This window comes from Kribbella solani, assembly GCF_014205295.1.
GTDB lineage: Bacteria > Actinomycetota > Actinomycetes > Propionibacteriales > Kribbellaceae > Kribbella > Kribbella solani.
Map to the genome: position 1 here is coordinate 5,382,612 of NZ_JACHNF010000001.1, position 108,711 is coordinate 5,491,322.

At 67.7% G+C, this 108,711-nt stretch carries 125 protein-coding genes and 4 tRNA genes (2 of these 129 running past the window's edge); 54 read left to right on the forward strand and 75 right to left on the reverse strand.

All coding sequences use genetic code 11. The features are described 5' to 3' along the window. The 8 genes from HDA44_RS24600 to HDA44_RS24635 all read right to left on the reverse strand — a co-directional run. Positions 1–858, reverse strand: partial view of an MFS transporter gene (locus HDA44_RS24600; protein ID WP_202887538.1) — the 5' portion only. 549 nt of this gene lie to the left of the window's left edge; only the first 858 of its 1,407 coding nucleotides appear in the window; its start codon is at positions 856–858; its stop codon lies off the left edge, out of view. 157 nt (positions 859–1,015) lie between these two features. Continuing rightward, positions 1,016–2,359: an 8-oxoguanine deaminase gene (locus HDA44_RS24605; RefSeq protein WP_184838255.1), complete on the reverse strand. Its 1,344-nt coding sequence runs from the start codon at positions 2,357–2,359 to the stop codon at positions 1,016–1,018. 3 nt (positions 2,360–2,362) lie between these two features. Beyond that, the gene (gene pucL, locus HDA44_RS24610; RefSeq protein ID WP_184838257.1) at positions 2,363–3,256 is read right to left on the reverse strand and encodes a factor-independent urate hydroxylase; all 894 of its coding nucleotides are present in this window, start codon (positions 3,254–3,256) and stop codon (positions 2,363–2,365) included. A gap of 6 nt (positions 3,257–3,262) precedes the next feature. Continuing rightward, positions 3,263–3,580: a hydroxyisourate hydrolase gene (uraH, locus tag HDA44_RS24615; RefSeq protein WP_184838259.1), complete on the reverse strand. Its 318-nt coding sequence runs from the start codon at positions 3,578–3,580 to the stop codon at positions 3,263–3,265. Continuing rightward, entirely contained in the window at positions 3,577–4,071 is a 495-nt protein-coding gene (uraD, locus tag HDA44_RS24620; RefSeq protein ID WP_184838261.1) for a 2-oxo-4-hydroxy-4-carboxy-5-ureidoimidazoline decarboxylase, read from the reverse strand. The genes uraH and uraD overlap by 4 nt, the downstream gene beginning before the upstream one ends. 96 nt (positions 4,072–4,167) lie before the next feature. Continuing rightward, positions 4,168–4,554, reverse strand: a complete 387-nt coding sequence (locus HDA44_RS24625) for a helix-turn-helix domain-containing protein (protein ID WP_184838263.1) — start codon at positions 4,552–4,554, stop codon at positions 4,168–4,170. Further along, complete coding sequence (locus HDA44_RS24630) at positions 4,547–4,786, reverse strand: thiamine-binding protein (protein WP_184838265.1); 240 nt, start codon at positions 4,784–4,786, stop codon at positions 4,547–4,549. The genes HDA44_RS24625 and HDA44_RS24630 overlap by 8 nt, the downstream gene beginning before the upstream one ends. A gap of 89 nt (positions 4,787–4,875) precedes the next feature. After that, entirely contained in the window at positions 4,876–6,090 is a 1,215-nt protein-coding gene (locus HDA44_RS24635; RefSeq protein WP_184838267.1) for a DUF6986 family protein, read from the reverse strand. A 121-nt stretch (positions 6,091–6,211) separates the two neighbouring features. On the opposite strand from HDA44_RS24635, the gene HDA44_RS24640 reads away from it, so the two are divergent. Next, positions 6,212–6,988 (forward strand): IclR family transcriptional regulator, encoded by a 777-nt coding sequence (locus tag HDA44_RS24640; protein ID WP_184838269.1) that lies wholly within the window; start codon positions 6,212–6,214, stop codon positions 6,986–6,988. Between the two features lie 77 nt (positions 6,989–7,065). On the opposite strand, the gene HDA44_RS24645 is transcribed toward HDA44_RS24640, so the two are convergent. Further along, the gene (locus tag HDA44_RS24645; RefSeq protein ID WP_184838271.1) at positions 7,066–7,641 is read right to left on the reverse strand and encodes a GNAT family N-acetyltransferase; all 576 of its coding nucleotides are present in this window, start codon (positions 7,639–7,641) and stop codon (positions 7,066–7,068) included. Positions 7,642–7,700: 59 nt separating this feature from the next. Continuing rightward, positions 7,701–8,705, reverse strand: a complete 1,005-nt coding sequence (gene fgd, locus HDA44_RS24650; protein ID WP_184838273.1) for a glucose-6-phosphate dehydrogenase (coenzyme-F420) — start codon at positions 8,703–8,705, stop codon at positions 7,701–7,703. Between the two features lie 225 nt (positions 8,706–8,930). Between fgd and HDA44_RS24655 the strand changes: the two genes are divergently transcribed. Next, on the forward strand, positions 8,931–9,251 hold the full coding sequence (locus tag HDA44_RS24655; RefSeq protein ID WP_184838275.1) for a hypothetical protein: 321 nt from the start codon (positions 8,931–8,933) through the stop codon (positions 9,249–9,251). Positions 9,252–9,255: 4 nt separating this feature from the next. Here the strand turns inward: HDA44_RS24655 and HDA44_RS24660 are convergent, their stop codons facing one another. The 3 genes from HDA44_RS24660 to HDA44_RS24670 are packed head-to-tail and all read right to left on the reverse strand — an operon-like array spanning position 9,256 to position 11,380. After that, complete coding sequence (locus tag HDA44_RS24660; protein ID WP_184838277.1) at positions 9,256–10,200, reverse strand: ABC transporter permease subunit; 945 nt, start codon at positions 10,198–10,200, stop codon at positions 9,256–9,258. Next, entirely contained in the window at positions 10,197–11,030 is an 834-nt protein-coding gene (locus HDA44_RS24665; RefSeq protein ID WP_184838279.1) for an ABC transporter ATP-binding protein, read from the reverse strand. Before HDA44_RS24665 ends, HDA44_RS24660 begins: the two co-directional genes overlap by 4 nt. Then, positions 11,027–11,380, reverse strand: a complete 354-nt coding sequence (locus HDA44_RS24670) for a hypothetical protein (protein ID WP_184838281.1) — start codon at positions 11,378–11,380, stop codon at positions 11,027–11,029. The genes HDA44_RS24665 and HDA44_RS24670 overlap by 4 nt, the downstream gene beginning before the upstream one ends. A gap of 56 nt (positions 11,381–11,436) precedes the next feature. On the opposite strand from HDA44_RS24670, the gene HDA44_RS24675 reads away from it, so the two are divergent. Further along, positions 11,437–12,021 (forward strand): helix-turn-helix domain-containing protein, encoded by a 585-nt coding sequence (locus tag HDA44_RS24675; RefSeq protein ID WP_238352541.1) that lies wholly within the window; start codon positions 11,437–11,439, stop codon positions 12,019–12,021. A 21-nt stretch (positions 12,022–12,042) separates the two neighbouring features. Continuing rightward, complete coding sequence (locus tag HDA44_RS24680; RefSeq protein WP_184838283.1) at positions 12,043–12,531, forward strand: methylated-DNA--[protein]-cysteine S-methyltransferase; 489 nt, start codon at positions 12,043–12,045, stop codon at positions 12,529–12,531. A 21-nt stretch (positions 12,532–12,552) separates the two neighbouring features. Here HDA44_RS24680 and HDA44_RS24685 read toward each other — a convergent pair whose 3' ends face one another. The 7 genes from HDA44_RS24685 to HDA44_RS24715 all read right to left on the reverse strand — a co-directional run bounded on the left by HDA44_RS24685 (position 12,553) and on the right by HDA44_RS24715 (position 17,030). Beyond that, positions 12,553–13,011, reverse strand: coding sequence for a hypothetical protein (locus HDA44_RS24685; RefSeq protein WP_184838285.1), 459 nt, complete (start codon positions 13,009–13,011; stop codon positions 12,553–12,555). Positions 13,012–13,021: 10 nt separating this feature from the next. After that, positions 13,022–13,870 carry a DUF72 domain-containing protein gene (locus HDA44_RS24690; RefSeq protein WP_184838287.1) on the reverse strand — a complete coding sequence of 283 codons (849 nt, stop codon included), beginning with the start codon at positions 13,868–13,870 and terminating at the stop codon, positions 13,022–13,024. A 491-nt stretch (positions 13,871–14,361) separates the two neighbouring features. Beyond that, entirely contained in the window at positions 14,362–14,535 is a 174-nt protein-coding gene (locus HDA44_RS24695) for a hypothetical protein (RefSeq protein WP_184838289.1), read from the reverse strand. Between the two features lie 45 nt (positions 14,536–14,580). Continuing rightward, complete coding sequence (locus HDA44_RS24700; RefSeq protein WP_184838291.1) at positions 14,581–14,952, reverse strand: hypothetical protein; 372 nt, start codon at positions 14,950–14,952, stop codon at positions 14,581–14,583. Positions 14,953–15,123: 171 nt separating this feature from the next. Next, positions 15,124–15,435, reverse strand: a complete 312-nt coding sequence (locus HDA44_RS24705; RefSeq protein ID WP_184838293.1) for a hypothetical protein — start codon at positions 15,433–15,435, stop codon at positions 15,124–15,126. 253 nt (positions 15,436–15,688) lie between these two features. Beyond that, a complete protein-coding gene (locus HDA44_RS24710; RefSeq protein ID WP_184838295.1) occupies positions 15,689–16,168 on the reverse strand; it encodes a hypothetical protein in 480 nt (159 codons plus the stop codon). Between the two features lie 88 nt (positions 16,169–16,256). Next, on the reverse strand, positions 16,257–17,030 hold the full coding sequence (locus tag HDA44_RS24715; protein WP_202887539.1) for a class I SAM-dependent methyltransferase: 774 nt from the start codon (positions 17,028–17,030) through the stop codon (positions 16,257–16,259). Positions 17,031–17,150: 120 nt separating this feature from the next. Here HDA44_RS24715 and HDA44_RS24720 point away from each other — a divergent pair, with 120 nt between their 5' ends. The 6 genes from HDA44_RS24720 (at position 17,151) to smpB (ending at position 21,437) form a co-directional block, all read left to right on the forward strand. Continuing rightward, positions 17,151–17,585 (forward strand): VOC family protein, encoded by a 435-nt coding sequence (locus tag HDA44_RS24720; RefSeq protein WP_184838299.1) that lies wholly within the window; start codon positions 17,151–17,153, stop codon positions 17,583–17,585. A gap of 85 nt (positions 17,586–17,670) precedes the next feature. Next, positions 17,671–18,441 carry a hypothetical protein gene (locus tag HDA44_RS24725; protein ID WP_184838301.1) on the forward strand — a complete coding sequence of 257 codons (771 nt, stop codon included), beginning with the start codon at positions 17,671–17,673 and terminating at the stop codon, positions 18,439–18,441. Positions 18,442–18,463: 22 nt separating this feature from the next. Further along, a complete protein-coding gene (locus HDA44_RS24730) occupies positions 18,464–18,787 on the forward strand; it encodes a nucleoside triphosphate pyrophosphohydrolase family protein (protein WP_202888465.1) in 324 nt (107 codons plus the stop codon). A 49-nt stretch (positions 18,788–18,836) separates the two neighbouring features. Beyond that, the gene (locus HDA44_RS24735; protein WP_184838305.1) at positions 18,837–19,592 is read left to right on the forward strand and encodes an MBL fold metallo-hydrolase; all 756 of its coding nucleotides are present in this window, start codon (positions 18,837–18,839) and stop codon (positions 19,590–19,592) included. A gap of 284 nt (positions 19,593–19,876) precedes the next feature. Next, positions 19,877–20,914, forward strand: a complete 1,038-nt coding sequence (locus HDA44_RS24740) for a hypothetical protein (RefSeq protein WP_184838307.1) — start codon at positions 19,877–19,879, stop codon at positions 20,912–20,914. Between the two features lie 43 nt (positions 20,915–20,957). Further along, entirely contained in the window at positions 20,958–21,437 is a 480-nt protein-coding gene (gene smpB, locus HDA44_RS24745) for an SsrA-binding protein SmpB (protein WP_184838309.1), read from the forward strand. Between the two features lie 106 nt (positions 21,438–21,543). On the opposite strand, the gene HDA44_RS24750 is transcribed toward smpB, so the two are convergent. Together HDA44_RS24750 and HDA44_RS24755 are read right to left on the reverse strand one after the other, a co-directional pair. Continuing rightward, positions 21,544–22,323 (reverse strand): methyltransferase domain-containing protein, encoded by a 780-nt coding sequence (locus HDA44_RS24750; RefSeq protein ID WP_184838311.1) that lies wholly within the window; start codon positions 22,321–22,323, stop codon positions 21,544–21,546. A 99-nt stretch (positions 22,324–22,422) separates the two neighbouring features. After that, complete coding sequence (locus HDA44_RS24755; protein WP_184838314.1) at positions 22,423–23,541, reverse strand: phosphotransferase enzyme family protein; 1,119 nt, start codon at positions 23,539–23,541, stop codon at positions 22,423–22,425. Positions 23,542–23,889: 348 nt separating this feature from the next. Here HDA44_RS24755 and HDA44_RS24760 point away from each other — a divergent pair, with 348 nt between their 5' ends. The 3 genes from HDA44_RS24760 (at position 23,890) to HDA44_RS24770 (ending at position 26,335) form a co-directional block, all read left to right on the forward strand. Next, a complete protein-coding gene (locus tag HDA44_RS24760) occupies positions 23,890–24,468 on the forward strand; it encodes an HAD family hydrolase (RefSeq protein WP_202887544.1) in 579 nt (192 codons plus the stop codon). Positions 24,469–24,890: 422 nt separating this feature from the next. Next, entirely contained in the window at positions 24,891–25,820 is a 930-nt protein-coding gene (locus HDA44_RS24765) for a hypothetical protein (protein WP_184838316.1), read from the forward strand. Continuing rightward, positions 25,817–26,335 (forward strand): hypothetical protein, encoded by a 519-nt coding sequence (locus HDA44_RS24770; protein WP_184838318.1) that lies wholly within the window; start codon positions 25,817–25,819, stop codon positions 26,333–26,335. The genes HDA44_RS24765 and HDA44_RS24770 overlap by 4 nt, the downstream gene beginning before the upstream one ends. Before the next feature lie 367 nt (positions 26,336–26,702). On the opposite strand, the gene HDA44_RS24775 is transcribed toward HDA44_RS24770, so the two are convergent. The 7 genes from HDA44_RS24775 to HDA44_RS24805 form a co-directional block, all read right to left on the reverse strand. Next, positions 26,703–27,215, reverse strand: coding sequence for a hypothetical protein (locus HDA44_RS24775; RefSeq protein ID WP_184838320.1), 513 nt, complete (start codon positions 27,213–27,215; stop codon positions 26,703–26,705). A 370-nt stretch (positions 27,216–27,585) separates the two neighbouring features. Then, a complete protein-coding gene (locus HDA44_RS24780) occupies positions 27,586–27,894 on the reverse strand; it encodes a hypothetical protein (protein WP_184838322.1) in 309 nt (102 codons plus the stop codon). A 5-nt stretch (positions 27,895–27,899) separates the two neighbouring features. After that, positions 27,900–28,073: a hypothetical protein gene (locus HDA44_RS24785; RefSeq protein ID WP_184838324.1), complete on the reverse strand. Its 174-nt coding sequence runs from the start codon at positions 28,071–28,073 to the stop codon at positions 27,900–27,902. 212 nt (positions 28,074–28,285) lie between these two features. Next, on the reverse strand, positions 28,286–29,482 hold the full coding sequence (locus tag HDA44_RS24790; protein WP_184838326.1) for a helix-turn-helix domain-containing protein: 1,197 nt from the start codon (positions 29,480–29,482) through the stop codon (positions 28,286–28,288). A 29-nt stretch (positions 29,483–29,511) separates the two neighbouring features. Further along, complete coding sequence (locus HDA44_RS24795; protein ID WP_184838328.1) at positions 29,512–30,018, reverse strand: GNAT family N-acetyltransferase; 507 nt, start codon at positions 30,016–30,018, stop codon at positions 29,512–29,514. Further along, positions 30,015–30,503, reverse strand: a complete 489-nt coding sequence (locus HDA44_RS24800; protein WP_272956433.1) for a GntR family transcriptional regulator — start codon at positions 30,501–30,503, stop codon at positions 30,015–30,017. The genes HDA44_RS24795 and HDA44_RS24800 overlap by 4 nt, the downstream gene beginning before the upstream one ends. Positions 30,504–30,569: 66 nt before the next feature. Beyond that, entirely contained in the window at positions 30,570–30,803 is a 234-nt protein-coding gene (locus tag HDA44_RS24805) for a GntR family transcriptional regulator (protein WP_184838332.1), read from the reverse strand. A 69-nt stretch (positions 30,804–30,872) separates the two neighbouring features. Here HDA44_RS24805 and HDA44_RS24810 point away from each other — a divergent pair, with 69 nt between their 5' ends. The 3 genes from HDA44_RS24810 to HDA44_RS24820 are packed head-to-tail and all read left to right on the forward strand — an operon-like array spanning position 30,873 to position 33,577. Further along, positions 30,873–32,153, forward strand: coding sequence for a replication initiator (locus HDA44_RS24810; RefSeq protein ID WP_184838334.1), 1,281 nt, complete (start codon positions 30,873–30,875; stop codon positions 32,151–32,153). A gap of 15 nt (positions 32,154–32,168) precedes the next feature. Further along, positions 32,169–32,351: a helix-turn-helix domain-containing protein gene (locus HDA44_RS24815; protein WP_184838336.1), complete on the forward strand. Its 183-nt coding sequence runs from the start codon at positions 32,169–32,171 to the stop codon at positions 32,349–32,351. Then, the gene (locus HDA44_RS24820; protein WP_202887545.1) at positions 32,351–33,577 is read left to right on the forward strand and encodes a tyrosine-type recombinase/integrase; all 1,227 of its coding nucleotides are present in this window, start codon (positions 32,351–32,353) and stop codon (positions 33,575–33,577) included. The genes HDA44_RS24815 and HDA44_RS24820 overlap by 1 nt, the downstream gene beginning before the upstream one ends. A gap of 76 nt (positions 33,578–33,653) precedes the next feature. Here the strand turns inward: HDA44_RS24820 and HDA44_RS24825 are convergent. Beyond that, positions 33,654–33,726 (reverse strand) — tRNA-Arg (locus HDA44_RS24825). Positions 33,727–33,875: 149 nt separating this feature from the next. Between HDA44_RS24825 and HDA44_RS24830 the strand changes: the two genes are divergently transcribed. The 4 genes from HDA44_RS24830 (at position 33,876) to HDA44_RS24845 (ending at position 40,074) form a co-directional block, all read left to right on the forward strand. Then, positions 33,876–34,430, forward strand: coding sequence for a hypothetical protein (locus HDA44_RS24830; RefSeq protein ID WP_184838338.1), 555 nt, complete (start codon positions 33,876–33,878; stop codon positions 34,428–34,430). 1,354 nt (positions 34,431–35,784) lie between these two features. Then, a complete protein-coding gene (locus HDA44_RS24835; RefSeq protein WP_238352542.1) occupies positions 35,785–36,180 on the forward strand; it encodes a hypothetical protein in 396 nt (131 codons plus the stop codon). Then, on the forward strand, positions 36,177–37,820 hold the full coding sequence (locus HDA44_RS24840) for a hypothetical protein (RefSeq protein ID WP_184838343.1): 1,644 nt from the start codon (positions 36,177–36,179) through the stop codon (positions 37,818–37,820). The genes HDA44_RS24835 and HDA44_RS24840 overlap by 4 nt, the downstream gene beginning before the upstream one ends. 325 nt (positions 37,821–38,145) lie before the next feature. Beyond that, complete coding sequence (locus HDA44_RS24845; RefSeq protein WP_184838345.1) at positions 38,146–40,074, forward strand: phosphoenolpyruvate carboxykinase (GTP); 1,929 nt, start codon at positions 38,146–38,148, stop codon at positions 40,072–40,074. A gap of 116 nt (positions 40,075–40,190) precedes the next feature. Here the strand turns inward: HDA44_RS24845 and HDA44_RS24850 are convergent, their stop codons facing one another. Further along, complete coding sequence (locus tag HDA44_RS24850) at positions 40,191–40,823, reverse strand: phosphoribosyltransferase (RefSeq protein ID WP_184838347.1); 633 nt, start codon at positions 40,821–40,823, stop codon at positions 40,191–40,193. A gap of 78 nt (positions 40,824–40,901) precedes the next feature. Between HDA44_RS24850 and HDA44_RS24855 the strand changes: the two genes are divergently transcribed. Further along, positions 40,902–41,786, forward strand: coding sequence for an LLM class flavin-dependent oxidoreductase (locus HDA44_RS24855; protein WP_184838349.1), 885 nt, complete (start codon positions 40,902–40,904; stop codon positions 41,784–41,786). Positions 41,787–41,925: 139 nt separating this feature from the next. Here the strand turns inward: HDA44_RS24855 and HDA44_RS24860 are convergent. After that, positions 41,926–42,015 (reverse strand) — tRNA-Ser (locus tag HDA44_RS24860). A gap of 410 nt (positions 42,016–42,425) precedes the next feature. Here HDA44_RS24860 and HDA44_RS24865 point away from each other — a divergent pair. The 4 genes from HDA44_RS24865 (at position 42,426) to HDA44_RS24880 (ending at position 47,357) form a co-directional block, all read left to right on the forward strand. After that, positions 42,426–44,003: an LCP family protein gene (locus HDA44_RS24865; RefSeq protein WP_184838351.1), complete on the forward strand. Its 1,578-nt coding sequence runs from the start codon at positions 42,426–42,428 to the stop codon at positions 44,001–44,003. Positions 44,004–44,098: 95 nt separating this feature from the next. After that, positions 44,099–45,076 carry a hypothetical protein gene (locus HDA44_RS24870; RefSeq protein WP_184838353.1) on the forward strand — a complete coding sequence of 326 codons (978 nt, stop codon included), beginning with the start codon at positions 44,099–44,101 and terminating at the stop codon, positions 45,074–45,076. 134 nt (positions 45,077–45,210) lie between these two features. After that, complete coding sequence (locus HDA44_RS24875) at positions 45,211–45,660, forward strand: hypothetical protein (protein ID WP_184838355.1); 450 nt, start codon at positions 45,211–45,213, stop codon at positions 45,658–45,660. 944 nt (positions 45,661–46,604) lie between these two features. Beyond that, complete coding sequence (locus HDA44_RS24880; protein ID WP_238353311.1) at positions 46,605–47,357, forward strand: Rossmann-fold NAD(P)-binding domain-containing protein; 753 nt, start codon at positions 46,605–46,607, stop codon at positions 47,355–47,357. Positions 47,358–47,413: 56 nt separating this feature from the next. Here HDA44_RS24880 and HDA44_RS24885 read toward each other — a convergent pair whose 3' ends face one another. Next, complete coding sequence (locus HDA44_RS24885) at positions 47,414–48,280, reverse strand: HIRAN domain-containing protein (RefSeq protein ID WP_184838357.1); 867 nt, start codon at positions 48,278–48,280, stop codon at positions 47,414–47,416. A 229-nt stretch (positions 48,281–48,509) separates the two neighbouring features. Here HDA44_RS24885 and ilvA point away from each other — a divergent pair, with 229 nt between their 5' ends. Further along, entirely contained in the window at positions 48,510–49,802 is a 1,293-nt protein-coding gene (gene ilvA, locus HDA44_RS24890; protein WP_184838359.1) for a threonine ammonia-lyase IlvA, read from the forward strand. Positions 49,803–49,811: 9 nt separating this feature from the next. Here ilvA and HDA44_RS24895 read toward each other — a convergent pair whose 3' ends face one another. The 7 genes from HDA44_RS24895 to HDA44_RS24925 form a co-directional block, all read right to left on the reverse strand. After that, on the reverse strand, positions 49,812–50,258 hold the full coding sequence (locus tag HDA44_RS24895) for a hypothetical protein (protein ID WP_184838361.1): 447 nt from the start codon (positions 50,256–50,258) through the stop codon (positions 49,812–49,814). 208 nt (positions 50,259–50,466) lie between these two features. After that, on the reverse strand, positions 50,467–50,844 hold the full coding sequence (locus HDA44_RS24900) for a LuxR C-terminal-related transcriptional regulator (RefSeq protein WP_184838363.1): 378 nt from the start codon (positions 50,842–50,844) through the stop codon (positions 50,467–50,469). Between the two features lie 5 nt (positions 50,845–50,849). Then, on the reverse strand, positions 50,850–52,268 hold the full coding sequence (locus HDA44_RS24905; RefSeq protein WP_337906385.1) for a rhamnulokinase: 1,419 nt from the start codon (positions 52,266–52,268) through the stop codon (positions 50,850–50,852). Beyond that, positions 52,265–53,725, reverse strand: a complete 1,461-nt coding sequence (locus HDA44_RS24910) for an L-fucose/L-arabinose isomerase family protein (protein ID WP_184838365.1) — start codon at positions 53,723–53,725, stop codon at positions 52,265–52,267. The genes HDA44_RS24905 and HDA44_RS24910 overlap by 4 nt, the downstream gene beginning before the upstream one ends. Before the next feature lie 8 nt (positions 53,726–53,733). After that, positions 53,734–55,773, reverse strand: coding sequence for a bifunctional aldolase/short-chain dehydrogenase (locus tag HDA44_RS24915; RefSeq protein WP_184838367.1), 2,040 nt, complete (start codon positions 55,771–55,773; stop codon positions 53,734–53,736). Further along, complete coding sequence (rhaI, locus tag HDA44_RS24920; RefSeq protein ID WP_184838369.1) at positions 55,770–56,933, reverse strand: L-rhamnose isomerase; 1,164 nt, start codon at positions 56,931–56,933, stop codon at positions 55,770–55,772. The genes HDA44_RS24915 and rhaI overlap by 4 nt, the downstream gene beginning before the upstream one ends. A gap of 3 nt (positions 56,934–56,936) precedes the next feature. Further along, positions 56,937–57,308, reverse strand: coding sequence for an L-rhamnose mutarotase (locus HDA44_RS24925; RefSeq protein WP_184838371.1), 372 nt, complete (start codon positions 57,306–57,308; stop codon positions 56,937–56,939). Positions 57,309–57,517: 209 nt separating this feature from the next. On the opposite strand from HDA44_RS24925, the gene HDA44_RS24930 reads away from it, so the two are divergent. Next, on the forward strand, positions 57,518–58,585 hold the full coding sequence (locus HDA44_RS24930; RefSeq protein ID WP_184838373.1) for a LacI family DNA-binding transcriptional regulator: 1,068 nt from the start codon (positions 57,518–57,520) through the stop codon (positions 58,583–58,585). Here the strand turns inward: HDA44_RS24930 and HDA44_RS24935 are convergent. Continuing rightward, the gene (locus HDA44_RS24935) at positions 58,565–59,215 is read right to left on the reverse strand and encodes a TetR/AcrR family transcriptional regulator C-terminal domain-containing protein (RefSeq protein WP_202887547.1); all 651 of its coding nucleotides are present in this window, start codon (positions 59,213–59,215) and stop codon (positions 58,565–58,567) included. The genes HDA44_RS24930 and HDA44_RS24935 overlap by 21 nt on opposite strands. A gap of 101 nt (positions 59,216–59,316) precedes the next feature. On the opposite strand from HDA44_RS24935, the gene HDA44_RS24940 reads away from it, so the two are divergent. Genes HDA44_RS24940 through HDA44_RS24950 form a run of 3 tightly spaced genes read left to right on the forward strand, consistent with a single transcriptional unit; the run spans position 59,317 to position 61,676 of the window. Next, positions 59,317–60,123, forward strand: coding sequence for an alpha/beta fold hydrolase (locus HDA44_RS24940; RefSeq protein ID WP_184838375.1), 807 nt, complete (start codon positions 59,317–59,319; stop codon positions 60,121–60,123). A 29-nt stretch (positions 60,124–60,152) separates the two neighbouring features. Beyond that, a complete protein-coding gene (locus tag HDA44_RS24945; RefSeq protein WP_184838377.1) occupies positions 60,153–61,097 on the forward strand; it encodes an aldo/keto reductase in 945 nt (314 codons plus the stop codon). Between the two features lie 30 nt (positions 61,098–61,127). Further along, positions 61,128–61,676 carry a DUF4240 domain-containing protein gene (locus HDA44_RS24950; protein ID WP_184838379.1) on the forward strand — a complete coding sequence of 183 codons (549 nt, stop codon included), beginning with the start codon at positions 61,128–61,130 and terminating at the stop codon, positions 61,674–61,676. A 72-nt stretch (positions 61,677–61,748) separates the two neighbouring features. Here the strand turns inward: HDA44_RS24950 and HDA44_RS24955 are convergent, their stop codons facing one another. From HDA44_RS24955 to HDA44_RS24965, 3 genes are read right to left on the reverse strand one after another with little or no spacing between them, the layout of a single operon-like run. Further along, the gene (locus tag HDA44_RS24955) at positions 61,749–62,414 is read right to left on the reverse strand and encodes a hypothetical protein (protein ID WP_184838381.1); all 666 of its coding nucleotides are present in this window, start codon (positions 62,412–62,414) and stop codon (positions 61,749–61,751) included. Between the two features lie 37 nt (positions 62,415–62,451). Next, positions 62,452–63,684 carry a DUF6596 domain-containing protein gene (locus HDA44_RS24960; RefSeq protein WP_184838383.1) on the reverse strand — a complete coding sequence of 411 codons (1,233 nt, stop codon included), beginning with the start codon at positions 63,682–63,684 and terminating at the stop codon, positions 62,452–62,454. Then, positions 63,681–64,034, reverse strand: coding sequence for a YciI family protein (locus HDA44_RS24965; protein WP_238353315.1), 354 nt, complete (start codon positions 64,032–64,034; stop codon positions 63,681–63,683). The genes HDA44_RS24960 and HDA44_RS24965 overlap by 4 nt, the downstream gene beginning before the upstream one ends. A gap of 181 nt (positions 64,035–64,215) precedes the next feature. On the opposite strand from HDA44_RS24965, the gene HDA44_RS24970 reads away from it, so the two are divergent. The 4 genes from HDA44_RS24970 (at position 64,216) to HDA44_RS24985 (ending at position 67,412) form a co-directional block, all read left to right on the forward strand. Then, positions 64,216–65,646 (forward strand): MFS transporter, encoded by a 1,431-nt coding sequence (locus tag HDA44_RS24970; RefSeq protein WP_184838387.1) that lies wholly within the window; start codon positions 64,216–64,218, stop codon positions 65,644–65,646. Positions 65,647–65,656: 10 nt separating this feature from the next. Next, positions 65,657–65,812, forward strand: a complete 156-nt coding sequence (locus tag HDA44_RS24975) for a DUF6131 family protein (RefSeq protein WP_184838389.1) — start codon at positions 65,657–65,659, stop codon at positions 65,810–65,812. 91 nt (positions 65,813–65,903) lie between these two features. After that, positions 65,904–66,236, forward strand: a complete 333-nt coding sequence (locus HDA44_RS24980; protein WP_184838391.1) for a YciI family protein — start codon at positions 65,904–65,906, stop codon at positions 66,234–66,236. Positions 66,237–66,434: 198 nt separating this feature from the next. Further along, positions 66,435–67,412 (forward strand): SH3 domain-containing protein, encoded by a 978-nt coding sequence (locus tag HDA44_RS24985; RefSeq protein ID WP_337906392.1) that lies wholly within the window; start codon positions 66,435–66,437, stop codon positions 67,410–67,412. 89 nt (positions 67,413–67,501) lie between these two features. On the opposite strand, the gene HDA44_RS24990 is transcribed toward HDA44_RS24985, so the two are convergent. Then, entirely contained in the window at positions 67,502–68,770 is a 1,269-nt protein-coding gene (locus HDA44_RS24990) for an FAD-binding oxidoreductase (RefSeq protein WP_184838393.1), read from the reverse strand. An 85-nt stretch (positions 68,771–68,855) separates the two neighbouring features. Between HDA44_RS24990 and HDA44_RS24995 the strand changes: the two genes are divergently transcribed. Next, positions 68,856–69,599, forward strand: coding sequence for a phosphotransferase family protein (locus tag HDA44_RS24995; RefSeq protein ID WP_184838395.1), 744 nt, complete (start codon positions 68,856–68,858; stop codon positions 69,597–69,599). Here HDA44_RS24995 and sigJ read toward each other — a convergent pair. Further along, positions 69,580–70,470, reverse strand: a complete 891-nt coding sequence (gene sigJ, locus HDA44_RS25000; RefSeq protein WP_184838397.1) for an RNA polymerase sigma factor SigJ — start codon at positions 70,468–70,470, stop codon at positions 69,580–69,582. The two genes, HDA44_RS24995 and sigJ, sit on opposite strands and share 20 nt — an antisense overlap. A 249-nt stretch (positions 70,471–70,719) precedes the next feature. Between sigJ and trpD the strand changes: the two genes are divergently transcribed. From trpD to HDA44_RS25015, 3 genes are read left to right on the forward strand one after another with little or no spacing between them, the layout of a single operon-like run. Next, the gene (gene trpD, locus HDA44_RS25005; protein WP_184838399.1) at positions 70,720–71,760 is read left to right on the forward strand and encodes an anthranilate phosphoribosyltransferase; all 1,041 of its coding nucleotides are present in this window, start codon (positions 70,720–70,722) and stop codon (positions 71,758–71,760) included. Further along, a complete protein-coding gene (locus tag HDA44_RS25010) occupies positions 71,760–72,683 on the forward strand; it encodes a sigma-70 family RNA polymerase sigma factor (protein WP_184838401.1) in 924 nt (307 codons plus the stop codon). Before trpD ends, HDA44_RS25010 begins: the two co-directional genes overlap by 1 nt. A 55-nt stretch (positions 72,684–72,738) precedes the next feature. Beyond that, a complete protein-coding gene (locus HDA44_RS25015; protein WP_184838402.1) occupies positions 72,739–73,509 on the forward strand; it encodes a YybH family protein in 771 nt (256 codons plus the stop codon). Here HDA44_RS25015 and HDA44_RS25020 read toward each other — a convergent pair. After that, complete coding sequence (locus HDA44_RS25020; RefSeq protein WP_337906827.1) at positions 73,494–73,763, reverse strand: alpha/beta fold hydrolase; 270 nt, start codon at positions 73,761–73,763, stop codon at positions 73,494–73,496. The two genes, HDA44_RS25015 and HDA44_RS25020, sit on opposite strands and share 16 nt — an antisense overlap. Before the next feature lie 21 nt (positions 73,764–73,784). Further along, positions 73,785–74,792 (reverse strand): acyltransferase domain-containing protein, encoded by a 1,008-nt coding sequence (locus HDA44_RS25025; protein ID WP_184838406.1) that lies wholly within the window; start codon positions 74,790–74,792, stop codon positions 73,785–73,787. Positions 74,793–74,910: 118 nt separating this feature from the next. Here HDA44_RS25025 and HDA44_RS25030 point away from each other — a divergent pair, with 118 nt between their 5' ends. Then, on the forward strand, positions 74,911–75,648 hold the full coding sequence (locus tag HDA44_RS25030; protein WP_184838408.1) for a DinB family protein: 738 nt from the start codon (positions 74,911–74,913) through the stop codon (positions 75,646–75,648). 47 nt (positions 75,649–75,695) lie between these two features. On the opposite strand, the gene HDA44_RS25035 is transcribed toward HDA44_RS25030, so the two are convergent. Then, positions 75,696–76,049 (reverse strand): YciI family protein, encoded by a 354-nt coding sequence (locus tag HDA44_RS25035; RefSeq protein ID WP_184838410.1) that lies wholly within the window; start codon positions 76,047–76,049, stop codon positions 75,696–75,698. A gap of 79 nt (positions 76,050–76,128) precedes the next feature. Beyond that, a complete protein-coding gene (locus HDA44_RS25040) occupies positions 76,129–76,704 on the reverse strand; it encodes a dihydrofolate reductase family protein (protein ID WP_184838412.1) in 576 nt (191 codons plus the stop codon). Between the two features lie 123 nt (positions 76,705–76,827). Here HDA44_RS25040 and HDA44_RS25045 point away from each other — a divergent pair, with 123 nt between their 5' ends. Continuing rightward, positions 76,828–77,688, forward strand: a complete 861-nt coding sequence (locus HDA44_RS25045) for a LysR family transcriptional regulator (RefSeq protein WP_184838415.1) — start codon at positions 76,828–76,830, stop codon at positions 77,686–77,688. Between the two features lie 9 nt (positions 77,689–77,697). On the opposite strand, the gene HDA44_RS25050 is transcribed toward HDA44_RS25045, so the two are convergent. From HDA44_RS25050 to HDA44_RS25130, 17 genes are all read right to left on the reverse strand, one after another. Continuing rightward, positions 77,698–77,782: transfer RNA gene (locus HDA44_RS25050), tRNA-Ser, on the reverse strand. A 133-nt stretch (positions 77,783–77,915) separates the two neighbouring features. Then, positions 77,916–79,289, reverse strand: a complete 1,374-nt coding sequence (locus HDA44_RS25055; RefSeq protein WP_184838417.1) for a tyrosine-type recombinase/integrase — start codon at positions 79,287–79,289, stop codon at positions 77,916–77,918. Next, positions 79,289–79,495, reverse strand: a complete 207-nt coding sequence (locus HDA44_RS25060) for a helix-turn-helix transcriptional regulator (RefSeq protein ID WP_184838419.1) — start codon at positions 79,493–79,495, stop codon at positions 79,289–79,291. Before HDA44_RS25060 ends, HDA44_RS25055 begins: the two co-directional genes overlap by 1 nt. An 86-nt stretch (positions 79,496–79,581) precedes the next feature. Further along, positions 79,582–80,676 (reverse strand): AAA family ATPase, encoded by a 1,095-nt coding sequence (locus HDA44_RS25065; protein WP_202887551.1) that lies wholly within the window; start codon positions 80,674–80,676, stop codon positions 79,582–79,584. Further along, complete coding sequence (locus HDA44_RS25070; RefSeq protein WP_184838421.1) at positions 80,673–81,551, reverse strand: bifunctional DNA primase/polymerase; 879 nt, start codon at positions 81,549–81,551, stop codon at positions 80,673–80,675. The genes HDA44_RS25065 and HDA44_RS25070 overlap by 4 nt, the downstream gene beginning before the upstream one ends. A 38-nt stretch (positions 81,552–81,589) precedes the next feature. Further along, complete coding sequence (locus HDA44_RS25075; RefSeq protein WP_184838423.1) at positions 81,590–82,012, reverse strand: RRQRL motif-containing zinc-binding protein; 423 nt, start codon at positions 82,010–82,012, stop codon at positions 81,590–81,592. Continuing rightward, positions 82,012–82,302: a hypothetical protein gene (locus HDA44_RS25080; RefSeq protein ID WP_202887552.1), complete on the reverse strand. Its 291-nt coding sequence runs from the start codon at positions 82,300–82,302 to the stop codon at positions 82,012–82,014. The genes HDA44_RS25075 and HDA44_RS25080 overlap by 1 nt, the downstream gene beginning before the upstream one ends. Before the next feature lie 26 nt (positions 82,303–82,328). Further along, entirely contained in the window at positions 82,329–82,499 is a 171-nt protein-coding gene (locus HDA44_RS25085; protein ID WP_184838425.1) for a hypothetical protein, read from the reverse strand. Positions 82,500–82,764: 265 nt separating this feature from the next. Beyond that, positions 82,765–85,053 carry an ATP-binding protein gene (locus tag HDA44_RS25090; RefSeq protein ID WP_238352543.1) on the reverse strand — a complete coding sequence of 763 codons (2,289 nt, stop codon included), beginning with the start codon at positions 85,051–85,053 and terminating at the stop codon, positions 82,765–82,767. Between the two features lie 19 nt (positions 85,054–85,072). Further along, positions 85,073–86,116: a hypothetical protein gene (locus tag HDA44_RS25095; protein WP_184838427.1), complete on the reverse strand. Its 1,044-nt coding sequence runs from the start codon at positions 86,114–86,116 to the stop codon at positions 85,073–85,075. Continuing rightward, complete coding sequence (locus HDA44_RS25100) at positions 86,113–86,328, reverse strand: hypothetical protein (RefSeq protein WP_184838429.1); 216 nt, start codon at positions 86,326–86,328, stop codon at positions 86,113–86,115. The genes HDA44_RS25095 and HDA44_RS25100 overlap by 4 nt, the downstream gene beginning before the upstream one ends. Further along, on the reverse strand, positions 86,325–86,558 hold the full coding sequence (locus HDA44_RS25105) for a hypothetical protein (RefSeq protein ID WP_184838431.1): 234 nt from the start codon (positions 86,556–86,558) through the stop codon (positions 86,325–86,327). The genes HDA44_RS25100 and HDA44_RS25105 overlap by 4 nt, the downstream gene beginning before the upstream one ends. Then, a complete protein-coding gene (locus HDA44_RS25110; protein ID WP_184838434.1) occupies positions 86,555–86,833 on the reverse strand; it encodes a hypothetical protein in 279 nt (92 codons plus the stop codon). The genes HDA44_RS25105 and HDA44_RS25110 overlap by 4 nt, the downstream gene beginning before the upstream one ends. Continuing rightward, positions 86,833–87,312 (reverse strand): DUF3307 domain-containing protein, encoded by a 480-nt coding sequence (locus HDA44_RS25115; protein ID WP_184838436.1) that lies wholly within the window; start codon positions 87,310–87,312, stop codon positions 86,833–86,835. Before HDA44_RS25115 ends, HDA44_RS25110 begins: the two co-directional genes overlap by 1 nt. Next, positions 87,309–87,557: a DUF6284 family protein gene (locus tag HDA44_RS25120; RefSeq protein ID WP_184838439.1), complete on the reverse strand. Its 249-nt coding sequence runs from the start codon at positions 87,555–87,557 to the stop codon at positions 87,309–87,311. Before HDA44_RS25120 ends, HDA44_RS25115 begins: the two co-directional genes overlap by 4 nt. A 98-nt stretch (positions 87,558–87,655) precedes the next feature. Continuing rightward, positions 87,656–87,835 carry a hypothetical protein gene (locus HDA44_RS25125; protein ID WP_184838039.1) on the reverse strand — a complete coding sequence of 60 codons (180 nt, stop codon included), beginning with the start codon at positions 87,833–87,835 and terminating at the stop codon, positions 87,656–87,658. A 41-nt stretch (positions 87,836–87,876) separates the two neighbouring features. Further along, positions 87,877–88,077 (reverse strand): hypothetical protein, encoded by a 201-nt coding sequence (locus HDA44_RS25130; RefSeq protein WP_184838042.1) that lies wholly within the window; start codon positions 88,075–88,077, stop codon positions 87,877–87,879. Positions 88,078–88,252: 175 nt separating this feature from the next. On the opposite strand from HDA44_RS25130, the gene HDA44_RS25135 reads away from it, so the two are divergent. Next, a complete protein-coding gene (locus HDA44_RS25135) occupies positions 88,253–89,107 on the forward strand; it encodes a GntR family transcriptional regulator (protein WP_184838441.1) in 855 nt (284 codons plus the stop codon). Then, positions 89,104–89,781 (forward strand): HAD family hydrolase, encoded by a 678-nt coding sequence (locus tag HDA44_RS25140; RefSeq protein ID WP_184838443.1) that lies wholly within the window; start codon positions 89,104–89,106, stop codon positions 89,779–89,781. Before HDA44_RS25135 ends, HDA44_RS25140 begins: the two co-directional genes overlap by 4 nt. A gap of 355 nt (positions 89,782–90,136) precedes the next feature. Here HDA44_RS25140 and HDA44_RS25145 read toward each other — a convergent pair. Next, positions 90,137–90,225 (reverse strand) — tRNA-Ser (locus HDA44_RS25145). A 309-nt stretch (positions 90,226–90,534) separates the two neighbouring features. On the opposite strand from HDA44_RS25145, the gene HDA44_RS25150 reads away from it, so the two are divergent. The 3 genes from HDA44_RS25150 (at position 90,535) to HDA44_RS25160 (ending at position 93,940) form a co-directional block, all read left to right on the forward strand. Further along, the gene (locus HDA44_RS25150) at positions 90,535–91,773 is read left to right on the forward strand and encodes an MFS transporter (RefSeq protein WP_184838445.1); all 1,239 of its coding nucleotides are present in this window, start codon (positions 90,535–90,537) and stop codon (positions 91,771–91,773) included. 75 nt (positions 91,774–91,848) lie between these two features. Then, positions 91,849–93,066, forward strand: coding sequence for an MFS transporter (locus tag HDA44_RS25155; RefSeq protein WP_184838446.1), 1,218 nt, complete (start codon positions 91,849–91,851; stop codon positions 93,064–93,066). 271 nt (positions 93,067–93,337) lie between these two features. Beyond that, a complete protein-coding gene (locus HDA44_RS25160) occupies positions 93,338–93,940 on the forward strand; it encodes a gamma carbonic anhydrase family protein (protein ID WP_184838448.1) in 603 nt (200 codons plus the stop codon). Between the two features lie 60 nt (positions 93,941–94,000). Here the strand turns inward: HDA44_RS25160 and HDA44_RS25165 are convergent, their stop codons facing one another. The 5 genes from HDA44_RS25165 to HDA44_RS25185 form a co-directional block, all read right to left on the reverse strand. Then, entirely contained in the window at positions 94,001–94,582 is a 582-nt protein-coding gene (locus HDA44_RS25165) for a sucrase ferredoxin (RefSeq protein WP_184838450.1), read from the reverse strand. A gap of 480 nt (positions 94,583–95,062) precedes the next feature. After that, positions 95,063–96,232 (reverse strand): cupin domain-containing protein, encoded by a 1,170-nt coding sequence (locus HDA44_RS25170; RefSeq protein WP_337906393.1) that lies wholly within the window; start codon positions 96,230–96,232, stop codon positions 95,063–95,065. Positions 96,233–96,516: 284 nt separating this feature from the next. Beyond that, positions 96,517–97,257: a hypothetical protein gene (locus HDA44_RS25175; protein WP_184838454.1), complete on the reverse strand. Its 741-nt coding sequence runs from the start codon at positions 97,255–97,257 to the stop codon at positions 96,517–96,519. Positions 97,258–97,361: 104 nt separating this feature from the next. Further along, positions 97,362–98,390, reverse strand: a complete 1,029-nt coding sequence (cobC, locus tag HDA44_RS25180; protein WP_337906394.1) for an Rv2231c family histidinol phosphate aminotransferase CobC — start codon at positions 98,388–98,390, stop codon at positions 97,362–97,364. Positions 98,391–98,456: 66 nt separating this feature from the next. Then, entirely contained in the window at positions 98,457–99,248 is a 792-nt protein-coding gene (locus tag HDA44_RS25185) for a carbon-nitrogen hydrolase family protein (RefSeq protein WP_184838457.1), read from the reverse strand. Positions 99,249–99,404: 156 nt separating this feature from the next. Here HDA44_RS25185 and mobA point away from each other — a divergent pair, with 156 nt between their 5' ends. Genes mobA through HDA44_RS25200 form a run of 3 tightly spaced genes read left to right on the forward strand, consistent with a single transcriptional unit; the run spans position 99,405 to position 101,877 of the window. Then, positions 99,405–99,980: a molybdenum cofactor guanylyltransferase gene (gene mobA / locus HDA44_RS25190; RefSeq protein WP_337906395.1), complete on the forward strand. Its 576-nt coding sequence runs from the start codon at positions 99,405–99,407 to the stop codon at positions 99,978–99,980. Between the two features lie 41 nt (positions 99,981–100,021). Beyond that, positions 100,022–100,882, forward strand: coding sequence for a phosphotransferase family protein (locus tag HDA44_RS25195; RefSeq protein WP_184838461.1), 861 nt, complete (start codon positions 100,022–100,024; stop codon positions 100,880–100,882). A gap of 17 nt (positions 100,883–100,899) precedes the next feature. Then, the gene (locus tag HDA44_RS25200) at positions 100,900–101,877 is read left to right on the forward strand and encodes an NAD(P)H-quinone oxidoreductase (RefSeq protein WP_184838463.1); all 978 of its coding nucleotides are present in this window, start codon (positions 100,900–100,902) and stop codon (positions 101,875–101,877) included. Between the two features lie 62 nt (positions 101,878–101,939). Here HDA44_RS25200 and HDA44_RS25205 read toward each other — a convergent pair whose 3' ends face one another. Further along, a complete protein-coding gene (locus HDA44_RS25205; protein WP_184838464.1) occupies positions 101,940–102,353 on the reverse strand; it encodes a VOC family protein in 414 nt (137 codons plus the stop codon). Positions 102,354–102,426: 73 nt separating this feature from the next. On the opposite strand from HDA44_RS25205, the gene HDA44_RS25210 reads away from it, so the two are divergent. The 6 genes from HDA44_RS25210 (at position 102,427) to HDA44_RS25235 (ending at position 108,494) form a co-directional block, all read left to right on the forward strand. After that, positions 102,427–102,999 carry a TetR/AcrR family transcriptional regulator gene (locus tag HDA44_RS25210; protein ID WP_184838466.1) on the forward strand — a complete coding sequence of 191 codons (573 nt, stop codon included), beginning with the start codon at positions 102,427–102,429 and terminating at the stop codon, positions 102,997–102,999. Positions 103,000–103,043: 44 nt separating this feature from the next. Further along, the gene (locus HDA44_RS25215; RefSeq protein WP_184838468.1) at positions 103,044–103,649 is read left to right on the forward strand and encodes a helix-turn-helix transcriptional regulator; all 606 of its coding nucleotides are present in this window, start codon (positions 103,044–103,046) and stop codon (positions 103,647–103,649) included. Further along, positions 103,646–104,368, forward strand: coding sequence for an ABC transporter ATP-binding protein (locus HDA44_RS25220; protein WP_184838470.1), 723 nt, complete (start codon positions 103,646–103,648; stop codon positions 104,366–104,368). The genes HDA44_RS25215 and HDA44_RS25220 overlap by 4 nt, the downstream gene beginning before the upstream one ends. Next, a complete protein-coding gene (locus HDA44_RS25225) occupies positions 104,368–106,998 on the forward strand; it encodes an FtsX-like permease family protein (protein ID WP_184838472.1) in 2,631 nt (876 codons plus the stop codon). Before HDA44_RS25220 ends, HDA44_RS25225 begins: the two co-directional genes overlap by 1 nt. A 169-nt stretch (positions 106,999–107,167) precedes the next feature. Then, the gene (locus HDA44_RS25230; RefSeq protein ID WP_184838473.1) at positions 107,168–107,698 is read left to right on the forward strand and encodes a CGNR zinc finger domain-containing protein; all 531 of its coding nucleotides are present in this window, start codon (positions 107,168–107,170) and stop codon (positions 107,696–107,698) included. A gap of 187 nt (positions 107,699–107,885) precedes the next feature. Beyond that, on the forward strand, positions 107,886–108,494 hold the full coding sequence (locus HDA44_RS25235; RefSeq protein ID WP_184838475.1) for a bacterial proteasome activator family protein: 609 nt from the start codon (positions 107,886–107,888) through the stop codon (positions 108,492–108,494). On the opposite strand, the gene HDA44_RS25240 is transcribed toward HDA44_RS25235, so the two are convergent. Beyond that, positions 108,491–108,711, reverse strand: the end of a protein-coding gene (locus HDA44_RS25240) for an HAD hydrolase family protein (protein ID WP_184838477.1). 589 nt of this gene lie beyond the right edge of the window; only the last 221 of its 810 coding nucleotides appear in the window; the start codon falls outside the window, past its right edge; the stop codon is at positions 108,491–108,493. The two genes, HDA44_RS25235 and HDA44_RS25240, sit on opposite strands and share 4 nt — an antisense overlap.

A 108,711-nucleotide genomic window follows, 5' to 3' on the forward strand; every position in this document is an offset into this window, starting at 1 on the left:
CTCGACCGCGACACTCGAGGCCAGGACAGCGATCGTCAGGTAGATCCAGCGCATGGCCGAACCGCGCCGGTAGGTCGATGCCGGGAGCACGCGGGTCGAGCTCCGGCCTTCCACGACGACGAAGCCGACCGCCATGATCGCCGCGGTGATCACGAGCGCGACGATCAGCGGCGCGGAGTCGGTCAGGCTGGCCACGCTCAACGACGCGACGGCCGCCACGACCAGGACCAGTGCCCAGCGTGGGATCCGCGGTGCGGCACCGCCCGCCGGCAGTTGGATCGTACGGAGAACGCGCGCCGCGAGGGCTCCGAGCGCAATCGCCAGCACCGTGAGCGCTCCGAACGCCCAGCGCCAGGCGCCTGCCTGCGCCAACGTCCCGCCGAGGGCCGGACCGACGAAGTTGCCCAGCCCGAACATCGCCGAGATCACCGCGCTGCCACGCGACCAGAGCGCCGCCGGCAGCGTCGCCTGGATCAGCGCGAACCCCAGGCCGGTGAGCAGCCCGGCGCCCAGTCCTTGCAGCCCGCGGCCGATCAGCATGATCGGCATCGTCGGCGCGACCGTACAGATCACTGATCCCACTGCGAACAGGCCGAACCCGGTGACGTACGCGCCCTGGGCACCGGCCCGGCGCAGCACGTTCGCGGCGAGCATCGCCGCCACCACCTGCCCAACCAGATAGACGGTCATGTTCCAGGCGTAGAGCTGATCGCCACCGATGTCTCTCACTGCCGTCGGCAGCAGACTGGCCGCCAGGTAGATGCTCACCGCACCCACCAGCACGCCCCCGGCAAGCACGGTCATGACAGCCCAGTACTGCCGCAGCTGTCGCCAGGTTCCGGGTACTTCTTCTGACATCGCGAGGTCTCCTCTGTCCAGCATCGATGGATTCGTCATCCACCTTGCTGAATCCGGGACCCCCGGTAAGCCGCTCAACACGAGGTGATCTAGGACACATTTTCGGCGCGGCTTCAGCACGGAAGCGGCTGCGCGGCGCGTCCTCGCAGCTGGCGGGTCAGGCGAACAGGCCGGCCTGGATGCGCGCCACCTCCGCGCTCATCGCGGCAGTGTCCGCGGTCGTCAGTACGCCGTGTTCGACGACCGGACGGCCGTTGACGAGGAGAAGGGCCAGCGGCGGAGGCGTGGACAGGGCCAGCGCGGCGATCGGATCGGGGATACCGGCGTGCGGGAGGGTGGTGACCTCCCACACCGCCAGGTCGGCCAGCTTGCCGGGCTCCAGCGAGCCGAGGTCCGCGGAGCGGCCGAGGATCCGGGCGCCTTCGAGCGTCGCCATTTCCAGAGCGGCGCGAACGGTCATCGACTGCGGACCGCCACGGGCCCGGGCGAACAGTACGGCGTGGCGGAGCTCCTCGACCAAGCTGCCGGATTCGTTGCTGGCCGCACCGTCCACCCCCAGCCCGACCGGCGCTCCGGCCGCGCGAAGATCCGCGGTACGGGCGATCCCCGCACCGAGGCGTGCGTTCGAACTAGGGCAGTGCGCGACGCCCGTACGCGTGTTGCCGAGGTGTTTGATCTCCGCGTCGTCGAAATGGATGCCGTGCGCGAACCACACGTCCGGACCGGTCCACCCCAGCTGGTCGGCGTACTCGAGCGGGGTGCAGCCGAAGGTCTCGCGGCACCAGTCCGTCTCGTCGGTCGTCTCGGCGAGATGCGTGTGCATCCGGACGCCACGCCGCCGGGCCAGCGCGGCCGACTCGCGCATCAGCTCACCGCTCACGCTGAACGGCGAGCACGGCGCGACCACCACCTGCAGCATCGAGTCCGGTGCTGGGTCGTGCCAACGATCGATCGCGGCCTCGGTCGCGGCCAGGATCTCGTCCCGGTCCTCGACCACCGAATCCGGCGGCAGGCCACCGTCCTTCTGCCCGCGATCCATCGATCCACGCGCCGGGTGGAACCGCAGCCCGACCTCGGCCGCCGCGGTGATCTCCGCGGCGAGCAGATCGCCACCGCCACGCGGGAAGACGTAATGATGGTCGGCCGCGGTCGTGCATCCGGTCAGCGCGAGTTGAGCCAGCGCGGCGCGGGCAGCAACGTACACGGACTCTTCGGAGATGCGCGCCCACACCGGATACAGCGTGGTCAGCCACTCGAAGAGCGTCGCGTCGGCGGCCAGGCCGCGGGTCACCCACTGGTACAGGTGCTGATGGGTGTTGACGAAGCCCGGCGTGACCAGGCAGCCGCGCCCGTCCACCACGCGCGCACCCTCGTAGGCGGGCGCCGGCCCGGGGCCGACCTTGACGATTCGATTGCCCTCAGCAACTACGTGGCCGATGAACTCGTGCCGTTCCGGATCAAGCGTCGCCAGGTAGGCGCCCTCGATCACGATCGTCGCCACGGGTCAGCAGAATCCGGGCGTGGCGTGCCAGGCGCTGCCCGGATCGCTCGCGTCGTCACGCGTCACGGTCGCCTCGATCAGCCCGTACGGACGGTCCGCGGCGACGAAGACCTCACCCGGGTTTTCGACGCCGAAGGGCGACAGGTCGACCAGGAAGTGGTGCTTGTTCGGCGCCGAGAACCTGATCTCCGCCACCTCGGGATGTGCTTCCAGGACGGCGGATCCCATCCCGTACAGGGTTTGCTGCAGCGCCAGGCTGTGGATCTTCGCGAACTGTTCGAGCAGCAGCGCCTTGATCCGGTCGTACGCCTTGTCCCACTCGACGTCGGTGTGCTCGTACCGCCAGCGCGCCACCAGCGAGGTCGCCAGGATCCGGTCGTCGGTCTCCGGCAGCGTCGTGTACTCGTCCTTCAGGAAGCCGTGGAACTCCGAACCGGTCGACTTCAGTACGACCAGATCACTGATCCCGGACACCACGTACGCCTGGCCGCGCTCGACGTTCACGATCGTGTTCCGGACGCCGCCACCGGAGCGTACGAACGAGTGGTCGTGTCCTTGACCGTCGACCTCGATCCGCTCCCAGGCGTACTCCTCGACCTCGATCCGGGCGCCTTCCGCGGCCGGCGAGGCGACCAGAAAACGCTCACCGAGGGTCAGCGCGTACTCCTCGATCGCGCCGATGCCCTTCTCCTTGGCGAACGCGAAGGCGGTGTTCTTCTGCGTGTCGGTGGGCAGCACGTCACCCTGCTCGCCGGTGGTGTGCGCGGCGTCGAACCGGCCGCGGAGCGCGGTCGAGACGTTCAGGTCGCGGATCTCGTGGCGGGGCGTGTCGCGGTAGATGCGGACGACGCGGTTCTCGGCTTTGCCGTACTGGTTGGCGCCCAAGTGGATGGCCATCTCGGATCAGCTCCCTCGGTAGGTGGAAAACGCGAACGGGCTGAGCAGCAACGGGACGTGGTAGTGCCGCTCGTCGGCGACCGTGAAGGTCACGGAGACCTCCGGAAAGAAGAACGACTGACCGGTCGCGGCCGCGTACGCCGCGACGTCGAACCACAGCCGGTACGTGCCGGGTTCGAGCGCCGGCTCCAGCTCGGCGATCCGGCCGTCGGCATCCGTCGTACCCGACGCTTGGACGGTGTCATCGCGGTACAGCCGCACCGGGACCCGCGCGGCCGGCAGACCCGATCCCGTGTCAAGGACATGCGTACTGAGGGAGCTCATGCGTCAACCACCTTTGCCAACCGGAGCAGGGCGATCTTGCGCAGCTCCTCGTGTACGACCTTCGCCTCGGTCTCGTCGTCGTGGCCGAGCCGCTGCCGTAGCGACGTCAGCATCCGCGCCGCGGACAAACCCGTTGCACAGATCAAGAACACCCGGCCGAAACGCTCCTCGTACTGACGGTTGCCTTCGGCAAGTTCCTGCCGGACCCGCGGCTCGTCGCCGACGCCGGACTGTTCACCCCGCGACCAGGACGCCTCGGTGCTCGTACCCCGCGGCCGGTCGCCGATCCGCGGGTGCGCCCGCAGCGCCTGGTCGACCTCGTCGTCGTCGAGCTCGCGCAGCGACTTGTCGGCGACCGCGGCCAGCGCGGCCACGTCACCGTACGGCCGGTTGGCGAGGATTCCGTCGACCCAGCGCGGTACGTCACAACAGGCCGCCAGCACCGGCCGCAGCCGGGCGGCCGGAGCGGAGTTGAGCTCCTGCAGATCCACGGATCACACCTTCTCGAATCCCGAAATCAACTTTCCGTCTGACGAGAGCGTGACACCCAACCTCGGCGCCGTCAACAGTTTGTTGAAGTTTGCTGGTCAGCGCGCTCTGTTCAGGTAGTTGTAGACCGTGAACCGAGTGACCCCGAGCGCCTCCGCGACGATCTCGGCCGACTTCCGGTACTCGAACGCACCCCGCGCCTCCAGCAACAACACCGCCCGCTGCTTCTCCCCCCGAGACAACTCCCGCAACGGCCCCCCAAGCTCCTCAGCCACCTCCACCAACAAACTCCGCACACCCCCGTCAACCACCTTCTCCGCCTTGATTGGTTTGGTGGGTTTGATGGGTAGGCGGACGGCGACCACCGGTTTGCCGTTCCATTCCAGTGTGACGTCGTCGGCGCGAGCGTCCGCGGGATCTATCAGCTCCGCGTTCAGTCGTTCGACCAGCGGTGCGATCGACCGCGCCAGGGGATGCTCAGCCATCGCGCCGTACCTGCAACGTCACCTGGCTCGCCCCGCCCGCGAACGCCGCCTTCAGTACGCCCTGCAACGCCGGCAGCAGCAGATCCTGCTCGCCGCGTACCTGCGTGCCGAGCGGACCGAAGTCGCACTCGAGCCCCGCCTCTTCCGCCGCCCGCAACGCCTCGGTGGCGTGCGCGGGCGGCTGCCCCTCGACCTCAAAGGGTTCCGTAGTGAACTCCGCAACCAGTCGCATGCCGCGAGGCTAACCCCAGACGGCCCCTCAAGAGCCAACCCTCGGCAACCTTTCGCCGGGCACAACCTTCGGCGACCTCTTGTTGAGGGCTACCCCTCGGTGACCTTTCGACGGGCGAGTTTGGCGAGCTCGTGCGGATCGACGCCGATCAGCTTGTCGACCTCCGTCGCGTCGATCGCACCGCATTCCACCCCACGGAGCACAAAGGCCGCCAGCGCCGCCGCGGTCGCAGGCTCGTCCAGGTAACCGGACTCGCCCCGCCCCAGGTACGCACTCAACCGCCCGGCGGCCTGCTCGAACCCCTCGCGGTAGAACAAATACGTCGCCGCGAACCGAGTCGGGAGCTGCCCAGGATGCATGTCCCACCCTTGATAGATCCCCCGCGCAAGCGATCGGCGTACGAGCCGAAAATGCAACCGCCACGCGTCATGCACCGCGTCGCCGACCGGAAGAACATTCGTCGAACCGTCCGAAACGAACACGCCCGTACCGGCCGCGGCGAGCTGCATGACGTCCTTGGCGTGATCCGCGACCGGATGCTCCATGCTCTGGTACGCGGCAGCGACGCCGAGCGAGGCAGAGTAGTCGTATGTCCCGTAGTGCAGCCCGCTGACGCGATCGCCGCCGGCCTTGACCATCCGCGCGATCAGCGCGCTCCCGTCAGAACCGAGAATCGCCTGCGGCGTCTCAACCTGGATCTCGAACTTCAGCCGCGGCAACCCGTGCGCCCGTTCGAGTGTCTCCAGCACGAGCACCATCGCCTCGACCTGCTCAACCGACGTGACCTTCGGGAGCGTGGTCACGAAGCCGTCCGGGATCGCGCCCAGATGCTTGAGGAAGAGGTCGAGCGTACGGACGCCGCGGCGGCGGGTCGGCGCTTCGAGCGACTTGATCCGCAGACCGAAGTACGGCGATCCCGGGACGGATTCGGCCGCGGCGATCGCGGCGGCGTCCTCCTCGTCGTCCGGGCGGTTGCCGTAGCCGTCCTCGAAATCGATCCGGAGATCCTCGATCGGTTCGCGCTCGAGTTTCGCGCGCATCCGGTCGTACACCTCGCCCGCGAGCGCGGCCGGCAGCTCCAGCACCTGGGCGAACGCGGCGGCCGATCCGGCGTACTCGGCGACGGTCGCGCGGGCCCGCGTACCCCAGTCGTCCACGGTGCCGGCCGTGTACTGGTCGGCCGGGACATACACGGTGTGTACGGGCTGGCGGACCCCGCGATCGCCGGGGTAGTCGGCCGCCAGCGCGGCGTCCGCGGCCGCCAGCCTCTGGTCCAGGGCACCGATCAGGTCTTCCAGGCTCATCCGGTCGCCTCCTCAGCTTTCCGTATTGCGGAGACTAATATCTACTGTGCGGAAGAGACAAGAGTCCGGCAATTCCGGGATCTGGCGCTAGACTTCCGCCATCCGGAAGGGACGGGGTTTGATGACGGAAGCGAACGGCAGCAACGAGGGCGGCAAGGGCCGGACCGGCGGAGTGCAGTCGATCGAGCGGGCGTTCGGCCTGCTCGAGACGATGGCGGACGCGGGCGGGATGATGGGCTTGTCCCAGCTGGCCGCCGCCTCCGGGCTGCCGCTGCCGACCATCCATCGGCTGGTCCGCACGCTGGTCGACCTCGGCTACCTGCGGCAGGAGCCGTCCCGGCAGTACGTCCTGGGGCCGAAGCTGATCCGGCTCGGTGAGAGCTCGTCGCACATGTTGAGTGTGTTCGCCCGGCCGCACCTCGCGCGACTGGTGGACGAGCTCGGCGAGTCGGCGAACATGGCGATGCTCGACGGCGACCAGATCGTGTACCTGGCGCAGGTGCAGTCGCGGCACTCGATGCGGATGTTCACCGAGGTCGGCCGGCGCGTTCTCCCGCACTGCACGGCCGTCGGCAAGGCGATCCTGGCCCAGTACCCCGAGTCCGAGGTACGCGACCTGCTGCACCGCACTGGTATGCCGAAGCACACCGACAACACGATCACCACTCCCGACGCGTTCACCGCCCAACTCCGCCAGGCCGAAAAACACGGCTACGCGACCGACGAAGGCGAACAGGAACTGGGCGTTCGCTGCGTGGCGGTCGCGGTCCCGGACGCCCCGTCCCCGCTGGCGATCTCCATCTCCGGCCCGGCGCCCCGGATGACCGAGTCCCTGGTGGACCGAGCGATCCCGCTACTCACCCAAGCAGCCGAATCCCTCTCCACCGACCTGCACTAGCCACGAAACCCTCTCCACCCGCCTTGCATGTCACGGCGCGTACTGCGGCGGACCCCCTCTCCAGCCGCCTTTGCGTGTCACGGCGCGTACGTGCGCCAGTGTTCGGTGAGTTGGTAGCCGAGGGCCTGGTTTGCCTGAAGGCTGGCCTGGTTCGTCGCGGCGCCGCCGGTGCTGAACCGGTTGATGCCAACGTCCAGGAACGCGAGGATCGACGCCGCCTTGACCGCCTGCGCGACGCCACGACGGCGGTGTGTGGACAGCACCGAGGTGAACGCGGTGTCACCGAAACCGTCCTTCGACCGGATCACGGTCGCACCAACCAGCCGATGCCCGTCGAACGCGCCGAAGACCCGGTGGTCCGGCCAGAGCGCACGGATGCCGGCGGCGTCCCCGACCGCGCGGTGGGTCGCGGGCGTGTCGGGATAGTCCGGCTCGTTCGTCTTCTCCAGCTCATGCAGCGCCGGCGCCGCCTCGGGCCCGAGTTCACGGACGGTGATCCCGCCGGCGATGGCCCGGCGTACGGCGGACTCCAGCAACTCACGATCCGGGTCGACCAGCCGTACCGCCCACGACTCGGCGACCACGCGGTACCCGGCTGCTTCCAGCTCGGCGCACCGCGGGTCGTCGTCACGGACGATCTGATAGTCGGGCACCTGCCGATTGTCAGGCGCCCGACTGTCAGACTCAAGCCGGTCGACTCAAGCCAGTTGACTCAGGACAGTTTGCGCAGCAGCGGCAGGACGTCCTCGGTGAACTGGGTCAGGAACCGCTCCTGGTCGTGACCCGGACCGTGGACGACGAAGTGGTTGAACCCGGCGTCCAGGTACGGCTGGAACTGCTTCACGACCTCCTCCGGGTCGGACGCGACGATCCACCGCTTCGCGACCTGCTCGATCGGCAGCTCGTCGGCCAGCCGCTCCATCTCGGTCGCGCTGGTCACGCTGTGCTTCTGCTCCGGCGTGAGCGACAGCGGCGCCCAGAACCGGGTGTTCTCCAGGGCAGCGGCCGGATCCCGGTCGTACGACACCTTGACCTCGAGCATCCGGTCCAGGTCATCGAACTTCTTCCCGGCCTTCTCCGCGCCCTCCTTCACGGCGGGGATCAGCTTGTCCGTGTACAGCTCCATGCCCTTGCCGGACGTCGCGATGAACCCGTCGCCGGCGCGACCCGCGTACTTCGCGACCAGCGGCCCGCCCGCCGCCACGTACACCTTCAGCGGCGTCTCCGGGCGGTCGTAGATGAAGGCGTCGACGGTCTTGTAGTACGGCCCCTCGGCGCTGACGCCGTCCTTCGTCCACAGGTCGCGGATCAGCTGCACCGCCTCCCGCAGCCGCGCGAACCGCTCCTTGAACTCGGGCCACTCCATCCCGGACACGGCGATCTCGTTCAGCGCCTCGCCGGTGCCGACGCCGAGCATCACCCGGCCCGGGTACAGCTCGCCGAGGGTGGCGAAGGCCTGCGCGATCACGGCCGGGTTGTACCGGAACGTCGGCGTCAGCACCGACGTACCCAGCAGCACCCGGTTGGTACGCTCACCGACCGCCGCCATCCAGGCCAGCGCGAACGGCGCGTGACCACCCTCGTGCCGCCAGGGCAGGAAATGGTCCGACACGGTCACACTGTCCAGCCCGAGCTCCTCCGCCCGGACCGAGTACTCCACCAGGTCCCGCGGCCCGAACTGCTCGGCCGACGCCTTGTAACCGACTCGAATGCTCACCGTCTGCTCCCAACTCACGCGTCCTGTCTGCTGGGGTCAACTTCACCACATCGGTGGTTACGCCACGACGATCGGACCAGGTCCTGGGTGGTAGTCCAGCGCCGCCCCGCAGTAGGCGCTGGACTACTACCCAGGACCTAGGGGATGGATTACGGGGAGCGCCTGATGCGTTCGTGGGTGGGCGGCGGGCATTCTCGATCGGACCGCGACGATGGAGGAAAGAACATGAGTGAGTACGCCGACGAGGCCCGCGTCCTGGGTGAGATCGGTACGGCGTTCCGCGCCGCCGAACTGCCCCCGCTCCGGGTCACCGTCCCGGCCGCCCTGGCCGCGCGCGCCGTCGCCGCCTGGGAACGGGACGACGAAGGCGCGGTGCCACCGGTCGAGGATGCCGCCGAGCGAGTCCGCAGGCACCGGGCCGGCACGCTTGCCTTGATCGGGCTCACGATCAAGGAGCGCGGCCAACTGGACGCAGCCGGGAACACGGTCGTCGACCTCAGCCCGGAGCTGATCGGCGTGGCGATGGACGCGGCCGACAAGATCTGACGGCTCAGTTGATGTCGCGGCGGAGGGGGAGGAGGGCTGCCGTGGTGGCAGCTGCTGCCGCGTACGCCAGGAGGACCGCCGCGCCGGCTGCTGCCGGGAGTAGGCCTGGGCCGGGTGCGGCGGTTTGTTCGGCGATTGTGCTGGTGATGAACGAGAAGTCGGTCAATGCCGCGGTGGCGCCGCCGGGGAGGTACGGGTAGATGGTGTTGATGCCGGGGACCACCAGCAGGATGTACTCCAGGAAGTAGAAGTACCCGACAATGATGCCGACAGCAACTAATTGATGCCCGGCCAGCGCGCCGATCGCCACGCCCAGAATGGTGTAAGCGGCTGCTGCCACGGCCAGGCGGATCAGCAGAGTGATGAGATCCCCGGCTGGGATGGTCAGGTCGACGCCGCGTACGGCAGCCGCCGCGAGGAGTGCGATCGCGGAGGTGAGCGAGGCGATCACTCCGTACGCGAGGCCCAGGGCCGCGTACACGACCAGCTTGGCGGTGAGGACGCGGCCGCGGCGTGGTTCGGCGAGGAACGTGGTGGCGATCGTGCGATGCCGGTACTCGCCGGCGATGCCGATCGCGCCGATCAGGGCCGGTACGAAGAGCAGGACTCCGGTGATGCCGACGACGAGCGCGGCGCCTTCCGGGGTGTCGATGCCGGGCATCGGTGGGGTCGCGTTTTCGGGGCCGATCACGCTGAGCAGACCGGTCAGACCGCCGCCACAGACGACCGCGGCGAGGGCAGCCCAGCGGTGCAGCCGCACGGCCGCGATCCGGGTCAGCTCACCCCGGATCAGCCGAAATCGCACCCGATGATCCGCGCCGGCCCGAGCCGCGCTGGTCGAGCCGGCGCCGCTCGGCTTGGTGCCGATCGTCTCGGCGCCGCTCGTGGTGGTGCCGGTAGGCGCGGCGCCGCTCGGGGTGGTGGGGTTGGTGGCGGGTGGGGTGGTCATGTGGTTGGCTCCGCGGTGGTCAGGGTGAGGAATGCCTGCTCGAGCGTCGATCCGTGGGCGGTGAAGTCGGCCAGCGTGCCGGTCCAGGTGGTGCGGCCGTGGTTGATCAGCACGATGTCGTCGACCGAGTGTTCGAGGTCGGTCAGTACGTGACTGGAGACGAGGACCGTACGGCCGGATGCGGCGAAGTCGCGCATGAACGTCCGCAACCAGACGATGCCCGCCGGGTCGAGCCCGTTCGACGGTTCATCCAGGACAAGTACTTCCGGGTCCCCCAGCAGCGCGGTCGCCAGCGCCAGCCGCTGCCGCATGCCGGTCGAGTAGCCCTTGACCCGCCGATCCGCGTACGCCCCGAGCCCAACCGCCGCGATCACCTCGTCCACGCGCGCCCCCGGATGCCCGGCCAGCGCGGCGATGGTCCGTAAATGCCCGCGCCCCGACATCCCCGGATGCGCCAACGCAACATCCAGCACCGCCCCAACCACCGAACCAGGCGACGGCAGCTCCCGATACCGAACCCCCAGAACCGACCCAGCCGCCGACCCGGCCGCCAACCCAGCGGCCGACTCCCCCGCCGATTCCCCCGCCGACTTCCCCGCGGGCGCTCCCTGCAGCTCCGCGCCGCCGGACAACTGCTGCTGGCCTGGGGTGAAGGTTGCTGTTCCTGCGTCGGGTTTGATCAGGTCGACGAGCATGCGGAGAGTGGTTGACTTGCCGGCGCCGTTCGGACCCACCAGGCCGGTGACCCGCCCCGGCCGGGCGGTGAAGGTGACGTCGGTGACCGCCTCGACCTGACCGAAGCGCTTCGCGAGAGCGGTTGCCTGGATCATCGGGTGGCTCGCGTCCGCAGTGCATCGGCCAGCTCGCCGGCGGCCGGCGTACTGATCAGCAGCTCGTCGAACTCACCTCCGCGCAACACCACCCGCAGCACGGGAAGACCGCGCCGCATGCTGACCAGCCGCCGGACACCGGACGGATGCCGGAAGGTGGCGATCTTCAAGTACCCGGAGATGACCAGCCCGGAACGGAACCCGAGCACCTCCGACGTCCACCCGGGCAGCACCTCCAGCCGCTCGATCTCCGCCGCCGGGACCGCGAGGTGGGACCGGCGCAGCAGCAGCGCCTCCCAGCGCCCGAAGTCGAGTCGCAGGGTCCGGCCGTCGTACCGCGGTTCCGTCATCATCCACCTCCGGCTAGGATCGATCTAACAATGCGAACATTATCAGATTGATAATAATGATGCCAAAGAACCCCAAGGAACCAGCAGAGACGGCGGAGCGGGGTGGTCAGCCATCGGTCGCGGACGTCGTCATGCACCCGGTCCGGCTGCGGATCATCCAGCAGCTCGGCGGCCGCGAGCTGACCACGGCCGCCCTCCGCGAGCTGCTGCCCGACATCACCCCGGCCACGCTGTACCGGCACGTCGCCGCCCTGGTCGAGGCGGGCATCCTGTCCGTCGTCGCAGAACGGCGCGTCCGCGGCGCCGTCGAGCGCACCCTCGCGCTCGGCGAACGCGTCGCACAGGTCGACCAGCAGGAGCTGCAGGCGATGAGCACCGCCCAGCTCCGCGACTCGGTGCTGACCTTCCTCGGGCACTTCGCCGAGGACTTCGACCGGTTCCTGGCCGCCGACCCCGAGCTGCGGAACCTGTTCGGGATCGGGCAGACGATGCTGTACGTGAACACCGACGACCTTGCCCAGCTCCAGGCCGACCTGACCGAACTGCTCGCCCCGTACCGCGCCGAGAAACCCGGACGTCAACGCGTCACCCTGACGACCGCGCTGATCCCCTCGCAGGAGCCGCTCCCCTCACAGGATTAGGCGCCGGCGCGTTCCATCAGCATGAACAGGCATGCGGTAGTCAGCACCCGGATCGGGGAACTCACGGTGGTGGTGTCGGAGCAGACGCTGGTCGGCGTCTACTTCCCGCATCACTGGGTCAAGCCGACGGCGGAAACCCTCGGCGAACGGGTCGAGGCCGACGCGTTCGTCACGACGGTCGTCGAGCAACTGGAGGCGTACTTCACGGGTCAGCGGCGGACGTTCGACCTCCCGACCCGGCTGGAAGGTACCGACTTCCAGCGACGGGTCTGGTCGGTGCTGGCGGAGATCCCGTACGGGGAGACGACCACGTACGGCGCGATCGCCACGCGGCTGGGTGAACCCGCCCAGGCGGTCGGCAAGGCAGTCGGCCAGAACCCACTGTCGATCGTCATCCCCTGCCACCGGGTCATCGGCAAAAACGGCTCGCTCACCGGTTACGCCGGCGGCCTCACCAACAAACAGTTCCTCCTGGACCTGGAACAGCCAGTCGGCGCACGGTTGTTCTGAGTTGGTGTTGCAGGCGGGTGATCAAGAGAAGTCGCCTACCTGTTCGGCGTACCAGTCGAGTTCGATGAGGTGTTCGGCGATGACCCGGAGCGTCCAGTTCGGGGTGCGGTCCTTGTCCCATTCGGCCGGGTCGAGGGCCGCGTACCGGAGCTCGAACGTCCGCGCGAGCCGGCGCAACCGCTGCTCGGCCTCGCGGACGTCCGCTTCGGTGAACGGCGCGAGGTCCGCGGTGGACGTCACTGAACTCGCGTGCCACTCGTCGGGTTGCGTCGGCACACCCGCCAGCAGCGCCTCCACCTCCGCGAGATGATCGATCATGTGGTCGGCGATCCGCCGCACCGCCTTGTGCGGCGTGAAGATGCGGTCGTCGTCCGAGACCCGCGGCTCACCGTCCCAGGCCGGCCAGGTGACGACAAACTTCAACGCCCGCTCAACCGCCTGCACAACGAGCTCACCAGGGTTTTCCGCGTTCTGTGTCATGCCGCCGACGCTAAGCCCGGCACGCTTCGGCCTCCACCGAACTGATCCCGAGCCGCCCCGCCAGCCCCTCGGCGTCGTACGGCGCCCGCACCTTCGCGTCATTGTCGAAATAGACGAACGCGGCGCACTTCCACGACCGGATCTTCCGCGCCCACCGATCGAGCGACTTCCCGTCGTACCCACTGACATACAATTCGTCCGCACCGTGCAGCCGGACGTACGCGAAATCCGCCGTCACCGCATCGAACATCGGCCATTTACCCGCCGAGTCCGCACAAACCACCGCCACGTCATGCGCACGCGCCAACTCAAGGAAACCGGTGGTTTTGAAGCTGTCATGGCGTACTTCGATCGCGTACCGCAGTGGAATGTCGACGGCGCATTCGAGCAGTGCCCGGCCCTCCATCCGTTCGTCATGCCCTTTCGCGACCTCGGCCGCGGCAGTCGTGGTACGCGGCAACTGCTCGAAAAAGGCGGCGCAGCGATCGGCGTCGTACTGGAAATTCGGCGGCAACTGCCACAGCACCGGACCGAGTTTGTTGCCTAACGCAAAGACCCCGGACGCGAAGAAGTTGGCCAGCGGCGCGTCCACGTCGGCGAGCCGTTTCACATGCGTGACGAACCGCGGCCCCTTGACCGAAAAGACGAACCCGTCAGGCGTTTCATCATGCCAGCGCTGGTACGAGGCGGGCCGTTGCAGTGCGTAGAACGACCCGTTGAGCTCGATCGAGTTCAGCCGACCGGCCGCGTACTCGAGCTCGGCACGCTGCGGCAGCCCCTCGGGGTAGTACGTCTTCCGCCACGGCGGGTAACGCCACCCCGAAATACCCACCCGGTACGGTCCATCCGGCCAGCTCATGCTCCGATTATGATCACCCATGCAGTCCCCGCCGCGTACGCCTCCGACCCTGGTCAGTAATCATCCGCCTCCAAACGCAAACCGCCGGCACGCAGAACGTCAGATATAGCGTGACGAGGACACCGCGCGCAGCGTGAGGCCGCGATCAGCCGCTGTGGCTCAAGGCGGCGCGTGCTCAGCGTCGGTCGGTCGCCGGGCTTCGCGCGGGTCGCCGGGCTTCGCTGACGAGGTTGCCTGCTCAGGTGGAGGGTTGCCCCCTCAAATTCTGAGGGGGCAACCCGGCACTTCGAGGGAGAACCCCCAGCGGGCGAGTGGTCGGTGGAGCGGTGCGATGAGCTGGACCCGATCGGCGTGCCGGATTCCACCACCCTCGCCCGCGCCGCGCCCAGTGGTACCGCGCTGGACCGTGCCGCGCTTCGGCGGGGTGTGGTGCTTGCGCGGCGCCTCAGTCAGCTCACCCGGGCCGGCTCGTGGTCCCGCCTGTCCCCTGCTCAGCACACCTCGGTGACCCAGAACGCGCCACCGCCCTCCTCCACCTCCTGGACTGACACCGTCCCCACGCCGACGTCATCCTCACGGCGACGCCAGCCGACGGGCGTCGGCTGCCGGGCGAGCTCGGCTCCCCAGCGCCACCCCCGCCGCGGTACGCCCAACCATGCCCGCACCGAGCGATTCGGCTCCCCGCCGGACTCAGCCGCGCGGGATCCGGATCAGGTCGGGATCCACTTCGGCCACCACGGGGGTACGTTCCCCGGACAGGTGCCGTGTGCGCCGGCCGGTGTCCCCTGCCACGAGAACAGCGCCAGGTCCGCTATCGCGATCGCGATCGCCGCGGCGACCAGCGAGAACAGGAACGCCTTGCCCGCATACCGGAACACGATCGTGAACAGCACCAGGTTGACGATCAGCGCGAGCGGCAACCCGAGGAACAGCAGCGTCAGCCCGTTCGGCACGCTGCCGATGTCGACATGGCAGGTCTTCCACGCCCGCGACGTGATCACCACCAGCCCGAACGCCGCCCCACCACCGAGCACCACCGCAAGGAACGACTCCCCCTTGCTCCCCTTCGCCGCAAACGCCATGAGGATCACGGTAAGTGATCCACCACCCCACTTTCAGCCCGAGCCGCGCGTACACCCCCTGACACACTGCCCAGCACGGCCGCCAAGCACCGAACGACCGCAAATTCCACCTCGACTTACACCGTGAGAGCACCCAGCCCACACGCGCCGCCGAGCGCTCCCTGTCAGCCGTCAGCAGGTCTCCTCGACGACCAGCAACTTCTGTCCCGCCGCGTTCCTGAACTCGGCGACCCGGAACTCCACAAAGTCCTCCGTCTTCCCCCGCTCGAACACCCCCACCCGCTCAAGCAACCCGCCCCGCTCAGCCGACGGCACCTCGCGTACATCGTCCAGGTAAACGTGCAACACCCGCACCCCCGAATCACGCCCCAACCGCGCAACCCGCTTCCCCTGCACTTCCCCGCCCCGCATCCACCAGCGCACCCCGTCGCCGTCCACCCACTCCCGATCCCTGACCACCGACGGATACTGCCGCTCATCCATACCCACACCCCCTCCGGACTACCTGAAGTACAGGAATTGTCTCCTCAACGTCGTACGTCGGCCTCTGCGAGCGCTTGCTGACCGGTAACCCGACGACGAGTCGCGCGCGGGCCTCGCCCGTGTCAACGCGACCCGAGGACCAATCGACGCGGCAGTACAGGACCGCGTACGCCGGGTGCTGATCGTCTCCTTGACCTGGCCCGGCACGAGAACTCCGCGCGCCTGACCGTCGTTCCGTGGCGAGGGAGCCGGGTCAGTTTGTCCAGCGTTGGATTCGGCCGGGTACGCCGCGGGCGGTCTGGTGGTACTCGGCCAGCAGCACCTCGAGCGCCGGCTGCACGTGCTCGGCGCCGGGCGTCAGCAGGAACGGGAGCACGAGCGGCGGCGCCGGCTGTCCGTCCGGGGCGACCAGTTCGAGCTGCACCCGGGTGTACGTGACGCCGCGGCTGATCGAGTAGTCCATCCGGATCTCGGAGATCTCCGCCCAACTCACTCGCCGCCTGCGCCGCGCGATTCCATCGCGGTCGACAACAACCCGCACCCGCGGTACCAGCAGCCAGATCGCCCACCCCAGCAACCCCAGCGCCGGACCGACAAACACCGCACCGATCACAACCGGCATCTCCGGGTTAGGGCTGGTGAACGAGAACCCGAACACCCCCACCAGCACCAGGACCGCGCCCAGCACCCCGGCAACCGCCCGCCCCGACGATCGCAACCGAAACGCACCCACCCGCTGAAACTCCCCAATCAACCGTTCAGTCTCCACCGAAAGCCCTCGACTGACGGGAGGTTGAGATGGCGATTCCACCCCTCGGACCCTACGCCAGCGGGTTGCCCGGGGAGGTGATCAGGATCAGGGAACCGTTGAAGTGCGGTTGGTTGCGCAGGGCGCCGTACTTGGCGTCCCACCGGCCGTTGAACAGGTCGTTGCCGAGGGTGGTTTCGAAGCGTTCGTGGACCTCCGGCGCGACAAAGCTCCAGGCGGAGTTGGCCAGGCGGGCGCCGGGGTCGAGGAGGCGTTCGGGTCTGCCGTAGTACGCCTCGCCGAAGCCGTCGACGCACTGCAGCGGGATCGGCAGTGGCGTCGCGGTACCGCCACCGAGGCCGGTCAGGATCGCGTCGATCGTCGGGTACCGGCGGGCTTCGGTGTCGATCGCCTCGGGCGCGTAGTCGTACAGCCAGAACTTGCGCAGCGCGGTCGGATCGCAGGTCAGGACCACGACCGGGCCGCGGGTGACCCGGCGTACTTCACCGAGTCCGCGGCCCAGATCCGACCACTGATGCACCGTGAACGTCGCCATCGCGGCGTCGAACGTGTCGTCGTCGAACGGGAGCTCCTCGGCCGTACCGTCGATCGCGGCAACCCGATCGGCCGGGCGCTGGGCGCGCATCTTCGCGGACGGTTCGATCGCGGTCACGTCAAGATCGCGCGGCTCGTACGAGCCGGCACCCGCACCGACGTTGAGAACCGTCCGCGCGGCGCCGAACGCACCCCGAATCGCAGCCTCGAACGCTGGCTCCGGCTGCCGGTACGAGGTGTACCCAACCCCGATCCGCCCGTAGTCCGCGTCACCGGCACTACCATCCGCCAATCTTCTCCCCTTGGGTCCCTGGCCGCCCATCAAACTCCTCCACAAGTAAGTTCCCAACAGGAACTATATCCCGGCGCAAACCCCATGCGGTGGGGTTGGGTTGGGCTTTATGGTTGGGCAATGGCGTCGGTCAGGCAGGTTCAGGTCACGTTCGATTGTGCGGAGCCGGAGCGGGTGGCTCGGTTCTGGTGTGAGGTGCTTGGGTACGTCGTGCCGCCGGCGCCGAAGGGGTTCGACAGCTGGGAAGCGTGGGACCGGGCGCAGCCGGCTGAGCGACAGGGCCGGGCGTTCGCGTGTATGGATCCGAACGGGGTGGGTCCGCGGCTGTTCTTCCAGCGCGTACCCGAGGGCAAGGTCGTGAAGAACCGGGTGCATCTCGACGTACGCGTCGCGACCGGGCTTGTCGGAGCGGAACGCATCGCGGCGCTCGAGGCCGAATGCGCCCGACTGATCCCGCTGGGCGCGACCCGGCTGGAGCTCCTGGTCGCCGACGAAGAAAACGAATCCTGCCTGGTAATGCAGGACGTCGAAGGCAACGAATTCTGCCTCGACTGAACGTCTTGGCCGGCATAGATTCTCCGTGACCGGTTGCCGGCCCGGTCCCAATGATGGTTCGCGGTGTACCGAAAACATCGCTCGTATGGATGAATTTTCTGTTCTGACCCTGGGATTCGATGTCCCGGGCAACAATCCGGACTGGCCGCTCGTCACCATCCTGGTCGACGGGAAGAACCCGTTCGCCAAGGTCGCCCCGGACTGGCAAGGGTTCGATCCGGCCGACCTGTTCGGCCCACCCAGGCCAGCGGGTCCGGCTTCGCGTAGTACGTCAGCGCCATCGCGTACGCCGGTCCGCCGCCCGCTCGTACCCGTGCTTCCGGGCGGTCATCGGGCGGCCGTGTACCGGTGTTCTTGTGGTGAGCCTGGTTGTGGCGTCATCGCGCCGCTCATCGTCGCCTCGCCCGACCACGCACGCATCTCTTGGGTCGACTTTCGCGACTACACCGGCGTCTTCGACGCTCCGCTCGCGCCGGCCGCCGCCGATTACGGCGGTACGCCTTGGCCGCTCCCGGACCTGCACTTCGCGCGCGACCAGTACCTGCGCGAGGTACGCCGCGCCACCGACGACCGCTCCTGGGAAACCCCACGCCGCCGGACCGCGCGCTTCCTCGAGGCGCACCTCCGGCCGCGCGGGCCCGTACTGCCGCCGGGGCTGACCCTCAACTGGATCGTCCCGGCGTGGGAGCGACCGGGCATGCTGCTCTCGTTCGAACAACCGCCGGCGAATGTGCCGGTTCAGCAACTGCTCCTGCTCAACAGCTCCGAACCAGACCCCGCCGAAGCCGCCGCGGATATGGCCGCGCGGTTCTTCTCCGTGTCCCCCGAAGACTGGGTAAGAGAGTTCGGGTACTGAGTTCTATAGTTGCGCGGTGGAGATGAACTCGTACCAGCAGGCCGCGCTCCGTACCGCCGCGCCGAAGGAAAAGCACAACGAACTGTTCCACCTTCTGCTCGGCCTGGTAGGCGAAACGGGTGAAATCGCGGAAAAGGCGAAGAAGGTCGTCCGCGACAAAGACAGCGATTTCTCCCAATGGGACCGGGAAGATCTGACGAAAGAACTCGGCGACGTGCTGTGGTACACCGCCGTGATCGCCGACTATTTCGACATCCCCCTCGCGGAAGTCGCCGAACTCAACATCGCAAAACTCGCCGACCGCCAGAAACGAGCAGTCCTCGGCGGCAGCGGCGACAACCGCTGACCAGAGCGCGGGGTCGCGTTGAGTGGGGGTGGGTTGGGAAGGTGGGAGCATGTTGACACAGGCGGCCGACGGGGTTTGGGTGCGGCAGAGCGGGTGGGTGTGGAGCAATGCCACCGTCGTGCGTGGGGACGATGGGTTGATCCTCGTCGATCCCGGTATCGACGGGGCCGAGCTGGACGAGCTCGCCGATGACGTGGAGCGGCTCGGCGTACCGGTGGTGGCCGGGTTTTCCACTCATCCGCATTGGGACCATCTGCTCTGGCATTCCCGGTTCGGCGACGTACCGCGGTACGCGACGGCTGCCTGCGCGCAGACCGCCGGCGACGCCCGGGAGCGGGCGCAGGCGATGGCGGCGGAGAGCGCGTCCGGCATCCCGCTCGAGCTGATCGGCTTGATCACCCCGCTGCCCGCGGACGGCGGTCCCGTACCGGGCGAGCTCGTCGAACACGAAGGGCATGCCGTTGGCCACGCCGCAGTGCTCCTCGCGGACCGCGGCGTACTGATCGCGGGCGACATGCTCTCCGACATCTTGATCCCGCTGCTCGACCCGCGAAGGCCGGGTCAGCTGGACGCGTACATGTCGGCGCTGGATCTGCTTGAGGCGGCCGCCCAGCACGCCACTGTTCTCATCCCCGGTCACGGAACTGTTGCCCAGGGCCCCGAAGTGGCGGCGCGGTTCGCTGCCGACCGGGCGTACCTCGACGCGCTCGTGCAAGGAGACGGCACTGATCCGCGCCTGTCGCAGGAGTGGCTGGCCGGCCCCCACCAATCCAACCTGAACCAGGCCCGTCCCATTTCCGACTGATCAACGCCCTGCCACTACCTACCGGCGATCCCGCTGCGGACCGGTACCGAAGGACGGGTGGGGGTCGCCCGAGCGGGGAAACTCGGCGCGAGGCCCCGCGTGAAGGCGGCTCGATCACCCGGTCGGACGGCACCAAGGAGCGGAGCCCGGCCGACGACTACCCGTTCGTCGGTACGTCGACACAGGCCGGACTTCCTGGTCGGCGAGGAGATCACGTTGGTTGTCGGGGCACCCCTGCTTCGGGATGGGCACCTTCAGTGATCTGCTCGGGTTAGCCTCGGCGGATGATTCGGCATGCGCCAACAGCCAGGCCGCTCGGGCCGGACGCGCGGGGGCAGTGGGTCCAGCGCTGGACGTCGCCCGAGTGGACGCGGGCGGTGGATGCCTGGGTGGGCGAGCGGGTGGCCGAGTGCGGCGGTCAGGTATGCGGGGCGCCGGTGACTTATCGGGCGCGGTTCTGGTCTGTGGTGCGGTGCTATCCCACCAGCGAGGGCCTGACGTGGTTCAAGGAAAACAACCCCGGTCACCGATTCGAGGCCGATCTGGTGGCCGCGTTGGCACAGCTCGTACCGGATGACGTGATCGTCCCGCACGCGGTTGACCGCGTACGCGGCTGGCTGCTCGCGCCTGATCATGGGGCGACGCTGACTCATCACGACGTCGAGGATCAACCGACGCTGCACATTGTCGTCCGCGCCCTGGCACACCTGCAATGCTCCCTACTCGGCCGAGTCGACCTGCCCGGCATCACCACCATCGAACCAACAACAGCCGGCAACCACGTACGCGCCATCACCAACGAGTGGGCGGCGCTACGACCGACCCACCCGTTGCATCTCGACGCTGGGCTGGTGAGGCGCGCCGAGCGTGCGGCCGACGTACTGGATCGTCGAACCGCCTACATCAGCGAGGCCGTTCCGCTCGATCTCGAGATCAACGATGTGTACCCGGCGAACATCTTCGCCGACCGCACCACCGGTACGTTACGACCGCGCTTCTTCGACTTCGGAAACGCGATCTGGGGGCATCCGTTCGCGTCGCTGCACGGTTTCCTCGACGCGGTGGAGGAGTGGAACGGGGCGCCACTGTCTCGCGTACGCAAGGACGCGCTCTTCGATGCCTATCTGACTGTTTGGCGCGATCACATCGGCGCGGACCCTCGGGTGCTACGCCGCGATCTCACCGCGACGGAGGCATTGGTGGGGGTGCACCGGCTTGTGTCGTGGGTGCGGTTGGTCCCGTACGCCGACTCGGTGGAGTTGCGTACGCGGGCGGGGATCCCCAGGCAGTACCTGGGACAGGTTGTCGGGCTGGCTGGGTGAGGGTGGGTTTCGGTTGGGGTGTGGGCGCGGGCAGAATTGGGATGTGAAGAAGGCCGAGACCGACCCCGTGATCGCGCGTAACCGTAAGGCCGCGCACGATTATCAGTTGGGTGAGTCCTGGGAGGCCGGGATCGTTCTGCAGGGTCCGGAGGTGAAGGCGCTGCGGGCCGGGCGGGCGTCGCTGATCGGTGGGTTCGCGATCGTCGAGGACCGGGAGATCTGGCTGCACGGCGTACACATCCCGCAGTACTCGCAGGCCAGCTGGTCCAACGCCGGCTCCCGCCGCAAACGCAAACTCCTCCTGCACCGTGCTCAAATCGACAAAATCGACCGCAAGGTCAATGAGAGCGGCCTGACCGTGGTGCCGACGGTTCTGTACTTCAAGGACGGCCGAGCCAAAGTAGAAATAGCCCTGGCTCGCGGCAAGAAAACCTGGGACAAACGCCAAACCCTGGCCGAACGCGAAGCCACCCGAGAAACCGAACGAGCCCTGAACCGCCACCTGAAAGGCCACCGAACCTAAGCCCGGCCGACCGCATTCAGAGCGTCTTCAGAACGAGAACCAGCGCCAAGCCCCAGTCCTCGGGTTGGTTCGGCTGTCACAGGCTCATGTTGACATGCGGTGGGGGTTACGGCTTGGTGGCTCGGGTGGCGAAATAGCTTGGCATGTACTGGGCGGTGGCGTCCGCGTGATGTGGGGCTTCGGCGAAATGGGTCAAGGTGAAACCGGCCGCGAGTTGGCCGCCGAGCTGACTGGTGAGGGAGTGGCTGTATTCGATCGGCCCGGTTCCGTACGTGCTCTGGCGTTCGGCATCCGGGAGATCGAGCGAGCTGAATGGGAGCCGATGGCGCACTATCAGTTCTTCGCGCTCCTCCAGCGCGGGGATATCGAAAAGGAAAACATCGGGGTTCATGAATCCGACCATCAAGATTCCGCCCGGGCGCAGTACGCGAAATGACTCCCGCCATACCGGTGCGAGATCGGGGCTGAACACATTGGATACCGGATTGAAGACGACATCGAAGCCGGCATCGGGGAATGCGCTCAGGTCACGCATGTCGCCAAGCACCGTATGGATTGACAGCCCTTCGCGAGCGGCAACTTCCCGATCGCGATCCAGTTGCCGCGGCGAGTTGTCCAGTACGGTCACGGCCGCGCCCGCAGCCGAGAGCACCGGCCCCTGCTGCCCGCCGCCGGACGCCAGACACAGCACGTCGGCGCCGGCCAGCTCAGCCGGAAACCAGTCGCGCGGTACTGGCTCGTAGCCGATCAGTACGACGGACCAATCGCCGGCCCGGGCCCGGGCGATGACCTCGGGCCCGACCGGCTTGGTCCATTCGTTGCTGTTCTCCACCTCACGGTCCCAGGCGTCACGGTTGTACGCCACGGGATCAAAGCTGTGCGTCACAACGGCAAGCTTAGGCAGTCGGCCGACCGACCCACGATCCCGGACCGATCGGCGACACGACGCGGCCCGATCGGCCCACGACCGCAGCCCGGCGAGGGCTCAGCCTCGCAGCGACGGGATCGCTTGGGCGGCGATTCGCTCGGCGTTTTCGGGGTTCGCCACCCACCCGATCCAGCCCGCGTCCGTCGCCGGGGTTGACCCGCCGCGCGTCGACTCCCGGAAGTCGAGGCACGCCAGCCAGAGCGGTCGCATTGCCAGTACGCCCGGCAGCCGTTCGACCTCCTCGCCGGTGAGCTGGATGTGCTCGCGGTACCCGCGCGCGACCGCATCGATGCCCTCCCGATCGCCCTCCCCCGCGGTCGTCAGCAGCCAAGCGAGGGCCGGCAGGCGAGGCCCGCGACCGGAACCCGCCCAACCGACAATGGAGAGGTCGCCCGGCCTGCCGACGGCCGCCCACGCGTGGTAATTCCCGTGGGTGAACGCCTCAGGCAGACCCTCCGCATCGTCGGCGTGCTCGACCTGGTCACGCAGCCGCTCGAACAGCTCGCGCCCGTCTGGAGCGACGGCGTCCTCGACGCTCACCAGGAAACTCATCGCCGCCACGAGATCCTGCTTCGGCCGGCCCGCGAAGAACGCGCCGTCGTGCTCCTCCGCCCCTCCGTCGCGGGCGAGCGCCCCACCGCCCGCGGGCAGTTTGTGCAGGCGGCCGAGCAGATCGGCCAACTCATGTTGTACTGCCGGCGTCGCGGCCGGACGTCCGCCCTCGACGTACTCGGTGACGATCACGCCGCTTCCATCGAGTACCGACACGGGATCGTCGTGCGCGGGGCGTTCGGCCGGAAAGTCGTTCTTGGCCAGGTACCGCAGGATCTCCGCATCGCCTTCGACCCGGCCGACCGTGTCCGCTGCCGACGAGAAAACGCGGGCGATCCACGGCGTACCGTCCAGCCGCTTGACGACCAGCGTCCAGGGATAGTGGCCGACCCAGGATCCGAGTGGCCGCGTCGCGGGATCGTCGTCGATCGGCGCGATCGAGGCGATCCGGATGCCGTACCGCGCCTCGAGATGCGCCCTCAGCTCCGCGAACTCGACCGGCCGCGTACGCGCGAACGGCGACGTACCGCCCTTCTCCAACGCGGCGCGAGCCTCCGTGTACCGCAACCCGGTCGCCTTTGCCCGCTGACGCACCGCACGCTTGAAACTGCCCTCTTTGGTCATGACAAGCCTCCTCGACGTGCCCATTCCCCCAGCGAAAACGGCACTCGAACCAGGCCTGGACAACAACCGCCTTGAGGGCAGATTCCCCTTCACCTTCTTGAGAACCCGGCTGGGGCAGGTCCTCACAAGGCTGGGCGCCGGCAACGCCGTCCACCGATCGTGCCGGGACCACGCCACCGTGTCAACCACACACCAGACCACCAACCACACCCCGCGGTACGACCTCTCGCATCGGTCAACGGCCGGGTCGGACTGGTCCTGGCACCCGGTCGGCGGCGGCTCTTGGCCTGCTCACCCACGACCTTCCTGACTGAATTTCTTGCCCGGCTGCACGCACAATGGGTTGCCATGGAGACCTACGACGCTGTGCTCTGCGATCTCGACGGCGTGCTCCGCCACTTCGACCACACCGTTCAACGCGAGATCGAGGCCCGGTACGGCCTACCCCTGATGCGTACGGCGTTCGATCCCGCACTTATCGGACCAGCCACACTCGGCCTGGCCACCGAGCAGGACTGGATCGAGTCGGTAATCGACGCTCTGGGCGGAGACGAGCAGGCCCGCCGCGCGATGGCCGAGTTCGTCGCCGTGCCGTTCACAGTCGACGAGCAGGTCAAAACGCTGCTGTCGAAGGCAAAGGAGCGCGTACCGGTGGTCCTGGTGACCAACGCCACAGACACCCTGGACGAACACCTCGAACGCGCCGGCCTCACGGGCTTCGCCGACGCCGTGGTCAGCAGCGCGCAGGTAGGCGTAGCCAAACCAGACCGCCGCATCTACGAAATCGCCGCCGAACGCGCCGGCGCCAAGCCGACCCGCTGCCTATTCATCGACGACCGCCCAGAAAACGTCACCGCCGCCCAATCCCTCGGCATGACAGCCATCCACTACCGCACCCCCGCCGACCTAACCACAGCCCTCACCTAGCCCCGCCCCCAACACACAAAAGCCCAGGTCAGCAAACTGATCCTGGGCTTCTACGTGGCGCGCTCGGAGGGATTCGAACCCCCAACCTTCTGATCCGTAGTCGAGTTCAGACTGTCCACTCCCAACGATTGCGTAGCTGACGTCCGCCGCCGACTTCGCAGATTGTCCAGCGTCGTCCACGCCGGTCCACGGTCGCTGTTAGCAGGACCGTTAGCAAGTTCTTGCTCCCGAAGTGTGGAAGTCGGCGCGGCTTAGGTAGCTTCAGTAACGGACTGTGAACAATTCCCGTGGCCCCGGTCGCTACGCCCTGTATTGCTGGGAGCTCCTGTCGTACGATCCCGGCCACGCGGCGTGACTAGCTTGGGAGGGGAATCATGCCGAAGCACTCAATTCTGGTTACGAAAGTTTCAGTTCACCCCCGTATGAAGCCGGACGATCTACTGGATGTGTCCGCGTTCGACAAGCCGGACGGCGATCTGCTGTTCGCCTTCTATGGGTTCCTTAACGCTCTGGATCGCGACCGGCTCGTTGATCGTCAGAGAGAGATGTACACGGCTCTCGGCGACATCAGCCCGCGCGGCCGTACCATCGTCGCCGAAGTCGAGGGCGGGAACTTCGGCACTGCTGGCGTAACTCGTGATGTCGACAACCACGAGATCGTGCACCAGCGTGACCCAAACATGGCTGCGACGTACCACGCTCGCCTGGTGGTTTTCGTTCCGCGGGCCGCGAAGCACGCACTGATCTTGATCGAGCGAGTGGGGAGAGAAGTCCCGGGGCGCCGGCTTCTGGACCTGTTCATGACCGCCTTTAAAGCGAACTACGGCTCCCACATGCTCAAGTACGAGTCGATCGTTGAGAGCGATGCATGGATGCAGGCCGCTGAGCTGGATCGTGTCACCGGCTCAGTGAACCAGTACAACTGGAGTGCGGACATCGCGGACGCCAGCACGCCTCGCGGAGTCGGCAGACTAGAGCGGACGCTCCGTCCCGACGGTCCAGGAAAACATCTGCCGAAGTCTCTGCTGGACTTGCTGAGGGCCAAGCGAATCGATGCGGGCCACCTGCTGGGTTTCCCGGACAATGCTGAGCCGGACGAGTTGGAAGTCCAGGTGTCGGCGTTCGGACGTTCTAAGACGTTCGTTATCGACAAGGAGAAATCGCCGCGCTTTGCCCAGGTCATCGCGGAGACCGGTGATCCCACGCCGACGGCCGAGACCGTCCGGAAGGCCTGCGTCGAGATCGCCCCGGATCTCTTCAGAAATGTCGGTGTCGCCTGGGAGACTCGATGGGAGCAGGGGGTGTGGACTCCCGAGCAGCTGAAGACCCGGCTGGAGGTGCCCGACGAGTGAGCAAGGCTTCCCTGTTCCCGGTCATCGGAGACCACTATCGAACGATGACCGATGTTCGGTCGGGTGACTATCGCCGCCGTGACCTAGTCATGTTCCTTGGTGTTCCGTTGGCACTGGCGAGCGCGTCGGCGATCTATGGTGCGGAACTGCCCACGGCCGGAGACCTCATCCAAGGCGTCTCGATCCTGACCGGTCTGTTGTTTGCGCTCGTCATCTTCGTGTTCCAGCTGCGGCTACAGGTGAGCTTGGATGACCGGATCGGGCCAGTGAGTCGCATTGCGATTCTCATTGACGAACTGTTCGCAAACGTCCTCTACGCAGTCGTTGTGGGTCTCGTTACAACGGCCGTCGTCGTAGTGGCTGGGGCTTCGGTCGGCCCGGACTCTGGCGAGGGAGCCGCCCCGGTGAATCGATGGTGGACCGCTGGGGTCGTCCTGGTATGTGCGCACTTGCTCCTGACGATCGCTATGTGTCTCAAGCGCACACGAGCTGCCTACTCGGACCTCAAGGCTTGAGCTTGCACGCTCGCCCATACCTATCTCGTCCCCCTGATAGCTGCCAACCCAGGCCAGCGCGATGCGGGTCAAGAGTCGGCTTGCCGATCCCGGAGGGACGCGGAGCGCTCTTGATGCGTGTCGTGATGGCCGTACGATCGAGCGACCAGGGGGACGGGATCAAACCGCCGGCCTCTGTCGATGGAGCCCGCCGCGGTGCGTCTGGTGGAGCGGACGATCGGGGACGGTCGTCCGTACGTGGTGCGCGCGGTGGAGGGCGTCGGCCGGAGGTCGTAAGCCCGGGCCGCGCTGCGCGCCGCTTGCGGCGCGCCTTGATTCTTAAGAGGTCAATCCGGCAGACGAGCACGGCTGTGGGCTCCAATGACGTCTATGAACGCCTTCCGTGTAGCTCGCGTCGCATCTGATCCGCAAGCCGGTCGACCGCGGTCTCAAGCTGGCCGTGGATCTTACCGAGCGCCATACGCATGTGCAGCGCGGCTGTCTCCTCGTCGACTCCACGCACCAGATCGAACCTGTAGTTGAACATGCCGTGGGCATCGATCTCGACTGGCGCTTTCATCGTGTGCGAAATTTGAAACCGGCGCATCAGCTGAAACGGCGTACGAGCAAGGCGTCGCACTTCGCGAGAGGCATCGATGTCGAGGCGGGCGTTGAACTCGTCGATCTTCTCCTCGCTGACAAGTTCAGGGATCGCGGTGCTGTGATCAAGCACCGCGAGGTTCTGAACCCGGACTGCGGCCTTCAGCATGATGAGGAGATCGAGGTAGGTCTGACGGCGAGCTGCACGCGTGGCACTGTTGCGGTTCAGCCACCAGGTGACAGCCAGGGTCGCCAAAGCGCCAATGACGGCGCCGAGTGCGCCGATGAGGATCTGCACCACGGCCCGACGGTACCGCCCTGCTTCTGGGACGAGAAGGCGGCGCGTCCGTAGTCTGGTACAACGCCTGGGTACGGTTTCAGCTGTTCCAACCGGTCCCACCACACGCCGAGCAAGGTTCATGCTCGGAATCAGTGACTACCTTGCCGTTCTTGATGCGGGTTTTCGGGACGAGTTTCCAGCCCTTGCCCTGGCAGGTGGAGCAGGGCTGGCGTGCTGGCTGGGTGGGTTTGGGCATGGCTCTCCCCCGTTCGTGGGTCGGGACATGGCCGCGCCCTTGCCCAGAGGTGTGAGGACGAGGCCAGGGCAAGGGCGCGGGGTGGTGAGGCGAGACCGGCGCGGATGCAGGGATCGGCACGCCGGCCGCGCCTGATCAGGGGGAGGTGGCGGGGATGACCCGGCCTCCGATGAGGTTTTCCAGGCGGTTCTTGACGTCGACCGGACTGCCGAGAGCCGCGAGGTGGTGCAGGCTCGGAACGATGACGGTCGTGATGTCGAGGGCCGTCACTTGCTGTACGAGGCCATTGAAAGCGTCGGGGCTGGTCGCGCTGTCCTCGACGTGCACGTAGGTCAGGGCGTAGCCCCATTCGGCCGCAAAGCGGGCAACGTCTGTACGTACCCGCTCGAGTTCAGTGTCGGTGATGAGAAGTGACTTGTTGATGTAAGCAACGGCCTCGGGCATGGCGGTCACTGCTCGCCCTCGGTGGGCTCGTTGGTGACCCGCAGACTTGGGTATCGGCGCTGTATGGCGTGCTCGAACCACTCCGCTTTCGAGAGCTCGGAGACGTGGTCGATGATCTTGTGTTCGCCCAGCCACACGCAGACCCGGCGTAGCGGCTGCTCGGTGGCCGGCGCGGTCACAGGAACCGGCCTCGCTCTAGCAGGACAAGGAGAATCCCGTCCAGGACGATGCCGACAATGAAGAGGATCACGAGAGCCGTGAGCATGATCTACACCCGTTGGTTGAGGGCGAAGCGGGGAGCTTCGGTAGCGGCGTTATTGCGCTACGTGATCAACTTTGGCGATGCGTAAAGGGTGTGACTTTCACAGCTTGTGAAAGCTTTGGCGGCTTGTCAGATCCCGATCCATGCGGCGTACCGGGTAAGTAGCTCGGAGGGGTGGCGGGAAGTCTGGAGGAGGTCCAGGACGACGCCCCGGACTAGCGGGTGTCGGCGGGCTTGGCCGGGTGCAACATGGCGCGCCGCTTGGAGATGGCGAAGCGATTGCTCGGGCAGGTTCAGGCGTTGGTAGGCGCGGGCTAGGTCGAAATGGTGGTGACCGATGCGGGTGGGCAGCCAGCCTTTGGGGAACTTGATGAACTCGCCTAGGTGGATCGCGTGGGAGTAGTCGCCAAGTTCGATCATGGTGATGACGCGGTGGACAGCGACGTTGGTGGGGCCGAAGCCGAACCAGAAGGTTTCGAGGTCTTCGCCGGTCAGTTCAGCGTAGTGCTCGGCCTCGTTGAGATAGTCGCGGACCGAGGAGGCGTCGCCTGTCCGGGCCGAGATCACCGCTGCTCCGAGGTTCAGCTGCCCTGCGGCGATCAACGCTCCGGGCGTCTTGGGGTCGGTGCCTTCCAGGTGGGCGCGCCCGGCGTTGTTGAGGTGCCAACCGGTTTCGTAGTCGTGACGCCGCAGGTACGCCGTGATGCGCAGATACTCGCGGGCAGCTCTAAGGGCTGGCGCTCGGTCTCCTGCTTGCCGGGCCGCCCAGTCCATGCGGTTCAGAGCGATCAGCGACAGGTCCGGGTATCCGGCCGCGATGCCGACTGTGTGCGCACACCGATACGCCTCCGCCAACAATCCCCAGGCGTCCGCTCGGTCTGTGCCAGTCCAGGTGTGCGCCGCCACAAGCAACTCGGCGTACAGCCCTGGCAGGACAGACGTCATCGACTCATACCGGGCGGCCTGGCCAACTACGTTAGCGACCCGGACGGCTTCCCGTAGGACCGGCAGAGGGCGCTGTGTGATGGTTTCGTCTGGGTCCAGGTCGTACAGGTCGAGTTGGGTGCGGACGCGGCCGAGCAGCTTCCCTAGGCGCTGATCTTGAGTCGCTTCGGGGGCTGAATCGCCAAGCAGGACAGGGATTTCGACACCGATTGCCCGGGCACAGGCTGCGATGAAGGCTTCGGTTGCGGGTCGGCTGCCGCTCTCGACCTTGGTCAGCAGGCTGTAGGAGACGTTCGCGAGCGTGGCCAGACCGTGTTGGGTCAGGCCTCGGTGTTTGCGAAGCAGGGCGATTCTCGCGCCGGTCTCCGCTGTGTCCCCCATAGCTCGAATCTCCCCAGGTGATCCGCGGCTTAGTCGTCACATGGCCGCTGGAACAGCGCACCCGAGGGGTAGTCCGCGAGGTCGAGGGTGCGGACGTGCTTGAAGCCGTTGCGGAGGTGGTAGTTGTGCAGGCCGATGTTGTCGGTCCACACGTCGATGCGGAGCCAGTGGAGGCCGAGACGGTGGGCTCGGTGGCAGGCCCAGTCCATGACTTCGGTGCCCAAGCCTGCGTGCTTTCGGCGGATGATCAGGCGGTGCATGTACATCGCCGGATCGGCCTGCTCTTCGGGAGTCCAGAGCTGCGGGTCCGAGAAGGTGTCGAGGGCGACAGTGCCCATGGTGGCTTCGTTCTCGTCGCGGATCATCCAGGTTTCGCCGGCCTCGATGCTAGTGAGGATGCGGCGGTTTTGCTCTTCGGGGTTGGGCCAGGCGACGGCCCATTGGTTGATGCCGCGTTGGGCTAGCCAGTCGCTGGCTTCGGTGCGGAGGGCGAGGATGACGCCCAGGTCGTCGGCATCGGCGCGTTCGATGATCATCGGTCGGCGTCCTCTTGGGCGAGGTAGGCCGTCATGTCGCCGAGTTCGTAAATGATGCGGTTGCGGTCGCTGGCGAAGGTGGTCAGCGTGAGGCGGAGCGGGCGCTTGTCGCTGAACGTCGTACGGACGTAGACGATCGTCGGCGTGCCTGAGGCGAGCTGGAGTTTGCGGACCTCGTCGGGGGTCGGCATCCGGGCCGTGATCTCGTCGCGGTACCCGATCTCCTCGTGTCCTACTGCGGCCATCGCGCGGATGGCACCGCCCGGTACGTCGTGGGGTACGACGAGTCCGGCCTGCTGGGCGATGTCCATCGGGTAGTAGCTGACCTGGAGGCTGAGCGGCTGGTTGTCGGCGTATCGGACGAAGCCGCGGGAGACGATCGCGTCGCCCTCGGGGACCTGGAGGCGCTTGGCGAAGTCAGGGCCGGCCACTTCCAGGCTCATCGCGAGATCGCGGTACTCAGCGTGGCGGCCTTGCTCGGCCATCTCGGACTGGAAGGCGTCGGCCTGGTCGCTGGCTCGGCGGTCGCGAGACTCGGCCCAGGTGGCGTGTTAGTCGGCCATGATCCGCTCGCGGACGATCGTGCCGCGTCCCGGGGTCGCAGTGACCATGCCCTCGTTCTGGAGCATCCCGAGGGCTAGCCGGACCGTGTTTCGGGAAACGTCGTGGATCGACATGAGGTCTTGCTCGGTCGGCAGGCGGTCGCCGGCCTTGAGCTTGCCCGTGCGGATCTGGTCGCGCAGCTCGGCGGCAATGCGCTGGTACAGGGGTGCTGACTGTGCCATTCGAGGGAACCTCCTGGTTCGTACCAACAAATGGTCTCATCTCCCTTGACTTCCCTGCCCAAGGTCGAGATGGACAAGCGCACGGTTGGCGCGACCTTCCCGGGCCTCAACGGCAAGACCTATCGGCCGTCCATGTTCATCACCCTCACCCTCGGCTCGTACGGCGCAACCCACCGACTCCCGCACCGTGTCGCGGGCAAGAAGGACCTGGTTCCCTGCGACTGCGGCGTCATGCATGGCCAGAACTCACCGGTGCTCTCCACGCCGGTAGACCCCGACACTTACAACTACCGGCGCGCTGCCCTCGATGCTCTGCACTTTCCCAAGCTGGTCGACCGGTTCATGCAGAACCTCCGTCGCTGTGCTGGCTACAAGGCGCAGTACTTCGCCGTGGTCGAGCCACAGAAACGTCTAGCACCACACCTGCACGCCGCTGTCCGGGGCGTCATTGCCCGGGAGACCGTCCGCGCGGTCGCCAAGGCGACTTACCACCAAGTCTGGTGGCCGAGCCATCACAAGCCCGTCTACGGCACCACCTCCAGCCCAGACCTACCCGTGTGGGACGAGATGGTCGGCTCTTTCGTGGACCCGTCGACCGGCGCACTCCTCCCGACCTGGGATGACGCTCTGGACGACCTCGGCGCGGACCCGGCCGCACAGCCCGCGCACGTCGTGCGGCTTGGCTCCCAGATCGACTACCAAGGCATCATCGCCGACTCTGACGCCAAGGTCGGCAAGGCCGTCGGCTACCTGACCAAGTATCTCGGCAAGGCGATCGGTGAGACCTACGGCGACGACCGCGACGAGCTTCACCCAGCCCAGATCGCCCACATGAACCGGTTGCACGCTTACCTCCGGGTCCTGCCCTGCTCGCCCGACTGCGCCAACTGGCTCCGGTACGGCGTGGCCCCGAAGAACTCGGACGGCAGCACCGTCCCTGGCGAATGTCCGTCCAAGGCTCACGACCGCGAACACCTCGGCCTCGGTGGTCGACGTGTCCTGGTCTCGCGCCAATGGACCGGTAAGACCCTGACCGAACACCGAACCGATAGGTCCGAAGTCGTCCGCCAAACCCTCGCCGCCGCCGGTGTCGACATGGATGACCAAAACGCCCTAGCCACCCACACCGACGACACCGAAGTGCCCCGCTTCATCTGGCAACCCATTCGTCCGGGAGAGGAACGCAGCCTGCGCTACATCCCAACGCACAAAGAGGTTCTGGCGGAAGCGATCACTACCCGCATCCGCTGGCGAACGCAGTACGAGCAAGCCAAGCAACGGGCCCGTCCACCCGATGAGCTTCCGGACGACATCAATTCGGCAACTGACACTGCCGCGTCTGCGGCCTGAGCACTAGGGATCACAATGCAAGACTTCAAACTCCTGTACCGCGTCCCTGAGGCGGCCGAAGCGCTCGGCGTCAGCAGGGCCAAGGTCTACCAACTCATTCAGGCCGGCACTCTCAAGTCGGTCAAGATCGACAGCTCACGTCTCATCCGTTCCGCCGACCTCATGGAGTTCGTGGCCGACCTGGACCGGGCCGCCTGATGGGGAAGCTCAAGGACGGCGTGATGAAGCGCGGCAAGACCTGGTCGTACGTCATCCGCGTCATTGACCCCGAAACGGGCGTCAGCAAGCCCAAGTGGGTTGGAGGCTTCGCCGAGGAGGACGACGCCAAGGAAGCCCGCGACGAGGCTAGACGTGCAGCTCGGCGGGGCGAGTACGTCGATCGAAACGCGATCACTGTCGCCGAGTTCCTGGGTGACTGGCTAGACGCCCACTCCCTGGAGGTGAAACCGCGAACCCTCGACGGGTACCGCTATCTCGTTCGGCAATACATCTCGCCCCGGATCGGGCACATGCGGCTGCAAGCTGTGCGACCTTCGACACTCAGCGGCCTGTACAGAGAGCTTCTGGCGGGCGGCGGTCGTGGAGGTGCCGCGCTTTCGCGACGAACGGTCGATTTCGTACACGCGGTGTTGCGGAAAGCTTTCAACGACGCGGTCCGCTCTGACCAGCTGCTTGCCTCGAACCCCGCCGAACGGGCCAAACGTCCCCGTCGTGAGCAGCGTGGGCCTATCGAGGTGTGGACGGGGGAGGAGCTGCGGCGCTTCCTCGACGTGATGAGCGAGCATCGTCTATTCGCCTTCTATCGGCTGGCGGCGTACTCGGGTGCACGTCGTGGTGAGCTGCTGAATCTCCGGTGGCCCGACATCGATTGGAATGCGCCAGCAGTCCGGATCCGCGGCTCGGTTGGCATGGTCGCTGGGGAGAGGATCGAAGGTACGACGAAGGGAGGTCGGGAGCGGGTGGTGAGCCTCGATGCTGGAACGGTAGAGGTGCTGCGGGCACATCGGCGTCAGCAGCTCGCCGATATCGACGTTGCGGGCGCAGCGTGGTTGGACAGCGGTCACGTGTTCACGAACGGGTTGGGTCGACCTATCTACCCCGACTCGGTCAGCCAGCTCATGGCGAAGTCGATCAAGGCGTACAACCAACCTGAGGACTCAGCCCTACGGCCTACGCATCCGTTGCCGCACGCCCGGTTGCACGACCTCCGGCACGTTCACGCGACCATGCTTCTCGTGGCCGGCGTACCGGTGCACGTGGTGGCTGACCGGCTCGGCCACGCCGACCCGGCCGTGACTCTCCGGGTCTACGCCCACGTCATCCGCCAGCATGCCGCCGGGATCGCTGACGTGTTCGCCGCTGCGGTCGACGAGAGCAACGATGAGCCGGACGAGGGACCGGCCGCCGCGCTGGTGCCCAGTTAGCAAGAGCGTTAGCAAAGTCCGGCTCCGGAGATGCAAAACCCCAGGTCATCTAGCTTGTGACCTGGGGTTTCTTTTGCGCGCTCGGAGGGATTCGAACCCCCAACCTTCTGATCCGTAGTCAGATGCTCTATCCGTTGAGCTACGAGCGCTGGACAACGTCGAGTAACGATACATGGCGGGGGTGGGTGTAGGCCAATCGGCTCGGGGGTGGGGGTTCGGCGGGGTGGTTCGGCGCGGTGGGGGTGGTGGTGGCGCGCGCCTTGGTGAGGTTGGTGGGTGGGGGTTTTACGATCCGCGGATGGGAATCGAGGAGTTGTTCGGTGGGCGGGATCTGGGGGATGTGAAGAAGGTTGTCGGGTTCGTGATGGAGAACTCGGATGACTTTCAGAAGGTGCTGAACCTGGTGAAGGGGTTGCCGGATGATGCGCTGGCGGTGATCGGGAAACTGCCGGAGTTGCTGAAGGCGATCGGGAGTGGGTTGGCCGAGGCCGGTGAGCAGGCGGGGAAGGCGGCCGGGGCGTTGGTGGGGGACGACGGTGAGGGCGGGGCGCGGAAGGCGCTGGCCGGGAGCGCGGGGACGATGAACGCGGCGAAGGATCGGTTGCATGATGCGGCTGGGTTGCTGGCGGGGTTGGCGGGGGAGCTGGACAAGATTCCGGGGATCGGGGATGCGGCGGCGAAGAAGCTGAACGACGGGAGTGGGCAGATCGGTGGGGTGGCGACCGAGATCGAGAGTCTGGCGGGGAATCTGCAGGACCTGTCCGGGATCTTGGCGACGGTCGGGGATGCGTTGAAGGGACTGGGCAACAAGCTGACCGAATCGGGAGGGTCAGTGCAGACGCTGCTCGGCTGAGGCAGTCGAGCAGCAGCCCCGCCAGAGCACCCGCTGCTTAGGCGGGGCGACCTGGCCGATCGGCTCAGGCGACCTGGTCGTGCGGCTCGGGCGGTCTGGTCTGGCGGTCTGGTCTGGCGGTCTGGTCGGGCGGTCTGGTCGGGCGGCTCAGGTGGGCGGTCTTTCTGGCGGTCTGGTCAGGCTGCTCAAGTCGGCAGCTCGGTCGGGCGGCTCGGGCGAGCGGTCTGGTCGGTGGTCGGTGTGGTGGGACGTGTGGTCGGGGAGGTTTACGTCTGACTCGGCTCAGGGGTGGGCGGTGGTGGGCGTGGGCGATCGGTGGGCGGGGTGGGGCGGCGGCACGGTGCGGCGGGAGTGCGGTTGGGGGCGTCGGCACGGTGAGGCTTGGCGTTTGCGGCGGGTGGTTCGGCGTGGAGGTGCGGTGCTGCGGGGTGGGCGTCGGCACGGGGGTGCAGGTCGCGGGGGCAGTTGAGGGGTTCACCTCTCAACTGCACTGTTCGTGCTTGGCATGCGGAGGGGGAACGGGCGATCAGGGAGGTTCACGTCTGAAATGGCGCAGGGCGGGGCGTTGGTGGGGCGGGCCGTTGGTGGGGCGGTTGGTGGGGCGTGGTTGGTACTGGAGGGTGGGGCGGTTGGTGGGGCGTGGTTGGTACTGGAGGGTGGGGCGGCACGGCGCGGCCGGAGTGCGGTTGGGGGCGGGCGCACGGTGGGGGTGGGAGTGGAGTTGGGGGCGGCGGCGCGGTGGGGGCGCGTGGCGGGGTGGTTCGGTGTGGAGGTGGTGTGCTGCGGGGTGGGGCGTTGGTACGGGCGGGTGCGGGTCGCGGGGCGGTTGAGGGGTTCACCTCTTAACCGCACTGTTTGTGCTTGGCATGCGGAGGGGGAACGGGTGATTGGGGAGGTTCACGTCTGAAGTGGCTCAGGGGCGGGCGGGGCCGTGGGTGGGCGGGGGGTGGTTGGGGTGGTGGGACTGCGGTGGTGGTGTGGGGTGGTTGGTGGGACTGCGGTGGGGTTGGTTGGGGTGGGGGTTGGTTGGGGTGGGGGTTGGTTGGGGTGGGGGTTGGTTGGGGTGGGGGTTGGTTGGGGTGGGGGTTGGTTGGGGTGGGGAGGGTTGGTTGGGGTGGTGGGAGTGGGGTGGGGCGCACCTTTGGGTGGTTAGGGTCGGGGTATGGGTAGTCGGTTGGTGCGGGGTGTGGGGGTGGCTTGTGGGGTGGCTGTTGTGGTGGGGGGTGGGGTTGGGTTTGCGGTGGGGGAGCCGGTGACGCCGGATGACGTTGTGGCGGCGCGGGTTTTGCCGGGGGATGTTTGTGCGCGGATCGGGGACGTTTCCGGGCTGTTGCCCAAGGCATCGGGTGGGGCGGTGACGTTGGCGCAGGGTGGGAGTTCGACGGTGGTCTGCGAGGCGGGCAGTAGCCGGGCGAAGGTGAAGGCGTACACGTCGGCGAGTGTGAAGGTCAGCATCACGCCGTACGCGGGGCAGGACGCGGGCGCGGGGAATCCGCCGTTCACGCCGGTGCAGATGGCCAAGAAGGTGTACGCGCGGTCGCCGATGAAGGTGGTGCCGGATCGGCCGTACCCGACGAAGGTCGCGCGGACGGCGGTCGGGCTGGTCGGTGAGTCGTGGATCGTGCATGCGGTGGTGCAGCACGAGGATGTCGTCGTGGTGGTGGACTACACGGCCAGCCCGGTGGACGCGGACGTGGCGCAGAAGGCGGCCGTGGCGCTGGCGGACCGGGCGATCTGGGAGAGCAAGTGAACAACGGCACGCCGGAGATTCCGGGCTATCAGCTGGACCAGCGGTTGTTGCAGCATCCGCTGGCGGAGCTCTGGCATGGGCGTACGTTCACCGGGATGGAGGTCGTCGCGCTGGTACTCAGCGAGGCCGGCGCCGGTGACCCGACGGTTGTCGAGCGGCTGTCCCGCGCGAGTCGCGACGCGGCGCTGGTACCAGGTCAGCAGGAGACGCCGTTGTGGGCGGCGAACTTCAACTCCGGCCGGCCGTACGCGATCACCCAGCTGGTTCCGGGGCAGACCGGCGCGGAGCGGCTGATCGATCCGCTGGACGGGATCCTCGGCAACGACGACGAGTCCCTGCAGGCGGTCCGCGAACAGCTCAGCCGGTACGGCGCGGTGCCGCCGAACCACCTCGCCGAAACACCGAACGCAGCGGTCGCGGCACCGAACGCAGCACTGAACGCAGCGGGCGCGGCGGGCGCGGCGGGCGCGGCGGCGAACGTGACGCCGAACCCATCGGGCGCGGCGCCGAATGCACCAGCAGCGGCGCCGAATGCACCGGCGAACCCGTCGGCCGATGCGCCCAACGCAGCACGGAACCCGTCGGCCGGTGCTTCGAGCGCGGCATCGAACCCATCGGACGCGCCGTCGAACGCGGTACCGAACGGGGCGGCGGCGATGAATGCGTCGGCGGTCGCGGCGCCGAATGGGGCGGCGGTGGATTCGTTGGCCGGAGCACCGAACTCGGTCGGGCAAGCGCCGAGCGCACAGAACATTCCCACGTACGCCGACCGACCGCAGGCACCTGCACAACAGCAGGCATCCGCACAACTCCAGGCGCCCGCGCAACAGCAGGCACCTGCACAACAGCAGGTATCGGCGCAACCGCAGGTATCGGCGCAACAGCAGGTTGAGACGGATGTCGGTCCCTCGAGGATCGAGATTGCGCGGCAGTATCGGCGCAAGATCGGGGGCTGGGTTTATGCCGTGGTCGCGCTCGTTGTGCTGATCGTGTTCAGCGTCGCGTACTCGGTCGGTACCGCGGTCGGTGGCGCCGTCAAGGACGATCCGAACGACGCCGGCCCGGCGCCCGCCGTCAGCCCGGAGGCACTGCCGTCGACCGTTCTGCTGCCGCCGATCGAGCGCGTCACCACGGCGCCGTACAAGCAGCCGACCGGCGCGCCGGGCGTGCTCGCGGCGGTGTACCCGGCCGGTGCCGACGTGCAGGTGGTCACCAACGCCGAGCTGCCGTTCGCGCTCGGCTGGCCGCGACCGCCGCAGGTGGAATTCCTCGGTGACTCGTCGCAGCTGATTCTCCGGCGGATCGTCACCAAGAGCGAGTACCGGGCGGATGGGGTCGGTGGCGCGATCAAGGCGCAGATCGCGTTGCATCCGTGCGCGAGCCTGGCGCGGTGCGTGTCGGACCGGCCGGCGTTCGATCAGCAGTGGACGAAGATCTACAAGACGACCGCGCCGGCGAAGGCGAAGGACGCCCGGACCTGGATCACCGAGTCGCCGCACGCGCCGTACGAGGTGACGGTCACGCGGGCGTTCCAGAGCGGTGGGCAGTGGTGGCTGGTCGGCGCGCTGGTGTCCGGCGAGTTGGCGACACCGGTGGAGATCCAGCGGGTCGTGAACGACATCTGGTGGCAGACCAGCTGACGTACCGAAAGATCTGCCGTAACGGCCCGCGCATCGAGCGCGGGCCGTTCTCTTTTTCACAAGCGGCACCGGAAAGCGATTGTCGCGAAAACTTTGTGACCGGGTTCACTTCCAACCGGTTCTCAGACCCCGGTCGCGTCGCGTACGGTTAGTACCACTTGCACACTGGTATGTATCCACTGGAACGACTGGTATGCGACAGATCACACCGCCAGCCAGCTGCAGCGCACCGCCGGAGACCCCGGCGGCCGGACGCCGTAACCGCCTTTCAGCGTCGAGGGGCCGAACGCGCCGGACCCGGCAGCCGAGAGGGAATGAGCCGCGCATGACGACCATCGCCAATCCGACCCGCACCAAAGCCGACCACCGAGCCCCCGCGACCACTCCCGCCGACCAAGCAGACGCAGCAGACCCAGCAGATTCGGCAGCCGCCCCCGGCGACCGCACCGCGTACGACCTGAGCGGCGCGCCGACCCGGCACGACGGACTGCTGACCTGGGTTGCCGAGGTCGCGGCGCTCACGCAGCCGGACCGGATCCACTGGGTCGACGGCACGGACGCCGAGTACGCCAAGCTGACCGACGAACTGATCGCCGCCGGCACGATGGTCCGGCTGAACGACGAGAAGAAGCCGAACTCGTTCTGGGTCCGCACCGACCCCTCCGACGTGGCGCGGGTCGAGCAGCGGACGTTCATCTGCTCGGTCGACGAGAAGGACGCGGGTCCGACCAACAACTGGGTCGAGCCGGCGGAGATGAAGGCGACGCTGACCGAGCTGTACCGCGGGTCGATGCGCGGCCGGACGCTGTACGTGGTGCCGTTCTGCATGGGCCCGTTGACGGCGGAGCAGCCGATGTTCGGCGTCGAGATCACGGATTCGGCGTACGTGGTCGCGTCGATGCGGATCATGGCGCGGACCGGCGCCGAGGTGCTGGCGAAGATGGGTACCGACGCGAAGTACGTGCCCTGCCTGCACTCGGTCGGCGCGCCGCTGCAGCCGGGCGAGGCGGATGTGCCGTGGCCGTGCAACGACGAGAAGTACATCGTCCAGTTCCCGGAGGAGCGGGCGATCTGGTCGTACGGCTCCGGGTACGGCGGGAACTCGTTGCTCGGCAAGAAGTGCTACTCGTTGCGGATCGCCAGCGCGATGGCCCGCGACGATGGCTGGCTGGCCGAGCACATGCTGATCCTGAAGCTGATCTCGCCGGAGCAGCAGGTGCACTACGTCGCGGCCGCGTTCCCGAGTGCCTGCGGCAAGACCAACCTGGCGATGCTCGACCCGACGCTGGACGGCTGGCAGGTCGAGACGCTCGGCGACGACATCGCCTGGATGCGGTTCGGCAAGGACGGCCGGCTGTACGCGGTGAACCCGGAGTTCGGCCTGTTCGGCGTTGCCCCCGGCACCGGCTGGAAGACGAACCCGAACGCGATGCGGACGATCGAGAAGGGCAACTCGGTCTTCACCAACGTCGCGCTCACCGATGACGGCGACGTCTGGTGGGAGGGCTACTCGCCGACTCCCCCGGACCACCTGACCGACTGGAAGGGCCGGGAGTGGACGCCCGAGTCGGGTGAGCTGTCAAGCCATCCGAACAGCCGATTCTGTACGCCGATCATGCAGTGCCCGATCATCGCCGACGAGTACGACGACCCGAACGGCGTACCGATCTCCGCGATCATCTTCGGCGGGCGGCGGGCCACCACGGTGCCGCTGGTGACCGAGTCGCGGGACTGGGCGCACGGTGTGTTCATGGGCGCGACGCTGTCCTCGGAGACCACCGCCGCCGCGGTCGGGCAGGTCGGCGTGGTCCGCCGCGACCCGATGGCGATGCTGCCGTTCCTCGGGTACGACGCGGGGCAGTACTTCGACCACTGGCTGACCGTCGGCAAGCAGCACGACGCGTCCCAGCTACCGAAGATCTTCTACGTGAACTGGTTCCGCAAGGACGAAGCAGGCAAGTTCGTCTGGCCGGGCTTCGGCGAGAACAGCCGCGTACTGAAGTGGGTGATCGAGCGGATCGAGGGTCAGGCGGACGCGGTCGAGACGCCGATCGGCCGGGTGCCGGCGCCGGACGCGCTCGACGTCACCGGACTCGACCTGACCGGTCAGGACCTGGCGATCGCGCTGGACGTCGACGCCGAGGAGTGGAAGGCCGAGATTCCGCTGATCGAGGAGTGGTTCGAGAAGCTCGGCGACACCGTACCGACCGAGCTGAAGGTCGAGCTGGACAACCTGAAGGCCCGCTTGGGCTGACGAACCAAGGCCCGCTTGGGCTGACGAACTCCGGTCGTCGTTTCGGAAGCCGACGGCCGGGCGGGAAGCGCGGCGCCCTGGTCCACCGACCGGGGCGCCGCGCTGCGTACCAGGCCTCAGGTTTCCAGCGCCGCGCGGACCGCGTCGTCGGTGACCGGGGCGAAGTCGCGGTACGCCTGGCCGACCGCGTTGAAGTACCGCGGCGTCCACGCGCACACCACCTCGTCCGCGACCCGCTCCAACCGCCGGCAGGTATCCGCCGCGCCGACCGGCACGGCGACGATCACGCGGGCCGGCCGCTGCTTTCGTACCGCCTCCACCGCGGCGCGCATCGTCGCGCCGGTCGCGAGCCCGTCGTCGACCAGGACGACCACCCGGTCGCGTACGTCGATCGGCGGGCGATCGCCCCGGTACGCGTGTTCACGCCGCCGCAGCTCGCGGACCTCCGCCGCGCGTACCTCCTCGAGTACGTCCGGGGCGACGTGCTCCGCGATCGACTCGTTGCGTACGACCTGCAGCGCGTCGCCGACGCCCGCGACCGCGCCCATCGCCAGCTCCGGCTGACCCGGCAGACCGAGCTTGCGGACGATCAGCACGTCGAGCTCGGCGCCCAGGGCGACCGCCACCGGGGCCGCGACCGGTACGCCGCCGCGCGCGAGCCCGAGGACCAGAACGGATCCGGGTACCCGGCCGAGCTCCGTGGCCAGAACCCGCCCGGCCGCCACCCGATCCGGGTACGGCCTCCTCATCGCCCCATCATCCAACGTACGTTGGCCGGATGCGACCACCGGCGACCGGATCGGTGGCGCAGGACCTTGGAGCTCGCGATGAAGATCGGTGTGATGCTGCCGCTCGGTGCCGGGGACGGTGCCCATGGAGGCATGCCGGGATGGCAGGACGTCCGCGCGGTCGCGGAGGCGGCCGAGCAGAACGGGCTGGACTCGGTGTGGCTCGCGGACCATTTCCTGTACCGCGACCCGGCCGGGCAGACGTACGGCATGCACGACAGCTGGACCTTGCTCAGCGCGCTCGCCGCGGTCACCAGCCGGGTCGAGCTGGGGAACATGGTGCTGTGCGCGTCGTTCCGCGACCCGGGGCTGACCGCGAAAATGGCGGCGACGCTGGACGAGGTGTCCGGCGGGCGGCTGACGCTGGGTGTCGGCGCCGGGTGGCACGATCCTGAGTACGAGACGTTCGGGCTGCCCACCGATCACCGGGTCGGGCGGTTCGCCGAGTGGCTGGAGATCGTTGCCCGGCTGGTGCGCGGCGAGACGGTGACGTACGAGGGCACCTATTACTCGGTCCGGGAGGCGAACCTGGATCCGGCGCCGCCGCATCGCATCCCGATCCTGGTGGCAGGCCGCCGGCCACGAATGATGCAGCTCACCGCGCAGTGGGCCGACAGCTGGAACACCGCCTGGTACGGCGCGCCGAACGCCACCGTCGAGGAACGCCTGGGGACGCTGCGCCAGGCCGTCGAAACCGCAGGCAAACCAGCCGGCTCGGTCGCTGCCACGGTCGGCATCATCGTCCGCGACCCGGACCAGCCGGTCCACGATCCGAGCAGCCAGTCACTCGCGGTACAAGACCTCCCCGAGGCCATCACCGCCTACCAGAACCTAGGCGTCCAGCACCTGATCATCTCCCCCGAACCGATGACCCCAAGAACAGTCGAACTGATCGCCAAGGCGAAACAGTCACAAGACACCTAACCAAAGGCCAACCCCAGCCAGGCACCACCTGGGGGTCCGGGGGGCGAAGCCCCTCCGGGCGGGGTCCGGGGGTTGCACCCCTGGAAAGTTGCCGGAGCGGCCCCGGCCCGCGCATTCCGCGGACACAGGACCCCCGACGCGGAGGCGGCGGGATTTGAACCCGCGAGAGGGGATTACCCTCAACCCGCTTAGCAGGCGGGCGCCATCGACCGGACTAGGCGACGCCTCCTCCGACGGTCCCCACGAAGAGGACACGACGACGGCCAAGGCTAACTGTTCGGACGTGGGATTGCCAAAAACGGCGTGCCAGGAATCGGAAGCAGTTCTGCACGTGAGGCCGAACAAGCGGGGTGAGCAGGCGGCCGCGCGGGCCGGGCGCGGTGGGGTCGGGCTGGCGGGCACGGCGGCGGGCCGTGGGGTTGCATAGCAGGTCGTGGGGTTTGGGGGTGGGCGGCACGCTGAGTGGTGTGGGTGGGACTTTCGGTGTGTCGGCCGGTGGCTGTGTACGCTGGCGGGCATCGACGGGGGTCGGCAGCATCATGACAACCAACCGGATGTCGTGGGCGTCTGAAGTACCGTTGGCCGCTGCGCGCGGCCGATGGAGAGGTCGTCACGTCGTCGATCAGGGAAACGGAGCCCATGTCGCGGAGTACTCGCGCAGCCGGTCGGAGGGCGGCGCCTCGAGCCGGCCGATCCCGGGCCAGGTCGCACCGGGCGCGGACCGCGTCGAAGGCGATCGGCCTGACGCTGGTCAGCGCCCTGGTTCCCGGCTCCGGGCTGCTGATGGGCGGCCGGAAGAAGCTCGGCGCGTTCGTCCTGACGATCAGCATCGGCCTGTTGCTGATCGGTGGGTTCGTCGCCCTGACGCAGCGCGACTCGGTACTCAACCTGATTGTGTCGCCTCAGCAACTGCTGATCGTGACCGCGGTGGTGGTCGTACTCGGGGCCTGCTGGATCTGGGTGGTGGTCGCTTCGCACAAGCTGCTCCGCCCGGTGAGCATGACGTACACGAGCCGGCTGGCCGGTTCGATGGTCGTCGGGGTGCTCTGTTTCGCGATCGCCCTCCCGACCACCGTCGCCGCGCAGTCCGTGATGGCACAGCGCAACCTGATCGGCGGGGTCTTCCAGTCCGAGAGCAACTCGAAGAGCGCGACCCGGCCGAAGGTGAACAAGCAGGACCCGTGGGCGAAGATCCCGCGGCTGAACATCCTGCTGCTCGGCGCCGACGACGGCGTCGGCCGGACCGGCGTCCGGACCGACACGGTGATCGTGGCGAGTATCGACACCAAGACCGGTGACACCGCCCTGATCTCGCTCAGCCGGAACTGGATGCGGATGCCGTTCCCGGAGGATTCACCACTGCACAAGGTGTACCCGGACGGGTACTGGGATCCGCACCTGGGCAACCGGGAGCAGCCGGAGTACTACCTGGACTCGATGTACGACAACGTCCCGAAGGCGCATCCGGGCATCCTCGGCCAGACCGACAACGAGGGCGCGGACGTGGTCAAGCTGGCCGCCAGCGCCGCGCTCGGCCTGGACATCGACTACTACATGCAGGTCAACCTGGCCGGCTTCAAGGAGATCATCGACGCGGTCGGCGGGATCACCGTGAACGTGAACTACAAGGTGCCGATCGGCGGCGACTACGGTCAGGGCCCGGGAACGAACGGGCACAAACTGCCGAGCAGCTACATCATGCCGGGACCGAACCAGAAGCTCGACGGGTACCACGCGCTGTGGTTCGCCCGCGGCCGGTACGGGCTGAGTGACCCGTCGCGGCAGGAGCGGCAGCGCTGCACGATCCACGCGCTGGTCAACAGCGTGAACCCGGCGACGCTGATCACGAAGTACAACGAGATCGCGGCGGCCAGCCAGGAGATGCTGCGCACCGACATTCCGCAGGACATCCTCGGCGCGTTCCTCCAGCTCGGCCTGAAGGTGAAGAACGCCAAGGTCACCAATATCGACCTGAACAAGAGCAAGAACTTCCCGACCGGCAAGAACCCGGACTACGAGGCGATGCGGGAGATCATCCAGAAGTCGATCGCGCCGAAGGCCGGCACCGCGCAGACGCCGCCGGCGACCCAGCCGGCCAAGAAGCCGACCACCACCCGGAAGCCGACCACGCCGAAGACCACCCCGACGCCGGGCGCCGCGCAGAACCTGAACGACGCCTGCGCCTACAACCCGAACGAGACCGGCACCGGGAACTGATCCGGACAGCCGCTGAGACGGGGCTGGCCGGTTGAACCTTTCGCGGTGAAGGATTGGCTCAAAATGAAAATGAGTCATATCTGGGGGTGACCGGGATGCGTTCGTTGGTGGTCGTGGTCGGGGTGGCGGTACTCGCGGTGGCAGGCTGCAGCGGCGATCCGAAGAGCGACGACGCGGCGGCGGCCGGGGGTACGCCGACACAATCGGAGACGCCGTCGGAGACACCGGCAAGCGCTTCGAGCAACACGCCGGCGCCGGTGGCGAAGCCGACGCCCGCGCTGTCGGTGCCGATGTACCAGCGCGCGCTGACCAACGTGGAGAAGGTACTCAAACCGTCCGTCGGGCGGGTGATGAACGCACAGACCGTCGCGGCCTTCGACGCGGCCCGCGCCCAGCTGGGTACGGCGATCCTGCTCGAACGCGACGAGCTGTCGAAGATCACGCCGCCGTCCGGCCTGGTGGTCGCGCATCCGGCCGTACTCGACGCGTTCGACTCGTACGCGGGCAGCGTGAACACCAACCTGGGCAAAGCCGGTTCGACCCGGAACGGTTGCGGGGCGCCGAAATCACCTGCCGTCCGGTTGTACGAAGCGAAGGCCGGCGTACGGACCGCGTACGCGACGCTGGCGCAGGCCGTGCAGACGGCGATCGGCAAGGGTGTGAAGTTCGGGACCGTTTCGGTGCCGGCGAAACCCACGGCGCCGGCCGTGATCGGTGGGCGCGGCGAGAACGGCGACGTGTTCCAGCGGTCCGGTTCGCGCGGCGCGAGCTCGCTGCAGATCACCAACGCCGGGTCGGACGCGGTGATCGTCGTCACCAACAGCGTGCCGAAGAAGCCGCAAGCCTCGATCTATGTCCGTGGCAACAAAACCGTGACGCTGAACGGGATTCGCGGCGATTACTACGTGTACTTCAAGTCCGGGTCGAACTGGGACGACAAGGTGCATCAGTTCACCGAGAACTGCTCGTACTCGAAGTTCGACAAGCGGCTGGACGGGTCGTACAACTGGCGGATCAGCCTGACCAAAACACTGTTCGGGAACGCGACCACGTCCAGTACCGACGCGTTCTGACCGACGAAACGCCCCGCCTGGACCGAGCGCGAACACCTCCATCCGGCGGGGCGATCGGCCGGAACCGGACGCCCGGGCAGGCAACCGGCCGATCACCTGATCGGTCGCCCCCGGGCGGATGAGATCCTGGGGCGATGCGGACGACGTACCGGATGCGGGCGGGGCGATTCCTCGGGATCCTGGCCGCCGGGCTGATCATTCTCGGCGTGGCGGCACTGCTCTGGGCGTTCGGCCTGCCGGGGGTCGCGGTGTCGGTGTTCGTCACCCTCGGCGGCCTGATCGCGCTCGCCGGCCTGTGGGTCCTGGCCCGCCCGCCGAAGGTCGCGCGGCTGCGGGACAACGACATCGAGGTACGCGGCCTCCGTACGCCCTGGACCGACATCACCGAAGCCGGCCGGGTCCAAACCACCCACGGCGAGGCAATCGTCCTCCGCACCAAACAACCCGGCCACCCGATCCTGCTCCCGATCTCCTGGCTGGCACCCAAGCAGGTCGCCGAACTCGAAACCACCCTCCGAGACCACCTCAACACAGCCCACGGCTACACCATCTGGGACGGCACCGCCCCCGAAGACAACAGCTGAGCGCGTACGCCCCCGCGCGCCGTCGCCTGTGGTGATGGATGGTGTACGCCCCCACGCGTCCACTACGCGCGGCTCCTTCGTCGCCGTGCTGCGCGCCCGCTCCCACCCACCCCACCGCTATCGCGCGATTCAGCGGCTACCGCCGCACCAACCGACGTGCGGTCACGCCAACCCGCACCACCCGAGCCAACCCACCTACACCCGGCGGATGCCGCACCCGGCAGACGCCCGCAACCGGCAGGATGCCTGCACCCGGCGGATGCCCACATGCGGCGGAGCCCACACCCAGCGAATGCCCACTCGGCTTCACGGGGCATCGGCGGGTGCGGGCCATCGCCGGGCGCAGGCATCTGCCGGTTGTGGGCAACCGTAGGTCGGGCATTCGCCGGGTGCGGGCATCTGCCGGTTGCAGGCATCTGCCGGATGTAGCCCCGACGATCCGCTCTTGTTGGTCCGTCGTACAACCCCGCACCACATGGGTTGACCAACTCAGGCTCGGTGTTTCGTCCGCCGCCTATCGCCCCAGCGCCGCGTCAATGGCCGCAATCAGGACAGCATCATCATCGGAGCGCCAAGTGTGCGACTCAGGGCAAATCCACTGATCTGGATCGGCCGGTACAACGCACCCGAACAACCGCACTTTCCCCGCGGCGGCTGCTTCGCGCGCTACCGAAGTCGGCAACCCGTACAGAATTGGAACGCCGGGCCGTCCGCAGGTCGGGCACTCGACCACATTCGCCATACGACCAAAGTACGTCACGCCTCGTCCTGTAACGCCTGCTGGATCTTCGTCAGTGCCTTCAGCAGTTGGGCCCGTTCGGTTTTGGTCAGCGTGGCGGTGATCCGGTCCTCGAGTTGCCGGCGTTCGTCCTCGACCGGCGCCTGCAGGGCGCGGCCGCTTCCTCGTCGACGAGCTCAACCAGCGCGGCGCGAAGTTCCGTGCCCTGGTCCGGAGCCCGCGCGACGACCTGCCCGCCGAGCAGCTGATCGGGGATCTCGACGGCCCACTCGACCTGCGCGGCGTCGGCACCGTGTTCCTGCTCGTCCCCGGCACCGGTCTCGAACACACCGGCAATTTCGTGTCAGCCGCGCGCACAGCCGGCGTACGCCGCATCGTCTACCTCTCCTCGTACGCCGTGCTCGGCGATCCGGTTCCGGCGATGGGCCGTTGGCATCACGCCCGGGAACAACTGATCGCGGCGGCCGGACCAGCGCCGACGTTCCTCCGGCCGACCGGTTTCATGACGAACGCCTTCGACTGGCTGCCGACGATCCGGTCCGGCGGGTACGTCCTCGATCCGATCGGCCCGGGCCGCGCCGCGCCGATCGACCCGGCCGACATCGCGGCCGCCGCGGCGGTCGTACTCACCGAGGACGGCCACGAGAACCAGCAGTACACACTGACCGGTCCGGACGCGTCGACGCTGGCCGAGCAGGTCGCGATTCTCGGCGCGGCGATCGGCCGCACGCTCGACGTACGCCCGATCGCGACCCCCGAGGAGGCGGTCCGGTTCCGCTACCCCGACGGCGCCTCGCCCGAGCTCGCGGCCGCGATCGTCGAAGGGCTGACGCGGATGCGCGCCGACACGACCGGGTTGCGTACGGACGACGTACGCGAGCTGATCGGCCGCGCCCCGAGCACCTTCGGCGATTGGTGCGAGCGGAACGCGGCCGCGTTCGGTGACTTGTTGAAGTAGCTCCGCAGTACCGGCCAGTGAGGCCCCCGACAATCCGGTCAGTACTGCGCAGCCGCCTAGTTGGCCTCTTTGGTGGCCCAGTAGTGCCATTGTGGGGACGCGACTGGGGAGCGGGTCAGGCCGTCCGGCCAGGTAGCCGGCAGGTCGTGACTCCGCGCCGCGTAGAGGATCACCTCCGATGCGGAACGGTCGCCGCGGACGGCGACGCGGGCTGCGGTCTCGGCACGCATGTCGGCGAGGTAGTGGATGGCCGGCAGGAACTCGGCGCTCAGCCGCGGACTGAGCCGGCCGACCGGGTCGTCGTCCAGCCGGACCTCGACCACGATCCGGTGCCGGTCCTGGATACCGTCCTCTTCCTCGATCGCGTGCATGGTGGCGTACGCCCAGCACTCGCCTTCCACCCGGAAGAACGGTGCCAGCACGTCCGGATGTACCTCGCTGCCCGGCACCACGATGCCGCTGCCGGGCGGCAGCAGGTGATAGCTGCCTGGCGGGGGCAGGTTCACCGGTACCAGCATGTGCGGCTGCCCGAGCGCGACCGCCACGCTGGCATGGAACTCGGTGCCCTGGTTGCCCTTGTGCTCCCAGTCCGCCGGCTCCCATTCACTCACCCACAAGTGGCAGGGCACCCGCGGTTGCAGGCCCTGCGCCACCAACTCCGACAGCACCGGGTGGTACCGGTGCGCGTCGTCCCGCGGCAGGTAGCCGACCACCCTTCCTTGCACCCGGACGGCGACCGACCGGGGATCGAAACGGTTGTGCGATTCCGGGACGAGGTCCGCCTCGGTGTCCAGATCTGCGCCACGCGCCGGGATGGGGTCCGGGAACAGGCTTCGGATCGCCTGCTCGTGCGGGGCCTCCCGCACGACCTCCTGACCACACCACAGGGCGTCTCCCCACAGACTGAACGGAATCAGTTCCATCTGTGCCCTCCAGTCTCACTGACCGCTTTACCCGGCTCATCCGATCCAGGGGCCTGGTCGTTACACCGAGTGAGCGTATGAAAACTAGACTGCCCAGTGAAGAGCCCTTTCACGCCTGGTGCAAGAGTCTGATACGCAACATTGTCCGCTCGTCCGGACTGTGGACGTGGATCGTCTTGTGCAGCGAGCGAATCGGGGAAAATCGTGCAAATGCACGGGAAGGAAGACCATGCAGGGCAGTAGTTCAGTCGCTCGATCGACCCCTGATGACGTGGGCGAATCAGTTGACGCTGGTCTGATCGAGGCGGCGGTCCAGCGGTTGGACGGCGTCGCTGTCCGTACGCCACTGCAGCGCAACCTCCGGCTGTCCGAGCGCACCGGCGCGGAGGTCTGGCTGAAACGCGAGGACCTGCAGATCGGCCGTTCGTACAAGCTGCGCGGCGCGTACAACCTGATCGCGCAGCTCGACGACGCGGCGAAGGCGGCCGGCGTGGTCTGTGCGAGCGCCGGCAACCACGGGCAGGGGCTGGCGTACTCGTGCCACATCCTCGGCGTACAGGGCAAGGTGTACGTCCCGCGAACCACGCCACGGCAGAAACGCGATCGGATCGCGGCGCTCGGTGGCAAGCAGATCAAGGTGATCGTCACCGGCGACACGTACGACGACGCGGCCGCCGCGGCGCTGGCCGAAGGCGCGGCGACCGGCGCGACGATGGTGCCGGCGTTCGACGACCCGAGAACCGTGGCCGGCCAGGGGACCGTGGCGGTCGAGCTGGTCGAGCAGCTCGGGCAGGCGCCTGACGTACTGGTGGTGCCGGTCGGCGGTGGCGGGCTGGTGGCCGGGGTTGCGACGTGGATCCGGGAGCGGCATCCGGGCGTACGCATCGTGGGCGTCGAGCCGGGTGGAGCGGCGAGCATGGCGGCGGCGCTGGCGGCCGGCGAGCCGGTGACGCTGCCGCAGCTGGACAGCTTCGTCGATGGCGCGGCAGTGCGACGGGTCGGCGCGGCGACGCTGCCGTTGGTCTCGCAGGCCGGGGTGGAGCTGATGTCCGTACCCGAAGGGCTGGTGTGCTCCGAGATGCTGGAGCTGTACCAGATCGACGGGCTGATCGCCGAGCCCGCGGGCGCTTTGTCGACAAGTGCCTTGGGCAATGGTCTTGTCGTACGTCCCGGTGAGACGGTCGTCTGTCTGCTGTCGGGCGGCAACAACGACGTCAGCCGGTACGGGGAGATCCTCGAACGTTCACTTGTGTACGAAGGGCTGAAGCACTACTTCCTGGTGACGTTCCCACAGGAGCCGGGCGCGCTTCGTACGTTCCTGGACGGGGTGCTCGGTCCGGACGATGACATCACGTTGTTCGAGTACGTGAAACGGAACAACCGGGAGACCGGGGTCGCCCTGGTCGGCGTGGAGATCTCCGGCCGGGACGACCTCCCGGGTCTACTCGCCCGGATGGAGGCCGCCCCGCTGGACATCGAACGCATCGACCCCAACTCCCCCGAGTTCCGCTACCTGATCTGAACCAAAGGATCAGTGCCTCGAGCGCCTAGAGTGCTTCGGATGCCGCGGATCCTGCGGGTGACTCCCGTCGTCCCAGTCCGATGCAACAGGCTGCTCGGTGTTGTCGGGCCAGAGGTTTTGGGCTTGGTCGTGGTGTTCTGCTGCTTCGGTACGGGCTTGTTCTGCGGCTTCGTGGCGTTCGGTCGCGCCCGCGTTCAGGCGGCGGGCCTCGGCTGCCTTCTCGTCGGCGATCGCCTGCGCCTTCCGGGCCCGGGCGTCGACCTCGTCGGCGGTCGCCTGCTGCTTCTCGGCCTGAGTCGCACTGGCCCGCGCTTGCTGCTCGTGCTCGTACGCCTGCTGCCGGTCACGCTCCGCCCGGCGACGCGACCCACGCGACACCGCGCCGGCGATCAGCGCGACCAGAATCACCAGCACGGCAACCGCGACCACGATCCAGACAATGGTCATTGCGTTCATCGGTCCTCCTCCACTCGACGACCAGAACACACCGGTACCCGCACCAGCCACCACCTAACGCCCACTCAACACCGGCCCCGCTCATACCAGCACCGCTCGGACCGGCTCGGGTGGGCTCGGGTGGGCTCGGACCGGCTCGGGTGGGCTCGGGGGGGGTCGGCTCGGGGGGCGGGTCGGCTCGGACAGGCTCCGCTCGGACCGGATCGGGTCAGACCAGGCCTCGGCGGGCTGCCCAGACGATTGCTTCTATCGCGGTGCTGAAGCCGAGGCGGTCACAGATCAGGCGGGTGCGGCGACGGACGGTACGTTCGGACAGGTCGAGCCGGCGGGCGACGCCGTCGACGGGGAGGCCGGTGGCGAGCAGCCGGAGCAGCTGGAGGTCGTCGTGACTGATCTCGCGCGGCGCCACCCGCCGCGCCTGCGACCTGAGCTCCTGCGCCCGCGCGTCGTACGGCCGGACATCCTGCGGCCGCAGCTCCTGGGGCCGCGCGTCATACGACCGGGCGTCGTGCGGGCGGGCGTCCTGGGGCCGGGTGTCCTGAGGGTGGGTGTCGTGGGGGCGGAGTTCTTGGGGGAGGACGGTCATGCGGATCACCTAGTTCCGAACATCCGGGACTCGGCGGCGTCCCAGTCGGCCGGTTTGCCCTGCGGCTGGTACTGCCGCAGGCGATGTGTGGACCGGACCAGGGCGCGCATCGCGTCCAGGTCCGGCAGGAGCTCGCCGAGGGCGCGAGCCTGCACCAGGACGTTGCCCAGCGCGGAGGCCTCGACCGGCCCGGCCAGTACGGGCAGTCCGGTGGCGTCGGCGGTCAGCTGGCAGAGCAGTTCGTTCCGCGAACCACCGCCGATCACGTGCAGTACGTCGACGTCCCGCCCGGCGATCGCCCGCGCCGACCGCAACGTCCGCCGGTACGCGAGCGCGAGGCTCTCCAGGATGCATCGCACCACGGCCGCGCGGGATCGCGGCGGCTCCTGGCCGGTGCGCCGGCAATGCTCGTCGATCCGGCCCGGCATGTTGCCCGGAGCAAGGAATTCGGGGGCGTCCGGATCGATCAGTACGGCGAACGGTGGCGCGCCGGCAGCGTCCCGCAGCAGCCCGTCCAGATCGTCGTCGGCCCAGATCCGCTGGCATTCCTGGAGAATCCACAAGCCCATCACGTTCCGCAGGAAGCGGATGCGGCCGTCGACGCCGCCTTCGTTGGTGAAGTTGGCGGCCCGCGCCGCTTCGGTCAGCACCGGCGCGTCGAGTTCAAGCCCGACGAGCGACCAGGTCCCCGAGGAGATGTACGCGAACCGCTCGCCGGCCGCAGGTACCGCGACCACAGCAGATGCCGTGTCATGCGTGCCGACGGCAACCACCGGTACGCCTTCCGGCAAAGCGTTGTCAACCACCCGGCCGACAACGTCGCCGGGCTCATGCAGCGCGGGAAAGAGCTGCCGCGGAACGCCAACCCGGGAGATCAGCTCGTCACTCCACTCGCGGGTCCGCACGTCGTACAACTGAGTGGTGGACGCGTTCGTCCGCTCCACCCCGATCGCCCCGGTCAGCCAGTACGCGAGCAGGTCCGGGATCATCAGCAACGTGGCAGCGTCGGCCGGCAACTCCTCCGCTGCAAGTTGGTAGATCGTGTTGAACGGCAACTGCTGCAGACCCGTCACGCCGTACAGGTCGGCCGCCGGGATCGTCGCCAGTACCCGCTCCATCACACCTTCGGTACGGGCGTCGCGATAGTGAATGGGGTTACCCAGCAGCCGCCCGGACTTGTCGAGCAGCCCGTAGTCGACCGCCCACGAGTCGATCCCAATGCTGTCGACGGCACCGGCCAAGTGCAGTCCGTCCAGGACGGAGCGGTACAGCTGCAGCACGTCCCAGTACAAGGTGCCGTTGGCCCGGACCGGACCGTTCCAGAAGCGGTTCAGCTCGCTCAACCGCAGCACGTCCGGGCCGACTTCGCCGAGCATGACCCGGCCGCTGGAGGCACCCAGGTCAACCGCGGCGACCCGCTTCACGGCGCGACCACCGTCAGATCCAGCTTCAGCAGCTCGGCCACCGCGGCCAGATCGGCGGCGCGGTGCCCCGTACCGAGTGCCCAGTGATGCGCGACGCCGGAGGCGGACCACGCGTCCGTCCACTCGCCCGGATCGCACCCGAAGTCCACCCGTGACGTCGTGTTCCCGATCCGCAACAGCGGCCCGGGCACAACCGTCCCCTCGGACGCGATCAGCTTGAACGACCCGTCCCGCCGCTGCCCCAAACCGCACAGCGTCACCGGGCCTTGCCGTACGTCGAACTCGACCGAAACGCCCCACCCACGCTTGCCGTGGTACACACCGAGCCCACGCAGCAACGGCTTCCGCGCCGAGATCGCCAGATGCGCCGGCCCGTCATGCCCCATCTCGACCACGTTGTCGGTGAAGTTCAGCGCCTGCAGCTCGGTGAACGAACCGCCCGCGCCGAGCTTGTCCATCACCAGCATCGCCAGCGACGTACGCAACTCGTACTCACCGGCCGCCGGAACACCCCTTGCCGTCAGCAACGATGCGCCGAGGATCATCCCGGCCGCTACTCGTTCGTGGGTCTCACCATCAAGCCCACAGTGGTAGTAGGCCAATGAATCAAGGGAAAAGTCCTCGACCAGCCGGTCCAGCGCGACCGATACGGTGGCGCCCCAACGGAAGTCCTCGTCCTTGACCGAGTCGTCGAGAGTGAAGATCGCCCGGGCCAGCTTCATCCGCGCGTCGGTCTCGGCGTCGGTGACCTGCTCGACCCGAACCCGCAGGTCGTCGATCTCCAGGATCTCGACATGGCCGCCCAGCTGCGCGGACACCAGCGTCGGATCGGTGACCACGTCCATCATGCCCGGGTACAGATGCCCGAGCAGGCCGTGCCGCCCGTGCCGCAGTGCCGCCCGTACGCCCGCGGCCCGAATCCAGCGGTCGATCCGCGTCCAGGCCCGCTCGTCCTCCAGGTACCCGGACACGGACCGGAAGTCGATTCCGCAGCGCTCGAACGCGTTCGCCATCTCGGGCAGCGGGCACGCGCCGCAGTACGCCAGCCAGGCGCCGGTGTCGAACGTGGCGTGATCCATCGCCTCGGTCGGCTGCAGGTTCAGCAACAACACCGGCGCCCCGCTGCGCTGAGCCACCGGAACCAGCATCGACGCCGTCATGTACGTGGTCAGGAAGCCGACGATCAGGTCGCAATCGGCTACCCGCAGCTTCTCCGCCGCCGCGGCACCTTCCTGCGCGTCGGAGATGAACCCGACGTCCACCACCTCGCAGTCGAGCGCCGCGAACCGCTCGGACACCCTCCGCGCGGACGCCTGCAGCTGCGGAAGCAGCTCCGGGAACTGCGGCCAGTACGCGCCCAATCCACCGGCTACCAGACCGATCCGCGTCTTCCGCGGCTCGATCCAGGGCAGCGCGCCGTGCCCGTCCACCGAACGGCTCGGTTCAGCGCTCCACATCGCAGCTCCTACCGCAGGAAGGCGGCAGCCACGCCGGCGTCGACAGGCACGTGCAGACCGGTGGTGTGGGTGAGCTCCCCACCCGTCAGCGCGAACACCGCTGCCGCGACGTTCTCCGGCAGTACCTCGCGCTTCAAGAGCGTCCGCTGCGCGTAGTACGCGCCGAGCTCCGCTTCCGGTACGCCGTACACGGCGGCGCGCTTGGCACCCCAGCCGCCCGCGAAGATCCCGGAACCACGAACCACGCCGTCGGGGTTCACTCCGTTGACCCGGATCCCGTACTCGCCGAGCTCGGCGGCGAGCAGCCGGACCTGATGCGCCTGGTCCGCCTTCGCGGCGCCGTACGCGACGTTGTTCGGGCCGGCGAAGACCGCGTTCTTGCTGGAGATGTAGACGATGTCGCCGCCGATCCCCTGGTCGATCAGCACCTTCGCCGCGGCACGCGAGACCAGGAACGAACCCTTCGCCATCACGTCGTGCTGCAGGTCCCAGTCGCGTTCGGTTGTGTCCAGCAACGACTTCGAGATCGACAGGCCGGCGTTGTTGACGATCAGATCCACACCACCGAACGCCAGTACGGCCTCCCGCAGCGCGGCCTCGACCGCCTCGGCGGACGACACGTCCGCACCGACCGCGACGGCCACGTCCGTCGACCCGATCTCCTTGGCGACCGCCTCGGCCGCGGCCAGATCCAGGTCGGCGACGACGACACACGCGCCCTCGGCGGCGAGCCGTTGCGCGATCGCCTTGCCGATCCCCGAGCCACCACCGGTGACGAAGGCAACCCGCGTGGCCAGCGGTTTCGGCTTCGGCATCCGCTGCAGCTTCGCCTCTTCGAGCGCCCAGTACTCGATCCGGAACTTCTCCCGCTCGTCGATCGGCGCATACGTCGACACCGCCTCGGCACCGCGCATCACGTTGATCGCGTTCACATAGAACTCGCCCGCGACCCGCGCTGTCTGCTTGTCCTTGCCGAAGCTGAACATGCCCACGCCCGGAACGAGCACGATCGCCGGGTCCGCCCCGCGCATCGCCGGGCTGTCCGCGTCCGCGTGCCGTTCGTAGTACGCCGCGTACGCCTCGCGGTACTCCGCGTGCAGCTCGCGCAACCGCGCCGTCGCATCCTCCACCGACGCCGACGGCGGCAGGTCGAGTACGAGCGGGCGCACCTTGGTGCGGAGGAAGTGATCCGGACACGACGTACCGAGCGCGGCCAGCTCGGCCAGCTTCTCGCGCGCGGTGAACTCGAGCACGACGTCGGAGTCGGTGAAGTGGCCGACCTGCGGCTTGTCGGTCGACGCGAGGCCACGGATGACCGGCGCGAGCGCGGCGGCCCGGGCGCGGCGTTCGTCCGCCGGCAGTGCCTCGAAGCCTGCCACCACCGCGCCGAACGGCTCGGCGATGCCACGGTCGGCCAGGAAGCGTTCCGCGGTACGGATGATGTCCAGCGAGTTGGCCTCGCACTCCTCGGACGTGTCGCCCCAGGCGGTGATGCCGTGGCCGCCGAGGATGCAGCCGATCGCCTGCGGGTTGTCCCGCTTGACCGCCGCGATGTCCAGGCCGAGCTGGAAGCCGGGCCGCCGCCACGGCACCCACACCACCCGGTCGCCGAAGCACTCGGCGGTCAGCTTCTCGCCGTCGGCGGCGGTCGCCAGCGCGATACCGGAGTCCGGGTGCAGGTGGTCGACATGCGGCGCGTCGACCAGGCCGTGCATCGCGGTATCGATCGACGGCGCCGCGCCGCCCTTGCCGTGCAGGCAGTAGTCGAACGCGGCAACCATCTCGTCTTCGCGATCGACACCGGGGTACACGTCGACAAGCGAGTTCAGCCGGTCGAGCCGCAGTACGGCCAGGCCCTGGGCGGTCAGCGTACCGAGATCGCCGCCGGAACCCTTTACCCACAACAGATCCACGGGCTTCCGCGTGACCGGATCGGTCGCCGTACCCTTCGCCGACGTGTTGCCGCCGGCATAGTTGGTGTTGCGTGGATCGGCGCCAAGCCGGTTGCTTCGCGCAACGAGCTCGGCCGCGGTGTCGCTCACTCTCATGCTCCCCATCCGGCCTGCTGACCGTCTTTGCGATCCTCGGTGATCTGCTCGAAGTAGCCACTGCGCCGGTACGCGGCGATCGGGTCGGCGTCCAGGCCCTGCGATTCCCGCAGTTCCACCAGCAGCGGCCGGACGTCGGTGTTGTACGCGTCCATCAGCGCCGCGTTCGCACCGAGTACGTCGCCGTTCTGCTGCGCCGTACGCAGCGCGTCCCGGTCGACCAGCAGCGCCTTCGCGGTCGCCTCCTGGACGTTCATCACCGAGCGGATGATCGCCGGGATCTTCTCCTCGATGTTGTGGCACTGGTCGAGCATGAACGCGATGCCGCGGTCCGGGTCGAGCGCGTCACCGCGGACGATCTCGTTCATGATCCGGAACAACTGGAACGGATCGGCCGCGCCGACCATCAGGTCGTCGTCGGCGTAGAACCGGCTGTTGAAGTCGAACGCGCCGAGCTTCTTGGCCCGGAGCAGGAACGCGACGATGAACTCGATGTTCGTCCCCGGCGCGTGGTGCCCGGTGTCGATACAGACCGTTGCCTTCGGCCCCAGTTCGAGACAGTGCGCGTACGACGTACCCCAGTCCGGCACGTCGGTGGTGTAGAAGGCCGGCTCGAACAGCTTGTACTCGAGCAGCATCCGCTGGTCGTCGCCGAGCCGGTCGTACACCTCCTTCAGCGCGGTCGCCAGCCGGTCCTGCCGGTCCTGGATGTCGTCCTGACCCGGGTAGTTGGTGCCGTCGGAGAACCACAGCTTCAGGTCCCGGGAGCCGGTCGCGTCCATGATGTCGACGCACTCGAGCAGGTGGTCGGTCGCCTTCCGGCGGATCGCCGGGTCCGGGTTCGTGACGCTGCCGAGCTTGTAGTCGTCGTCCTGGAACACGTTGCTGTTGATCGCGCCCAGGCGGACGCCCTGCTCCTTGGCGTACGCCGAGAGCGCCGCGTAATCGTCGACCTTGTCCCACGGGATGTGCAGCGCCACGCTCGGCGCCACCCCGGTGTACTTGTGCACGACGGCCGCGTCGGCGATCTTCTCCTCCGGCGACCGCGGCACACCGGGCTGGGAGAACACCTTGAACCGGGTGCCGGAGTTCCCGAACGCCCACGAGGGGAGCTCGACCTCCTGACGGCCCAGGGCGGCCTTGACGGCTTCGGTCGGCATGGTTCAGTCCTCTGCTAGGTGGTTCGGGGCCGCCGGTTGCGGGGCCAGGTCGTTCGGGTTCAGGTGGAAGATTTCGGGCAGGAGCAGGAACGACTCGTCCGGCGGGCGGCCGTCGATTCCAGTGAAGAACTCCGCCATCCGCGCCTGCCAGCGGGCGTTCACCTCGGTCGCCGCCATCGCCCGCTGCGCCGCGTCGAGGTCGTCCGCCTCGACGTACCCGATCAGCAGGCCGTCATCCCGGAGGAACAACGAGTAGTTGTGCCAGCCGGAGTCGCGCAGCGCCGCCTGCATGTCCGGCCAGACGTCCCGGTGCCGCTCGACGTACTCGGCCATCCGGTCGGTCCGGACCTGCAGACAGAAGCAATAACGATTCACGGCGTCACCTTGGTACCTCGGGCGGTAGGGCTGGTAGCTGGGCTGAAAGGTTTCAAGAGCGTCCCAGAAAGCTAAGCGCGGGACCGGCGGGCCGTCAAGACCTTGCCCACCTTTCGCGGCCGATCCCGGACCGGCGCGGCGGAAAATCCGGGTTCAGCGGGTATTCTGCGGCCGCTAACACGTTTCAAGCACGGCGGAGGTGCGGACGGATGGACGACGCCGAGACCCGGCCCGAGCGGATCCGGCGGCGGGCGCCGAAACCGCACGCGGCCGGCGTGAAGGCAGTGGCCGCCGCGGCCGGCGTCTCACTCGGGACCGTGTCGAACGTACTGAACCGGCCCGAGGTGGTCAGCCCGCTGACCCGGGCGAAGGTCGAGGCCGCGATGGCCTCCCTCGGTTTCGTCCGGAACGAATCCGCCCGGCAACTCCGGGCCGGCTCCAGCCGCATCCTCGCGTACCTGATGCTCGATGCCGGGAACCCGTTCTTCACCGACGTCGCGAAAGGCGTCGAGGAGGCGGCGCAGGCGGCCGGGCTTTCGGTGTTCCTGTGCAACAGCAGTGAGGACGCGGATCGCGAAGCGGCGTACCTGGATCTGCTCGAACAACAGCGCGTGCAGGGCGTCCTGATCACGCCGATCGACCAGAACTCGTCCCGGCTGCGCAAGTTGCCTTCGCGCGGTACGCCGATCGTGGTCGTCGACCGTGCGCTCGACGAGTCGGAACACTGCTCGGTCGCGGTGAACGACGTACTCGGTGGCGAACTGGCGATCTCGCATCTGCTCGAGCTCGGCCATGAACGGATCGCGTACGTCGGCGGGCCGAGTACGCTCGGTCAGATCGTCGACCGGCGCGACGGCGCGCGGCAGGCACTGCGTACGGCCGGGCGGCCCGCGACGGATCTGATCGAGCTCACCACCGGCGCGCTCACCGTCGCCGAAGGCAGGGGCGCAGGGCAACGGCTTGCCGGACTGCCGGCGGATCGCCGGCCGACCGCCGCGTTCTGCGCGAACGACCTGCTGGCGCTGGGCCTGCTGCAGCAGTGCGTGAGTCTCGGGCTGCGGGTTCCGGAGGACCTGGCCATCGTCGGGTACGACGACATCGAGTTCGCGGAGGCGGCCGCCGTACCGCTGACCTCCGTACGCCAGCCGCGCCAGCTGCTCGGCCGGACCGCCGCCGAGTTGCTGCTCGACGAGTCCTCGAACCCGGACCACGAGCACCAGCGCGTCACGTTCACGCCCGAGCTGGTGGTCCGGACGTCAACTCGCGGGACGCTCTGAGCCGTACGCGGCCAGGAAGACATTGGCTGCTTGGTCGGCCAGCTTCTCCAGCTCACCGGCGTCCGGGCGTTGGCGGGTGCCCGCGAACATCGCGCGGTTCATCGGCTTGTACATCACCAGGCCGGCGAACTGGTACGCCGCCAGCGTCGGGTCGTCGAGCTCCCGGAGCAGACCGCGCGCGGTGAGTCGCGTCAGCGCCGCGCCGAGCGCGTCGAGAGACTGCTCGAAGCCGTTGGTGAACCAGGCGCCGCACACCTCCGGGAACCGGTCCGCCTCCGCGATCACGAGCCGCCGTAGCTGCAGCACGTTGCCGGCGGTCAGGCTCTGCAGCAGCCGGTACGCCAACGCACGCAGGGCTTCGCGCGCGTCCGCGGCACCGTCGAGCGTCTCGTTGTACGCCTGCTGCAACCCGTCCATGAGTTGATCGCTGGTCCCGCCAACGATCTCCGCGAACAGCCGCTCCTTGTTCTCGAACTGCTTGTAGACGGTCTGCTTGGACACGCCGGCCCGCGCCGCGACCTCGTCCATGCTGGCGCCCAGGTAGCCGTGCTGGAGAAAGACTTCGGTGGCGGCGGCCAGGATCGCGCGGCGTTTGCGCGGCGTCCGGCCCTCGGTCTCGACATCCTGCACGGGTCCTCCTTGGGCGTGGGGTTCACCGAAATCATACTAGACAGTCCAGTTCTGCGACGGGTACTGTACGGTCCAGTTTCCGCAGACGAGGAGAATGAGCAATGAGCACCGTGACATCGGCCGACGGCACCACGATCGCCTTCGACGCGTACGGCAGTGGCCGACCGCTGATCCTGATCGACGGCGCCACCGCGCACCGGGCCGTGAACCCGCTGAACGCCGAGATCGGCAAGCTGCTGAGCGACGATTTCCGGACCACCGTGTACGACCGGCGCGGGCGTGGCGAGAGCACGGACACCACGCCGTACGCGATCGAGCGCGAGATCGAGGACCTGGCCGCCCTGATCGAGGACGCCGGCCAACCGGCCATTCTGGTCGGCGAGTCGTCCGGCAGCCTGCTCGCGCTGGACGCGGCGGCCGCGGGCCTTCCGATCGCCGGCCTGGTGCTGTTCGAGCCGCCGGTGATCGTCGATGACAGCCGGCCGCCGCTGCCCGCTGACTATGTCGAGCAGCTCGACCGTTTCGTCGCCGAAGGCCGCCGGGACAAGGCGGCGGAGCTGTTCATGACGGCTGCCGTCGGCATGCCCGCGGAGGCAGTGGCCGGGATGAAGCAGACGCCGTACTGGGCGCCGACCGAAGAGGTCGCGCACACGATCTCGTACGACGGGCGGATCATGGGCACGACGATGTCCGGCAACCCGCTGCCCGCCGACCGCTGGGCCGCCGTGAAGGTGCCGGTCCTGGTCCTGCACGGCGACAAGACCTGGCCGGTGCTCGCCGCCGGCGCGGCCGCCGTCGCCGCGCACCTTCCGACCGCGACGCTGAAGTCCATCGCCGGTGAGAACCACAGCGCCGAGCCGACCACCTTCGCGCCGGTACTGCGTGAGTTCGCGGCCGACTTGACCTAGAGCGCGCTCCAGGTTGTTTGATCTGGCGCATGGTGAATCTTGCGCTGGGCGCGATGGAGTACGGAACCCGGATCGACGAAGAGACCTCGTTCCGGCTACTGGACGCGTATGTGGACGCCGGCGGTGAATGGATCGACACGGCGAACTGCTACGCGTTCTGGCAGCACCCGAGTGGACATGGTGGACAGAGTGAGGAGTTGCTGGGGCGCTGGTTCGCGCAGCGCCCCGGCGTACGCGACCGGGTGAAGCTGGCGACCAAGGTCGGCTGCGAACCGCTCTGGCCGGGCAGCTACCCGGAGCACGCGGAAGGCCTTGGTGCCAAGGCGATCGACAGTGCGCTCGAAACCTCGCTGCGCCGCCTCGGCGTCGACCACATCGACCTGTACTGGGCGCACCGCGACGACCGATCCACTCCGCAGGAAGAGACCGCGACCGCCTTCGGCAAGCACGCCGCCGCCGGCACCATCGGCCGCATCGGCCTGTCCAACTTCCCGCTCTGGCGCGCCGAGCGGATGCGCGGCATCGCCGCCGAGCTCGGCGTCACCGGCCCGACCGCGCTACAGCTCCGCTACTCGTACCTGCAGCCCCGTCCGATGGTCCGCGGCCACGTCCACGACCACCGCTTCGGCTGGATCACCGACGAGGTCCTGGACTACGCCGAAACCAACCCGGAGCAGCAGCTGTTCGCGTACAGCCCGCTGATCGCCGGCGCCTACGAGAACCGCGCCGACCGCCCGATCCACCAGGCATTCGACCACCCCGGCACCACCCGCCGCCTGGAGGTCCTGACCACCCTGGCCGAGACCCTGAACGTCACCCGCTCCGAACTGGTCCTGGCCTGGCTCACCGGCGGCACCCCCGCGATCACCCCGATCGTCGGCATCAGCACCCCCGAATACCTCACCACCGCCCTCACCGGCACCCGCCTCAAACTCACCCCCACCCAGCAGCAGCAGCTCGACGAAGTCTGGTGATGCCCGCCTGCTCGGTGAGATGGTTTGGGGGTGGACAGGGACAGGTTCTGGGGTCTGGTCGAGGATGCGCGGGCCTCGGTGGATGACACCGTGGCTGATCCGGATGGGGTCGCCGACGGGTTGATCAAGGTGCTGGGTGCGGCGCGGACCGAGGAGATCGTGGCGTTCGGGGTCGAGCTGGCGCGGCTGCAGGTCGAGTCGTACCGGTGGGATCTGTGGGCGGCGGCGTACCTGGTGAACTCCGGGGCCACCGAGGACGGGTTCGACTCGTTCCGGGGGTGGCTGGTGGCGCAAGGGCGAGAGGTGTGGGAGGCCGCGCTGGCCGAGCCGGACTCGCTGGCCGACGTGGTCGACGAGGACCGGCCGGAAGGTTTCGAGGGGTTCGACGGGGAAGGTGTGTTGCACGTCGGGAGTCACGCGTACAAGAACGTGACGGGGGACGCGGTGACGTACTGGAAGGCGGTCGACGCGGAGGCGCCGGACACACCGGACGTGCCGGCGGGAGCGGAGATCGACTTCGACGACGCCGACGACCTGCAGACCCACCTGCCCCGACTAGCAGCTCTCTACCTACCCTGACCGACTGGCTGGACCTGCATGACTCACCGGCTGGCTCGTTGAGGTCGGCTGCCCTTGGACCCGACTGGTTGGTTAGGCGGGTTCGCCGCTTAGGCGTTCGATGGCGGTGCGGAGGCGGCGGCGCCAGCCGGCGCGGCCTGCTTCCTCGTCCGCGGCGGCCAGGCTGACCAGGTGCTGCGTCATCTCGAACCCCTCGGTTGTCTGCGTCTCCACCTCCGTCAGCGCGGACTGCGGCTCGTCATGGTCGTACTCGACCTGTCTGCTCGTCCAACCGAACCCATCCGGCACCAACACCTCCGGTACGAGCGCCTCATGGCTGAGTGACGTCAGCTCCGAGTCACCGTTTCCGATGCTGAAAATCGTCGTACCGCGCCGCCGTACGTCACTGATCCGCTCCAGCAACGGAGGAGCCGGATTGTCCTCGGCGACCACCAGCAACGACTCACCACGACCTGAGTCGCGCAGCCGGTCCAGACCGATCGCCAGATGCGGCGGTGCGTCCGGTGGCGGCGCCCAGCGCACGAGCGACGGCCGCATGTCCTCGATGCCGGCCCGGTGCAGCTCGTCGTCCAGGTGGGCAGTCAGGTGCCACGGCTCGTCGTCCACCGGCCCGAACAGCATCAGTCCGCTACGTCTGGTCGTGAACCGCCGCAGCGAGTACCCGAACTCCGTGGTCCGGCTGCCCAGCTCGGTACCGGTCAACATCTCTCGGAGCAGCGACGCCCTGGTGAGGTCCACATGTCCAACCTGACACATTCAGCGGTCCGACGCGACCTCAGGTCAGTCTGTCTGCCTTTGACTGCAGGTAGTTCCGCTCCGGCACACTGGTCGTCCGCCGGGACGCCAGCAGGTAGCTCTCCCGGGCACCAGCGATGTCACCGGACATTTCGAGCAGATGCGCCCGTACAGCGTCCAGCCGGTGGTTACTGGTCAGCCGGTCGTCCGACTCAAGTGGCTCCAGTACAGCGAGCCCCTCCTTCGGTCCATCGGCCATAGCGACCGCTACCGCGTGGTTGAGCTTCACCATCGGGTTGTCGACCAGATGCGCCAGTACGTCGTACAGCGCAACGATTTGTCGCCAGTCCGTGTCGTCAGCTCGCTCTGCCGTGTCATGCACTGCAGCGATCGCCGCCTGCACCTGGTACGGCCCCAGCTGCGTACGGGCGAGTGCATCCATCACCAGGGCATCACCTTCGACAATGGCGTCCCGGTCCCACTTCGACCGGTCCTGCTCGGCCAGTGGGATCAGTGCGCCATCAGCACCAGTACGCGCCGGACGCCGCGCATCGGTGAGCAGCATCAGCGCCAACAGCCCGGCCACCTCACCGTCATCAGGCAGCAGCTTGCGTACGCCGCGTACGAGGCGGATCGCCTCGGTGGTGAGCTCCGCACTGTGCAGCGACGTACCCGATGAGGCCGTGTAGCCCTCGTTGAAGATCAGGTAGAGGACATGCAGTACGGCACCCATCCGTACGTCCCGCTCGGTCTCCGGCGGCAGCTCGAACGTACTACCGGCCTGCTTGATGCTCCGCTTGGCCCGGCTGATCCGCTGCGCCATCGTTGCCTCCGGCACCAAGAACGCGGCGGCGATCTGTGCGGTGGTGAGACCACCGACCGCACGGAGCGTCAGCGCGATCTGCGACGCCGGAGACAGTGCTGGATGGCAGCAGAGGAACAGCAGCGTCAACGTGTCGTCGCGGCCGGCCAGATCGTCGATCTCCGGACCGGCGGTGACGAACTCCTCCGGTGCGGCCAACTGAGCCGCATTCTCCTCACGACGCCGCCGGGCCGACTCGCTCCGGAGCAGGTCAGTGAGCCGCCGCGACCCGACCCGGATCAGCCAGCCACGCGGGTTGTCCGGCACGCCTTCGCCCGGCCACTGCTGCGAAGCCGCCAGCAGTGCCTCCTGGACCGCTTCCTCGGCCAGGTCGAAGTGCCCGTAGTGCCGGACCAGCGCGCTCAGCACCTGCGGCGCCTGTTCCCGCAGCAGCAGCTCGAAGTTGCTCACATTTCCAGCCCGGACATGTCCATCACCGGCCGTACCTCCACGGCCACGTACTCGGCGTCCGGCATCCGCGCCGCGTACGCGATCGCCTGGTCGACGTCGTCGCACTCGATCAGGTAGAACCCGGCCAGGTGTTCCTTCGCCTCGGCGTACGGGCCGTCCGTGACGCTCATGGTCTCGTCGTGCACCTGCACGGTCCGCGTCGTGATCGGGTCCGCCAGTCCGGCCCCACTGACGAACTGGCCCTTCTCGATCAGCTCCTGCCCGAGGGACTGGTGGGCACGGCTCAGCCCCTCCCGTTGCTCGGCCGACAGGCTCGCCCAGCTCTCCGGGTTGCTGTAGATCAGCAGCATGTACTTCACAGACACCATCCTGTCCCCAGCGGAGGCCGTTGTGACCTCCAGTTAACAACTACGTCGAAGCAGACTCGCGGTACTTCGACAGTTGGGGAATGTCGAAGTAGTACGTGCCGGCGCCGACGTACCGGTCGAGTGACGCTCAGCCGGGGCGTCCGCGCCGTACTGGAGATGCCTGATGGTTTCGGAATCGAAGCGCTGGTTCGCGCTGGCGCTGCTCTGTCTGACCGGGTTCATGATCATTCTGGACGCGTCCATCGTCCTGGTCGCCGTACCGTCCATCGAGCGCGAGCTGACCTTCACGACAGGTGGAGTGCAGTGGGTGCCGAGTGGGTACGCGCTGATGTTCGGTGGGCTGCTGCTGCTCGGTGGGCGGATCTCCGACCTGTTGGGGCGCCGCCGGGTGTTCATCGCCGGACTGGTGCTGTTCGCAGTGTTCTCACTGTTGTGCGGGTTCGCGTGGAGTGGTGACGCGCTCGTGCTGGCTCGCGCCCTACAAGGCGCAGCAGCAGCCGTACTCGCACCGAGTGCCTTGTCGATCGTGATGACGACGTTCCCGTCCGGTCCGGACCGCAACAAGGCCCTGGGGATCTGGGGAGCCACCAGCGGAGTGGGCGGTACGGCCGGCTCGCTCATCGGCGGTCCGGTGACAGATGGCCTTGGCTGGCAGTGGATCTTCTTCATCAACGTGCCCGTTTGCGTACTGGTCCTCGTACTGGCTCCCATACTGCTACAGGACAGCCGTGGCCCGGGACGCCGCGGGTTTGACCTAGGTGGAGCAGTCACCGTCACCGCAGCGCTCATAGTGCTCGTGTACGCGGTCATCGAGGCACCGGAGTCGTCAGCGCTCCAGACCGTACTGCTGGTAGTGGCGTCGATGCTCCTGTTCGGACTGTTCGTTCTGGTGGAGAGGCGGTCCGCTGCACCGCTCGTACCGCTCCGGATCTTCCGTTCGCGCGCACTGGTCGGTGGCAACCTCCTCACCATCGCCTGGGGACTGGCTGCCTTCGGACTCAACTTCGTGTACACGCAGTACGCCCAGCTCGCGCTAGGTGCGTCCGCAGTCCGCTACGGCCTGATGTCTGCCGTACTCGCTGCGGCTGCTGTGGTCGGGTCGATGATCGGCCAGCACCTGGTCAGCCGGGTAGGACCGCGCTGGGTGGCGTTCGTGTCGCTACTGGTCGCAGGTGCCGGTACGACTCTGATGACTCAGCTCACTGTGTCCTCTGGGTACTTCGAGCTGGCCTTCTGGGGTCTGACGATCTTCGGCATCGGACTGGGTGCCGGCTCGGTTGCCGGATCGATCGCCGCGCTCAGCGATGTCCGCGGCGAGGACGCCGGCGTCGCGTCCGGGCTGCAGAACGCCAGCTTCCAGATCGGCGGTGCAATAGGTGTCGCCGTGGTGTCCGCGGTTGCTACAGCCAGTACTACGGGCACTACGCCGACCGCATTGACCCACGGGTACCGGATCGCCTTCGCGGTCGTGTGGCTCTTCCTGGTAGTCGGACTCGCCGGATGTCTGCTGGTCAAACGCCTGTTGGAGGTTCAGGACGGTGGGCGCGGGAACCGGAGGCGTGAGGTCGCCTTCTCCGTCAGGCGATCCGGTTGAAGGAGGCTTCATGCTGATCCTGGGAGTGATCCTGCTGATCATCGGGTTCGTGCTGCACATCTCGTTCCTGTGGACGATCGGCGTCATCCTGGTCCTGATCGGAGCAGTGCTCTGGCTGCTCGGAGCAGCCGGCCGCGCGGTCGGCGGCCGACGGCACTGGTACTGATCCGGAACCGGCGAAACCGAACCCCGCGGACCGGTCCGCGGGGTTCTGTCCGCCCGGATCGCTACGGTGAAGTCATGAAGACGGTGCCGGCATGAAGTACGTGGTGATGATCTTCCGTGGCGCGGACCGGGTCCGGACCGAGGCGGACGAGCGGGGTCTCGGCCGGCTGCGGCAGCTCCAGCGTGAGCTGGCCGAGTCCGGCGAGCTGATCAGCTCCGAAGGACTCCGGCCGCCGACCGAGGGCCGGATCGTGCAGATCCGCGACGGTCAGCAGGTCGTTACCGACGGGCCGTTCGGTGCGGCGAAGGAACACCTGGCCGGCTACTTCATGGTCGACGCGACCGACGAGCGCGCCCTGGCGATCGCCGGCCAGATCTCCGCCGCCGTCGGCGACCGAGTCGAACTCCGCGCCACCGTGATCTAGCCCGGAGCACTGCCTTGATCACCACCAAGCGTTTGATCTCGGGGGGATCACATCCGGATAGCGGGCAGATCACGGGCGTACCGAGCCTGTGGATGTTCGTAATGCGTTAAGTCTGCGGGGTGATTCGAACCGGCGGGGTGATGTGTGCTTGACTCCTCCGGTCGATAACGTTTTGGTCTCGGCAGATTGGGTCTCCAAGTGGCAGGACGACATAGACAGGCGCGGCACCGTCAGTTGCGCCCGAAGGTGATCTCGCCCGGTCTCGCGAAGGTGGCGATCCCCGGCGCCGCGGTGGCGCTGGTGGCCACCGGTTCGGCTTCCGCCCTCCCCAGCAGTTCCCCGGTCACGCTCGACGCGCCGGTCGCCAGCTCGTCCCTGCAGCTGTCGCGCGACGCCGTCATCAGCCGGGACGCGCTCCGCCCGCCGATCAACCCCACCACCGCGCCGACGCCGACGGCGGCCCCGAAGCCGAAGCCGAGCCCGACCGCGAAGCACCTGAAGAAGCAGGCGCCGATCCCGAAGCCGACCGCGCCGAAGACCCGCGCCGCCGAGGACCTGGCCGCGCAGGCGCCGCCGAAGATCACCGGCACGAAGTACACCACCACCGACGTGAACCTGTGGTCCCTGCCGATCACCGGCCTGCTGCTGGACGTGCTGCCCAAGGGCACCAAGGTCTCGGTCACCGGCAAACTGGACGGGATCTGGGCCGAGGTGGTCACCGACGGCAAGTCCCGCTGGGTGAAGGCGCAGTACCTGGCCGCCACCAAGCCGGTAGCGGCGGTCAGCGGCGCGATCTCGCAGGCCGCCTGCGCCTCCGGCTCGTCGGTCGAGGACGGCATCACCCAGGACGCGATCCGGGTGCACCGGGCGATCTGCGCGAAGTTCCCGGACATCACGTCGTACGGCGGGATGCGGTCCGGCGACAGCGGCTCGGAGCACTCCACCGGCCACGCGCTCGACATCATGGTCAGCGGTTCCGAGGGCCAGGAGGTCGCGGACTGGCTGAAGGCGAACTACAAGAAGCTCGGCGTCAGCCAGCTGATCTGGCAGCAGCACATCTGGACGGTCCAGCGCAGCAGCGAAGGCTGGCGCGGGATGCCGGACCGCGGCGGCGCCACCGCCAACCACTTCGACCACGTGCACGTGACGGTCTACGGCAACTCCGGCACGGTCTGAGAACTCGGTCTGAGCCCCGCTCCGACTGCGGTTCGACGGCAGTCGCAACGATCCGGTCCCCCACCCTCCTGGGGGACCGGATCGTTTCGTCAGGGGCGGATGTTGGCGTTCAGGTGGAAGAAGTTCGACGGGTCGTACGCCCGCTTCACCGCACGCAGCCGGTCCAGATCGGCGGCCGCGTACGAACTGCCGGCGCGGCTCGGGTCGCCGAGGAAGTTCACGAACGTCCGGCCCGAGTTCGGCAGCTCGCTGACTTCGCGGTCGATGATCAGTGAGTACGCCGCGGCGCGATGCCCTACCGGGCCCGCACCCGGTCCGGGGTGAGCCATCGCGCCACCCCAGTGCCTGAGCTCGACCATCGCGTCCTCGAGTTCGGTGACGATGTCGATCACCTCGTCGGTCAGCGTGTCCAGGAAATCCAGGTGCCGCGCGGGCGTACCACCCATCGCCGCGTCGGCATACTCGATCGTCCGAAGATCGCCGGCCAGTCGCGGGCCGGCCACCTCGAAGAGCGGTTTGAGCAGGTGTTCCGCGACCTCGGCGGCGCCCGCGTACATGACCTTGATCGCGACGGCGCGCTGCTCCGTACCGGGGACCCGGGTCAGGACGACGGCCGTACTTAGTTCATTGGGGATCGTGGCGGTCCACTCGCGGTACCGGCGCAGGATCGCGGCGGCGCGGTCGATGCCGTAGTACACGATGCCCGCGTGTACCTCGCGTACTGGGTACAGGCGGAACTCCAGCGACGTGACGATGCCGAAGTTGCCCGTACCGCCGCGGATCGCCCAGAACAGGTCCGGGTGCTGTTCGGCGCTCGCCGTGACCAGATGGCCGTCGGCAGTGACTACTTCGGCACGAATCACGCTGTCGGCCGCGAACCCGTACTTGCGGGCCAGCCAGCCGACTCCACCGCCCAGCGTGTACCCGGTGACGCCGACGTCGCGGTGTGAACCGGACAGCGGTGCCAGACCGAACTGGCGTGCTGCATCGAGCACTGCGCCCCAGCGGGCACCTGGTGCGACTTTGGCGATCCGTCGCTCCGGGTCGATCAGTACCGTCGCCATCGGCGTGGTCTTCAGCAAGATCCCGCCATCGGCCGGTACGCGGGTGCCGTGCCCTGTTGCTTGAACAGCCAGCGGCACACCGAGGTCACGGGCGGTGCGTACTGCTGCCTGTACGTCGGAGCGGCTGTACGCCTCCGCGACCACCAGCGGCCGCGAATCCACGGACGGGATGACGGAGCGGCGCTGCTCGTCGTACTCCGGTTCGCCGGGCAGCCGTACTGCCCCGTTGAACCCAGCGCCCAACAGGCCGGCCACCAGGTCCGTACCACCTACTGCAATAGCCTGCGTAGACATCCGTTTCCCACTCCCTCGCGTAGCTGCTTCTACATGTACGTCGAAGAGAGACCCCGGTTATTGACACCCCCGCCAAACTTTCCCAATGACCCACTCGGTAGAGCGAACCGGCACCACCGTGACCAAGCGCTACACCAGCTGGCCCCGCAACGAACCAGCCCGAGAACTGGCCGCCCTGACTCTCCTCACCAGATCAGCCCCGGACCTAGTACCCGAACCCCTGTCGTCATCCGAGGACCCCACACCATGGCTGACCATGACCCACGTCCCAGGCGTCCCACTGAGCGGTTCACTTACTTCCACTCAACTCAATGCGCTAGGTGACGCTCTCAACACGCTCTGGTCGATCCCGCCCACAGGTCTCACGCCAATCGACCTACCCGCACTGATCCACCGCACCCACGCCGGACTGACCGCCCTGGCCGACCACCCCACCCCAGTCGGCCAGGCAGCCCGCACCTGGCTCCAGCACGAGTTCCCCGACCTAACCGCCGTACACACCCCGGTAGTCGCCCACGGCGACCCCAACCTCACCAACTACCTGTGGGACGGCTCCCAAGTCCGCATCATCGACTTCGAGGACGCCGGGCTGGGTGATCGCACTGTTGAGCTGGCGAATCTGGTTGAGCACCTGTCGGGGCGGGCGACGGACTGGCAGCCGCTGGTACGGCGGTTCGCTGTGGAGCCGGAGCGGTTCCGGGCGGCGCGTTGTCTGTGGGCCGGCTTCTGGCTGACCCTGATCGGACCGGGCGGCCCTAGTTCGGACCGCAACCCGCCAGGTACCGCGGAGGCGCAAGCAGCTCGGGTGATCAGGCTGGTAGCGGGATGAGCTCCAGACGGTCCACGTCGGCCAGGATGTCGATCTGCGTGATCCGGCCGTCGGCGCAGGTAACCGCCATGACGCCCATCAAGCGACCGTTGACGACAGTGATCACACCCGGAGTCCCGTTGACCAGCGCAACCTGGTTGTACGACACCATCCGGCTGAACAGCAGCGCCTGCTCGACAACAGCCTTCGCACCACGTACCAGCTTCGACACGGCCGGACCAGCGAACTCCGCCGTCGCCACACCGGCATCCGCCCGCAGCAGTACCTCCGGATCGAGCAGCTCCAGCAGCGCATCGAAGTCACCACCACGCGACGCGGCCAGGAACGCCTCGACCACCGCGCGCTGACGGTTCAGATCCCCATCGCTCGCCGGCGCACCCTGTACCCGCCGCCGAGCCCGACTGGCCAGCTGACGCGTCGCGGCAGGCGACTTGTCCACAATCGTGGCGATCTCGTCGAACCCGACTCCGAACATGTCATGCAGTACGAAGGCCAGCCGCTCCGCCGGCGACAACGTCTCCAGTACGACGAGCAGCGCCAGCCCGATCGCGTCCGCCTGCAGAGCCTCGCCCTCCGGCCCCAACTCGCCGTCCAGCCGCCCAACGATCGGGTCCGGTACGTAAGTGTCCAGTGAATCCTCGCGCCGCGACTTGCGACTGCGCAGCATGTCCAAACACACCCGCGAGACCACTGTGGTGAGCCATCCAGCCAGATTGCCCACGTCACTCACGTCAGTTCGACTCAGCCGCAGCCACGCCTCTTGTACGGCGTCCTCAGCCTCCGCCAGCGACCCCAGCATCCGGTACGCGACCGCGCGCAGATGCCCGCGATTCTGCTCGAACTGTCGCGCTAGCTGCTCGTGGTCGTCCACTGGTGCCCTTCCCCTGTCCCAGAAGCTGTCCGTGTCCTCAGTGCTCTGACGGACCGCTCCACCATGATGTGACAAGCCCGGACCGGCCATCCGCGCTGGGGGTAGGATCACCTTGTGATTCAGCGCGCTGGTATGTGGTGGGCCGTCGACCAGACGGCCTGAACCCGCGCGTACCCACCCGGCCGTCTCCTGCGAGACGGCCGTTGTCATGTCTGCTCGTGGGCGACCCAGCACCCCCGAGGACAATCGATGGCAACAACGCTCCGGACCTGGTCCGGCCTGATCTCCGCACTCCTGACCGGCGCCGACCTGTCGGTGGCGGACACCGGCTGGGCGATGGACCAGTTGGTGCTCGGTGAGGCGTCCCCGGCGCAGATCTCCGGGTTTCTGATCGCCCTCCGGGCCAAGGGTGAGACCCCCGACGAGCTGTACGGCCTCGCCACGGCACTGCGGTCGCACGCGACACCCGTGCGGATTCGCAGACCGTTCGTGGACATAGTCGGGACCGGCGGCGACCGGACCGGTGCAGCGAACATCTCCACCATGGCTGCCGTGGTGGCAGCCGCTGCGGGTGCCACCGTGGTCAAGCACGGCGGCCGAGCCGCGTCCTCGTCAGCCGCAGGCTCCGGTGACCTGGTCGATCACCTGGGCATTCCACTCGACCTGTCTGCAGCAGAAGCCGCACAGCTGGCTGAGGAGGTCGGACTGACGTACCTGTTCGCTCCACGCTTCAACCCGGCGCTGCGACACGTTGCGGTCGTACGCCGCGAGCTGGCCGTGCCAACGGCCTTCAACGTGCTCGCACCGCTGCTCAATCCGGCCGAACCGCAGCACCAGCTCGTCGGCGTCGCCAACCCACAGATGCTGCCGGTACTGGCCGGTGCACTCGCAAAACAAGGTACTTCGGCACTGGTTGCCCGCGGCGACGATGGACTCGACAAGCTGACGACTACTACGTACTCACGGCTGTGGGTTGTGCACGCGGGGTCGGCGTCGGAGATGGTGTTCGACCCGCGTTCGCTGGGGTTGCGCCCGGCATCACTGGCTGAGCTGCGGGGTGGCGACGCGGCGTACAACGCTCGGCTGTTGCGCGGACTGGTCGACGGAGTGCGCGGTCCAGTACGCGACGTCGTACTGCTGAACGCTGCGGCCGCGCTGACCGCCTTGTCGTTGGAGAACGGGCTGGACCAGCTGGCGGAGTGTTTTGCACGCTGTCAGGACGCTGTGGACAGTGGCGAAGCCGCGAAGGTACTGGATCGCTGGGCCAGTCACTCGCTAGCGTTTCGGTGATGCACGAGCTCCTGGATGCCGCGCGAGCGGGTGACGAACATGCCTTCGGACAGTTGGTAGATCCGTGGCGTGGTGAGCTGCATGCGCACTGCTACCGGATGCTCGGCTCGGACGCCGATGCGGAGGACGCCGTTCAGGAGACGCTCGTACGCGCGTGGAGTGGGCTGAGCAGGTACGAGGACCGTGGTTCGATCCGCCCGTGGCTATACAAGATCGCCACGAACCGCTGCCTCACCCTGCTCGAGCGGCGCGGTCGGCGTGGTACGGAGGCGCTGGAGCCGTACCCGGAGAGTAGGTTGAGCTGGACGACCACACTGACTCCTGAGGCACAGCTACTGGCACTGGAGTCAGTAGAGCTCGCTTTCGTCGCGTCGCTACAGCACCTGTCCGCACTGCAACGTGCGGTGCTGCTCCTGCGCGATGTCCTGGCCTTCAGTGCACAAGAGGTGGCTGGACTGCTGGAGACAACCGTTGCCGCAGTTAACAGCGCACTCCAGCGTGCCCGCTCTGTGGTGAGCAGAGTGCCTAGTCAGCAAGCCAGCCTGCGTGCGCTGGGCGAGGCGGGCGAGCGGGACCTGGTACGGCGGTACATGGCCGCGTGGGAAGCGCGTGACGTGGACGCGATCGTGGCGATGCTGGCGGCGGACGCGAAGTACTCGATGCCGCCGTTGCCGGACTGGTTCGTGGGCCGGCCGGCGATCCGTACGTTCCTGCTCGACGGACCGCTCCGCAGCGAGTGGCGGTTCTTACCGGCGCAAGCGAACGGTCAGGTCGCGTTCGGAACCTACCTGTTGGAGGGCGACCGCTACGTACCCGGCGGTCTCGATGTGGTTGTGCTGCGCGGCACGGAGATCATCGAGGTCGTGTCGTATCTGGAGGCTGATTTCGAGCTGTTCGGGCTGCCGTCCGAGCTGCCGCGATGAGTTTGCGAACTGTCCCGGGTTGTAGGGGGTGAAGCGTTACTTCCCGAGGAGAGACATGACTGACGAGCAGCAGATCCGTACCCTGATCGAGAGCTGGGCCGCCGCAGTACACGCAGGCGAGCTGACGACCGTACTGGCTGATCATTCGCCTGACCTGGTGATGTTCGACGTGCCACCACCGTACGACGGCGTGCGGGGGATGGACGCGTACGCCGAAACCTGGCCCGGGTTCTTCGAGTGGCAGAAGTCGGGCGCATCGTTCGAGCTGGTGTCACTGGACGTCACAGCGGGAGCGGAGGTGGCGTTCGCCTTCGCGCTGTTGCGCTGTGGGACGCCGGACGAGTTCGAGGTGAAGCCGGACGTGCGTCTGCGGCTCACCATCGGCCTCAAGAAGCTCAACGGACGCTGGACCATCACCCATGAGCACCACTCGTTCCCGCATGACGACCAGCCCACTCCGGTGGTGGCGGCCGAGATCGGCTCAGTGCTGGATCGCTGGGGCACCGATACCGCGGCCGGCGATCTGGATGCACTGATGGAGCCGATCGCCGACGAGGTCGTCTCGTACGAGATCGATGGCAACTACACGGGCAAAACAGCAGTCCGGGAGGTTTGCGCTGCTGGTCTGGCGTCCAGCCCAAACTCGATCAGCTTCCGCGTCCCCGACCCGACCGTCGTCTCAGCCGGCAACTTGGCCGTCGCGTGGTCCATCGACCACGTCACTGCCGACGGCACCGAAACCACCTCCCGCGCTACACGCGTCTTCCGGCAGTCCGGGAGCACCTGGCAGCTGATCCACCAGCATCTGTCCTATCCGGCATCGTAGTCACCGGCAAGGCGGACTATCGCGTCGATCACCAGCTGCGGTTCACGGAGGTTGGTCAGCTGGACGACGGGGACCTGTACCTCCGGCAGCCGGTCGTAGACCGCTGGGTCTTCCTGGAGGTACGGGTCGTCGTCCAGCTCCGTCTCGGCCGTGCCCGGCACGTTCGAGCGGAGTAGAACGAGGCCATGGACCTGTCCCGGGTGCCCGAGTGTGTACTCGAGCGCCGTGCCGCCTCCCATCGACCAACCGACCAGGAGGACGCGCTGAACGGATCGTCATCTCCATTTCTTCAGCATGCCTGTTCGGTGGTACCAGTGCCGTCCAGCACGCAGGTGCGCTACGAAGGCTCGCTGCAACGTGGTGTCCTGAGGAATCCGAGCGAGTCCCTCCTCAGTCAGCGCATCCGCAGGCACTGGTAGCTGCAGACCGAGGCGCAGCAGGTCGCGGTCACCGTCAGACGGGTCCGCCACCGGCAGCTGCGGTAGTAGATCGAAGCGCTGCTGGAAGCGGATGATGTTGGAGTCAGGACGCAGGTACTCGGCCAGCTGCGGGTCCAGCAGCCAGGAGTGGCAGACAAACCCGGACAGCGGCTCCTCCGGGAACCAGTGGCCGAACGACTCGACCGCAGCGGCAACAGACTGTTCCGACGCGTGTACGTCAAGGGCGCCGCTCGGTGGGATGTGCATCGACAACACATGGCCCGACACACCATCGCCCAGCCCCAGCTGAGTACGCGTGTATCCGTGACGCCCGATCTCGTACTCAGCACCCCGGAATCGCAGCGGCGCGGTCCACATCGTCGACAGTCCGGTTCCAGCCGGCCCAAAGGTCCGTCTGTGCGTGGCCAGCTGTTGACCCAGCGCAGCGACCGTGACCACGGTGATCGACTCCGGTACACCGCGCTGTGCGTGTAGTTCGAGCAACCGCGGCAGATTGGCCAGCAGCGCCCACGCACCGGCGAACAGCCCGACAGCTGACGCATCCGGTGAAACTGCAGGCCACGACGTGAACCCGGACGGCGGAAGTGCCTGACCCAGGTCCCGCGTGACCTCTGCGGACAGTGCGGAGGTGATCGTCCACCAGTCCGGGTCACTGTCCGGGTCGGGGCGCGCCGCGAGCATCTCCTCACGGTCGGCTGCCTGCACACCGCAGTACGCCAGGAGCTCCTCGGCGTTGTCCGGCAGCCGCAGCTCGTCCTCCACCTGCTGGAGCCTGCTCCGTTCCCACTCCGGGAATCCCAACCGCTCAGCCGCGCCCACCACATCCGCCCTCAGTACAGCCACCCTCAGCTCCTTCCGCCGCGTTCAGTCGACCCCATCACGGGCCGCCGCTCGCGCGCACGCCGTTTGTGTCGGACGTCACCCGTAGGCTCGATCCGATCTCGACAACTAGGAGTGCGTGATGGCGAAGTTCGGTCGGTCCGACGATCTGAAGGGCGCGGAGTTCTTCGAGGTGAACCTGCACGGCGCACGGTTCCTCGAGTGCGATCTGTCCGGCGTGGTGATGCGCGGCATCGACATCCAGGCAGGCGACATCGACTCACCCTGGCTGGGCGAGGTCGGGGCCAGTCTGAAGATCAACGGCATCGAGGTGGCGCCGTACGTCGACGCCGAGCTCAACCGGCTGTTCCCCGGCCGGGCGGACCGGTTCGCGCCGGATCCGGACGGGTTGCGTACGGCCTGGGCCGCGATCGAACGGACCTGGTCAGCGCTGGCCGACCGGGTCGCCGGCATGCCGGAGGGAACGGTCGACGCGTCGGTAGGCGGCGAGTGGTCGTTCGCGCAGACGCAGCGGCACCTGGTGCACGCCACCGACATCTGGCTGGGCCGTGCGGTTCTCCAGCTCGAGCAGCCGTTGCACCGGTTCGGGCTGCCGCACGACAGCACCAGCCTGGACAAGTCCAGCTTCGCCGCGGAGCCCCCGACGTACGCCGAGGTGCTTGAGGCCCGCGCGGACCGGGTCGGCATGGTGCGCGACTACCTCGCGGCCGTCACCCCAGAGCTGCTCGACGAACCTCGGACGGACCCGTGGTCCCCAGCGAACGCCGTGACGGTCCGCTCCTGCCTGCACGTGATCCTCGGTGAGGAGTGGGAGCACCACCGCTTCATCACCCGCGACCTCGACACGCTGGCGGGCTGAGTGCGGCCTGCCGCGGAGCCCTCGAACGCGCCCCGCGGCCCAGGCGGTCACATCTCAGGGTCGTCCATGAACCTGCGCACGTCCTGCGCGCACCGGCAGGCAACCGCCACCTTCTCGGCCCACTTCAGCGCTTCTTCCCGCGTCGGCACGTCGACGATGGTCACACCGCCGATCAGCTCCTTGCTCTCCGGGTACGGCCCGTCCGTCACCATCCCGTCGACAGCCACCACGGCCGGCTGGACGTCCCCGTCGTCGTAACTGAACCCGCCCCCGAAGACGAAGACACCGGCGTCCATGGCCTCCTGAATCACCGCGTGCGCCGCCCGTCCCACCTCCGGGATCTCCGCCTCGGAGATGTGGTCCATCGCGCCTCGGTCGAACGAAATCATGTACCGCGCCATCACGCCGCTCCTAGTCCCGGCAGCCGCCGTCAGCCGCCACTCACCCCTGCAACGAACGGCAGAACCCGATTCCGACAGGTCAAGCCGGACGTACTGGACGGTAGCGGACATTGATCTCTACCGAGGGGTCATCGCCGTTGAGCAATTCGAGCCGGACCGGGGACCCACCGGGGTTGTCGAACAGGCGGACCCCGTCACCGAGCAGCACCGGAACGATGTGCAGGTCGATCTCGTCGATCAGCCCGCGCTCGAGCAGCTGCCGGCCGATCGAGGCGGACAGGATCTCAAGGTTCTTGCCGCCGGCCGCCGCTAGCCCGATCCGGACCGCCTCGGCCACATCGCAGTTGAGGAACGTGGTGTCCGGGGTCGGCGGGGCGTCCTCCGGGTGATGGGTGAGGATGAACACCTGCCCTTCCCAGGCGCCGCCGTACGTGGTGCCGGCGTCCGGGTAGGCATCGAAGCCGTCGCGGCCACCGAGTACGGCGCCGGTCGTCTCGACGTACTCCTGGATCAGGTCGGGCCGGGAGGCGGTCACACCCGCCAGCCAGCCCATTTCGTGGTTCGGACCGGCGACGAACCCGTCCAGCGACATCGAGAAGTGCCAGAGCACCTTCCCGGCGGCAGTCTGTGGTTCGGTATCCGGAAGCGAGGCCATCAATACTCCAGGTGTTCCTTGTCGGTGCCGTGAGGGCGCTGTCACAACGATCCTGGCTGGCCGACGACCGCGGATCAACGAGCGAATCCGCGCGATTGACAAGCGGGACTGAATAATGCCGGTATGGAGCGACAGGACATCGAGGTGTTCCTCGCGCTGGCCGAGGAGCTTCACTTCGCCCGCACCGCCGAGCGACTCCGGTTGACACCGGCCGCGGTCAGCCAGTCGCTCAAGCGTGTGGAGCGCCGGCTCGGTGCCCCGCTGTTCACCAGAACCACCCGGCGGGTGGACCTGACGCCATTGGGCAGTCAGTTCCTCGCAGACTTGGCGCCCGCGTACGGGCAGGTCCAGGCCGCGATCGCGCGTGCCGTTGCCGCTGGTCATGGACTGATCGGGGACTTGCGGCTGGGCTACATGTCAGCCGCTGTGACCGGCCCCCTGCTCGCACTGGTCGACAGCTTCCGCGCCCAGACCCCCGACGTCTCGGTCAGCATCCAGGAGACCACCCTCGCCGACCTGTACGGACCACTGCGCCGGGCTGAGGTCGACCTGTGCGTACTCCCACTGCCCGTCGCCGAACCAGATCTCACCACCGGACCCACACTGCTGTCCGAGGCGGCAGCACTGGCTGTTCCGACTGGACACCGGCTCGCCCAGCTGGACTCGATCACGGCCGCCGACCTGGGCGATGAGCCGTTCCTGTTCGCCCAGAACCTTCCCCGCTACTGGATCGACCATCACCTACCGGCACCTGCCGAGTCCGTACGAACCACCAGCCTGGCCGGCTTCCAGGAAGTCCTGGCGTACGTGGTCTCCGGCCAAGGGGTAGCCGTGGTCGGCGCCCAAACCGACCGCCTGTACCCCCGCCCCGGCCTAACCTGCGTCCCCCTCGGGGACACCGCACCGTTCGACTACGCCCTCACTTGGCGAACCGAAACCATTCCACCGCTCGCCAAGGCCTTCTTGACCCACGCCAGCACCTGATCTGAGCGGAGGGCGTGGGATTCGAACCCACGATGACGGTCACCCGCCATACCGGTTTTCAAGACCGAGGCCTGTCGCAAGCCCGAATGTGGCTCTGACCTGCATGGGAGCATCTTCCCGGGTCCGCGCCGGCGGGCACTTTGACACAGATTTGCCGTAGGGGCCTAGGAACGCCGAACCCGCCCGCTGCTACCAAGGCAGTGGGCGGGTTCGGGACGGAGCATGCGTCACCCTCTAAGGATCACCTCTATTCGGTCCAGCGCCTGCTCCTCCATCCCGTCCAGACACTTCGCGTAGATCCGCATCAGCACCTCCAGGGACTGACCAGCCCACTCGGAGACCCGCTGTGGGTCCACCCCGCTCGCCAGCCACGTTGATACCGCCGCATGCCGGAGATCGTAGGGACGCTTCGCGAGGTTCGAGGCCAGCGCGAACTTCTCACCAAATACGAGGATGCGCGCCCGACGCCACACATCTTGGTAGGTCTTCCCGGGGACAGCACCACCGCTCCCCCCTCGGAACAGCCGGCCGAACTCGTCGACGCCGAACTCGGCCAGATGCCAATGAAACAAGGCGGTTTGCTTCGACGGACAGGGCGCCCAGCGACCAGTGCCTTTCTCCCGGTGCTTCAACTGCCGCCGATCGCGCGAGTCACCGCTGTCCGTCCATGCGCTACCTGCGAACGGGTTCGACTCAGTTAGGTACAGCTTGCCCCGGCCTTCTTCTGGAATGTGGAGATTCGGCTCGCACAGGTCCACTGCCTCTCCCGGACGCAGCGCGGAGTAGTACATGCTCCCGAAGAAGGTCTTCAGCATCGGCCCAGCACCTGGCAGTCTCCCAACCGCCTCGATCAACTCTTCGGCTTGCTCCGGATTCGGCACAGTCGCTGGGTCAACTACGTCGGACGTATGCGTGGGCCGCGCCGCCTTCTTGACCGTCGTCATCGGATTCTTCACGAGATAGCCCTGTTCGATTGCGTACTCACACAGGTTCCACAGCACCGCGCGTCGGCGGCCCGTGTAGGTGTGCGATGCTGCCGTGCCGTCGAGCTTGTTGCCCACCGCATCCATTGCCGTTCGGATTGTGTCTTTCCGTGCGAGATCAGCCAAGGGCTTGCTGCTACGCGCGGCCCACTTCAGCAGCTCCTTCACATCATCCGGAGCAGCGTCCCGGTGAGCCGTATTGAAGGCCCATTTGTGCAGTGCGCTCCGTAGCGCCTTTGCCTCCGCGCCGGCCTTACTCCCCTTGAGCATCACCGGCGTCACGGCGACGAGCGCGTCAGCAATACTGCGCCTGCTGTTGGCAGCCGCTTTCGGCCACTTCATGTCTACGTACTCACACGCGAATTCGTAGAAGGTCATCTTGATGATTGCTGCGCGAGCCTCAGAGATCGGCCGCCCAGTGTCCACGTAGAACGCCTCACCGCGCCCGACCGCCGCGTAGAGCTTGTTCTGCTCGCCCTTGGCCAGAGTGATGTTCGTGAAGGAAAGGCCGTGTACCTCACCGGCAACCGACCACCGAACCCGGTAGGTCTCCTTTCCGTTGACACGCTTGTAGATCTGGAACTTGTCGAAGATCCGCACATCGAAAGTGGTCTCCATCAGGCTGCCTCCTCCCGGCTGTCAAGCCATCGCTCAAGCTCGATTCGGCGTACCCGGATCTCCCCGTTGGGGAGCTTGATGCAGCGGGGTCCGATCCGCTTCACCCGCCACTCGTAGAAGGTGGAGCGAGATACGCCCAGGTCGGCGCACACTTCAGCAACCGTCAGTCGCTCACGGCTGCTGATGGCAGTAGTCGCGGTGCTCATTGGGGAGGGATCTCCTTCGGTCCAACGGGTGGTGTGGGACATCTGGGACAGTTCGGCCATGCGGGTGTCCCAGGTGTTTGTGCAGGTCAGAGGTGGGTCTGGGACTCTGGGACACCTGGGACAGCGCTGGTGTCGGGTGGGTAGTAGCGGCCTCCGTCGCGGCGGTGTAGTTGGCCGTCGTCGGCCATTCGTCCGCAGGTTCTGCGGATGGTTTCGCGGTCGTGTCCGAGCGCGTCGGAAATGGCCTTGGGCGTGGCCCCAGGCGACTGTCGGAGGTACGTAAGGATCGCGGCGCGGGTGCTGTGCAAGGTGTGGTCGATCGCCGCGCCGGCCAGCAGCTCCCACGTGCCGGTGCTGGCGTCGAACCGCATGGCGCGTTCGGCTTCGTCCACGTCGCGGCCAGTGATGTGGAGTACGCCGTCTGCTTCGCCGCGTGGTCGTTTGAGCGCCATGATGGTGTCGGCGGCGCCGACGATTCCGTTGGTGCCGGACAGTTCGGCGGTGAAGTCGTCGGCGGCCATCTTGCGCAGGTGGTGCACGAGCACGACCGCGATCCCGTAGTTGTCCGCGATGCTCTTGGCGCGGCCCATTGCGAGGTAGTCGGCGTCGTACGGCGACATGCCGGACGGAGTCTCACCGCGCACCTTGGCGAACACGTCGATCACGACCAGGCGCCCGTTCGGCCGGGTGTCGAGCCATCCACGGATGGCGTCGGCGCCGCCGTCGGGCAGGGTCGGGAACTCGGTCAGCAGCGTCAGCCCGGCCGGTGCCGGGGTGTCGCCCAGGATCTTGCCCATACGGCTTTGCAGCCGTCGCGGGGTGTCTTCCAACGCGAGGTAGAGCACGTCGCCGGGATCAACGGCCACCTCGCCGAGCACCTTGCCTCCGGCGGCGATCCCGAGCGCGAGACAGAGCGCCAGCCACGACTTGCCTGCCTTGGGTGCCCCGGCCAGTAGCGACAACCCTTCGGGGATGAGACCGGGCACAGCCCAGCGTGGCGGCGGGAACTCTTCGGCCATCAGTCGGTCGGCGGTCCAGGCGTTCGCGAACGGATCGGCCTTTACCGGCCGGGCCGGTTCGGGATCGGCTCGTTCTTCGAGTGGCGGTAGCCAGTCGGGGTAGATCACCTCAGCCATCCGGTAGGTCTCGTCCGGATCGGGCTCCCACGCGGGCTCGATCATGCCGCCACCTGACGCGGGCGCTTCGCCCCAGCCCGCAGCCCGGACGAGATCGTCTTGTCGGCTTCCCACGCCGTGTAGGCGCCGGCCGCAACCTGTGCCGCTGCTGCGTCGGTGAGGACGGTTCGCACCTCCGTTTCGGTGAGGGAGCCACCGGCAACGAGCTGACCCAATGCGATGGCGGCGGTGTAGAGAATGTGGTTGCGCTGACCTTCGACAGCGGTCATGACCCGCTGGGTCTCGGCGCGGATCGCGGCCGCGAGGTACCCGGATCGGCGGGCGATGGGCAGGTGCACCGGCAACTCCTGCTGCAGGGGCTGAGGCGCGGGCGTGAGCGCCTCCAGGAGCCACTGGGGAAGCTGCAGGGCTTGTGCATCGTGGACGGTGGTGTAGAGGCCTCCAGCGACCGACGAGCCTGCACCGACGACGTACCCGCCGTGTGCCCGGGTGTCGACAAGCCATCCCAACCGGCCTTGGGTGTTGCGCAGCATGGTCCCAACCGGTGCGGTGAAGTACAGATGTTCGCCCGCTTGGCCGGTACAGACGGTGTGAGTGGTCAGCGGGTAGAGCTGTCCGGCCTTGTCTGCAAGGGATGCGAGTACATCCGCACCGCACGTGATGCCCGGTAGCCGCCATGCCTCAGGTGCTTCCTGCCCCGGCTTGGCCCTGTCCAGGTCAAGCACCACCAGGCCGGACGGGCCGCAGGCGATGCCGACGCCGTAGGGACGGGTCGACCAGCACCGTTCAATCCTGCCCGTGTTCGTGGTGGCGCGCTTCTCCCAGTCCTTCACTGCGGGGTGCTTGCTGCCAGGTTGCAGCGGGAACACGTGCCAGCCACGCTCGCTCGCCGCAAGCGCGGCCGCCAGTGGGACGTTCATCGGAGATCTCCTGTCTGGGTGCAGGCGTTTCGCGGGGGTCAGGCAGCAGCGGAGTAGCTGGCGACGGCCATGCAGTCGTTGCAGCGGCCGTCTGAGGTGGGGATGCAGTAGCCCTGTTCGGTGCGGCACTGTCCGCAGGTCCGGCGCGCCGCCATCGCCTTGTCCAGTGCGTTCAGCACGGCGGGAGTCGGTGTGCGCGACGGTCGGGCAAGGTCAAGCCGGTACAGCCAGGCCCACCGCTTCCCGTTCCGCCAGACGAGTAGCGCGTACGGCTCCTGCCCGCCCGGCGACATGCGCATCGCGCGGAGCTGCCGGCGGGTGGCCAGTCCTGCGGGCGCCCACCGGAACCGGAACACCGGCGTGCCGTGGTAGTCCCAACCGAGTGCTTGCCGGCCGTTCCAGAGTTCGATCCAGCAGGATTTGGCGGGGTGCACGCTGAGGCCTTGCAGCGTGGCGGGCATCAGTGGTCGCCTTTGCGGAGGAGGCGTCGGCCGAGTCGTTCGCGTCGGCCGGTGCCTTGGCAGCGGGGGCAGTTGCGGAAGGTCTTGCCGCCCGGGGAGCGGGACTTGCCCGTGCCCTCGCAGCGGGGGCAGTTCGCGTACGGCCAGAACCGGCAGGTCCACAGGTAGGCGGCCAGGATCAGGACTCCGAGCGCGAGTCCCGCGAGAGTCAGTCCGATGGTGGTCAGGGGACCGCTGGGCAGGTTCGGCAGCGTGAGGGTGGGGATCGGGGACGGAAACGGGCTGGTCATCTGCGCGGCTCCTTCGGGTACGGCGGTCACCAGATGCGGTTGCGGCTGGCGGGCTTGGCCTTGCCCGGCTTGCCGGTCTTGTTGGGCTTGAGGCGGGGGTTGGCTTCGGGGTGTTTGATGCACAGGTGGCAGTGCGGGCGGGCGTGGTTGGCCGCGCGGAAGCTGCAGCACGGGCACATCGGGAGTTCCTTACTCACGACGGTTCTCCTCCGAATAGATCACTGTGTGTAGCTGAGCGAGGGTGTGACGGGTCGAGGCAGTGACCATGGGTCGGGCTGCCTGAGGTAGTGAGGTGGGGTGGTTAGCTGCCGGTGATCGGGTTAGGTTCCTAACTCGGTCCGTCCCGCGGGGCTAATGTGGTCATGACCTGGGGAAAGTTAGCGAGTGAGCCGAGTTAACCGGGGGCCGGAAACCGCCTGGTCGGCGCCTGATTCGGGTGTTTCCAGCCCTCGGGTGGTCGGGCTAACTCGCCAGCTCTCCGGCGTGTCCGCTGCCGTCAGAGTCGGCGAGGTCGGCGGTGATGCCTTGGTCTCGCCGTACGATCGCGTCACGGATAGTGACTGGGTCGAGGGGGTAGCGGTTCCCGGTCGACGGGACCTTGATGCTGTGCTCGCGTTCCAGCAGCTCCCGCAGTGCCTTGCCGGTCAGGCTCTTGTACGGCGTCCAGGTTGGGGCGTGCTCGCGCAGCAGCGCCGGGACGTCCGCGATCGGCCGGACCTCGTCACCCAGGACCTGATCGAGATCGGTCAGCAGGTCCCGTGTCTCGATCTCGACCGGCCGCGAGTCGGGGATCGTCTTGCCGAGTTTGGCGATGGCGTCCAGGGACCGCTTGATGAGCGGGGTGACTTGGTCGTGGCCTTTGGCGACGTCGAGGTAGTACCACTGCAGCATCTCCGACCGTTCGCCGGTGAAGCCCTTGACCAGCGCGGTGCCCTTGTCGGTGCCGGGGATCAGCTCGGTCGCGCGGTGGCCGGCCGCGTAGGCACCTTGGCCGAGTAGCGCGTCGTTGGCGACGTGGTCCCCGACAGCGAACGCGATCCCGTTCGAACAGTTCCGGGTCACGTCACGCGGCATCGAGTCCTTCGTCGGCGCCTGGGTCGAGACGACCATGTGGATACCGCGTTTGCGGCCGAGTTTCACGATGTCGACCAGGAGCTGGGAGATCTCTTTGCCGTAGGTGTCGTGCTGGGTGGCGACGTGTGCTTCTTCCAGCAGACAGATCAGCGGGTGCATCCCGACCCCGGCAGAGGCGAGTTCACGAGTGACCGCCGGGACCTCGTACTTGAGGAGCAGTTCACCGCGTGCCTGGACCTCTTCATGAACGCTCACGAGCTGGTCACGGATCGCTTTCATGGAATCGTCATCCGCACCCATCACATAGCTGGAGCAGCGCGGCTTGAACACCTCGAAATCGAAGTTCATATCCGGCACCCAGATCCGCAACTCCGCCGTCGGGTCCAGGGCACACCCGGCCATGATCGCCCGCGCCGCGCTCGACTTGCCCTGACCCGGCATCCCGCCCGTGATCGTGTTCCGCTCCATCACCGGCGCCAGCAGCGCGTCACCCCTGAGGGTCTTGCCGGCAGGGACGCCCTTGAACACGTCCACCAGCCCACCAGCGATTAGCGGGTACTCACCCGCGCCCTCAGCCAAGGCGCCCTTGTCCGCGATCCACACATCCAAGATCCCGGCCTCCGCGCCCGTGCTCGGCCACACCTCCTTCGCCGCCCGATGCAGACCAGTCGCCAGGTCGCCACGACGCCGCGCGATCTTCTCGGCCGTGACACCGGCAGGCAGCCTCACCACCGCGTGCGTACCGCGCCCGTCGACGCGGGCCGGGGTGATGAACTGGAGCTTCAGCCCGGCTTTCAGGTACTGCGTGATCGCCGGGATACGCAGCGCCTCCAGGGCCTTCGCGATCGTGGTTTCATCAATCGCTGCGTCCCACTCCGCGTCGGCGGTGGTGACCAGCCACGCGGGCGGTTCCGCGCGGCGCTTGCCTTCGCGCCAGGCGGCCAGGACGATCAGGAACGGGGCCGCGATCGACACCCCGGACCAGACCAGGGCACCGGCCGCGATCAGGAACCCGATCAGCGCGAAGAACCCCAGCCACACACCGGTGAACGAGCCGTGCCCGGTCATCTTGGTGAGGATCGCGATCAGCAGCACCAGGAACGGCACCCCCACCATCATGGCGACGGTCACCTTCAACACACCCCAGGCGAGCTTGGGAAGGTCCATCAGCCGCTTGTGGCGGCGTTCAGTCGCGGACTCCTTCCGGTCCGTCCACTCCTTCAACTCCTCCCGGTCGCCGACCGCTTCGGCGGCCTTGATCTGGCGCCGGTAGACACCCTGCGTGGACGCATCCCACGCCCGCTTCGCCCAGGACTCCAGGCCCTGCACAACCGTGAACCCCTCCCGCAACACCACCTTCCCGGCAGTCTTGGTCCGGTCGTGCGTCGCGACCGTCCTCGACGCCCGCGCCACCACCTGACTGGTGCTCACCGCACGCCGCACCAGCGCGCCCCGGTTCGCCAGACGTGCATCCAACGCGGCCGACTCCTCATCGGACAGGATCTCGCCCTCGATCACCTCAGCGTCAACCACATCGCCGGTGGCATCGACCCGTACGGCCGACTCGTGAACGATGCCCTCAGCAACATCCTGCACCGACTCGTGCACGGCGTCCTGCGAGCGGTCGCTGCCTTCGTTGTCGGGGTGAAGCTTGTGCACGTTATCCATGCCGTCCATGCAGTCTCGCTCCTCTCGGTCAGGCCGCCACGCGGGCGGTCTCGCCCGGTGCGTCCGTGTGGATAGCGGTCTGGTTCACATCGCCGTCGGCACTGTCGTCAGCGCTGTCCTGGGAGTGCTTCTCGCTACCGATCAGCACCAGCCGGACACCGGAGGCCACCTTGGCTGACAGCCCGGTTGAACAGCCCGTGGTACGCCGCACCCACGCAGGCGTGATGTCGTCGGACGACATGCCGGGCTCGACCGCTGCCAGGGCCTCGGCGACGTAGTCCGCCAGCAGTTTCCGGCCCGTCTTAGCGGCCTTGGCGGGCTTCCTGCCCGGCCGGGTGACCTTGGGCTTGGGTTTGGTCGCTGGGGCGCTCTCGATCGCCTCAGCGGGCCTTCCCGCGTTGTCAGTGCTGTCTGCGCTGGCGGTGGTATCGGCGGTGTCGGCCGGCGGGGGCATCTCGACCGTCGCCGCAGCAACCGCGGGAGTGGTGTCGCTCTGAGGTGCCCCCTTCACCGCGACCGCCATCGCTGCCGTGCGTTCGGCGCGGAGCACGGCTTCGGTCAGCCGATCCCGCAGCACCGGCGCGGTCTCGGCCGCGCAGAACACCAGCAGCGGCGGCACCGAGTGCAGCACGATCCCCGCTACGTGCATGTGCGCCCAGGACTGCCAGGTGTTCATCACGTAGGTCGCCGCGAACGCGAACTTCTTCGTCCGTCCGATCCAGTTCGTGTGATCACCGACCTGGTACCGGGCGGTGATCTGCTCCGCCCGCAACACCGCGATCAGGACCAGGGACACCATCGGGTCCAGCAGCCAGGCCGCGACCCATGGCAGTGAGCCGACCGTGGCGCCTTGGGCGGCGAAGGCCTGGACGTTGACCATCGTGAACGCCAGCCCGAGCACGATCCCGACCCACATACACCGGTCCACCTGCGTGCGCACCGACTCCACCCGCAACGCCACCACATCCGGGTGCGTCGACAACGCCCGCACCTGGGATGCCTCGGCGGCTGCGGTGTGGAGACGCTCGACCGCGCCCGGCTTGGTCTGCTTGGTCTGTGACGTGGTGCTCATCGCCGGTCCTCCGTCCCTGGGCCGCTGCCCGTGTCGGTCCACCGCAACGGGCGGGCCGCGTTCAGCCCGGCGACCAGCTCGGCCAGCAGTTCGGGCGGCAGGACCCGCACCACGAACGCCACCAGGTAGCCGCCGGTGAAGTGCGCGGCCTGGTCCACGTGCCGATCGAGCGCGCGGCGCGCGTCCTCACGGAACTCCTTCTCGCTACTCATCGCGCCGCACCTCCGGTGAGCTGGCCGGTGACCCAGTCGCCCGCATGGGGCAACGTGTCGGTGGTGTGCAAGAGGTGATCGCCGTGCCACACGATCCACGCCGTGCCCAGCGCCGTACGCGGCGAAGCGACCTGGACCAGGTCGTAACCCGCGACCTTCCACCACCCGAAGTCGATCCGTACGAGATCGCCCGCTGACTGTTCGCTCGTGACCTGCTGCCGGGCGTTCACAGGAGCCTGCCCGGTTTCCGGTTCTTCTTGACCCAGCCCTCGGCCTTCTTCTGCGAGTCGGTCACCAGCAGCGCCTTGTGCTTCTTGTCGAACACGACGTAGTGGTCCCCGCGACCGTCCTGCACCTTCTGCACACGGTCACCCGACTGGTACCGCGACGTGACCGCGAACGAGCGACGCAGATACTCAAACCGCTTGCTGCTGGGCGGCTTACTCCCGGACTTCGGGGCGGACTTCGGCGCGGGCTTCGGCTCGTCCTTCTTGAACAAACCCATCACGCACCCCCGGACAGCAACACCGTGACCAGCGCCGCCACGAACAGGCACAGGTGGTGGAACGACTGATCCAGCGCATACCCAGCGGTCCCGAGTGACGGGTTGTCGTCATACGGCCGGCCGTCGCGGTCGACGCCGGAGCGGGGGACACCGAGCTTCAGGAAGTCGCCCTTACCCAGCCAGCGCGCGAACCGCTCCAGGTGCACCCGCCGATCGGCCAGGTAGTGCGTCGTGGCCGACAGCACCTGACCGGCCAGGAAGCCGAGCCAGGACAGGTGCAGGTCGAGGACCTGCCAGACCAGCAGGCCGAGCAGGGCGGTGGTCGCGGTGTAGGTGGCGACGTGCCGCAGGCACGCCAGCCGACCCGCCCAGCCGGGCTTGCCCTTGCACAGGGCCTGCGTGTGGGTCTGAATCCAGTGATCGCCCACCGTGTGAGCAGCCAGCAGAGCCGCCAGGTAGGCAGCGAACGCGGCGGTCATGCGACAACCTCCGTTCCCTGGTTGCGGTTGGCCAGCTCCCGACTGATCTTCTGAACGCGCTGCTCCGCGCGGCGCACCCGCCGCCGCGCCAGCTCCAGCGACTCCGGACCCGCCGAGTCGAGCGCCGTCTCGGCCGCCTGCAGCTCCATATCGGCCTGGATCAGCGGCATCTCCCGATCGATCGCCGCCAGCTCGGCCGCCGTCGGCTCATCGCCAACGACCGGCGAAAGGTGGATGATGGTCATCAGGGTTGTGCTCCTTCTACGCAATGGAAATGTGTGCGACCCCGGACGCCTCGGCGGGTGCAACCGCCGGGGCGTCACTCATGTGCGGCGATTCGTCGTCAGCGACGCCACCACGACACCTTCTGTGCGGCCTTGCTCGCAGCGCCGTTGAGCTTCAAGTACGTCGGGTCATCAGCGGACTCACAGCGGTGCGAGTGCAGCGCCTTCAGCGCCTTCTTGTACTCCGCAACCGCCTTCTGCTGCTGGGCCTTGCTCGCCTGACGGTCCTTACTCGCCATGACTACCTCCGGTGGGTTCGAACGCTTGTACACACAGGGATTCAGAGCCAGCCGCTACGCTTCTTGGCCACCTTCTTCGCCTGCTTCGCGGCCTCCTTCTTCACGGCCTTCTTCAGCGCCTTCTCAGCAGCGTTGATCGCCGCCCACTTCGCCTGAGTCGCCCTGATGCACTGCATCCACTCCGCCTCGGAGACGTACTCAGCCTTGCCATTGCGGTACACAAGCTTCTTTCCGTTGCTCACGATGTGCTCGCTCTCGTTTGTGGCGTTGGTTGTCCATCGAAACACGATCTGGCTAGTCGGACTAGGCTGGCTAGCCAGATCCTGATGAGCAGGAATCTACATAGGCTGGCTAGCCAGGTCAAGCCCTTGGGCAAGATCTCCCTAGCCTGCCTAGTCAGCTAGTAGACTTGGGGGCATGGAGCAGCAGCTAGATCCGTCTGACCCGCGACCGCCGTTCAAGCAGGTCGCCAATGCGCTACGCGCGGCGATCCTCACGAAGAAGGTGAAGGCGGGGGAGAAGCTCCCGTCTCAGAACGAGCTGGCGACGCAATACGGCGTCGCCCGAATGACCATTCAGCAGGCGCTGCGGATCTTGCGTGACGAGGGCCTGATCGTCTCTCGTGTTGGCAGCGGCGTTTATGTGCGCGAGCAGGCCGATCAGACAGTTGGATTGCGACCGCGCGTTGAGAAGGCGTTCGAGCGCGACGCCGTACGGATCGACTTTGCCGGACTCACCGGTGAAACTCTCCTCGGGGCGCTTGAGGAACCGATTGATCGTATTCGTCGTGGTCGCCTAACCCCGCAATCGATAAGTATCAGGATTCTCCTGCCAGATTTCGACAAGCCAATCGCTGTGCCATCCCGTGCCGGGGCTGACCCCGGAGACGACCCCGTAGTGAGAGAGCGGGAGGCAGGGATTGCGCACCGATCGGCGGGGGAGATCACTCAAGCTGTTCGCGAACTCGGAGAGCTGGGGCTTGTTCCGAAAGTGGAGGTGGAAGCGCGTGTAGTCGCGGGTATCCCGATGATGTTCAAGCTTTACGCGCTCAACGACGAAGAGATCTTCTTCGGCTTCTATCCGGTGGTAGAACGCAATGTTGAAATTGACGGAAATTCCGTCCCGATATTCGATGCTGTCGGCAAGGACACTGTCCTTTTTCGGCACTCGACAGGTGACAACGACCAGGCGACGGGGGCACAGTACGTCGACCAGGCGCGGCGATGGTTCGACAGCCTTTGGAACACGTTGGGGCAGGTTCGCGAACTGTGACTATCGATCCACTCGGACAGCTATTCGCCTCGGCTGAGGCCGTCCTCTTCGACTTCGACGGACCGATTTGTTCTGTATTCGATGGCTACCCCGCCCAGCGCATCACTGTCGAGCTTCGGCAGTTGGCCGGCGCGGTTCCGGACGATCTGAACGAGGCAATGCAGAAGGCAGCCGGTCCTCATGAGTTGCTGCTGGCGACGGCTGGCGATACACGGCTTGCCACCCAACTTGAGAGGGCTTTGCAGGCCGCTGAGTTGGCTGCGGTTGAATCGGCGCTGCCCACTCCGGGCGCGGTCGCGGCGCTAGCGGCCTGCCGCGACAGCGGGAAGCTGGTAGCGATCGTGAGCAACAACTACGACGAATCCGTCGCACGCTATCTGGCCCGAACCGGCCTTGCGGCGCAGGTGGCGCACATCCAAGGACGCGACCCCTCGGACCCAACGCTGATGAAGCCAAGCCCGCACCTCATCGAGAAGGCTGCGAGAGCGCTCGACGTGCGCACGTCGGCTTGTGTCTTCATTGGCGATCAGACGAGCGACGTAGAGGCGGGTCGCGCGGCCGGCGCGCACACGGTCGGCTACGCCAACAAACCAGGCAAAGCCGACGCCCTAGCCCTTGCAGGGGCCGAAGTTGTAGTGGACACGATGACGGAGCTGGCTGCCGCGATCCGATGACTCGGGTTCACGAGGGCAGTGCCGGAACTGTCCCAGGTGTCCCACTGTCTCAGAGTGCCCTCTGACCTGCACAAACGCCTGGGACAGCCCACGTTGGCCGTGTCCCAGGTGTCCCACCGAGATTCGGCTGCCGCCAACCAGCCCCCTCATGTTCCAGCGTGAGAGCGGCTGAAACATGGGGGCAGGGTGATCGCCAGATGGTCTCAAAGTGGGTCCAGGCTTTTGACATGGATTTGGCGCAGACAGCCGAAAATGACCCCGCCTGGCTGGCCGTGGCCGGACACAGCCGGACACCCCGGAAAGCTGCCCTCGCCGCTGTTTTCGCAGGTCAGGCAGTACTTCCGGCTGTTCTGAGCGGAGGGCGTGGGATTCGAACCCACGATGACGGTCACCCGCCATACCGGTTTTCAAGACCAGCGCACTCGGCCACTATGCGAGCCCTCCCGGCGGTTACCGCCGAGGGTCGAGAATAGCGCAGGGCTGTCGGGTGGAAGTGAGGTGCGGGGGCGGGGGACCGGCTGTATGGTCTCCGCAGTGGCGGACGGGCCGCCGCGGGTACGGACGGAGGTGGTAGCGATGTCTCGGTCTTTCGAGGTCATGGCAGACACCGTCCGGTCAGCGCACTGACAGTCAGCTGACCGGGCCGAACCGGCATCTGCCGGTGTCCCATTGATCCGTCATGCCCTCACCAGCTGTCCTCGCGGCTTCATAGTGCGCAAACAGGTGGGGAGGGGGTTCAGGAGCTCTCACCCAATGCCTTCTCTTGGCTCGCTCGCGTTTCCGGCCGAGCTCGGCTCGGACTTCCGCAAGATCTGGCCGGCCGCGATCATCTCCAACCTCGGCGACGGGGCGCTGCTCGCCGCAGGTCCGTTGCTGGTCGCCTCCATCACCACCGAACCGGCTGCGGTCGGTGCGGCGGCTTTCGTCCAGCAACTGCCCTGGCTGCTGTTCGCGTTGTTCAGCGGTGCGCTGGTCGACCGTCTCGACCGACGGCTGATGATCGTTGCTGCTGACCTCTTTCGTGCAGCTGTCCTGGTTGCACTTGGTGTCGCCGTGCTGTTCGGCACGGCACCGCTCTGGGCTGTCTACACCGCGCTGTTCCTGCTTGGTACCGCAGAAACCCTTGCAGACAACGCATCCGGCGCACTGCTCGTCAGTGCCGTACCGAAAGCCCACCTGGGCAAGGCGAACTCGCGTCTCTTTGCCAGCGGCACAGTGCTCCAGCAACTCGGTGGACCGCCGCTAGGTGCTCTTCTGTTCGCTGCGGGCGCCGGTGTACCGCTGGTGTTCGACGCCATCACGTTTGCTGCCGCTGCTGCACTGATCGCGCGCGTCACCGTACGTCCGCCGCTGCCAGCTCAGTCTGCTCGTACAGCGCTCTGGGACGAGGTCAGGGAGGGCGTCCGCTGGCTCTGGCAGCATTCCGGCGTACGTACGCTCGCTCTGTCCATCCTGGTCATGAACATCACCTTCTGCGCTGCCTTCGCGACCTGGGTGCTGTTTGCACGTGAGCGGCTCGGGTTGAGCGACACACAGTTCGGTCTGCTCATCTCAGTCGGTGCGATCGGCGGCGTACTTGGTATGCCGGTGTACCACTTCCTGGAGCCGCGTGTTGGCTCACTGACGCTGCTCCGCGCCGGTCTGGTGATCGAGACGGCGGTTCACCTCGTACTGGCGCTGACGAGGAACCCCTGGGTTGCCGGCGCGACCATGGCCATCTTCGGCGTGCATGCAGTGGTGTGGGGCATCGTTTCGACCACAGCGCGTCAGCTGGCTACTCCAGAGACCCTGATGGGCCGGGTGAACAGCACGTACCTACTGGCGTCGGTCGGCGGCGCGGCGATCGGCTCCGCGCTGGGCGGCGTACTGGCGCAACGTTTCGGACTGGCAGCGCCCTTTGCGGTCTCCTGCGTGGCGATGGTGTTGATGACCTTGGTCGCCTGGCGGCCGCTCCGGCATGTCTCCGTACGCCCGGAGCCGGCTGTGGACTGAAATCGGATGGAATGGTCTGGCGAGCGCTTGCTAGGGTTCGCCAGCCGCCACACCACCGATTGGAAGCGCTTCGCCATGCCTGCAGCCACCTCACTCGGCCTGCCGAACGTACGTGGCCGGGTGCCGCTGCTGGCCGGTCTAGCCATCGACTCGTTCGGTGGTGGCTGCGCGGCGCCCCTCCTGCTCCTGTTCTTCACCAAGGTCGCCGGCATCCCGCTCGGTACGGCCGGAGTGGTGCTGACCGTCGCCACGCTGTTCTCGGTCGCCGCACCGGCTGTAGTCGGTCTGGTGATCGATCGGGTCGGACCGCGGAATCTAGTCGTGGCGGCTCAGTTTGCTCAGGGACTGGCGTTCACGGGCCTCTTCTTCGGCCGGTCGGTCTGGCTGTTGTTCCTGTGCTCGCTGGTGATGACCACCGGGCAGCGGGTGTTCTGGTCGGCCATCTTCAGCCTGCTCGCGGACGTGGCGGACGAGGGAGATCGGGACAAGTGGTTCGGCCTGGGCGGCATGATGCAGGCCGGAGGCTTCGCGCTCGGCGCGCTGACTGCGGGCTGGTTGCTCGCGGTCGGCGGCACTACGCCGTTCCTGATCGCGATGGCAGTGAACGCGGTGTCGTTCTACCTCGCCGGCCTCCTGCTCTTTCGGCTGCACCCGTCGCACCACGAGCGGACCAAGCCGGACAACGGACCTGCGCCGCTGCTGCGCAAGGACAGGCCGTTCCTGGCGCTCATCGGTGCCAACACGTTGCTGGCGCTTTGCACGATGATGCTCGGCGTCGGCGTACCCGTGTATGTGACCGAGGCGTTGACGGTACCGAAGTGGCTGGTAGGCGTACTGATCGCGGCGACGTCATTGGTACTGGCGACCGGGCAGACGCTCGTCGTACGGCACACCGAGCAAAGGCGGCGTACGAACGTCATGGTCGTCGCCGGCATCACGTACGCGGCGTGGGCGCTCTTGATGGCACTGCAACTGCACATTGCCGCGGCGCTCGTCGTACCGGCGCTCGTGCTGGCGACTGCTTGTTATGCGTTCGCCGACGTACTGCATGCGGCGACGAACAATGCGCTGTCAGCCGCTGTCGCACCGGAGGTCGGGCGGGGGAAGTACCTGTCCTACTGGCAGTACTCGTTCACCTTCGCGAGCGTGCTTGCGCCGGGGTTCTTCGCGCAGCTGTTCGAGGTGCACCACGAGCTGCCGTGGCTCGTTCTCGCGCTGCTCGCGCTGGTGGCGAGCGTGACGATCTACGTCCTGGCCCGGGTCTCGCCCCGGCTCAGCGCAGAGCGGATCTGACCCGATCTTCCTGACCTGTCAGGATGCGTTGCGTTCGATCGAACATCTGTTCTAATGTTGCTCCCAGTTCGCGGTTCTCCACCCCGGATCGTCTGCCGGACCGAGCCTCCCACCTGCGATGTGGACGGCCCGAAGGACGCCGCCGCCCGGGTTGTGAGGACCCGGGCAGTGGAGAAAGTCGCACGCTGTAGAAGTCGCACCGTGGAGAGTCCGCAGACGCCATTGGGTACAAAGTGGAGCGAGGTGATCAGGCTACGAGAGGACAGCGACAATGCTGCTGGAACACCGCGGCCGTCAACCGGTCGTGCCCGAATCCGCGTACGTTGCACCGTCTGCCGTGCTCTGCGGCGCCGTCGTCCTGGGCGAAGGCAGCAGAATCCTGCACGGTGCGGTGCTGACCGCGGAGGACGGTGAGGTCAGACTCGGCGAGAACAGTGTGGTGATGGAGAACGCCCTGGTACGTGGGCGATCCGGCCATCCGGCGCTGATCGGCGACGCGGTCCTGGTAGGTCCCCATGCACACGTGAACGGCGCCACGGTCGAGGACGAAGTCTTCATCGCCACGGGCGCCGCGTTGTTCCCCGGTTCCGTCGCCGGCGCAGGCGCCGAGCTCCGGATCAACAGCGTGCTGCACGTCAACTCGCACCTGGAAGCAGGCACGATCCTCCCGATCGGATGGATCGCCGCCGGCAACCCCGCGCAGCTCTTCTCCCCGGACCGGCACGAGGAGCTGTGGCAGATCCAACGCGAGCTGGACTTCCCCGGCACGGTGTACGGCGCGCCACGCGGCACGTCACAACGCGACGTAATGGCAACCCAATCAGCCTTCTACGGCGCCCATCACAACGACCGCGTGGTCGACGACCCAGCCTGATCAGCGGTCGGCGATCGGCGGTCAGCGCAAGCCGTCGCGCTGAGGTGGCCGTGAGGTCTCTTATCGAGTGGTGAGGTGGTGGAGTTCGAAGCGGCGGAGGTTAGTGGGAGAGGAGCCTGCGCAGGTCAGCCGGGCGTCGATGGTGTCGAAGTGCGCCGACAGTTCAACCGAGATCAAGCCGGTGGTGGATGCGAGGAGGATTCGCCAACGGTTGCCGGGGAGTTCCTCGACGGTACGCGGAAGAAGATTGTCGACGTACGGTGCGTGCCCGGCGGCGCGCGCGAAGTGCTGAGCAGCCTGTACCGGCGGGATGAACGCCCCTGATCCACGGAGGAGATCGGGAACGACAACCCCCGCTGCATCCTGCTCGACCAGCTCGACGGCTCGATTCGGTGAAACCTGACCGTAGAACAGCCCGTTCGGCAAGGTGATGACGTTCGCCGCGAACCGATCGCCGCCGATGTGACTACACTCCCAGGTTCTCAGGGGATAGGCCTCGGCGAGCGCTGCCGCGACCGGTCGCCCCCACACCGCACAGCACGCGTCATGACGTCCATGAGTACACACAAGGTAGACAGGTTCGTTGCTGACGGCCCCCAACTCTCGCCCGGCAAGCACCTCCAACAACTGTTCGTCCGCCACCAACTCCCCCCACCGCACCTCCCGCAGCCCCGCCCGGCAATCCACCAACCCCCACCGCCGCCCCCACTCCCCCCGCTGCACCAACTGCCCCGGCCCGCGTTGCCCCTGCCCGCGTTGCCCCTGCCCGCCTCGCGGAGGCTCCACCCGGCCGCGCCGCTCGTCCTGCTCGTAGCGGCCGTAGCGTCGGATCAGTACAGGCCGAATCCCGAGCTCGCGGCAGAGGCGTCCCACCTCATCCCCCAGCGACCGCTCCATCCCAGCTGCCGACTGCAACGACGAGAGCGCCTGCCGCGCCCAACCGGCCCGGCTCTCGATCAGCAGCCACCGCGCCGCCGGCGGAGCAGTAGCCACCAACGAGTCCCCCCGCGCAAGGGCCTGAGCAGCACACCCGGTCTCCGCCCGGTACCGCCCTTCACCACGCTCCACGCCACCCCACAACCCCACCCACCGACAACCCACCCATCAGTACCCCCACAGCCTTCATTGGTCGGCGGCGACAAGGACCGCTTCGGTGAGCAGGCGGCGTACCAGGACCAGCTGATCCGCGTCGTCGAGGCCCGGTAGTTCGCCGACCTTGCAGTCGGTGCCCGAGGTGAGAGCTTTGAGCGCGTCCGCCGTCACCGGTGGGAACGTGATAGTGCGGTCCGGGAGCTGCAGCACGTACGGGTCACCCGCGACCAGCCGGCAGTGGAGGCCGGGACGCAAGCGGACCGTCGTACCGACCGCGAGGGATGCGATGGACGCGGCATGCGCCAACGGCCGGAGTGGTGCTGGGCGGTTGCCGGTCCAGGTGCGTACGCGGAGGCGTGCGGCCAGCGCAGCTGGTGATGCGGACTGAATCTCCCTGGTGAACAGCTCAACCACCTCCGGGAGTACCTGCGCCAGCTGCTCCGGATCACCCGGATCGAAACCGAGCGGCAGCGCCGTACGAAGCGCAGGCTGGTTGGCGGCAAGCGCAGCGAGCTCCTGCACGAGCAGGTAGCGGGTCAGCGTATGCAGCCCGATGGTCAGATGCGCGCTGACTCCGCCCAGTGCTTTGGCTGAGTGCAGGAAGCCGCGCGGCACGTACAGCGCGTCGCCCGGCCGCAGTACGTCGTCAACCACCGGCGGCCGATCCCGCGCTGCCGCCGCGACTGCTTGCGCGTGGTCCGTCCATGGCTGAGTACGCAGCGGATCGACGTGAACCGGCTCGTGTACGGTCCAGTGCTTCTCGCCCGCTATTTGGAGGACGAAGACGTCGTGTACGTCGTAGTGCGCTGAGAAGCCCTGTGACTCTGGTGGAGTGATGTACGCGTTGATCTGCACCGGATGACCCGCGTCGGCCGACAGCTGCGTGGCGAAGTCGACCAGGGCCGGCCAGGTTCGGTGCAGTGCTTGGAGTACGACGGTGTGACCGTTGGCGAACAGCGCCGCCACCTTGTCGTCGCGCACCTGGTCGGCGATCTCAGCCCCCACACCAGCTGGTCCGGTGAACTCACTGTCACCGACAACCGCACCGTTCTTGGCGATCCGCACAAACGGCGTACGCAAACCACGCCGTGACAGCAGCTCATCCACCGCGTCGAGACTGAACAGGTCGTCATACGGCGCGGGCAGATCCCCCGCTCGAAACAGAACCGCCCGCAAGCCCCAGTACTTACCCGCAAACACCCCCACATCCCCACCCACACACCGCCGAAGCGCAGACACATCCCTCGCCACACCACCCACCCCACTCCACCCACCCGCCGCATTCCCGGGACCGGTGGGTTTGGTCGGGTGTAGGAGGGTCGCAGCGTTCTCCAGGTCGGTGGGCTTGGTCGGGTGTAGGAGCGTTGCTGGGTTCTCCGGGCTCGAGGTGGTTGGTTCGGTGAGGTGGGTTGGGGTTGGGGTGGTGGGGTGCCGGAGGGCCGGGGTGTTGGGTTGGTGGGGCTTAGGCTCGTCCGGCACTGTGCTCACCAGCTTCCGGAGTTACCGCCACCGCCGGAGCCGCCGCCCGCGGAGCCACTCGCGCCACCGTCCGCGCCGCCGTCTGCCCCATCATCAGAACCACGCTCCGAGCCGCCAGACCCACCGGAGCCGCCGTAGCCACCATCTCCAGCTCCACCAGAGCCGCCCGACCCGCCCGAACCGCCGCCGGATTCTTCTGACCCGCCGGACCCGCCGCCGTAGCCGCCTGAACCGCTCCCGGAATCACCCGAACCGCCGTAGCCGCCGCTTGAACCGCCGCCGGACTCACCTGAGCCGCCGTACCCGCCGTCGCCTGAACCGCCGGCGGAGCCGCCTCCACCGGCGCCGCCGTCCGCGCCGCCGTCCTGGGTGCCCTGGGAAGCACCACCATCGGCCGGGCCTTCGCCACCACCGCCGGCCCCACCGCCACCGCCGGCGCCGCCGTCCGCGCCGCCGTCGGCGCCCTGGTCTGAGCCGGATGGGTCGCCGTAGCCGCCTGACGTGTTGCCGCCGGGCTGGTTCGCGCCGCCGCCCGCGCCGCCACCAGCTCCACCGCCTGCGCTGCCCGTGCCGCCACCAGCTCCACCGTCTGCGCCGCCGTCGGTGGTGCCGGGGGTGGCGCCTCCGTCGGCTGGTCCTTCGGTGCCTGATGAGGAGGTGTTCATGTCGTCATCGTTGAGACCCATTGTGCTGCTCCCTTCGCGAACGGCCAGGAAGATGCCGGTCAGATGCCGGGACCTAGACATCGGGCACCCTGGCCATCTAGTGCGCAAAGTGGAGGTTCGCTAAACCCTCCGCGCGTTACAGCGCCGACTCGATTCGGCCGCATCGCCAAAACGGGCCGCGGGTATCACCGCAACAGGTCCGCCAGCACTTTCACGAACCCGTCGGTGACGTCCTCCGGGCGTACGGCGATCCGCAACCAGTCCGCCCCGAGACCCGGGAACGTGTCACCCCGACGCACCGCAAACCCCTGTGTACGAAGGGATTCCCGCAACCGCGGCGCCTCCGCGACGTGCACCAGTACGAACGGCGCCCGGGGCACGCCGTACATCGACAGTCCACCCGTCGTACCCAATCTGTCAATCAAATGGGCACGCTGCCGTTCGATGTCCAACGCGGCCTGGGCCGATTCCGCGACGGCACGCTCGTTGCTGCAGGCAATTGCCGCCGCGAGTGCAGGAGTGGACACCGGCCAGTGCGGCTGAACGGCGGCGAGCTGTTCGATCAGACCCGCGGCCGCGACGACGTACCCGACCCGTAGCCCGGCGAGGCCCCAGGTCTTGGTCAGGCTGCGTACGACCACCAGCCCGGGAATGGAGCCGCCGGCAAGCGATTCGGGTTCGCCCGGTACGGCGTCCATGAATGCCTCGTCGACGACCAGGATGCGATCCGGGCGAGCCAGTTCGCGGAGTACGTCGGCCGGGTGCAGGACCGAAGTGGGGTTGGTCGGGTTGCCGATCACGACCAGGTCGGCGTCGGACGGTACGGCGGACGGGTCCAGTACGAAACCGTTGTCCGGCCGCAGCAGCACCCGGTCGACCAGATGCCCGGCCGAGCGCAGCGCTGCCTCCGGCTCCGTGAACTGCGGATGCACCACGACCGGATGTCGCGGCCGGAACGCCCGTGCGATCAGTACGAACGCCTCCGCGGCGCCGGCGGTCAGGAGTACCCGCTCCGCTGCGACGTCGTGCCGCCGGGCGACCGCGGCCAGCGCCGCGTCCTGGCGCGGGTACGCCGCCAGGTCCGTCAGGCTCGCTGTGATCGCGTCGAGCAGCCACGCGGGCGGTGTGCCCACGCGGACGTTGACCGCGAGGTCAATCAGCCCGTCGCCGACCTCGAGGTCACCGTGATGCTCCAGATCAAACCCATCCACCACGGTCAGGAGGCTAACTGCTCAGGGAGTCTTTCGGACCAGCCGGTCCGCGCAGTGGTCAGCCAGCGGTCACTTAGGCGTGACTGAGTACCTGCGGTTCAGCAGGGACGGGTTGCGCATGCGTACGTCCGCCAACCGCGCAGCCGAGACATCCGCGTACGCATGTCCGTCCGACTCACCCACTGCTGCCACGGCAATGCCCTGCGGGTCGATGACCTGGCTGAGACCGCAGTACTTCTTGCCGTTCTGTGCGGCCGCTGCGACGTAGCAGGTGTTCTCCACTGCGCGTGCGGTGAGCAGTGTGGTCCAGTGGTGCTCCTTGAGCGGTCCACGTACCCAGGCGGCCGGGATGACGAGCACCTCGGCTCCGGCGTCGATCAGTGCGCGGGAGAGCTCGGGGAAGCGCAGGTCGTAGCAGGTCATCAGCCCGAGCGAGTGGTCACCGATCTGGATCACTACCGGCGCTACGTCTCCCGGTGTGAGCTGCTCGGACTCCTTGTAGCCGAACGCGTCGTACAGGTGGATCTTGCGGTACGCGCCGAGCAGCGTACCGTCCGCGCCGACCGCCAGCAGCGTGTTGTACGGCCGGTGCTCGTCGCAACTGCGCTCGAACATGCCGGCGACGATCGCCACCCCGTGTTCGATCGCCGCCTTCCGGAGCGTCGCCACGAATTCACCGTCCAACGGCTCGGCCGCCTCCGCCACCGACGCACCTTCGACGGCGAAATCCGACATCATCGCCTCGGGGAGCACGACGAGATCGGGCTGCCCGCCGGCGGCCTCGGCGACCAGACGGGTGACCAGGTCCCGGTTGGCGGCCTTGTCATAACTACTGGCGGTCTGCACCACGGCAATCCTCATCTCCCCATGGTGCCGCAGAAGTCGCGACTTGAACCTCACCCGATGTTGCTGAGGGGTTATCCCCTGAGGTGACGGGTTGCCCCCTGGAGATTTCAGGGGGCAACCCGCTTGTTCAGGGGGCAACCGCCTGCGGGCCGGCGGTGGGAGACTGCGGGGGTGGAGTTTGATGCGGTGGTGCTGGCCGGGGGTGGGTCGGTTCGGTTCGGCGGGGTGGACAAGGCGATGGTGGTGCTCGAGGGGGTGTCGTTGCTGGATCGGGTGTTGATGGCGACGGCTGACGCGGTGTCGACGGTGGTGGTGGGGGCGGTGCGGACGACGTACCGCGAGGTTGCGTGGACGGTTGAGGAGCCGCCCGCCGGCGGGCCGGTCGCGGGGCTGGCGGCCGGGCTGGAGTACGGCGTGGCGCCGGTGGTCGTGGTGGTCAGCTGCGACCTGCCATGGATCACCCGAACTGACATCACAACACTCGTCAAACGCCTCGACGAGCCCGATGAACCACACGAGCGCGGCGAGGTCAGGCAGTTGGATGGGTTTGGGTTGCGGGACAAGGGTGGGCGGGAGCAGTGGTTGGCGGCTGCTTATCGGCGGGGCTCGCTGGTGGAGGCGGTTCGGCGGGTTGGTGATCCGCGCGACAAGTCGGTTCGGCGTACGCTCGCGGGGCTTGAGCTTGCCTGGACCGCGCCCACCCAGGCCGGCAACGACGTCGACACCTGGTCGGACCTCGACACCTGACGCACCGTAAATCGGTGGACGGACGCCCTACCTTCGAACACATGGACGTTCGACAACTGGTCCGGGACGCGACCGGGCTCGAGGTTGGCGAGGTCGTAGAACGCACCGGCGGCCAGCTGAGCTCCGTGTACGAAGTGAACACGTCCGCCGACCCCCTGATCGTCAAGGTGTACGCACCGGACTGGCGATGGAAGCAGTCCAAAGAAGTGCACGTGTACGGCCTACTAGCGCACGCCCTACACCAAGCGATCCCCAACGTCGTACACGTAGCCGACGGAATCACCATCCTCACGAAACTCGATGGCGTACCGCTCTCCGAGCTCGACCCACCCGACTGGCGAGCCGTGTACGCACAACTCGGCGCGCTACTGAAGCGTATCCACACCATCGAACAACCCGAGTACGGCTACCTGACCGACCGCATCCTCGACCCGCTGCCGGACAACGCCCAGTACATGCGACGTCAGTTCACCAAGAAACTGGATGAGTTCAGTCAGCTCGGCGGTGACCGGTCCCTTGGCATCAAGATCGCGGAACACGTCGACCGCCATCAACAAGTCTTCGCGGACAACACCGCCGCATCCCTGTGTCACAACGACTTCCACGAAGGCAACATCCTCGTCGACCCGCAGACCTGGCGCGTCTCCGGGTTCATCGACGTCGAGAACGCGATCGCGGCCGACCCGCTGATCGATGTCGCCAAGACCATCCAGTACTCGGTCCGCGGCAACCGCGCCAAACTCGACGGTCTCGCCGACGGGTACGGTCCCACGCCGACCGACCGGATCGACCTGTACCGGCTGTATCACTCGCTCGAACTATGGGACTGGTTCAGCTCGATAGGCGAAACCACTCACCTCGACAGCATCGCGAAGGACATGGCCGACCTGGTCGCGCGCTGAGGGGTAGGTTGGGCAGCATGCGAGCTGTCGTGTGTGATGGGACCGGCGGGATCGACGTCCTCGGGATCGGCGAGATCCCGGACCCGGAACCGGCCGTCGACGAGGTGATCATCGACGTGGTCGCGGCGGGTGTGAACCGTGCCGACCTGCTGCAGCGGCAGGGTTTCTATCCGCCGCCGCCCGGTGCTCCCGGCACGATCGGGCTCGAGGTGTCCGGCCGGATCGCCGCGGTCGGCGCCGAGGTCGAAGGCTGGTCCGTCGGCGACGAGTGCTGCGCCCTGCTGGCCGGTGGCGGGTACGCCGAGAAGGTCGCCGTGCCGGCGCCGCAGGTGATGCCGGTACCGGACGGGGTCGATCTGGTCAGCGCCGCCGCGCTTCCCGAGGTGGTCGCGACGGTCTGGTCGAACGTGTTCATGTCCGCGCATCTCAAGGCGGGCGAGACGCTGCTCGTGCACGGCGGCTCGTCCGGGATCGGCACGATGGCGATCCAGCTGGGCGTCGCGCACGGCGCGCGCGTCCTGACCACCGTCGGCAACGCGGAGAAGATGGAGTTCTGTACGCGGCTCGGCGCGGACGTCGCGATCAACTACAAGGACGCCGAGTGGGCGTCGGTGGTGAACGAGGCCACCCACGGCGCGGGCGCGGACGTGATCCTGGACATCATCGGCGCCAAGTACCTGCCCGACAACGTGAAGTCGCTGGCGTACGACGGCCGCCTGGTCGTGATCGGGATGCAGGGCGGGGCGAAGGGCGAGCTGGATCTTGGCCGGCTGCTCAGCCGGCGTGGTTCGGTGATCGCGACCGGCCTGCGGTTCCGCTCGGTCGCGGACAAGGGCCGGATCATCGCCGAGGTGGTCGGCCACGTCTGGCCGCTGGTCGAGGCGAAGAAGGTCCGCCCGATCGTGCACTCGACGTTCCCGCTCGCCGAGGTGGCGACGGCACACGAGACCCTCGAACAGTCCACCCAGCTGGGCAAGGTCCTGCTGGTGCTCTGAGCCGGAGCAGCCTGTTCGTGCCGACCGGAGCGGGCGTGCTCCGTTCGCCAAGCTCCGACGCGCTAACTCTGCAGGTTCGCCGCCACCCATTCCGGGTCCGGCTCGACCAGCTGGATCACGTCCAGCCAGGTCCCGGCCGGGTCGCGGACGAAGAAGTGCCGCTGGCCGAACGGCTCGGTCACCGGTTCGGTCTCCAGCTGGACGCCGCCGGCGCGCAAGGCGGCGGCGATCTTGTCCACGTCCTCGACGACGAAGCCGAAGACGTTGGTGCTCTCGGTCAGCGCCGACACCGCCGCCGGGACGGTCGGATGACCGCGCTCGCACACCGCGAGCTCCCAGTCGGCCGTACCGCGCCGGACCGTGATGAACCAGCCGAGGTCGATCCCGACCTGCAGGTCCAGGTACTGCGTGTAGAAGGCGGCGACGTCCGAAGGCCGATCGGTGACGACGGTCGCGCCGAATACCGCGGGTTGCATACATTCTCCTGACTACTACATCTGTTGTTGTTGTGTACGACAGTTGTAGTGCACAACCTGCTAGCCTGTCAACATGCCCCGAAACCCGGAACGCCGTACCCAGCTCGCCGACGCCGGTCTCGCCGTCCTCGCGGAGGCGGGCGCCCGCGGCCTGACCCATCGCGCCGTCGACGCGGCGGCCGGACTCCCGGCGGGTACGGCGTCCAACTACTTCAAGACCCGCGACGCGCTCCTCGGTGCCCTGGGTGAGCGGATCTTCGAGCGGCTCGCGCCGGACGAGGCGGTGATCGAGCCGCTCACCAAACGCGCGCCGGGGATCGACCTGATGATCGATTACGTCCGCTACATCGTCGAGCGGCTGCTCGGCCGCCCCGAGCTCAGCCTCGCGCTGCTCGAGCTGCGCCTGGAGGCGGTCCGGCGGCCCGGATTGCACGAGATCCTCTCCCGCACACTCCGCCAGGGCTTCGATCTGGACGTCGCCTACAACGCCAACGCCGGCTTGCCCGGCGGCGCCGAAGAGATCCGGCTACTGCACTTCGCCATCGACGGCCTGGTCCTGGACCAGCTCACGCCCGGCACCGGCCGGCCGTACGACATCGACGCGATCACCGCCCGTTTGGTCCGCCGGCTGGTCCGCGAAGACTGACGGAGGATTGACTGGAGAATACCGAGTATGCATACTCGGTATCTATGTCGATCAAGCATGGATTGCTGGCGCTGCTCCAGGACGAACCGAAGTACGGCTATCAACTGCGCGGTGAGTTCGAGGCGGCCACCGGTGCGACCTGGCCGCTGAACATCGGGCAGGTGTACACGACGCTGACCCGCCTGGAACGCGACGGGCTGGTGCAACCGTCGGCCACCCGGACGGCAACCCCTGAGGGCGACGGCCGATCGATGTACGAGATCACCGACGCCGGCCGTACCGAGCTGGCGAACTGGTTCGAGACGCCGGTCACCCGTGAGTCCCGCCCGCGTGACGAGCTGGCGATCAAACTCGCTCTTGCCCTCGCGGTGCCCGGTGTCGACGTGAGCGCGGTCGTCCAGCGGCAGCGGATGTCGACGATGCAGTCACTGCAGGAGCTGACCCGCTTGAAGCGGAACAGCACCGACGGCGAGATCTCCTGGCAGCTGGTGATCGAGTCGATGATCTTCGGCGCCGAGGCCGAGATCCGCTGGCTGGATCACTGCGAGGCGATGCTGTTACGGCACCGCGGCAAACCACGGCCGGCCGTACCACGGACGTACGACGTGCCGGATCAGGAAGCGGCGCGATCAGAAGAGGCGCGATCATGAGCGCGATCCTGGACATCCGCTCCCTGACCAGGACACACGGTCAGGGCGAGCAGGCCGTACACGCCTTGCGGGGCGTGGATCTGAGCGTGGCCTCCGGCGAACTCGTCGCCGTGATGGGCCCGTCCGGGTCCGGCAAGTCGACGCTGCTGACCTGCGCCGGCGGCCTCGACCGGCCGTCCGGCGGGGAAGTACTTGTCGACGGCAACGATCTGGCCACCCTCGACCGGAACGCCGTGGCCGCGCTGCGCCGGCGCCGGATCGGGTACGTGTTCCAGGACTTCAACCTGATCCCCGCGCTGACCGCGGCGGAGAACGTCGCGCTACCGCTGGAGCTCGACGGTACGCGGGCCCGGACCGCGCGCAAGTTCGCCGTCGCCGCCCTGCTGGAGGTCGGGATCGACGACCTCGCGGACCGGTTCCCCGACGACATGTCCGGTGGCCAGCGGCAACGAGTGGCGATCGCGCGGGCGATCGTCGGTGAACGCCGGCTGCTGCTCGCCGATGAACCGACCGGTGCACTCGACTCCGAAACCGGCGAGGCCGTGCTCCAGCTGCTCCGCGATCGCTGCGACCAGCACGGGATCGCCGGTGTCCTGGTCACGCACGACGCCCGGCACGCCGCCTGGGCGGACCGCGTGGTGTACCTGCGGGACGGCGTGATGGTCGGCCAGTCCGGCCCGCTGCCCGGGGCCGACGCGCTGCTGCAGGAAACTCTCTGATGGGCAACTGGGGTCCACCGCTGCGGATCGCCCGCCGCACGATGCGGAGATCGCTCGGGCGTACCTTGCTGGTGGCCGCGCTGATCGGGCTGCCGGTGATGGCGGCGACCTGGATCGGCGTGGTCATGAAGACCGCTGATCCACAGGGCGAGGCCTTCGCGACCCGGACGATCGGGGCGGCGGACGCACGACTCGACGTGACCCAGTACGGCAAGCTCGCGCCACAAACCGGGCCGCCTAGCCTCTACAACGAGCCACCGGCCGCGGAGGGCTACGACAAGGCCGTGCGGACGCCCGCGACCTTCGACCCGCTGACGCTGCTCCCGGCCGGATCGACGGTGGCGCGCGCGTTCACGGACGCCGGCATGACCGAGATCCAGAACGCGGGCGTGAAGACCTCCGTCACCCTGATGACCGGCGACGGCTCGAACCCGCTGACGAACGGCACCCTGCGACTCGATCAAGGTCGCTTCCCGGCCACGTCCGAAGAGGTCGCGATCTCGCCGTCCCTGGCGAACAAGCTCGGCCTCCGGGGTGCTTCCGGCACCGTCGAGAGCGCGACCGGCAAGAAGTACGCGGTCGTCGGACTGGCCCGGGTACCGGCCGCGCAGAACATGCGGGCGATCTTCGCTACGCCGGACACCACCCTGTACGAGCCGGACGCCGGCCGCACCGTGCAGTACCTGGTCGATCTGCCAACGTCGGTGAACCCCGATCGGCTCGGTGACGCCTTGCGCGACCAAGGCCTCATTCTCCTGCCGCGGGCGATCATCGTCGATCCGCCGGCGGACCCGTTCAACGGCGGCGGCGGCGACGCCGGCTCGTACGCGGCGATGGCGCTGGTGCTCGGCTTCGGCGTCCTGGAGATCGTGCTGCTCGCCGGGACCGCGTTCGCGGTCGGCGCGCGGCGGCAGACCAGGGAGCTCGGCCTGGTGCTGGCAGCCGGCGGCACACCCCGGGACGTACGCCGGATCGTCGCCATGCAAGGCCTGTTCGCCGGTCTGGTGGGCGTACTCGGCGGGCTCGTGCTCGCGGGCATCGCCGTGTTCGCCGGAAGACCGCTCTGGGAGCGGATGACCAACACGATCTTCGCCGGCTGGCAGGTCCCCTGGGTGATGATCCTCGTGATCGCGGCCCTCGGCCTCGGCGCGGGCCTCGCGGCGGCGGCGATCCCGGCGATCAATGCCGGGCGGCAGGCACCGATGACCGCGCTGGCCGGGCGATTCGAGGTGACCGCGAAGGCAGTCCGGGTCCGGATCGCTTCGGTGATTCTGCTGGCCGGCGGGCTGGTCTGCGTCTTCGCCGGGAGCGCCATGATCGCGTCCGCGCTGCAAACAGCGAAGGAGCAGGTCACGGCTCACTCCCCGGCAACGGTCACGCCGACCGGGCCGATCGCGCTGGTCCTGCTGGGCATCACCGCGACGATCGTGGCGCTGGTCTGGATGCTGCCGGGCCTGGTTGTCAAGGTGGCCGGGCTGGCCCGCGGGCTGCCGCTCAGCGGCCGGATGGCGATGCGTGACGCCGCCCGGCACCGGCACCGGACCGGTCCGGCGACCGCCGCGATCATGATGGCCGTCGCCGGCACCGCGGCGGTCGCGTTCGCCGCCTCGAACTCGATCGCGGCCAGCGCCGCCGACTATGTCGCGACCGCCCACGACGGCGACGCGTCGCTGCGCTTCATCGACGGCGTGGAGGGCCAGCGCGGGTACTCGCCGCAGATTGTCACGGATGTCGCGCGGCTGCTACCGGTCCGGAACACGTACGAGATCGGGTATGTTCGGCCCCACAACGTGAAGGCCAACAAGTACGGCTACGTCCCGAGCCTGATGGCCGACGGCCCGGCGACGAAGGACGGGCTGACCGGTTTCCCCTTGCAGGCGGTCGATCCGGCGATGGTGGCCCGGTTCGGCGAGTACGGCGAGAAGGCCGCGGCCGCGCTCCGGGCCGGCCTGGTGGTCGTTCCGGAGGTCGCGCTCAAGCCCGGCCAGAAAGTTGCCCTGCGCCACGATGACATGGGGAACGCGGGCCAGGTCGGCAGCGTCCGGGCGGCGTCGTTCGGTGCCACGCCACCGGTGCAGTTGCTGCGCGAGTACGCACTGATCGCCCCGCAGGCGGCGCGTGCGCTGGGAACGATCGAGGTCATCGACGTGCACTACGAGCTGACCCGCGAACCGTCCGCCGAAGAGCTGGCCGCGGTCTCGCGGCTGCTCGGCCGAGACGACCTGCTGCAGGTGGAGAAGGGCTACCAGAGTCCCGCGCGGCTGTTCCTGATCGGCATTCTCGGCGCGGCCACCGTGGTCACGCTGCTCGGCGTGGCGATCTCGGTGTCGCTCTCGGCGGCCGAAGGCCGGGCCGATCTCGCCACCCTGGCCGCGATCGGCGCGCCACCGCGGCGCCGGCGCTCGCTGGCCGCGGCCCAGGCGTGGGTACTCGGACAACTGGGCTGTGTGCTGGGGGTCGGCGTCGGTGCGCTGTACGGCTACACGGCGCATGCCGCGTTCGGTTCACCACACTTCGTCATCCCGTGGGCGGAGATCGCCGGCATCGTCATCGTCGTACCGCTGTTCGCCGGACTGCTCGCCTGGCTGCTCACGCGCTCCCGGCTACCGATGGTCAGCCGCATCGACTAGCGCGACCTCGGGATAGGCCACCGGGTACGGCGGTGTGCTTGTGACACGCCAGTTGCCACAAGCACACCGCTGGTACACGACCAGCCCTTCGCTGACCTGATGACTGGACACTACGGTCCAGCGATGGCGGTGAACGTCTGTCATGTGTCCATCGTGATGTAATGGCATTATGCATCTCAACCCTTACGGCGCCGACGCGGTACTGCTCGCGGTGAACCTGGTCACGCGGCCGGCGAACACGCCCGAGGAGCTGGCCCAGCGGTGCGAGGAGAGCGGCGTCGAAAGCCGGCTGGTCCGCGAGCACAAGGTGACCGCGGCGGACCTCACCGCCGTACGCACCGCTCTGGACGAGTGGCTGCAGGTGGTTGACGCGCCGGACGAGCAGACCCGCGTCGACCTGATGAACGCGATGCTGGCCAAGTACACCGAGCATCCGCGACTCACCAATCACGCCGGCGACGGCTGGCACATGCACTACCGGCCCGAGAACGTACCCGTCGGGCGGCTGGTCGCGACGCTGATCAGTACTGGTACCGCACTGCACTTGGCCGGTCGCGGCATCACACGCCTCGGCCGCTGCGCCGCCGACGGCTGCAGCGCCGTGTACGCGGACCTCTCCCGTACCGGCCGTCAGCGCTACTGCAGCCCCGCCTGCGCCAACCGAGACGCCGTCCGCCGCCACCGCGCCCGTACGCCCTGAGGGGGCGAACTAGTGCCCCGCGTCGGTGATTGTTTGAGTGATTGCGGTGTCCAGGTGCGTGCATCGTGGTGGCGGAGGGGCAGCCTCGATGCCTTTCCATCGTGGCTGTTCCTCCGCCGCCGCGAGGTGCGTGCCTGGGCGCCGCAAGCGCCAAAGAATCTCCGACGCGGGGCACTAGGATGGGGGGATGAGTGAGAGCAGCGGCGACGGGCAGGAAGTCCCGATGGCGGGGGCGCAGACCGAGGACGGCAAGGTGCTGATCGTCGGGCCGGACGGCATGGCCGTCGAAGGGCCGCCGCGCTCCGACGACGACGATCGCGACGACGAACCCCGTTCGGTGACCGAGCTGGTCGAGCAGCCGGCCAAGGTGATGCGGGTCGCGAACATGATTCGCCAGTTGCTCGAAGAGGTGAAGTCCGCGCCGCTCGACGAGGCGTCCCGGGCACAGCTGCGGTCGATCCACGAGGCGTCGATCAAGGAGCTGGAGAGCGGCCTGGCGCCGGAGCTGGTCGAGGAGCTGGAGCGGCTCAGCCTCGACTTCACCGACGACAGCACGCCGACCGAGGCCGAGCTGCGGATCGCGCAGGCCCAGCTGGTCGGTTGGCTGGAAGGCCTGTTCCACGGCATCCAGACGGCACTGTTCGCGCAGCAGATGGCCGCGCGGCAGCAGCTGGAGCAGATGCGCCGCGCGCTGCCCGGCGGCCAGCAGCTGCCGCCGGAGGCCCAGCCCGGCTTCCCCGGCGCGCCCCAGGCCGGCAACACCGACGGCCCGGGCAGCGGCGGGATGTACCTCTAGTTCACCGGCTGGAACAGCTCCTCGAGGACGGCGGCGACGCCGTCCTCGTCGTTTGTGGGGGCGGTTTCGTCAACCAGCGCGAGCACTTCGGGGTGCGCGTTCGCCATCCCGTACGAGCGACCGGCCCAGGCGAGCATCGGCAGATCGTTGATCGAGTCGCCGAAGGCAATCGTCTCAGCAGCCGAGATCCCTTGCAGGGCGGCGAAATCGGCGAGCA

Excerpts from the sequence above, each read along its gene's own strand:
- pucL (WP_184838257.1), bottom strand. The coding sequence starts at position 3,256 with ATGGCCATCCACTTGGGCGCCAACCAGTACGGCAAAGCCGAGAACCGC.
- uraH (WP_184838259.1), bottom strand. The coding sequence starts at position 3,580 with ATGAGCTCCCTCAGTACGCATGTCCTTGACACGGGATCGGGTCTGCCG.
- HDA44_RS24625 (WP_184838263.1), bottom strand. The coding sequence starts at position 4,554 with ATGGCTGAGCATCCCCTGGCGCGGTCGATCGCACCGCTGGTCGAACGA.
- HDA44_RS24630 (WP_184838265.1), bottom strand. The coding sequence starts at position 4,786 with ATGCGACTGGTTGCGGAGTTCACTACGGAACCCTTTGAGGTCGAGGGG.
- HDA44_RS24635 (WP_184838267.1), bottom strand. The coding sequence starts at position 6,090 with ATGAGCCTGGAAGACCTGATCGGTGCCCTGGACCAGAGGCTGGCGGCC.
- HDA44_RS24640 (WP_184838269.1), top strand. The coding sequence starts at position 6,212 with ATGACGGAAGCGAACGGCAGCAACGAGGGCGGCAAGGGCCGGACCGGC.
- HDA44_RS24655 (WP_184838275.1), top strand. The coding sequence starts at position 8,931 with ATGAGTGAGTACGCCGACGAGGCCCGCGTCCTGGGTGAGATCGGTACG.
- HDA44_RS24660 (WP_184838277.1), bottom strand. The coding sequence starts at position 10,200 with ATGACCACCCCACCCGCCACCAACCCCACCACCCCGAGCGGCGCCGCG.
- HDA44_RS24665 (WP_184838279.1), bottom strand. The coding sequence starts at position 11,030 with ATGATCCAGGCAACCGCTCTCGCGAAGCGCTTCGGTCAGGTCGAGGCG.
- HDA44_RS24670 (WP_184838281.1), bottom strand. The coding sequence starts at position 11,380 with ATGACGGAACCGCGGTACGACGGCCGGACCCTGCGACTCGACTTCGGG.
- HDA44_RS24675 (WP_238352541.1), top strand. The coding sequence starts at position 11,437 with ATGATGCCAAAGAACCCCAAGGAACCAGCAGAGACGGCGGAGCGGGGT.
- HDA44_RS24680 (WP_184838283.1), top strand. The coding sequence starts at position 12,043 with ATGAACAGGCATGCGGTAGTCAGCACCCGGATCGGGGAACTCACGGTG.
- HDA44_RS24685 (WP_184838285.1), bottom strand. The coding sequence starts at position 13,011 with ATGACACAGAACGCGGAAAACCCTGGTGAGCTCGTTGTGCAGGCGGTT.
- HDA44_RS24690 (WP_184838287.1), bottom strand. The coding sequence starts at position 13,870 with ATGAGCTGGCCGGATGGACCGTACCGGGTGGGTATTTCGGGGTGGCGT.
- HDA44_RS24700 (WP_184838291.1), bottom strand. The coding sequence starts at position 14,952 with ATGGCGTTTGCGGCGAAGGGGAGCAAGGGGGAGTCGTTCCTTGCGGTG.
- HDA44_RS24705 (WP_184838293.1), bottom strand. The coding sequence starts at position 15,435 with ATGGATGAGCGGCAGTATCCGTCGGTGGTCAGGGATCGGGAGTGGGTG.
- HDA44_RS24720 (WP_184838299.1), top strand. The coding sequence starts at position 17,151 with ATGGCGTCGGTCAGGCAGGTTCAGGTCACGTTCGATTGTGCGGAGCCG.
- HDA44_RS24725 (WP_184838301.1), top strand. The coding sequence starts at position 17,671 with ATGGATGAATTTTCTGTTCTGACCCTGGGATTCGATGTCCCGGGCAAC.
- HDA44_RS24730 (WP_202888465.1), top strand. The coding sequence starts at position 18,464 with ATGAACTCGTACCAGCAGGCCGCGCTCCGTACCGCCGCGCCGAAGGAA.
- HDA44_RS24735 (WP_184838305.1), top strand. The coding sequence starts at position 18,837 with ATGTTGACACAGGCGGCCGACGGGGTTTGGGTGCGGCAGAGCGGGTGG.
- HDA44_RS24740 (WP_184838307.1), top strand. The coding sequence starts at position 19,877 with ATGATTCGGCATGCGCCAACAGCCAGGCCGCTCGGGCCGGACGCGCGG.
- HDA44_RS24755 (WP_184838314.1), bottom strand. The coding sequence starts at position 23,541 with ATGACCAAAGAGGGCAGTTTCAAGCGTGCGGTGCGTCAGCGGGCAAAG.
- HDA44_RS24760 (WP_202887544.1), top strand. The coding sequence starts at position 23,890 with ATGGAGACCTACGACGCTGTGCTCTGCGATCTCGACGGCGTGCTCCGC.
- HDA44_RS24765 (WP_184838316.1), top strand. The coding sequence starts at position 24,891 with ATGAAGCCGGACGATCTACTGGATGTGTCCGCGTTCGACAAGCCGGAC.
- HDA44_RS24780 (WP_184838322.1), bottom strand. The coding sequence starts at position 27,894 with ATGCCCGAGGCCGTTGCTTACATCAACAAGTCACTTCTCATCACCGAC.
- HDA44_RS24790 (WP_184838326.1), bottom strand. The coding sequence starts at position 29,482 with ATGGGGGACACAGCGGAGACCGGCGCGAGAATCGCCCTGCTTCGCAAA.
- HDA44_RS24795 (WP_184838328.1), bottom strand. The coding sequence starts at position 30,018 with ATGATCATCGAACGCGCCGATGCCGACGACCTGGGCGTCATCCTCGCC.
- HDA44_RS24800 (WP_272956433.1), bottom strand. The coding sequence starts at position 30,503 with ATGGCCGAGCAAGGCCGCCACGCTGAGTACCGCGATCTCGCGATGAGC.
- HDA44_RS24805 (WP_184838332.1), bottom strand. The coding sequence starts at position 30,803 with ATGGCACAGTCAGCACCCCTGTACCAGCGCATTGCCGCCGAGCTGCGC.
- HDA44_RS24810 (WP_184838334.1), top strand. The coding sequence starts at position 30,873 with ATGGACAAGCGCACGGTTGGCGCGACCTTCCCGGGCCTCAACGGCAAG.
- HDA44_RS24815 (WP_184838336.1), top strand. The coding sequence starts at position 32,169 with ATGCAAGACTTCAAACTCCTGTACCGCGTCCCTGAGGCGGCCGAAGCG.
- HDA44_RS24820 (WP_202887545.1), top strand. The coding sequence starts at position 32,351 with ATGGGGAAGCTCAAGGACGGCGTGATGAAGCGCGGCAAGACCTGGTCG.
- HDA44_RS24830 (WP_184838338.1), top strand. The coding sequence starts at position 33,876 with ATGGGAATCGAGGAGTTGTTCGGTGGGCGGGATCTGGGGGATGTGAAG.
- HDA44_RS24845 (WP_184838345.1), top strand. The coding sequence starts at position 38,146 with ATGACGACCATCGCCAATCCGACCCGCACCAAAGCCGACCACCGAGCC.
- HDA44_RS24850 (WP_184838347.1), bottom strand. The coding sequence starts at position 40,823 with ATGAGGAGGCCGTACCCGGATCGGGTGGCGGCCGGGCGGGTTCTGGCC.
- HDA44_RS24855 (WP_184838349.1), top strand. The coding sequence starts at position 40,902 with ATGAAGATCGGTGTGATGCTGCCGCTCGGTGCCGGGGACGGTGCCCAT.
- HDA44_RS24865 (WP_184838351.1), top strand. The coding sequence starts at position 42,426 with ATGTCGCGGAGTACTCGCGCAGCCGGTCGGAGGGCGGCGCCTCGAGCC.
- HDA44_RS24870 (WP_184838353.1), top strand. The coding sequence starts at position 44,099 with ATGCGTTCGTTGGTGGTCGTGGTCGGGGTGGCGGTACTCGCGGTGGCA.
- HDA44_RS24875 (WP_184838355.1), top strand. The coding sequence starts at position 45,211 with ATGCGGACGACGTACCGGATGCGGGCGGGGCGATTCCTCGGGATCCTG.
- HDA44_RS24885 (WP_184838357.1), bottom strand. The coding sequence starts at position 48,280 with ATGGAACTGATTCCGTTCAGTCTGTGGGGAGACGCCCTGTGGTGTGGT.
- ilvA (WP_184838359.1), top strand. The coding sequence starts at position 48,510 with ATGCAGGGCAGTAGTTCAGTCGCTCGATCGACCCCTGATGACGTGGGC.
- HDA44_RS24895 (WP_184838361.1), bottom strand. The coding sequence starts at position 50,258 with ATGAACGCAATGACCATTGTCTGGATCGTGGTCGCGGTTGCCGTGCTG.
- HDA44_RS24900 (WP_184838363.1), bottom strand. The coding sequence starts at position 50,844 with ATGACCGTCCTCCCCCAAGAACTCCGCCCCCACGACACCCACCCTCAG.
- HDA44_RS24910 (WP_184838365.1), bottom strand. The coding sequence starts at position 53,725 with ATGTGGAGCGCTGAACCGAGCCGTTCGGTGGACGGGCACGGCGCGCTG.
- HDA44_RS24915 (WP_184838367.1), bottom strand. The coding sequence starts at position 55,773 with ATGAGAGTGAGCGACACCGCGGCCGAGCTCGTTGCGCGAAGCAACCGG.
- rhaI (WP_184838369.1), bottom strand. The coding sequence starts at position 56,933 with ATGCCGACCGAAGCCGTCAAGGCCGCCCTGGGCCGTCAGGAGGTCGAG.
- HDA44_RS24930 (WP_184838373.1), top strand. The coding sequence starts at position 57,518 with ATGGACGACGCCGAGACCCGGCCCGAGCGGATCCGGCGGCGGGCGCCG.
- HDA44_RS24940 (WP_184838375.1), top strand. The coding sequence starts at position 59,317 with ATGAGCACCGTGACATCGGCCGACGGCACCACGATCGCCTTCGACGCG.
- HDA44_RS24945 (WP_184838377.1), top strand. The coding sequence starts at position 60,153 with ATGGTGAATCTTGCGCTGGGCGCGATGGAGTACGGAACCCGGATCGAC.
- HDA44_RS24965 (WP_238353315.1), bottom strand. The coding sequence starts at position 64,034 with ATGCTGCTGATCTACAGCAACCCGGAGAGCTGGGCGAGCCTGTCGGCC.
- HDA44_RS24970 (WP_184838387.1), top strand. The coding sequence starts at position 64,216 with ATGGTTTCGGAATCGAAGCGCTGGTTCGCGCTGGCGCTGCTCTGTCTG.
- HDA44_RS24975 (WP_184838389.1), top strand. The coding sequence starts at position 65,657 with ATGCTGATCCTGGGAGTGATCCTGCTGATCATCGGGTTCGTGCTGCAC.
- HDA44_RS24980 (WP_184838391.1), top strand. The coding sequence starts at position 65,904 with ATGAAGTACGTGGTGATGATCTTCCGTGGCGCGGACCGGGTCCGGACC.
- HDA44_RS24990 (WP_184838393.1), bottom strand. The coding sequence starts at position 68,770 with ATGTCTACGCAGGCTATTGCAGTAGGTGGTACGGACCTGGTGGCCGGC.
- HDA44_RS24995 (WP_184838395.1), top strand. The coding sequence starts at position 68,856 with ATGACCCACTCGGTAGAGCGAACCGGCACCACCGTGACCAAGCGCTAC.
- trpD (WP_184838399.1), top strand. The coding sequence starts at position 70,720 with ATGGCAACAACGCTCCGGACCTGGTCCGGCCTGATCTCCGCACTCCTG.
- HDA44_RS25010 (WP_184838401.1), top strand. The coding sequence starts at position 71,760 with ATGCACGAGCTCCTGGATGCCGCGCGAGCGGGTGACGAACATGCCTTC.
- HDA44_RS25015 (WP_184838402.1), top strand. The coding sequence starts at position 72,739 with ATGACTGACGAGCAGCAGATCCGTACCCTGATCGAGAGCTGGGCCGCC.
- HDA44_RS25030 (WP_184838408.1), top strand. The coding sequence starts at position 74,911 with ATGGCGAAGTTCGGTCGGTCCGACGATCTGAAGGGCGCGGAGTTCTTC.
- HDA44_RS25035 (WP_184838410.1), bottom strand. The coding sequence starts at position 76,049 with ATGGCGCGGTACATGATTTCGTTCGACCGAGGCGCGATGGACCACATC.
- HDA44_RS25040 (WP_184838412.1), bottom strand. The coding sequence starts at position 76,704 with ATGGCCTCGCTTCCGGATACCGAACCACAGACTGCCGCCGGGAAGGTG.
- HDA44_RS25045 (WP_184838415.1), top strand. The coding sequence starts at position 76,828 with ATGGAGCGACAGGACATCGAGGTGTTCCTCGCGCTGGCCGAGGAGCTT.
- HDA44_RS25055 (WP_184838417.1), bottom strand. The coding sequence starts at position 79,289 with ATGGAGACCACTTTCGATGTGCGGATCTTCGACAAGTTCCAGATCTAC.
- HDA44_RS25060 (WP_184838419.1), bottom strand. The coding sequence starts at position 79,495 with ATGAGCACCGCGACTACTGCCATCAGCAGCCGTGAGCGACTGACGGTT.
- HDA44_RS25065 (WP_202887551.1), bottom strand. The coding sequence starts at position 80,676 with ATGATCGAGCCCGCGTGGGAGCCCGATCCGGACGAGACCTACCGGATG.
- HDA44_RS25070 (WP_184838421.1), bottom strand. The coding sequence starts at position 81,551 with ATGAACGTCCCACTGGCGGCCGCGCTTGCGGCGAGCGAGCGTGGCTGG.
- HDA44_RS25075 (WP_184838423.1), bottom strand. The coding sequence starts at position 82,012 with ATGCCCGCCACGCTGCAAGGCCTCAGCGTGCACCCCGCCAAATCCTGC.
- HDA44_RS25080 (WP_202887552.1), bottom strand. The coding sequence starts at position 82,302 with ATGACCAGCCCGTTTCCGTCCCCGATCCCCACCCTCACGCTGCCGAAC.
- HDA44_RS25090 (WP_238352543.1), bottom strand. The coding sequence starts at position 85,053 with ATGGACGGCATGGATAACGTGCACAAGCTTCACCCCGACAACGAAGGC.
- HDA44_RS25095 (WP_184838427.1), bottom strand. The coding sequence starts at position 86,116 with ATGAGCACCACGTCACAGACCAAGCAGACCAAGCCGGGCGCGGTCGAG.
- HDA44_RS25100 (WP_184838429.1), bottom strand. The coding sequence starts at position 86,328 with ATGAGTAGCGAGAAGGAGTTCCGTGAGGACGCGCGCCGCGCGCTCGAT.
- HDA44_RS25110 (WP_184838434.1), bottom strand. The coding sequence starts at position 86,833 with ATGGGTTTGTTCAAGAAGGACGAGCCGAAGCCCGCGCCGAAGTCCGCC.
- HDA44_RS25115 (WP_184838436.1), bottom strand. The coding sequence starts at position 87,312 with ATGACCGCCGCGTTCGCTGCCTACCTGGCGGCTCTGCTGGCTGCTCAC.
- HDA44_RS25120 (WP_184838439.1), bottom strand. The coding sequence starts at position 87,557 with ATGACCATCATCCACCTTTCGCCGGTCGTTGGCGATGAGCCGACGGCG.
- HDA44_RS25125 (WP_184838039.1), bottom strand. The coding sequence starts at position 87,835 with ATGGCGAGTAAGGACCGTCAGGCGAGCAAGGCCCAGCAGCAGAAGGCG.
- HDA44_RS25135 (WP_184838441.1), top strand. The coding sequence starts at position 88,253 with ATGGAGCAGCAGCTAGATCCGTCTGACCCGCGACCGCCGTTCAAGCAG.
- HDA44_RS25150 (WP_184838445.1), top strand. The coding sequence starts at position 90,535 with ATGCCTTCTCTTGGCTCGCTCGCGTTTCCGGCCGAGCTCGGCTCGGAC.
- HDA44_RS25155 (WP_184838446.1), top strand. The coding sequence starts at position 91,849 with ATGCCTGCAGCCACCTCACTCGGCCTGCCGAACGTACGTGGCCGGGTG.
- HDA44_RS25160 (WP_184838448.1), top strand. The coding sequence starts at position 93,338 with ATGCTGCTGGAACACCGCGGCCGTCAACCGGTCGTGCCCGAATCCGCG.
- HDA44_RS25175 (WP_184838454.1), bottom strand. The coding sequence starts at position 97,257 with ATGTCTAGGTCCCGGCATCTGACCGGCATCTTCCTGGCCGTTCGCGAA.
- HDA44_RS25185 (WP_184838457.1), bottom strand. The coding sequence starts at position 99,248 with ATGAGGATTGCCGTGGTGCAGACCGCCAGTAGTTATGACAAGGCCGCC.
- HDA44_RS25195 (WP_184838461.1), top strand. The coding sequence starts at position 100,022 with ATGGACGTTCGACAACTGGTCCGGGACGCGACCGGGCTCGAGGTTGGC.
- HDA44_RS25200 (WP_184838463.1), top strand. The coding sequence starts at position 100,900 with ATGCGAGCTGTCGTGTGTGATGGGACCGGCGGGATCGACGTCCTCGGG.
- HDA44_RS25205 (WP_184838464.1), bottom strand. The coding sequence starts at position 102,353 with ATGCAACCCGCGGTATTCGGCGCGACCGTCGTCACCGATCGGCCTTCG.
- HDA44_RS25210 (WP_184838466.1), top strand. The coding sequence starts at position 102,427 with ATGCCCCGAAACCCGGAACGCCGTACCCAGCTCGCCGACGCCGGTCTC.
- HDA44_RS25215 (WP_184838468.1), top strand. The coding sequence starts at position 103,044 with ATGTCGATCAAGCATGGATTGCTGGCGCTGCTCCAGGACGAACCGAAG.
- HDA44_RS25220 (WP_184838470.1), top strand. The coding sequence starts at position 103,646 with ATGAGCGCGATCCTGGACATCCGCTCCCTGACCAGGACACACGGTCAG.
- HDA44_RS25225 (WP_184838472.1), top strand. The coding sequence starts at position 104,368 with ATGGGCAACTGGGGTCCACCGCTGCGGATCGCCCGCCGCACGATGCGG.
- HDA44_RS25230 (WP_184838473.1), top strand. The coding sequence starts at position 107,168 with ATGCATCTCAACCCTTACGGCGCCGACGCGGTACTGCTCGCGGTGAAC.
- HDA44_RS25235 (WP_184838475.1), top strand. The coding sequence starts at position 107,886 with ATGAGTGAGAGCAGCGGCGACGGGCAGGAAGTCCCGATGGCGGGGGCG.